The sequence below is a fragment of the Bacillus sp. BP-3 genome (assembly GCF_028401955.1).
Taxonomy (GTDB): Bacteria; Bacillota; Bacilli; order Bacillales; family Bacillaceae_G; genus Bacillus_A.
The window spans coordinates 34,204-149,546 of the sequence record NZ_JAQOTJ010000005.1 but is presented as its reverse complement, the minus strand read 5'-3'; the positions used below and the strand labels follow the sequence as shown (position 1 = coordinate 149,546).

Below are 115,343 nucleotides of genomic sequence, written 5' to 3'. Positions count from 1 at the left end.
CCAGAGAGCTTAAAGGATATGCAGCGCAACTGGATTGGTCGTTCTGAAGGTGCAGAAGTTCACTTCGCTATCAACGGTACAGATGAGAAATTTACTGTATTTACAACACGCCCGGATACGTTATTTGGTGCAACGTACTGTGTACTGGCTCCAGAACACGCACTTGTTGCCGAAATTACAACAGCAGAGCAAAAAGAAGCAGTAGAAGCTTACATTGATTCTGTAAAAGCGAAAAGTGATTTAGAGCGTACAGAACTTGCGAAAGAAAAAACAGGCGTATTCACAGGTGCTTATGCGATTAACCCAGTAAACGGTGAAAAATTACCAATCTGGATCGCTGACTATGTACTTGCAAGCTATGGAACAGGTGCAGTAATGGCAGTTCCAGCACATGATGAGCGTGATTATGAATTTGCGAAAACATTTGATCTTCCTATGAAAGAAGTTGTAGAAGGCGGAGACATTACGAAAGAAGCACATACAGGTGATGGTGCACACATTAACTCTGCATTCCTAGATGGATTAAATAAAGAAGCAGCAATTACGAAAATGATTGAATGGCTTGAAGTAACAAGCGCAGGAAATCAAAAAGTAACATATCGTCTTCGTGACTGGTTATTCAGCCGTCAACGTTACTGGGGTGAGCCAATTCCAGTTATCCATTGGGAAGATGGCACAATGACAGCTGTGAAAGATGAAGAATTACCATTAGTTCTTCCGAAAACAGAGAACATTCGTCCATCTGGTACAGGTGAATCACCACTTGCCAACATTGATGAGTGGGTAAATGTTGTCGATCCTGAGACTGGTAAAAAAGGTCGCCGTGAAACAAACACAATGCCGCAATGGGCAGGTAGCTGCTGGTACTATTTGCGTTACATCGATCCAAACAACAGTGAAGCACTTGTAGATCCTGAAAAAGTAAAACAATGGCTTCCAGTTGATATTTATATCGGTGGTGCAGAGCACGCGGTACTTCATTTACTATATGCACGTTTCTGGCATAAAGTATTATATGATATTGGTGTGGTTCCAACGAAAGAGCCATTCCAACAACTATTTAACCAAGGTATGATTCTAGGAGAAAACAACGAGAAAATGAGTAAATCAAAAGGTAACGTTGTAAATCCTGATGATATCGTAGCAAGCCATGGTGCAGATACACTTCGTCTATACGAAATGTTTATGGGACCATTAGATGCTTCGATTGCTTGGTCTGAAAATGGCCTTGACGGAGCTCGTCGTTTCTTAGATCGTGTATGGCGTCTATTTGTTCAAGACAATGGTGAACTAAACGAGAAAATTACAGATGCACCAAACAAAAATCTTGAAAAAGTATATCACCAAACAGTGAAGAAAGTAACAGAAGACTATGAAGAGTTGCGCTTTAACACTGCAATTTCTCAAATGATGGTATTCATTAACGATGCATATAAAGCAGAAACTCTTCCGAAAGAATATGTAGAAGGTTTCGTGAAAATGTTAGCTCCAGTTGCACCGCACGTTGCGGAAGAACTGTGGAGCAAGTTTGGATATAACGAAACAGTTTCATATGTAAGCTGGCCAACATTTGATGAGTCTAAACTTGTAGAAGATGAAGTGGAAATCGTTGTTCAAATCATGGGTAAAGTACGTGCAAAGTTAACAATGAAAAAAGACGCATCAAAAGAAGAAATGGAACAACTTGCGCTGGAAGCAATTAAAGAACAAATTGAAGGGAAAACAGTTCGAAAAGTAATTGTTGTTCCTGGAAAACTTGTAAATATCGTAGCGAACTAATGACAAAGGGCACCTATTTTTAGGTGCTCTTTTTCTGTTTCAAACAGGGAATAAGAGCGGAATTATAGTACAGACAAACACCTATTTTCTCTTTTGGCAATATGATAACATCGACACGTTAAATTCGGAGGAAGAGGTGAAAGGAATGAATTATAATGAACAACGACAAATGCCAAGTCCATATGGTATGGGGGGATTTCCACAGGCGCAAGTAGGATATTATCCACATGGAGGCTATCCTTATGGTTATCAACATGTGGGATATCATCCATATCATCATCATTATCCATATCATCACCATGGTTATCAACATGTTATTTATCATCCGCATCATCACCATCATCATGGCCATCATTATGGCATGCCGTATCAAGGTCAATAAAATGTAAAATTTATCAACTATGTAAAATCTCCTTCTATGAAAGGAGATTTTTTATTTGGGAATGATAAAAAAGAAGGGGGTGTTACATATGGGAAAAGGTAGAAGTAACAATACTGGTCAAAGACAGCCTAATTTCGATGCAAATGCTTCGAAAGGAAAGCAACCCCAAATGGGAGATTCGAAAAAGAAATAGAGAAAAGGAGCCATTTAACAGGTGGCTCCTTTTCAAATGGAAATCATATATTATTTTTTTGCTTCTTGACGCTGACGTTCAATTTCGGCGCGAAGTTGTGGTTCTGGTGCTTCCCATCCTTCTGGTTTTAAAATTTTGCCGTCACCTTCACGGAAGCGTGGCTTACCGTCTGGGAATAATTTTGCCATGTTTGCATTGTTTACGATTTCAAACCCTTTATCAGGACGTACACCCATTTCTGCAAACGTTCCAAATGCAAAGTAAATTAAGTCAATTAGCGCATCATACTGATCTTCTACTGTATTTGCTTCTAAAAACTCTTCCAGTTCTTCTTGCATGAAGCTTGCACGAATTTTTGCACGCTCTTCTGTTAACTTTGTTGGTGCATCTGCAACAGGGTGACCGAATACTTCATGCATTTTCGCAACAAGTTCGTAACCTTTATCTAAACCTTTTTCGTTTGTCATGTTGTTTCATCCTCTCTCGTTCTTTTCCGATTGTTATTGTAACATGATTTTGGTTAGGGCAGTGCACATTCTACTTTTACAAATGCTATTCTTTTTTTTCCATTAAGGATAGCGCGATATCTATTCCAAACATTCCAATGATAAGTATCGGTACTGTTACAAGGAGATAACGTGTAAGGGAAGCGTTTTTTAAATAAGTATGAGCAAATAAAAAGACAGTACAAAAGAGAATGATATGAAACATAGGTTTTATTATTTTTTTAGGCATGAAATCCCCCCGTTTAAAACTCTTAACTTTGAGTATAGGGAATAAAATGTAATATGAAAAGCTATTTTGCGTTTGCTCCTCTTTCCAATTAAGAGGAGTTTTTATTCAATAACTCCTGAATTTGTAATATCAACTTCATATTGTACTTTTACAGGAACGTCTTTGTACATTTTTCTCCATTCTTTTAATTTAAACGGTCTGTATTTCTGCTTAAATCTGGCACCTAAAGCAAGTGGATCTGCACCTAGAGATTGAAGTTTTTTAACTAACTTTTCTCCATCTGTATTCAAGTTCTTTACAATGTCTTTTCGTATTTTTTCTACATTTTTTTTATTTTCTAAGTTCGTATGTTTCGAAATCTCTTGAATACGCGCTGCCATTTTTACGCGAATAACAAAGGAAGGTTTTCCATCCTTTACATATACATGATAAGAAGGAGAAGAACGAATATTGTTAATTACCGTATAGCCTAACTTTGTTTTAAATTCATGTGAGTCCAATTGACTTTTATCGAGGAGCGTTTTGAAAAGAAACATATCTTTTTCTTCTATTTTTCCCACATATTTATCCTGTTTGAAAACAGCCATACTTGTAACTTTAATGCTTTTCTTTTTTTTCTTTAATATAGGCATATACGTATCTTGTCCGTCACGATAATAACGAAAAGTTTGCATGTATAAATTATCGTTTGGTACGACACCTGTTTTCATATTATGCTCTAACATTTTTTTGATGTAGATTGCTACGTTAGAAGCAGTGTTGTATTTACCTGATAAAAGTTTTTCACCTTCTCCATTGCCGCCTCCTTCAAGGATACCAACATATACTAAGTTCCCGATATTTACATCGCGAATAAGTGTATCAAATACACTAGAGAGTCCTTTTTTAGCTAATTTTTCTGTGAAAAGAGTAACGCGTATTTGTCCGCTTGCAAGAGGTTGTCCAGATTCTAAAGAGGTTGTTGTTTTCACTTGTTTAATTGTATTTCCATAGCCTTTCAGTACTTGTACTTTATTCCCTTTTCTTTGAATTGGACAAACGTAAGTCACTTTTACTCTTCCGCGGTTTGAACCTGTATCTGAAGCGACATCAAAAACAGCACCTTGAATGAGGCTAATATCGTCTACGATATTTTTGGGAACACATGCTGTTGTCAAAAGTAAACATAAGCTAAAAAGGAATATTACTTGCTTCTTAGTGTTTGCCATTTCTTTTTCACCCACATTATAAGAAATAAGATTGGGATGTACACAAAAACAAGCCAAAAGCTTGCTTTTGATACATAAGTAATGAAATTATTAATGTCATGCCGTTCTGTTAGGAGTTGTGAAATAATGACGGTTATGAATAAGAAAGAAATTAATATGTACTTTTGTTTTACATGAAAGATTTCGTGTAATCCTCTTGTTGCAGCCCATAACGGCAAGATAATACTCGTAATGACAATGAGCGCGTAGCCAGAAATTGCAATATATTCTAGACGCTCAATGAAAGGAAGGTGAATGACTTGTGTGATAGATAGCTGTGACCAAATTGTTTTTGACAATTGTTTTTCGCTAAAAAATGAAAAAGCAAGGATTGTACTTAATAAATATAAAAAGTTAGAAAATAGAACGCCATATTGTGCAAATTTATGAGATTTCTCAGGCGTTTTGATAAATGGATACAGCATCAAAATAACTTCAAAACTAATCAATGTATAAGTCGATGCTTGAGCTGCTTTTAAAATATCTCCGAAAGAATGGGAGAACATAGGAAATAGGTTTCCGAAATTTCCATATTTAATGACTATAAATAGCTGCATGATATATCCACATGTAGCGACAACTGAAATAACACAAATGCCGGTCATAACTCGAAAACCAGATGAAATAATGTAATAACTAAGTATGGCTAAAAAGATTGTTAACTTCCATGTGGCTGCCGTTGGGAACATCCAAACTTGAATAATTTCTACGTACGTGCGCATAACGGAGACGCTGACAAGAAAGAAATATGCCATAAAGACGAGATTGAATGCATTGCCGATCCATTTTCCAAATAGATGTTGATGCAATGTAATCAAATTTCCATTTATACTTTCTAATAAACGGTATATCATCCACATTAGAATATGAATGATGATACCCGCAATGATAACGCCCATCCATGCATCGTATCCGGCAGCCTTTGCAATAATACGTGCAAATCCAAGAACACCAACACCGAATTGCGCACTATGGACTAAGAAAAAAACAAAAATGGGAGATACTTTATAGTTGATTTTAACTGTACTCATATGCGCTCCTCGCTTTTCACTCATCGAAATCTGTCATCCGTTTTGGAAACACTTCTTTGACATAACGCTGGGCATGTTGTGGTCTTCCTTGAACTCCGCGCGTATCTATTTCAGATAAGGGCATTCGTACGAGGGAGTCTTTCATCGACTGTTTGCGAAATGGATAAACAAACCCATACGGCTTTCGAAGGGATGATAATCGAAAAAGTCTTGTTAATAAAAAGATAAATCCTAGTGAAATTCCTAATAATCCCCATAACTCGGCAAGTATGAGAAAGGGAAAGCGCAGTAAACGAACCGCATTGCCCATTTGATAAATCGGTGTAATAAATGATGCAAGTGCAGATAAGGCGACGATGATTAATAAAATATTACTAGTCAATCCTGCTTGAACCGATGCCTGCCCAATCACGATACCCCCAACAATACCGAGCGTTTGCCCGACTTTCATTGGTAAACGTGCTCCTGCTTCGCGGAGAAGGTCAATAGCTAACTCCAGAAAAATAGCCTCTATTATAGGCGGAAATGGTACTTGCGCCCGCGATAAAATTAATGTCTCCAGCAAATCACTTGGAATTAATTCGTAATGATAACTAAGCACAGCTACATATAAAGGCGTTGCACAAATGGAAAATGTAACTGCGACAAAACGTAATAAACGAGAAAAAGTTGCATAAAACCATGTCACGCTGTAATCCTCAGGAGAGATGAAGAAATCCAGTAGAGATACAGGTGCTAACAAAACATTAGGTGAGCCATCAACGAATATAGCGATTTTTCCATCAATGAGCCCGTTGCTGACACGATCAGCCCGTTCTGTATTAATAAAAGTTGGGAAAATAGATGTATTGCCCATTAGATGGGGAATATAATAGCTATCATTAATTTGTTCATATTGTAGTGTGTTTAAGGTATCTTCTAAATATGTAACGCTTTCTTCTTCTGCTACATTACTCAAATACATCATAACAACTTTTGTTTTGGAGAATTCTCCAAGTACCAGCTCTTTTGTTTTTAGCTCAAGAACCGGTAAACGTTTCCGAACAAGGTTAATGTTTGTATCGATATCCTCTACAAATCCTTCTTGCGGTCCAATAACTGTTGATTCGTTCAATGGTATAGCCGGTAATCTATATTTCTCAATTGCAATATTTGCAAGTAGACATTCCGTATCATGTTCTTGTAGTTGAACAATGGCATGCCCCTTTAAGACCATCTCTTCAATTTTTTTTATGTCACTTGTAATGATGAGTCCGCTTATTGGAATCATTGCTTTTACTTCTTCTAGTGTTGGCGCAGTATGGTGCAATAAAGCAGGCATTAAATAATTTTGTAACCTCATACCATCCATTGACGTACGAAAATATGAAATCCAATACGGTTTAGTAGGGTCTTCAGAAGTATGATAGTGAACAAAATCGCTTGACTCTTGTAATTTTTGGATCAATTCTTGTAGTGAATGAACAGTTTCGTGCTCTGGCTTGCTAAAATTGAAAATGTTGTTTTCACTTTGCTTTGATTGTTGGTTTGCTTGCTGCTTGTTGTTTTGAGTTTGTTGTTGGTTTGCTTGCTGCTTGTTGTTTTGAGTTTGTTGTTGGTTTGCTTGCTGCTTGTTGTTTTGAGTTTGTTGCTGGTTTGCTTGCTGTTTATTGTTTTGAGTTTGTTGCTGATTTGCTTGCTGCTTGTTGTTTTGAGTTTGTTGCTGGTTTGCTTGCTGCTTATTGTTTTGAGTTTGTTGCTGGTTTGCTTGCTGTTTATTGTTTTGAGTTTGTTGCTGGTTTGCTTGCTGCTTGTTGTTTTCAGTTTGTTGTTGGTTTGCTTGCTGCTTGTTGTTTTGAGTTTGTTGTTGATTTTCTTGCTGTTTGTTGTTTTGAGTTTGTTGCTGGTTTGCTTGCTGCTTGTTGTTTTCAGTTTGTTGTTGGTTTGCTTGCTGCTTGTTGTTTTGAGTTTGTTGTTGATTTTCTTGCTGTTTGTTGTTTTGAGTTTGTTGCTGGTTTGCTTGCTGCTTGTTGTTTTCAGTTTGTTGTTGGTTTGCTTGCTGCTTGTTGTTTTGAGTTTGTTGCTGATTTGCTTGCTGTTTGTTGTTTTGAGCTTGTTGGTTTGTCTGCTGCTTGTTAACTTGAGCTTGCTGTTGGCTTGTCTGCTGTTTGTTAGTTTGAGTTTGTTGCTTCTTTGTTTGCGCTATTTGCTCATTGTTTGTTTGTTTATTTTGTTTCTTTTTTGTATCTGCATTGTTCTTCTCCACTTGTTTATTAGCGTTCTTTTTTTTGCGAAACCAATTGAAAAACATATGTATTCCCTCTTTATCCAAATAAGATAACTTTAGTCTGTGGGAATTTTTATATATTATGCATATATTTGTGTGTGAAAAAGTGAAATGTAAATAGCGAGGGAAGCACTTTTGGATACGTAATGATATGAGTTTTAGAGGAAATAATAATTGAACAAATAAAGGAAATGCGTTTTCTCTTTTTGAATAGTCTTCTGTAGTGCACTTCATTTGTTTTATGTAGAAACGAAGTGTGAATTAAGGAGGCGAAAAGATGTTATATGTACAAAAACAAGTATTTCGGCTAAAGAAATATACATTTGAAAACGGTGCATCAATTCCAATCCAAATTGGTTATGAAACATACGGTACGTTAAACCATGAGAAATCAAATGCTATTTTAGTGTGTCATTATTTTAGTGCGACGAGTCATGCAGCAGGAAAGTATACAGAGCAAGACTTAGTTCCAGGTTGGTGGGATGCATTAATTGGACCAGGAAAAGCAATTGATACAAATAAATACTTTGTTATTTGTACAGATAATCTTTGTAATGTACAAATGAAAAATCCTTATGTTGTGACAACAGGACCAAAAACGATAAATTCGGAAACAGGCGCAGAGTATGGAATGGAATTTCCGGTATTCACGTTTCGTGATATGGCTCGTATTCAGTATAAATTAATAAAGGACATGGGGATTACTAGGCTGCACACGGTCATTGGTCCATCAGCTGGAGGTATGATTGCACAGCAATGGGCCGTTCATTATCCCCATATGATGGAACGAATGATTGGCGTGATTACAAATCCGCAAAATCCAGTTGTAACGTCTATTAATGTCTTGCAACACGCAATCGATGCAATTCAATTAGATCCAGCCTGGAAAGAGGGAAATTACGGAGAGCAGCAGCCTGTAAAAGGGTTGCACTTAGCAGCGAAAATGATGTTTATAAATGCATATGATGCTCATTATTATGAAACGACATTTCCACGGGACAGTATAGAATCTGCGCCGTATCAAGATTTTTGTACATTAACTTCATTTGAAGAAGCAATTAATGCAATAACAGTACAGAATATCGCTTTTGTTGATGCAAATTCATGGATGTACACCGCAAAAGCAACTTTATTACATGATATTGCTCACGGTTTTCCTTCATTAGAGGAAGCGCTTCGGCAAATAGAAGCGAGCGTCCTAATGATTCCTTGTAAGCAAGATTTACTGCAGCCTCCCCGTTATAATTATAAGATGGTTGAATTGTTGAGAAAGAACGGGAAATTTGCAGAAGTATATGAAATTGAAAGTATATACGGACATATGGCAGGTGTGTTTGAGACGCATTTATTTGCCGGGAAAGTGCATCAATTTCTTAATCAACAAACCTCAAGTCTGATGTAACTCATACACATAACTTGTTTTCTAAGTGGTGCATGCTAAAATTGAGGAGAAAGAAGGAGGAGAGTTTATGACTGAAGTGAAAACTATTATGCCAGAAGAAGTACAAGAGCGTTTAGAAAAAGGTGAAACGCTCTTTTTAGTAGATGTGCGTGAAGATGAAGAAGTAGCATACGGGAAAATTCCAGAAGCAGTTCATATTAAAATGGGAGATATTCCGCATAAAGTAGACTTCTTTGATAAAGAAAATGAATATATTTTTATTTGTCGATCTGGCGTGCGCAGCGAAAATGTTTGTCATTATTTAAATGAACAAGGCTATAAGACACTAAACATGGTTGGTGGCATGATGCAGTACGAAGGAGAAGTAAAGTGAAACTTTAATCAGTGAAGAGCTCATTCCTACTGATTATCAGCCCTCACCAATCGGGCTTTTACGGGCAGTTTTCTTCCTTGTGCATCCCCACTTTACTGCCCGTTAATGCGGGATAAAGTAAGTTACTATTTCTTAAAATGTAATAATTCTTTTGAAAACTTGAAACGCGTCCGTTTCAAGTTTTTTTCTTTTGCATACAGTGTAGAAAGCAGGAGATATTGTTAAGGAAGGTGGTTCAAGGGTGAATTCACTTATTCGAAAAATCAAAATCATAAATAATAGAGGAGCAATCAACATGGGGGATTGTTACAATCTTTCTCCATTTTTTGTAAGGAAGGCATTTAGTGGTTCTGGTGGATCGAGCGTTGCGACATTCTTAAATGGGAGGTTAGCGCCGCCGATAACACCGCAAACTACTGAATTTACTCCGCCTCTACCAGTTGGTGCATTAACAGCGGGGGTATAATATATGAATTAAAAAAACGATATAAAAACCTCTTTCCTTTTAGGAGGGACGAGAGCATCTGGCCATGCATAGCAGCGGTCAGGGCCTTTTCCTACCACATGCGAGGTTTAAAACAAAGGGAGCAAGCAAATACAGGTCATGTTGTATTCTGCATAGCAGCGGCTTATATACCGAAAAAGTAAAAATAGATTTATGTGGAGAGGTTGTATAAAATGGGGGTTTGTATTAAGGAATTTGTTATTGTTAATAATTCTGGGAATATTTTCACGGGGGATAATTTGCGAGATACTTCGTTTGTTGCTTCGAAAACATTTACAGGATCAACAGGACCAACATGTATAGATGTTGTCGTCGTTATCGGGAATACAAATGAAGTTTGCTTACGCCCTGGAGATACGTTGACAACTTCAATTACACGAGGTACTGGACTAACAGGTAGTAGCCCAAGCAGTGGTCAAAGTAATAGTTCAAGTAGTAGCGGCGGGAGCGGTTTACAAGCAGCTCCCCAAGCAACTCCTAGTACAGAGAGTGCAGATTTTGGAGTAGGGTTTTCGTAGAAGTACGGGCTTATTACTTCTAAAAAAGCATCCATCAGTGGGGGAGGGAAAACTCTTCACTGATGGATGCTTTCATTCATTTTATCCATTCAACAACCATATCCATTGTTTGACGGGTTTTTTCACGTTGAGGTTCTTCTAATCGATAGCCGAATGCTACTAAACAAGAGACACCAAATGCCTCTCCAGAAATAATGCCTTCTTCTCGTAAAAGAGATTCTACTTTCTCTTGCTGAAAGCCTTCAATAGGACAAGAATCGATACCGATTTGAGCAGCTGCAGTCATCATATTACCTAGAACAATATATGTTTGTTTAGAAGCCCAATCAAACATAGCACGATCACTTTCTAATAAATTAAAATCGGATTCTTGGAACGTTTTATAAAAATTACTTTTCGCATCTACTACTTCTGGAGGGAGATTTTGGATGTTTGTCATAAAGTTAGAAATATAAGAAGAGTTATACATCATATCTTCTTTTTTTCGAGCTAAAATCACAACAAAATGGCTGGCTGTTGGTAATTGTTTTTGTGCTCCCCATGCCACTGGAAGAAGTTTTTGACGAAGATTTTGATTTTGAATTACAACAAATTTCCAAGGTTCAAAGCCAAATGAACTTGGAGAAAGACGGCCTGTTTCGAGAATAAAGTGAAAATCTTCATCAGAGATTTTTTTATTTACATCAAATACTTTGCATGCATGTCTAAATTCATATGCTTTTAAAATTTCTTCTTTTGTATTTTTCATTTCAATAACCACCTTTTGATAATTTACTTTCTCTTAGTAAGTCGATTACAAAATGAATTTTACTATAATATAATTACAAGTGTAAGTACGCACATTTTTGACATATAGTATCAAAATGTATACTAATGGAGAGTGATGAGATGGAGAAGGAGAGTATACGTCGTTGTTCGGTAGAAGTCACATTAGATGTAATCGGCGGAAAATGGAAAGGTGTAATTCTATTTCATTTAATAAATGGAGAAATTCGCTTTAATCAATTTTTACGATTGATGCCTGGTATCACACAGCGAATGTTAACGAGACAATTACGAGAGCTAGAGGCTGATGGTGTGATTCACCGTGAAATATATAAGGAAGTACCTCCGAAGGTTGAATACTCGTTAACCGAGTTCGGAAAGTCGTTAATTCCGATTATCATAATGATGCGTGATTGGGGAAATCAGTATCGAACACAAATAAAGCAAAAATAAAAAAGTGTGCAATCAAGGTGTTGCACACTTTTTTTATTAAAATTTTACCGGTTTTCTTTTTCGATAAATGATATAACTGCGTCGTAAGTATTTCACCGGTACGCTAAAGACATGAACAAGTCTTGTAAATGGCCATGTTGCAAAGAGTCCCATAGCTGCAATGATATGAATTTTAAACCAAATTGGCACCTCCGCCATATACTCTGCTTTAGGCTGGAAAATAAAGAGGCTGCGGAACCATGGGCCAATCGTTGTTCGATAATCAAAACCGTTTGAATCGATATTTAAAAATGTAGAAGAAAGTCCTGCAAGCATTACGATGAGCAACAAGATGAGAGCAACGTAGTCTCCGGTTGTACTTGTTGCGATAATACGTTTTACGGTAAAGCGGCGATACGTTAAAATGAATAATCCGATTACAGAAGCAATACCTGCTGGAAGGCCGAAGCCGATTGCCATTATATGATACGTATGTTCAGAAATGCCAAGAGAACTGTAGACAGATTCGGGGATTAAAATTCCCATAACATGCCCGCCAATTACGAACATAATACCAAAATGAAATAGTAAACTTCCGATTCGGAGCATTTTCTTCTCTAATAGTTCACTAGATTTTGATGTCCAGCCAAATTGATCGTAGTTGTATCTAAAAATATGTCCACCAATGAAAATGACTAAAATGATATAGGGAAAGAGTACCCATAAAAATTGATCCATCATCTTTGCCGTACTCCTTTCTAGTTTATTTCATACTGCCATGCACGAATAGCAGTAAGGATGCATCGGACAAGTGGTTCGTGCATACTGTTTGTGTCTTTTAATTGTTGATGCAATGCCTCGATATTGCTTTCATATTTTTTCATAATCGGTTCACTATCTTCTTCACCGGCATTTGCGAGAAATTCTAACATAAGCGGTAAATAATCAGGCAGTTCTTTATCTGTTACAGCGAAGCCTGCTTTTTGATAGTGTTGTTTTAGTTCTAGCAGTTCAATTCCTCGTTCTCGTTGTTCACCAGTATTCATATAAGTGAGATACATATTTGTTTTTTTGCCAAAATCAAATGTATATACAAATGATTGAATTAATTCATCATTTGTTTTTTGTTTTGCTTGTTCGATAAACGTTGTAAGGGTAGTGCGAATTTTCTCATGTTGGATCGTTTGAATCTCACTCTGTACATGAGGAAGTGCTTCTCTCCATCCTCGTTCAGGATAGGAGAGAAGAAAGGAAGAACAAGAAAACGCTGTTTGTAAACTTTGATTCATAATTGTTACCTCCTTTATTTTAAGAGATTGTCATACAAGAGCCAGGACCGCCGGCAAAGGAAAGACCGCAACTTCCTTGCTCGTTATAAAGGTCTGCCACTTGCTCGCGGTGAGAAGTTGGAATAACAAAACGATCTTTATATTTCGCAATCGCAAGAAGACGATACATATCTTCAACGTCTTCTTTTGTTAAGTTCAGTTCTTTTAATACAGCTTCATTTGGTTCTTTATTTATTTGCAATGCTCTCATATGAGTACGCATGACAGCCATTTTTTTCAATGTAAGACGAATATGAGATTCATCCCCTGCAGTTAATAAATTTGCTAAGTATTGAATTGGAATACGCATATTATCAATAGCAGGGAAAATTTCTTCTGCTTGCCAGTTGCTTCCTTTTCCTTCGACCATGTTCATAATCGGACTTAATGGCGGAATATACCAAACCATTGGCAATGTACGATACTCTGGATGAAGAGGAAGAGCAATTTTCCAATCGATAATCATTTTATAAATTGGTGATTGCTGAGCAGCTTTGATCCATTCTTCTGGAATACCTTGTTTCTTTGCTTCAGCAGCTACTTCTGGATCATTTGGGTCTAGGAATACGTTAAGCTGCGAATGGTATAAGTCTTTTTCATCTGGTACAGATGCAGCTTCTTTTACTTTGTCAGCGTCATATAACATAACTCCGATGTAACGGATGCGTCCGACGCATGTTTCCGAACAAATTGTTGGCATACCAGCTTCAATACGCGGGAAGCACATCGTACATTTTTCAGCTTTATTCGTTTGCCAGTTGAAATACACTTTTTTATACGGGCAAGAAGATACGCAGAATCTCCAAGCACGGCATGCATTTTGGTCGACAAGGACAATGCCATCTTCATCACGCTTATACATAGCACCGGATGGACAAGAAGATACGCATGACGGATTGATGCAGTGTTCGCAAATACGAGGTAAGTACATCATGAATACATTTTCAAAATCCGTTTTAATTTCTTCTTCCATTTTCTTGACGTTTGGATCTTGTAAGCCTGTTATATGCCCGCCAGCTAAATCATCTTCCCAGTTTGGTCCCCATTCAATCTTATCGATAAATTCACCTGTAATAGCTGATTTTGGGCGAGCAACTGGTTGGTGCTTTCGCTGTGGACTGTTTGTTAATGTTTCATAATCGTAGTTCCAAGGCTCAAAGTAATCATCAATTGTTGGTTGATCTGGGTTATGGAAAATGTTCATGAGACGTTTCGCTTTTGAACCGGATTTCAACTGAAGGTCTCCGTTTTTCAGCTCCCAGCCGCCTTTATATTTTTCTTGATCTTCCCATTGTTTTGGATAGCCGATGCCTGGTTTTGTTTCCACGTTATTAAAGTACATATATTCAGCACCTGGACGATTCGTCCAGGTGTTTTTGCATGTTACGCTACAAGTGTGGCAGCCGATGCATTTATCAAGGTTCATTACCATTCCGACTTGTGCTTTAATCTTCAAGCCAATCTACCTCCTTCAGTTTGCGGATGACGACATTTAAGTCGCGTTGGTTTCCAGTTGGGCCATAGTAGTTAAAGCCGTAACTTAATTGACCGTATCCGCCGATCATATGAGTTGGTTTTACGTGAATACGCGTCGGGCTATTATGTGTTCCCCCGCGGTTACTTGTTAAATTCGTACCAGGCACGTTAATGTGGCGATCTTGTGCATGATGCATAAACGCCATTCCACGAGGCATGCGGTGTGTGACGACAGCACGTGCAACAACGACCCCGTTTCGGTTAAAGCATTCAGTCCAGTCATTATCAGCAACACCGGCTTCAGCGGCATCATCTTTATTCATCCATACTGTTGGCCCGCCGCGGAACAACGTTAACATCGGCAGTGCATCAAAGTACATACTATGAATAGACCACTTATTATGCGGTGTTAAATAGTTTAGCGTAATTTCTTTTCCTTCTACTTCAGGGCGAGATTTTCGGAACGGCTTATGTTGTAAAATTGGTTTGAACGTTGCCATTGTTTCGCCAAATTCCTTCATCATGTCGTGATCTAAGTAGAAAGATTGACGCCCTGTTATTGTTCGCCAAGGAATGAGACGCTCCACATTTGTTGTAAACGGTGAATAACGGCGTCCTCCTTTTTCAGAACCACTAAAAGCAGGTGATGTAATAACTGTTTTTGGTTGTGCTGTAATTTGTTCAAATGTGAAGCATTCTTCTTCACGCTCTTCTGCCAAATCACGCAGTTGTAAATCCGTTTGTTTTTCAAGTGCTTCCCATGCTTTTACTGCCATATGACCATTTGTTGTCGAAGAAAGAGTTAACACAGCTTCAGCAGCATTGATTGCTTCTGTTATGTTAGGGCATCCTTTCGCAATAGAATCAGTGCGAATTACACCTAATTTACTCTTTAATTGTTCGTATTCTTTTTCCGCAGACCAAGAGATACCTTTCGTGCCAATTGGCTGTTTTCCAACGTTTGGCCCAAGTGCGGTCATTTTGTCATAAATCGTTTTATAATCACGTTCTACAACATGTATTTGCGGCATTGTTTTGCCTGGGATTGGCTCACATTCCCCTTTGCTCCAATCTTTAATTTGTCCAAGCGGCTGTGCTAATTCTTGCGGTGTATCGTGAAGAAGCGGTGTTGCAACAACTTCTTTCATTGGCTCAAGGTCTAACTTTTGTGCTAAATCAGACACTGCTTTTGAAAGGGAGCAGAAAATATCCCAATCAGAACGAGCTTCCCACGGTGAACCAATTGCCGGGTTAAATGGATGCACGAACGGATGCATATCTGTACTGCTTAAATCATGCTTTTCATACCACGTTGAAGCAGGAAGAACGATATCAGAGTATAGTGCTGTTCCAGCCATACGGAAATCTAAGTTGATAAGTAGATCAAGTTTTCCTTCAGGTGCTTCTTCATGCCACTTGATTTCTTCTGGTCGTAATGAATCACTATCGTCGTTCATTAATCCGTTTGTTGTACCTAATAAATGTTTTAAGAAATACTCGTGTCCTTTACCAGAACTTGAGATTAAATTCGCGCGCCAAACGAATAAATTGCGCGGGAAGTTATTTTTGTTATCAGGGTCTTCGATCGCAAATTTGAGCTCTTTGTTTTTTAGCTTATTTGCAACATATTTCCCGATTTCTTCCTGGGTTGTTGCACCATTAGCGACTGCTTCTTTATATAATTCAATTCCGTTTTTCTCGAATGTTGGATAGGATGGTAACCAGCCAAGGCGAGCTGCCAACACATTGTAATCACCGTGGTGCTGATAGCGTGAGTTGCCGACAACTGGTGATGCTAAATGTCCAACTGGTGTATCTTCATAGCGCCACTGATCTGTAACGAAATAGAAGAAGGATGTACCGTTTTGCAGTTTCGGTGGGCCTTGCCAATCTTTTGCTGTTGCGATAGTTTGCCAACCTTCTGCCGGACGTAATTTTTCTTGGCCGACATAATGAGCCCAGCCGCCGCCGTTTACCCCTTGTGCTCCAACGAGAAGAACGAGGTTTAAGACAGCGCGGTAAATCGTATCCGAGTTAAACCAATGGTTAATGCCAGCGCCGACAATAATCATTGAGCGTCCATTTGTATCAACGGCATTTTGCGCAAATTCACGAGCGATTTGAATAATAAGTTCTCGTTTTACACCTGTCATTTTTTCTTGCCATGCTGGTGTAAACGGAGCATCTTCATCAAAGCTCTTCGGTTCTGGGCCGCCAAGACCGCGGTCCACACCGTAGTTTGCTAATGTTAAATCGTAGACAGTTGTTACGAAAAGGTCACCGTTTGGCGTTGTAATTTTTTTCACTGGAATGGTACGTTCTAATACTTCATTTCCGTCATCAGAAAAGTATGGAATTTGTACGGTTCCAATTGCATCTTCCATACCAAGTAAAGAAAGACGCGGATCAATTTTTTCGCCTGTTTGTTCATCTTCTAAACGTAAGTTCCATTTTTTCTCGTTATCCCAGCGTGAGCCCATTGTGCCGTGCGGCGTAGCGAAATCATGACTGTTATCGTTCCAAAGAACAGGTTTCCATTCGCCAAGTTTTGTTTCCCGGCCGATATCAGCGGCATTTAAGAAACGATCTGCAACAAATTGATCTTCTTGCTGTTTTAACGTGACAAGGAACGGGAAATCTGTGTATTGTTTTGCATAATTTATGAAATAGTCTACTTGTTTGTCCACGTAGAATTCTTGTAAAATAACGTGCCCCATTGCCATTGCAAGTGCCCCGTCTGTTCCTTGTTTTACACTGATCCAGTCATCAGCGAATTTTGTTGATTCGGCAAAATCAGGGCTAACAGAAACAACTTTCGTTCCTTTATAGCGCACTTCTGCTAAGAAGTGGGCATCTGGTGTCCGTGTTAGTGGTACGTTAGAGCCCCATGTCATAATGTAGCCAGCGTTGTACCAATCACTACTTTCTGGCACATCCGTTTGATCACCCCAAATTTGTGGTGAAGCTGGCGGTAAGTCAGCGTACCAATCGTAGAAGCTCAGCATCGGTCCGCCCATAAGCTGCATAAAGCGGCTACCAGCTGCGTGACTTAACATTGACATCGCAGGAATTGGCGAGAAGCCAACATTTCGATCAGGACCATACTTGATTACTGTATATAGTAAGGAAGCAGCAACGAGCTGTAATACTTCATCCCAACTTGCACGAATGAAGCCACCTTTTCCGCGAGCGCTTTTATATGTGCGTGCTTTTTCCGGATTTTCAACAATGCTTTTCCAAGCATCTAACGGTGATTCATGTTTTTGTAATTCTTCTTGCCACATATTCCAAAGAACGCCGCGTACATATGGATATTTCACACGAAGAGGGCTGTAGATGTACCAGGAAAAGCTTGCTCCGCGCGGACATCCGCGTGGCTCAAAGTCTGGCATATCAGGACCAGTAGACGGATAATTTAGCTCTTGGCCTTCCCAAGTGACAATCCCATCTTTTACGTAAATGTTCCAACTGCAAGAACCGGTGCAGTTTACGCCGTGTGTGGAGCGGATTACTTTATCATGTTGCCATCGCTTTCGATAGGCATTTTCCCATTCTCGGTCTTCATATGTTTCTTGCGTATGATTATCGTTATAACGATCTATTGGCGAAAAATATTTTAAACGTTGCATAAGTGGTGATAATTTCTTTTTCATACTGTTCACTCCTTTATCCCGCTTTAACGGGCAGTAAGACCCCCGTTTCAAAATGCAGAGAGAAACGCAGAAAATAGTTTGGGGATAACTGCCCGTAAAAGCCCGATTGGTTCAACTAACCATCAGTGGGAAATGAAGAAAATCCCCACTGATGGAAGTTTCACTTTATTGCGTCTCTCTTGCTTACTTTCACTATAAGAGGGCATGCAAAATAGGGATGTGATATCTATCACAGTTCAACAGATTGTCAAAAAATTACGAGTGTGTAAGGGGAAAATCGAGAAGGTGTGACATTTTGCACATTGCAAAACACGGTGAGGGTGTAGAATAAAGAAAAGAGCAGCATCTAAATGAGATGCTACTCAATACTACAAATAGAAGTAGGACAATCTTCACAAGAGATTGCACATTTTAAAAAGTGTAAATTATGAATGGTGATTTTTCCTTTATGAATAGAAATAATGTCTTGTTTTTTTAAATCATTTAACATGCGATTGACACTTTCACGGGAGGTTGCACAGAAGTTTGCAAGCTCTTGATTCGTTAATGGAAGATCGATAAGAATACCATCTTCTTTTAAAATGCCATAACTATTCGTCATGCGAATGAGAGTGGAGTAGAGTGCGCCCTTTTTGCCATGCAATACTAAATCACGAAACTTCGTTTGCATTCTTCGTAAATGTTCACTAACCCACCTCATAAATTCAAAGGCAAGAGCTGGTTTTTCCAGCAATGCTTTTTCTAATGCATCCCGCTTAATGACGCCAATTTCTGCATGTTCAAGCACTTTTGCATTTAATAAATATTTGGCGTCTTCCGTAAATAATGTAAGCTCCCCAATAATATCATTCTCCGAACAAATGCGCAGTGTCAATTCTTGACCGTCAGCGCTAATTTTACTAATTTGTACTTTTCCCGAGTGAATAATATATAGTTCTTTTGCCTCCATACCTTCTTGGAAAATATAATGGGATTTGTTTATTTGCATTTTATATTCAACAGATGCGAGTAATTCTTTTAAATCATTTGATAATGCAGTACTGTTTGCCACAGCAATCACCCCTTTTTTTCCGAATAGTCTATTTCTTATTTTGAATATAAATATAGTGAAAATGCAAGAGATTTTTTCCTTTGCCTAATTGTGAACAGTTTTTGAACACATTTGTGAAGAATTTTTGAATGAGGAAATTGATGTGAGAAATATCACAACATAGATTGTTGTTCTTTTTTATGATGAAGACAAATGAAAGACAGCCAAAAAAAGATAAAGTGTAAGAGCAAAAACACCCTAGTTTAAAAATATATTATAATAGAATAAAAGTAGACATACAGCAAGAAGGAGGGGTGAAGATGACTGAGAAGATTATAGATGTATGGCAGCGTCCACTTCAAGATTTACGCATTTCTGTCATTGATCGTTGTAATTTTCGGTGTACGTATTGTATGCCGGCCGAAGTGTTTGGACCAGATTATGCATTTTTAAAAGAAGAGTTTCTACTTACGTTTGACGAGATTGAGCGATTAGCTAAGCTTTTTGTTCGTATGGGCGTAAGAAAAATTCGCTTAACTGGCGGCGAACCGTTACTTCGTAAAGATTTACCACAGCTTATTAAACGTCTTGTAAAAATAGAAGGTTTAACAGATATTGGATTAACGACAAATGGCATTCATTTAACAAAGCAAGCAAAGGCATTGAAAGAAGCAGGTTTACAGCGAGTAAACGTCAGCTTAGATGCGTTAGATGATGATGTATTTCGAAGTATTAATGGCCGCAATGTAAGCACAAAACCTGTATTACGAGGAATTGAAGAAGCAAAATCCGCTGGCTTAGACGTAAAAATCAATATGGTCGTGAAAAAGGGCATGAATGATAATCAAATTTTGAAGATGGCCGCTTATTGTAAAGAGCAGTGCATCCCTCTTCGCTTTATCGAATTTATGGATGTTGGAAGTACGAACGGCTGGAATTTTAAACAAGTTATTACGAAGAAAGAGTTAATCGATATGATTGGACGTACGTATCCAATTGAACCGATAGATCCTCATTATTTCGGGGAAGTAGCCAAGCGATATCGATATGTTGGAACTGAGGCCGAAGTTGGTTTTATTACTTCTGTTTCTGAATCGTTTTGTTCTTCTTGTACGCGAGCGCGCATTTCAGCAGAAGGTCAGTTGTATACTTGTTTATTTGCAACGACAGGAACAGATTTACGAGCGCTGATCCGTGGTGGAGTAGATGATGAGGAATTGTTTCAAATCGTGAAAGATGTGTGGAATAAGCGTAATGATCGTTATTCAGATGAACGAACGGAAGAAAGTATAAATAACCGCCCGAAAATTGAAATGTCATATATTGGCGGATAGGGAGAAGGGGTTAAGATGCAAGAGCGGTACTCACGGCAAATACTATTTTCTGAGATAGGGGAAGCCGGTCAGCGCAATTTAAGTGAAAAACACGTATTCATTATCGGTGCTGGTGCACTTGGTACAGCAAATGCTGAAGCGCTTGTTCGAGCAGGAGTTGGCAAGTTGACGATTGCTGATCGAGATTATGTCGAATGGAGCAATTTGCAAAGGCAGCAATTATATACAGAAGAAGATGCGAAGAGCTATGTGCCAAAAGCAGTTGCAGCGGCGCAGCATTTAAGACGAATTAATTCTGAGGTAGATATTGAGCCAGTTGTAACGGATGTAACGGTGCAAGAAATCGAGCGGCTTGTGCAAAACGTGGATGTTATGATCGACGCGACGGATAATTTCGATACACGTCTTCTTATCAATGATATTTCACAAAAGTATAGCGTTCCGTGGATATATGGTGGCTGTGTTGGGAGTTACGGTGTAACGTATACGATTATCCCAGGGAAAACACCGTGCTTTCGCTGTTTAATGGAACATCCAACGAGCGGAGCAACGTGTGATACAGCAGGAATTATTCAACCAGCCGTGCAAATGGTCGTTGCTTATCAAGTTGCTGAAGCTTTAAAAATATTAGTTGGAGACTTCGCAGCGCTAAGGGAAACGATGGTATCATTTGATCTTTGGAACAATCAATATATGGCATTTAAAGTAAACCGGCAGAAAAAAGAAAACTGTCCATCATGCGGCAAACTTCGTACATATCCAAGCTTAACATTTGAAGCGCAAACGAAAACAGAAGTATTATGCGGCCGTAATACGGTTCAAGTACGTCCAGGCATAAATCAGCCTCTTAACTTAGAAGAAATAGAAAAGCGCTTACAAAAGAGCGTGCCAGTACAGAGGACGCCGTACTTATTATCCTTTCATATTGATGAATATCGTTTTGTTTTATTTCAAGATGGTCGGGCCTTTGTTCATGGTACAAATGATATACAAGTGGCAAAACGATTATATGCGCGTTATATAGGGTGAATCCAAAGGGAACACCCCCTTGGATTAAGACTGATTTCTTATATAATCACCGCTTTTGCCACCTGTTTTTTCAGACAGGTATGTTTCACCGATAATCATGCCTTTATCGACAGCCTTACACATGTCATATACGGTAAGAGCGGAAGCGGAAGCGGCAGTTAAGGCTTCCATTTCAACGCCGGTGCTGCCTTCTGTTTTTACGTTTACTTCAATAAGTAAACGATATTGTTCATCTGCAATATGCCAGTCAAAGGAAATATCAACACCTTTTAGAAGTAGTGGATGACACATCGGAATAATATCAGAAGTGCGCTTTGCGGCCATAATACCAGCGATTTGTGCAACGGCTAGGACATCGCCTTTTCCGATTTCATTATGAGTGATTTTATCATAAATTTCTTTTGTCACAATGATGCTTGAACGAGCGATAGCTGTGCGTACAGTAACTTTCTTGTCGCTAATATCCACCATCTTGGCGCGGCCTTGGTCGTTAAAATGAGTAAATGAAGACATGAAATTCCTCCTTGAAGTAATTGCTATTATGATTAGCATTGTACAACAATAAGTGTAATAAAGATGTGATATTTTGCAAATGTGGGGTGAAAATGATGCTAGAAAAACGAATACCAATTGCTGTTAGCGATGCAGTAGCGCGTGTGATGGAGTATGCACAGCGCGGAGAAATTGAGCGCGTACCACTTACGGAAAGTTATGGACGAATTCTTGGGGAAGATGTAACTGCTGATCATGATGTGCCTCATTTTGACCGATCGCCGTACGATGGTTTTGCAGTTCGGGCAGAAGATACGAAGAAAGCAAGTTATGAACATCCGGCCGAGTTTGAAGTTGTTGGAGAAATTGGAGCTGGTTCTGTTTTTACAGAGGAAGTGAAGGCATTTCAGGCGGTGCGGATTATGACTGGTGCAGCAATTCCAACTGGTTGTGATGCGGTTGTCATGCTGGAGCTTACGGAAGGATCCCAAAAAGACGAAAAGACATATATGAAATTGAAGCGTCCGTTTCAGTCAGGCGATAATATTTCACGTAAGGGTGAAGATGTAAGGAAGCATCATGTACTTGTTGAAAAAGGAACGATGGTTAATCCAGGAGTGGCAGCCCTTCTTGCAACGTTTGGTTATAGTGAAGTAGCTGTCATAAAGCGTCCGGTTATTGGAATTGTGACGACAGGAAGTGAATTGTTAGAAGTTCATGAGCCGCTTGAACCAGGGAAAATTCGCAACAGTAACTCATATATGATCGGTGCGCAAATTATGCAAGCAGGCGGCACGGTTCGATATTATGGCCAATTTGCAGATGACTTTGATACTTGTTATGAGATGGTAAAAAAGACAATGGAAGAAGTCGATATTCTCATTACGACAGGCGGTGTGTCAGTTGGTGATTATGACTACTTGCCAGCTATTTATGAAAAGCTTGGAGCGAACGTATTGTTCAATAAAGTAGCGATGCGTCCGGGAAGTGTAACGACAGTAGCAGAAGTAAATGGAAAGTTATTGTTTGGATTATCAGGGAATCCATCTGCTTGTTATGTTGGATTTGAATTGTTTGTACGTCCGGTTGTTCGAACATTTCTACAGATGAAAGAGCCTCATATGTATCGCAGCGATGCCGTTTTAATGAAGGGGTTCCCGAAAGCAAATCCATTTACACGCTTTGTTAGAGGGAAAGTAGAAATTGTAAACGGAAGGCTGCAAGTTGTGCCAGTTGGACTTGATAAATCCAGTGCGGTTTCTTCACTCGCTGATGCGAATGCGTTTATCGTTTTGCCAGGTGGCACGCGTGGTTTTGAAGAAGGTATGACAGTTACTGTCCTTTTATTAGACAGAGAGCAAGGAAGTGAGTGGCCATGGAAAGAGCCGTTCCAGTCTTACAAATCGTAGGGTATCAAAATAGCGGGAAGACAACATTGACAGAGAAGCTGATTAAAGCGTTAACGAATGAAGGTGTGAAAGTAGGAGCGATTAAGCATCATGGGCACGGAGGATATCCAGAATTGCCCCTGCAAAAAGATAGCGAACGTCATCGCCTGGCTGGAGCGATTGTCAGCGCAGTGGAAGGGGATGGAATATTGTCTTTATCCGCTGAGCGCGACTGGTCTTTAGAAAAAATCATTCGTTTGTATACATGTTTTGAATCGGAAGTCATAATCGTTGAAGGATATAAAAAAGAACGATATCCAAAAGTTGTTTTACTTCGGTCAGAGGAAGATGCTTCTTTATTAGAAAGTGTCGAAAATGTGATTGCTGTTATTACATGGAATAAGGCTCTAAAAACAGGGCAAGAACATTATCAAGTCTTTCATATAACAGAAGATGAAAAGTATATAAATTGGTTCGTACAAAGAATGAGGGATACAAAATGACAAATACGTATTTTGAAGTGGTAGATACACCGATTTCTATTGAAGAAGTAGCGCAGAAAGTGATTCACCGTGAATGCGGCGCTGTGACGACATTCATTGGTACAGTGCGAGAATTTACGAAAGGACGCCGTACGCTTTACTTAGAATATGCTGCGTACCGTTCGATGGCTGAAAAAATGCTTGCCAAAATTGGGGAAGAAACGAAGGAAAAGTGGCCAGGAACATATGTGGCAATTTCGCATCGCATCGGCACATTGCAAATTTCTGATATTGCGGTAGTTGTTGCTGTATCAACGCCGCACCGAAAAGCTGCATACGAGGCAAATGAGTACATTATGGAGCGAATTAAACAAATTGTTCCTATTTGGAAGAAAGAGTTTTGGGAAGACGGTGAGAAATGGATTGGCGATCAATTAGAGCAAACATCGTATCCAAACGGAGAGCCAGGAAAGGAGAATGTAGAATGATTACAGTGTTATTATTTTCTCATTTACAAGAAGAAGCTGGAACACACCAATTACAAATTGATGTACAAAACCTTACGGTAGCAGAGCTGAAGGAGCTTGTAACGAAAGACTACAATGTTTCCCTTTCACAGCACATAATGGTAGCAATTAATGAAGAGTATGCAAATGAAGACGATATGATTCAAGATGGTGATGTTGTTGCGTTGATTCCACCGGTAAGCGGCGGGTGATTCTTTCCTGCCTAATCATGATAAAGTGAAACTTCCATCAGTGGGGGCTTTATCCCCCACTGATGGTTAGTTGAACCAATCGGGCTTTTACGGGCAGTTATCCTTTACCTATCTTCTTCGCTTCTCTCAATCTTGAGGTGGAGGATTATTGCCCGTTAATGCGGGAAAGAGCGTGATTAGGCAGGAGGGAAGCAATAGGAAATGTGAAATATTGCACAAATAGGGGGAGAGACTAATGAAAAATCCGAATTTTCAGTTAGGATTACAAACTTCAAATCTTATACTTGGCTTTATGGTATGGGTGATTTTATCTTCTTTAATGCCATTTATTAAAGCAGACATTGCGTTAACAGCAGGACAGATTTCTCTTGTCACGGCAGTACCGGTAATTTTAGGTTCTATTCTTCGCATTCCAATTGGTTACTGGACCAATCGTTACGGAGCAAGAAAACTATTCTTTATTAGTTTTATTATTCTATTATTCCCTGTCTTTTATATTAGTATAGCAACATCGATGCTAGATTTAATTATTGGCGGTTTATTTGCCGGAGTTGGCGGGGCGGTATTCTCTGTAGGGGTAACATCTCTTCTGAAATACTATCCGAAAGAAAAGCATGGTTTTGTAAACGGAATATACGGAATAGGAAATATAGGAACAGCGGTTACATCCTTTCTTGCACCAGTACTTGCAACTTCATTTGGCTGGAGAACAACGGTACAAATGTATTTAATCTTACTCGCTGCATTTGCATTAGCAAACTTCCTGTTAGGAGATCGTAACGAGAAAAAGGTAAATACATCATTAACGGAACAAATTAAAGGTGTATATAAAAATGAAAAACTTTGGTTCTTATGTATTTTCTACTTCTTAACGTTTGGTTCGTTCGTCGCATTTACAGTTTATTTACCGAACTTCCTTGTATCTCACTTTGGCTTAGCGAAAGTAGATGCTGGATTACGTACAGCTGGTTTTATCGCCTTAGCAACAATCATGCGTCCAATTGGGGGCTGGCTCGGCGACAAATTTAATCCATTTAAAATTTTAATCTTTGTCTTTACCGGTTTAACATTAGCAGGAATTATTTTATCATTCATGCCAAAGATGAATGTATATACATTCGGTTGTTTATTAGTTGCTTTTTGCGCTGGTACTGGAAATGGAACAATCTTTAAACTTGTACCAATGTATTTCTCCAAGCAAGCTGGTATTGTAAATGGTCTTGTATCGGCACTTGGCGGACTTGGTGGTTTCTTCCCGCCATTAATCTTAACGTTATTATTCCAACTAACAGGCCATTATGCAATTGGGTTTATGGCATTATCAGAAGTAGCGCTTGCTTGTTTAGTTATTACTGTTTGGATGTATAGTCAAGAGAAGTTAGTTGCGATGTTACAGCATAGATAAAGAGTAGAAGATGGTGTTTCCAAGTTGCGATTTTGGAGACACCTTTTTTAATTTTTTAGGAGAGATTGTTCATAGAAAGCTCTCACCAATCAGGCTCTCCTTTCCTAAAAGCAGTAGGATAAATTTGAGAGGAATTATCTCGATCGTATAAGCATACTAGTTTATAGAGTTTATCTTTATGCATAAGGGGAATGAAGAGAATGGATAGAGTGAACAGGGTGGGAAAAGATGATTTTGTTTCTGGTTTTGTGCCACATCATAACCATGGGTCAGTGGATTATACATCTGTTGTGGGCGGGCATGTACATCAATGCCTAGATGTAACATCTCCCCCCATTAAGACACAAGAGGGCGGGCATATACATTATACAGAAGGATATGTATTGTTCGAAGATGGACATACACACTATTACAAGGCGTATTCAGGACCAGCAATTCCAGTTGGAAACGGAATGCATGTTCATTATTACGATTTTTATACGACGGAAAATAATGGGCATAAACACCATGTTAAGGGAGTGGATCAGCCTGCCCCGGGTGATAAATAAAGTGAAACTTCCGTTCGGAGATGCCTTTTCTCCGAATGGTCAGTTGAACCAATCGGGCGCATGCCAGCAGTTATCCCCCACTTATCTTCTTTGCTTTTCTCTGAATCTTGAGGTGGGGTTTTACTGCCCACGATTAGAGGGATCAAGTTATGTTAAATGGCAGCTTGTTTTTGTTCTTAATAATTAAAACGCCAGCGCCTAATAGTAGCTTCAGGACAGAAGAAATCACGTTGGAGTCGTCTGTTTGGTAAATAAATTAGAATTATTATTATTTATGTTGTGATGAATAGAAAAAATAAGATTATTTTTATAGCCAGACTGAACTTTTATTGCTGGTATTTTTACATATATCTATTCATAGGAATAGAACTAGCATAGTATTTACTGGAGGGATTGAAAATGGATAGATTACATCCTGATACGGGTGTTACATCTGGAGCGTTTGTTGAACGATCATTAAATGAAATTCTTTTTTGGTCTAGAATCATGAAAGAGCATTCTTTATTTCTTCGATTGGGGTTTAGATGTGAGGATACTCAACTAATCCAAGAGGCTAATCAATTTTACCGATTGTTTGAACATATCGAACAAATTGCGCATTCGTATACAAACCAAACAGATCCTGAGCAAATAAAAAGATTTAATTCAGAAGTACAACAAGCTGCAACTAATATTTTCGGATTTAAACGAAAAATTCTAGGATTAATTCTCACATGTAAATTGCCAGGGCAAAATAATTTTCCACTGTTAGTTGATCATACAAGTAGGGAAGCTGATTATTTTAGAAATCGTTTAATTGAATTAAATGAGGGTAAATTGAATGCTCTTCCTGATGCCATTATTAAAGAAAATGTTTTCTTTTTAAGGATTATGGCAGACCATGCTAAATTTATTGGTCATCTTCTTGATCCATCGGAAAGAAAGCTTGTAGATATGGCCCGGAATTTCAGTAATGATTTTGATGAATTGATGTATCAAGCAATTGACTTAGAATCTATGAAACCACAATCTCAAACAGTGCCTCTTTTAGATCAATTTCTGGATCAAAATCGTGTGTCAGTCACATCTCTTCGGGACTTTAAGAAAACGGCACGTGATTTAATCGAGCAATGTAAAATAAAGAGTATCATTCACCCACTATTAGCAGACCATGTTTTCCGTGAAGCTGATAGATTCCTTGAAATAATTGATATGTTTGATGCGCATCTTACAAGCGTTAAATCACAATCTAGAATGTAATTAATCCTTTACTAGCGGATCACGTTGTAAGAGAAGCGAAGCATTTCCTCTTTATGATTCACGCTTTAGAACAGCGATTAAAACTAAAACAAATGGAGCAATTCGGACAGTAATCATATAGCTAGGATTCTCTAGTTTTAATATGGATATTGAATTATACTCTACAAACCTTTATTATGAATATATTGGATGTTATGTATTATTTTGGATTCTTTGTTTTTTGACATATCAATTGCAAGATTTACGCTAGCTTTTATGTCAATTGTATATACATAGTAAAGGTGGATTTACATGTTCTTTCAGAAATATAAAGGTTTAATTCTTGCAGTAGCTGGTGCTGTTATTTACATGGTCACAACACTTTATTTTCAAGATTTAGAATATGTATATAGATTGTGTATCAAAATATCTGCGGGAATCATGATAATTGTTGGAGGGATTATGATCGAGGATTCAAATCGCTTCTATAAAAAGCAGAGAGATAACAACGTATGACATATGATCGTTTAAAACGATACATGTACAGGAGAGTGCCTACTGAGTATAAACTTGGGGGCGCTTTGTTTTGTTCGTAAAATAAAAAGGAGAAAAGTGTATGAAAACAAGGTACATCGTTCAATTCGGGATAGCAATTATCTTCTTCAGCGTTTCCGCTCTTATTAGTTGGTACGAAGGAAGTAATCTAATCGAGGATTCATTTGAATGGAAATATTCCGCTAAGTTTACGAATTATTTTAAAGGGCCAGTTTCAAATTATGACGACATTTTGCAAATCGATTTTTTTGTATATGCAGCTAAATTTTATCCTATACCAGTGTTGATTATGGTTGCGAGTTTTGGGTATATATTGTTTTTAAGTATGTATCTTATTTTGAAGAAAAGAGGCATTTATAAAGTTTAGAAGTAGTTATGTATACTGATAATCTGCTTTTTTCCGAAAATAAATGAGCGTTTCACACATTTCATTCCTACTTTATCATAATGTTTGTGAAGTAAAAAGAAATCAAATTTATCCTCATAAAAGGATTCAATTTGATTTCTTTTTTTATTTCAGTTATTGTCCTTCTCGCTGTGCCTTTCTTCGCAAGAACCAAGCTCCAAGGAGTGCAAGCGCTCCAGCGATTCCAGTTGTTTCAACAGCAGAACCTGTTTGTGGAAGTGATTGGGATTTCGTTGAGTTGTTAACTTGACCTGTTCCATTTGTGTTACTGTTATTAGAATTATTATTGTTATTCCCATTTCCATTGTTATTAGAGTTGTTATTGCCGTTGTTGGAATTTCCGTTATTATTGTTATTCCCATTTCCATTGTTTGTATTATCTGTTTGTGAGAATACTAGTTTTGTTGATTCACTCTCTAACCATTTATCAGTCTTTTTGTATCGAATGAGGGCTTTTTTACCTTCTTCGACTGAAAGCTGTCCATTAATCATGAAATCATGCCATGTTTTTCCTTCATCAAGAGAGTATTCCATATGTTGAGTTACGCCTAAAATCTTCTTGTTGTTCATATTAGCAAGGACAACTGGTGCATCTGGACGATCACTGTGAGTGGAGAATTGATAATCAAAATAATAACCAAAAGCCTCTTGTCCATTATCAGGCTTAAAATCTTGCTGTAACAATTCAAGATGCTTTTTCGCAAATGGTCCATTTTTTAAATCAAATTTATTTTCTACGATATTTAAATAAGAAAGTTTGGATGTGTTTAAGCTAGGCAAATCATTCAGTGCATTGTTATTTAATTGGATATTGTGAAGTATTACGTTTGGATTGAACTGTATAGAAGAAAGTGCATTGTGTTCTGCAAGGAGAGTGTGCAATGCAACTTGATTTTCTAAATTCAAATTTGTTAGATTGTTGTTAGATACATCAAGTGTGTCTAGTTTCGATTCTTTTGGTAAACGTAATTCTTTTATACCATTATGTACAGCTGACAGAGCAGTTAATTTCGTTTGGTTAGATACATCTAATACAGCAATTTGATTGTTTTCTAAATGCAATAATTGTAAATCTTTATTTTCAGGTAATGAAAGGGCATTGATTCCTAAGTTGCTTATAGCTAAGTGCTTCAGTTTCTTATTGTTTGATAGATCAATAGAAAGAGACGATTTAGGTAATGCCTCGTTTACTTTTTTATTTGCATCCAAATTGAGCTCTTCTAAATTTGGTAATAAGTGAAATCCTTGTAAGGAAGTGAATGTTCCCTCATTTGTAATGTCAAGCGTTGTTACTTGCTGTAATTCTTCTTCTGTTACTTTATCATCAATTTTCTTTCCAAGCTCACTAGCAATTGCACTGGCAATGGTTGCGTCAGGGAATAGTTCTGAAATTGTTTGTTTTGCTTGTGCTTGCTGGTTTGTTTCCTCTTTTAATTTTTCTTCTTTTGTAGGTGCCGTTTGCTGAGGTGTTGGTTTATTCTCTTGAGAAGGTGGAGCGGCTGGTTTGCTTTTTTCTTGTACAGGTTTCGTTTGTTCAGTTGACTTTTGTTCTTGTACAGGTTTTGTTTGTTCAGTTTGCTGTTGTTGTTCGGACTTGGATTCTTGCCTTTGCGCAGTTTCAGAAGCATTCGTTTGTTTTGATTCAAGTTCTTTCTGAGTTACATTTTCTTTTTTTTCTTCTGAAGTAACAGTCTTTGTTTCGTTCGTTTGAGCAAACGTACTCATAGGTTGCAGTAATAAGGATGTAGCTGCGACTGCTGGTAAAGCGTATTTTTTCTTCACTAGAAACCACCTCTGAATTTTGAATTTTTTTAAAACTCTACAAGAAATTTATACCAAAAATTACAATATTAATCAATATAATTACATTTTTTGTAGGTTTTTCTGTATATGTAGCGAAATTTTACTCTATACCAACCTTAATTGTAGTTACTAGTTTTAGATATTGCTAAGTGTGGATATCACTTTAAAAAGACAGGGTACTTATGAATACAGAGGGGTTACGCTCCGATGACTAAAGCGGTAAGTTCGCTAATGAAATTGGAATTCCACGGCACGTCTCCCTTTTTTTACAGCATATCCCCTTAATTTTCATTCATAAAATAAAAAATCCTTAATACAATAAACCAATCCGTTCTTTTTCGAAAGGAGGGGTGGGAGATGAGCCGTACAATTAAAATTGATATTACCGATAAGGTAGTGGCGAAATTTAAGACAGATTATTTGGAATTATATTCTAATAAATTTATGATTGGTAAGTTTTATGTCTATACTGAAGAAAAGCAGTATATATTAGAAGATGGTTACTTATATGAAGATGGTAAGTTTTATCGCATCATTGATACGCGCCGAGATAACAGTCCAGCAGTAGAAGGTTGTGACTTAGGATGGTGTTAATGTGATTCGCGTGAAGATCTTTGATGAAAGTCATGAAAAGGATTTAGAAGAGGCAATCAATGTCTTTTTGAAAAAAATGGACGAAGAACAAATTATAGATATTAAGTACCAAGTATCGGTTTCGAACAATGATGAAGAGAGTCAGATTTATTGTTTCTCTGCGATGGTTGTATATCGGTCTTAAATACAAAAAAGACGACTTCGCGTCGTCTTTTTTGTATTTATCTCGCTATTAGTGGGTAGTTTTCTTCCCTGCTCTTCTCTAGCCTTTACTGCCCGTTAATGCGGGATAAAAACCATTTTCGAAAACTTTGTCTGTTGCACTTCTTTCATAATGAATTTCAGAACATGTGATGCAATAGTACATTTCACCTATCTCTTTTATTTTTGTAAGTTTGAATTAAGTTTCTTATGTGAGCAGTGTATGAGGGAATGTTGAGAGAAGTGCTTGTCACATGAAAAAAGTGTTGAGAATTTCTCAACACTTTTTTCTACAGTGCAGTGCCTTTTTGCTGCGGTGCAACTGTTTCTTGTTGTTTGGATTGTAAGCATACCCATGCAATAACTAAACTGATAACGGCTAATATAAATGTGCCGCTAAAGATAATATGAACACTAGAAGCGAGTACTTCTTGTGATCCTGTCGCAGTACTTCCATGCTCCGAAGTTACTAAGTTTACATTTCCGTCTCCTGCGCTGTGGATGACTGTATTGAAAATGGTTCCAAATACTGCTGCACCTAGCGTTTGACTAAATGTATTAATAAATGTATTTAAACCGACTGCTGTTCCGCGTTTATTTGCAGGGACAGAAGCTTGAATTGTGACCATAAAGATTGGTGTCATAAGTCCCATTCCCATGCCGAACATCCCCATTGCAATGTAAATAAGAGCTGGATGTGAGTGAGTAGATAGCATAAATAATAAGAACGTTGCAGCGGATAAAATGCTGCCGCCAAGTACGATAATTTGTTTTGTTTGTAAACGGCCAACTAAGTTACCAGACATCATTGCACCAACTGTCCATAATACAGGAATTGGCATCAGAATCATACCAGCTTCCGTTGCATTTTTTCCTAATACCCCTTGTGTCCAAATCGGAAGGTACATTGTAATACTAATAATCATCGCACCAGCAATTAACGTTAATACGTTTATAATAGATACAGTTCGGTTAGCGAATAACTCTAACGGAATTAATGGTTCTGGTGATTTTTTTTCTACAAGTAAGAAAAGAATAAATGCGAAACCAGCAAATACTAGCAGGCTGATAATTGTGATATCGCCCCAGTTTTGATGCTGACTTCCTGTTAGTAGTGCATAAAGTAAGGTAATCGTACTAAGTGAGAAGACAATTGCACCTGGATAATCGATATGATGTTTTGCTGGTTTGATGGATTCCTTATAAGAAATTGCAATCATCGCGCAAGCGAAGATTCCAAATGGAATGTTTAAGAAAAAGATATAACGCCAAGATAGTGAATCGACTAAAAAACCGCCAACTAGCGGCCCGACAACACCAGATACACCCCAAACAGCGCTCAACCAACCTTGGGCTTTTGCTCGATCTTTTGCTTCGCTATATAAGTCACCGATAATAGTCATTGTAATTGGCATAACAGCACCTGCTCCTACTCCTTGCAGGGCGCGGAACAGAATTAATTGCTCCATTGATGTTGCAACGCCGCATAATGTAGAGCCGATTAAAAAGATGGCAGCCCCAATTAATAATACTTTTTTACGTCCAAATAAATCTGCTAGCTTCCCGTAAATCGGAGTTGTTACTGCGGTTGCTAACATATAAATCGCATATACCCAGCTTACAAGTCCTACTCCTGAAAGTTCACTTGTGATGCGAGGCACCGCTGTGCTAACAATCGTTCCTTCAACAGCGGAAAGAAACGTCATTAACATTAAAGATATCATTACTTTTTTTCTCATCTGTTTTCCCCTTTTGCTTTTTTACAATTACAAATGAAAAGGAGTCTGTAATTAGGCTCCTTTTTTATTACTATATGGTAGCATTTTGACCAGCGGTCATTCCAGCAATTCGGCCTGTAACGAATGCTGAGGTAATATTATACCCGCCTGTATAGCCGTGAATATCAAGAATTTCTCCGCAGAAATATAAGCCGTTCATAAGCTTTGATGACATTTCTTTCGGATTAATTTCTTTCACCGACACACCGCCCCCTGTAACGAATGCCTTTTCAAGAGGCTGCGTTCCATTTGCGGTAAAGGTAAATCCTTTGAAATCTGAAGCAAGAGCGCGGATTTTTTCGTGAGAAATTTGTCCACATTGCTGACTACCGTCAATTTCATTTTTCTCTAACAAAAATAAGAAATAACGCTCAGGCACATAGCCTTTCAGTACATTCTTTATTGCTTTTTTCGGCTCTTCTTTTAGTTGCTTCATCATGCGCTGGAAAAGCTGTTCGCCATGTTCTTCTGGCAACGCATCAATGCTCATTGTTACGTTGTTTGTTTTGAACTTTTTCATCGTTTTCAGGGCAAACTGACTACAGCGCAGAGCAGCTGGCCCAGACACACCGAAGTGGGTAAAGAGCATATCCATTTTATGAGAGATAACCGCTTTTCCTTTTGGATTTAATACGCTTAGTTCTACATCACGAAGTGCTAAGCCTTGTAATGTACGGTCGCGAATAAATGGTTCATTCGAAAGGAGTGGTACTTCTGTTGGGAAGAGCTCGGTAATTGTATGCCCTGCCTTTTCTGCCCAAGCATAGCCATCCCCAGTAGAGCCTGTATGCGGTACAGATTTTCCGCCAACTGCAATCACGACATGATTTGTTTCCAGCACTTCACCATTTTGTAGGACAACCGCTTTGGTTTGTCCATTTTCATACTCTACAGTTTTAACAGGGAGATTTGTCCGAATGGTAACGCTCAGCTCTTTTAAACGTGTTAATAAAGCATCTACAACGGACTGTGCTTTATTTGATACAGGGAACATACGACCATGATCTTCTTCTTTTAATTTGACGCCAAGCTTTTCGAAAAACTGAATAATATCTTCATTATTAAAAATAGAAAAGGCACTGTATAAGAAACGACCATTTCCAGGAATGTGTTTCACAATTTCATCAAGCGGAAGGCGGTTCGTTACATTGCAGCGTCCGCCGCCAGAAATAGCAAGCTTTCTTCCTAATTTGTCACCTTTATCAAGAAGTAAGACGCGTGCGCCTTCTTCAGCAGCACCTATCGCTGCCATTAATCCAGAAGGACCTCCACCAATGACAATTACATCATAATGCATATAAATCGACCTCATTTTCTTGTTTTGCTGCATTCAAGAATATCATGTTTTCATAGAAAAGAAAAATGAAGGGATATACTGTTTAGAGGAGAAAGTGTGGTACAATACAAAAGTTGGAGTTCAGCGTTTGGAATAATGTAGGAGGATTTTTTTATGTCCGATTCAAAATTTTTACGCGGAACGCTTATTGTGACGCTTGGGACATTTTTAGTGAAGTTCCTCGGCATGATTTATGTTTTTCCGTTTCATGCGTTAGTTGGCACAGAAGGCGGGACGCTATATAACTATGGATATGTTCCATATACAATCTTCTTAAGTATCGCAACGGCGGGGGTACCGCTTGCAGTTGCGAAGTTTGTTTCGAAATACAATGCGCTTGGAGATTATAAGACGAGCCAACGAATGTTTAAATCCGGTATGGTTATGATGATCATAAGCGGAATATTTTTCTTTTTCGTCTTGTATATGACAGCACCGTTATTTGCAGAGGTGACGCTTGGAAAACAATATTTACAAAAGGATTTAGAAGATGTAACAATGATCATTCGCCTCGTTAGCTTTGCACTTCTTGTTGTGCCAGCGGCGAGCTTAATTCGCGGTTATTTTCAAGGGTTCCAATCAATGGGGCCAACGACTGTTTCACAAATTATTGAACAAATTATTCGTATAGTATTTTTACTTGCAGGTAGTTTTGTCGTTATAAAAGTAATAAAAGGTTCGGTTGCAACAGCAATTGGTGTTGCGACATTTGCAGCGTTTGTTTCCGCTGTTGGAGCATTGGCTGTCCTTATTTGGTATTGGAGGAAGCGAAAGCATCATTTAGATCAATACATAATTAACCAAACCGTACCTGAATCAACGGTTCGAACATTTGACCTATATAAAGAACTGTTTGCTTATGCGATTCCTTATGTTGTGATTGGGTTAACGATTCCGCTTTATCAGCAAATTGACACGTTAACGTTTAACTCTATTATGCAAGCGATTGGACAAGGGGATATTGCAAAACGTGCCTTTGGTATTTTTACAATGTGGACACATAAGTTAATTATGATTCCAGTATCGCTTGCAACGGCGTATAGCTTAACGCTCGTACCCGCGATTACAAAATCGTTTACAGAAGGACAGTCCCGTTATTTAAAGCAGCAAATTACACAAACATATCAAGTGAATATGTTTTTAACATTACCAGCTGTCATTGGAATTTCCACTTTAGCGTATCCAATTTATACCGCATTTTATGAAGCTGATCCGCTCGGCGGAAAAGTATTAATGTGGTATGCTCCAGTCGCGTTATTATTCGCATTATTTACAGTAACAGCAGCTATTTTACAAGGGATTAACCAGCAAAAGCATGCGGTCATTGCACTTGGTATGGGCGTTATTTTAAAATTCTTATGTAACGTGGTATTCATTCGTTATTTTGGAACAATCGGTGCAGTCGTAGCAACAGGTGTAGGATTCGCTGTATCCATTTGGTATACAAATAAACAAATTCGAAAATATGCCCACTTTTCATTTGTACTTGTGTATAAACGAACGTTTCAAATTGCAGTATTAACAGCTGTGATGGTCGTGGTTGTTAAGGTGTTATTATGGGTTCTTTCCTTTATGCTTCCATATGAGACAAGCCGTTTTGCGGCGTTAGTTACAACCTTCATTTGTGCAATCGGAGGAGCAGCTGTGTACAGCTATTTAGCATTCCGTACAGGCGTAATAGGGCGAGTATTTGGCGATGAATTTTTAGAAAAGATTCAGCGTAAACTTGGTGGTAGGTTGAAAATCAAAACGAAAGGGGCGTAAATAGTGCGCCTCTCTTTTTCTAATTATACAAAGCAGGTGAAACGATGAGATTAGATAAATTATTAGCAAACATGGGCTATGGTAGCCGAAAAGAAGTGAAAAAACTATTAAAAGACGGCATTGTAAAAATAGATGGCGTATCAGTGAAAGATGCAAAATATCATGTGAACATAGAAGAACAAGAGGTTACGATTCACGGTGAAGTAGTAGAGTATAAAGAATTTGTATACTTAATGATGCATAAGCCACAAGGTGTCATTTCTGCAACAGAAGATGACAATCATGAAACAGTTATTGATTTATTAGAAATGGAAGATGCGATCTTTGATCCGTTCCCAGTTGGAAGACTTGATATCGATACAGAAGGTTTTCTCTTATTGACGAATGATGGAAAGTTAGCGCATCAACTTCTTTCTCCGAAAAAGCACGTCCCGAAAAAATACTTTGCGAGAGTAGCTGGGAAAGTGACAGAAGAAGATGTTGCGGCGTTCAAAAAGGGCGTTATTTTAGATGATGGATATGAAACAAAGCCAGGTGAGCTGACAATTCTACAAAGCGATGACGTGTCTGAAATTGAACTTGTTATTACAGAAGGTAAGTTTCATCAAGTAAAGCGCATGTTTGAAGCGGTAGGAAAAAAGGTTGTGTACTTAAAGCGCACAGAGATGGGTCCTTTAGTATTAGATGAGGAATTAGAGCTTGGACAGTACCGTGAATTAACAGACGAAGAAGTAGAGATGTTGAAGTCCTCAAACATTCAAATGGAAATATAAGTTAAAAAACCCTTCCTTTTTTGGATGGACGAGAGGTTCTGGCGCTGTATAGAAGCGGTCAGGGCCTTTTTTTGCCACGTGCGGAGGTTACTTTTTGTTTTAGTTAGCATTGATTTATATCATAGTCAAAAAGACCCCCATTCTTTCTATTAAGAATGGGGGTATGTATATAATAAATCAAGTCATACTTATTACGAGGTCATTCTCACTTTCTTTCCTGTTGTTGTCCACTTGCCGCGGCAAGGGCTATACACGAGCTCATTAAATTGCAACACATTTAGATCGCGCTGTATCGTTCGCGGTGTGATCCCAAACTCATCTACAAGGTCTTGCGTCGTTACGGTGCCTTTCTCATTAATGTAAATATAGATTGATTTAATGCGTGTTAGCATACGAGTAGTTGTAGGTTTTATCAAAAAACCACTCCTCTACAAGTTTTTTGACCTATTCAGGAAAGAAGGTCGTTATTTTCATTGTACTCCAGATGAAAAAAAACATGCTCTAACTTGCTCAAATTTTACAAAATTTTAATATGAGATAGGAAAGAAAGTTTTTGATATTTTGTTTCTCTTTATCAATTATCTCATAAATTTCTACGTAAAACGTCAAATTCCTGCAAAAAAAATAAAAAAATAAGAAAAAACCAATTCTAGTTATCTGAAATATTAAAATCGTTCGTCATTAGACTTAAGCTTGCTAGCATAAAAAGAGATCGTTTGCTATGATGAAAAAGAGAATAGAGAAGAGGGTGAAAGTATGACAAGTATAAATTGGACGCAAGAAGTAGAGAAACGAAAAGACACTCTGATCCATGATGTACAGCAATTTTTACAAATTAAAAGTGTATGGGAAGAAGAAACGGCAAAAGAAGGTGCACCGTTTGGAGAAGGTGTAGCAAAAGCATTATCTTTTATGCTAGATAAGGGAGAGACTGACGGATTTCTTTCTAAAAATTTAGAGGGATATGCAGGACATTTAGAAATGGGACAAGGAGAAGAAATTGTTGGTATTTTATGTCACGTTGATGTCGTACCAGAAGGAGACGGCTGGACAACGCCTGCATATAGCGCTGATATTCGTGACGGTAAAATCTTTGCACGCGGTGCGATTGATGATAAAGGCCCAACAATGGCGGCTTACTATGCAATGAAAATTGTAAAAGAATTAGGATTGCCGCTTTCTAAACGCGTTCGCATGATTTTAGGAACGGATGAAGAAAGTAATTGGAAGTGCGTCGATCATTATTTTAAACACGAAGAAATGCCGACGATGGGCTTTGCTCCTGATGCAGATTTTCCAATTATTAATGCGGAAAAAGGAATTTGCGATTTATATGTTGTCCAAAATAACAAAGAACATGTAGCAGGAGAAAATGTATTAGTATCTTTCTCATCAGGGCGCCGACTAAATATGGTTCCTGATTTTGCAGAAGCTGTCCTAACGAGCGAAAAAGCAGCAGAACTTGCAAGTCAGTATGAACAATATATACAAGAAGCAAAGAAAAACGGGAAAGCAATTGTGGAAGGAAATACGGTTACACTGCAAGTAGAAGGGATTTCGGCACATGGTTCTACGCCGGAGCAAGGAGAGAATGCAGGATTAACACTTGTGAACCTTTTAACAACAATCTCTTTAGATGAACAAGGCGCAGCGTTTGCTAGCTTAGCTGCAGAAACATTTACAAATGATACGCTTGGAGAAAAAGCTGGCATTGCGTATGCAGATGAGATTACAGGTCCATTAACAGTAAACGTTGGTCTTCTTTCTTATACAAAAGAAGAAGGTGGTAAACTTGGATTGAATATTCGTTATCCAGTCACAACAAACTTAGAAGAAACGCTGCAAACATTAACGAATTATGTGAGTGCAAAAGACTTTGCTATCACAAATGTGTCAGACTCTCGTCCGCATCACGTTGATAAAGATCATGTATTAATTCGTACACTTCAGCGTGTGTATGAAGAACAAACAGGAGAAAAAGCCGAGTTATTAGCAATTGGCGGCGGTACATATGCACGTTCATTGGAAGCTGGGGTTGCGTTCGGTCCGCTATTCCCAGGGAAAGAAGAATTAGCGCATCAAAAAGATGAGTATATTGAAATTGAAGATTTATTGAAAGCAACAGCGATTTATGCACATGCGATTTATGAACTAGCGAAGTAGTAGCATGGAAATATAAATTGAAAAACATAGAACCTTTCTTTTTTAAAGTGGGCGAGAGGGACTGGCGGTGCATAGAAGCGGTCAGGGCCTATTTCTGCCATGTGCCGTGCGAAAACAAAGAGAGAAAACGAGTGCAAGTCACTTTTTATTTTCCGTACAGGCGATTTATGTATTGAACAATCGAACTCTCACTAGTGAGTAAACAATGGATGAACCGCTCTTGATAAGGAGAGCGGCTTCTTTCATATGTATGGAGAATTAGCTTCACACGAATAATAGATATATCGTATGTGTTAGAAAGAGGAGAGAGAAAAGATGGCGAGACATTATTTTATTGCGGTGAAATTATCAAATGAAATAAAGAACACACTAGCAGAGTGGAAAGAAATAATAGAAGAAACAACACCGTTTCGTTCTTGGGTACATAAAGAGGATTATCATATTACACTTTCGTTTTTAGGAAGTGCTGAGGAAAGACAACTTGAAAAGCTAAAATTAGACTTGCAGCAACTGGATAAAATGTCCCGTTTTTCACTTACGTTGCAAGGGTGTCATACATTTGGTGTAAAAGAACAGCCGCGTGTGTTTTGGGTAGGAGTGAAAGAAGAACGTGCTTTGTTTGATCTACAAAAACAGGTGTATACGATATGTGAGCAAAATGGTTTTCAATTAGAAACGCGCACGTATCATCCTCATATTACCGTAGCTCGTAAATGGAAGGGAGAAGAAGCATTTGATAAAAATCAGCTTCCTACCCTGCCACCGCGTATATTTGAAGTGGAAACAGTAACGTTATACGAAACACATTTAGAACGGGTGCCGAAATATGAGGCGATTTATGAAATATCTTTACAAAACACACAAGCTTGAAAACGTTTTCTGATTTTTTGAATATACTATAGAAAATGGAGTGTCTCTTGGGAGGGTGTGGATACATATGTTAAGCATACAGCGTACGTTTGAAGCATATTTAGATGAAATGGATAAAATTACAATTTTACTTCCGCATGCGTACGGGACGAGTAGCAAATTCCATTTAAAACAAGGTGCAAATGAATGGGAGCTTTCAATTCATTGTATCACCTCTCTTCCATATGCAACGAAATATGAATGTAAAGTGAGCGAACCCATTACATTGAATAACTGTTATATCATACGTGATGAACAGGGGGCAGAAACCGACTTACAGATGGGTGCTGTCATTCGGACAGAGAAATTTGATGAGCTATACATGTATGAAGGGCGCGATTTAGGTGCTTCTTATTCCAGTAATCAAACTGTATTTAAGGTGTGGGCGCCAACAGCTACAAAAGTAAAAGTTCGTATTTATGAAACCGGGGAAGTATATAAAGATTATGAAATGGAAGGACAAGAAAAAGGTGTTTGGCGTTACGAGTTAGCGGGCGATTGGGACGGTGCGAAGTATACCTTTCTTGTTTGCATTAATTTAATCTGGCGAGAAGCGATTGATCCATATGCAAAATCAGTGTCTGTAAACGGTCTGTACGGAATTGTCGTAAACCTTGCGAAAACATATGTACAAGATGAGGAACCATTACCTCTCATGACTTCTATGACGGACGCTATTATTTATGAAGGGCATATTCGTGACATGACAGTTCATCCTCATAGCGGCGCAACGTATAAAGGGAAATATCTCGGTCTAACAGAAGAAGGAACGACAGGAGAACGAGGGACGTTAACAGGACTTTCTTATATAAAGGAATTAGGTGTTACACATCTTGAACTATTACCGATTCATCATTATGCCGGAGTCGATGAGGAGCAGCCATTTGCAACGTATAACTGGGGATATAATCCATTGTTTTACAATGTTCCGAATGGTAGCTATGCGACAAATTCGTTTGATCCGTACAATCGCATTGTTGAATGTAAACAAATGATTCAAGCACTTCATCGAAATGGATTGCGCGTCATTATCGATGTTGTTTATAACCATGTGTATGAAAGAGAAACGTCTTCTTTTGAAAAGCTTGTTCCTGGATATTATTTTCGGCACGACGAAAATGGAATGCCATCAAATGGGACGGGTGTTGGAAACGATATTGCCTCAGAGCGCAGTATGGTACGGAAGTTTATTGTCGATTCCGTTTTATATTGGTTAACAGAGTATAAGGTGGATGGTTTCCGGTTTGATTTAATGGGAATTTTAGATGTTGCGACAATGAACGAAATTCGGCAGAAAGTAAATGAAGTAAAAGAACAAGTCATATTATTAGGTGAAGGATGGGATTTACAAACACCGCTTGCTTCGGATCAGAAAGCAACATTACAAAATGCAGCGAAACTACCATATATCGCTCAGTTTAATGATCAATTTCGCGATGGGATTAAGGGAAGTACATTTGATGTACAAAAACGAGGGTATGCGCTTGGGGAGACAATAAATAAAGAGCATATCCAATACTTGCTTACAGGAAGTATCCCTTATGTAAAACAGAAAAGTTTATTTATAGAACCTGTGCAAAGCATTAATTATGTAGAATGTCATGATAACATGACGATGTGGGATAAGATTATCGGAAGCAGTAAAGAAGAGGAACATATGCAAAAACGTCGCCATCGCCTTGCAACAACGATGACATTATTAGCACAAGGTATTCCATTTATACATGCCGGTCAAGAATTTTATCGTACAAAGCAAGGAAACGAAAATAGTTATAATGCCCCGGATTGTGTCAACCAAATGGATTGGGATCAAAAAGAGCGAGAAGAAGAAACAGTTTCTTATATAAAAGGAATCATTCGTATTCGCAAATCACACGGTGCCTTTCGTTTTACGTCCTCTGAATTAATTAAGCAGCATATGTCTTTTTTTGATACAGCTTCTTCTGTCATTGCATATTATTTACAAGATGTGCAGCAATTTGGGACGTGGAAAGAAATTGTTGTGTTATTTCATAACGGGACAGAGGAGCAAACCGTTTCCTTGCCTAAAGGTGGTACATGGCACATACTTGCCAATGAGGGAGGGGCAAATGAAAATCCAATTTCTTCATTTGAGGGAGATACAATTGCTATTGCTCCAATTAGCACGTATATATTGACGAAATTGTGACGAATCGACCCTTGACGATGCGAATATAATAAATGTAGAATTGAACAAGGTGGCTATTCAGTTAAGTTGCCAGTCTATTATTATTTTTGTAAAATAAGGTAAAAGAGTGAGCAGCTTGTCTGTTTTTTCACTTTGACTTACTATTTGAAGCAGAATGAATGGAAACCTTGGGCATATGTTTAGATATGTTGTGGTTTTTCTTTTCATAACTATAAAAGATAAGGAATTGTTAACGGGTAATGAACATGGAATGGTTGGAACAATTGTTAGGAAAAGAATGGAAAGTAATGCCGGCTGGAGGGGCGACAGGAGATGCCTACATTGCGCATAACGAACATCATAAAATTTTTTTAAAGCGCAATTCATCGCCCTTTCTTGCGGTATTGTCAGCAGAAGGAATTGTTCCGAAGTTACTTTGGACAAGGCGATTAACAAATGGTGATGTGATTTCGGCACAAAAGTGGCTCCCAGGACAAAAATTAGAACCAGAAGATATGAACTCTGAGCGAGTGGCAGTATTGCTGAAAAAAATTCATTCTTCTAAAGCGTTAGTGCATATGATTCAAAAGCTTGGGAAACAGCCTTTGCATGCACAAGATATATTAGAAGAAGTGCTCCTCACTTTGCAAGAGGATGTAAAGCAAAATGAAGTCATTCAAAAAGGACTTCAGTATTTACAAAAGTCCCTTCAGAATGTAGAATTTGAACATCTTGCTGTTTGTCATTGCGATGTGAATCATAACAATTGGTTAGTAACAGATAATAACGAATTGTTTTTAATTGATTGGGACGGAGCAGTTATTGCAGACCCAGCTCTTGATATTGGGATGCTACTTCATTGGTATGTTCCAAGAGATGAATGGCGTGAGTGGCTTGAGCATTATGGATTAGAACTGACTGATTCTTTGCTAAGCCGCATGAAATGGTATGTTACACTGCAATGTATGATTTTTGTACAATTGTATAGGGAAAAAAATAAGCAAGTAGAAGCAGAATATTGGCTGCAATATTTAATGCAACTACTCGCTTCAGAATAAGTTAAGAAAAACTATCCATTCCTGTAATCCATTGTGACAGTTGTTCTTGATGACCAGAAATATGGCCGTCTAAATCAGGAGAATATTTACCCGATTGACTATAGTAATATACATCGTTTAACATCGATTTAACCTCATTACCCACATTGTCATTTACGAGTAATGATTGAATGAGACGTTCTAATTGTTCACATTCAGAAACCGTTCCACAGCAATCACTTTGATGATTGACTAAGATGTCTTTTAAGATTGCCATTTGATGTTCATGATTAAGTGGCATTTTGACACATCCTTTTCAGTTGTTATCGTAACAATGAAACGAGCGTAACGAACCGCTGATGGAAATTGTATTGCATACACTTTGTAGTTTCCGTCAAAATAGTAAATTTTATACTTGAAAGAAACGGACCGAGTGCTCGTACGTACTTGGTTTTTTATATGATACACACATCTTGAAGTGCAGAGAGGGAGAGAACTATGCGTTTAAGACATAAACCATACGCAATGGACCGAACGAAAGAATATTCACAGTTTGTAATTGGAAATCCGGAAGAGCATAACGGGAAATGGAAAGAGCTATTTGGAAATGACAACCCAATTCACATTGAAGTTGGAACAGGTCGCGGCCGTTTCATGTACGAAATGGCAAAAGCAAATCCAAACGTAAACTATATTGGAATTGAAAAATTCACAAGTGTAATTGTAGATGCACTTGATAAATTAATTGAAGAACCACTACCGAACTTAAAACTAATTAATAAAGATGCAGAAGATTTAACTGTATTCTTTGCGGAGAATGAAATTGATCGCGTATATTTAAACTTCTCTGATCCATGGCCAAAGAATCGCCATGAAAAGCGTCGTTTAACGTATAAAACATTTTTGCGCAACTATGAAACAGTGCTTGTAAAAGGCGGAGAAATTCATTTCAAAACAGATAACCAAGCCTTGTTCGAATACTCTCTTACAAGTATGGCGGAATATGGCATGCTACTGCCTTTTATTAGTTTAGATCTTCACAAAAGTGACTTCGAAGGAAACATTATGACGGAATACGAAGAAAAATTCACAAGTAAGGGAAATCGTATTTATCGTGTTGAAGCAAAATATCGTACAGAACCTGCGCAATAATGCGCAGGTTTTTTTATCTTTGGTAAAGAAATCGATTTTTAATAGTAAGTAGCTAGGAAAACTAAGCAACTTGCCGTTCCTACCAATAAATATTTACATACTATGTATAGAGTAGGACAAGTCCTACTAGATTTAAAAACGAAAGGGGTGAGGTGGAATGCCTATCATTAAACCTTTTTTAGCTGCTAGAAGATATAATGCAACAATCGGTGCTGGAACGGGAACTGGAGCAACGTTTAATATTTTAGCAACTGCTTGTACTGATGACACTGGAGCTGCTGCAACAGCATTTCCTTCGTCATTTGCGTATTACAATTTATACGTGAGTGGACAATTGCAACCTGTGGTTAACTCAAGTGTTACCACAGCAGCGATTACAATTCCAGATGGAAATACTTTGGATCCTGGGGTTGTTGTTAGTGTTGAATTTGTCGTGAACTAGTCATCAATAAAAAGCGGATTCCTTTAAAGGAATCCGCTTTTTATTGATTGATTAAAATAAACTGAAGTGTGATTATAACACCAGCTGGTGGTGCCTCATCAACCAATAGTGTAAGTATCCCCGCTTGTACGGCATAAGAATTTTGCGACTGAATAACGCCATTAATAAATAAATTCATATAGGATACTTGACTTGGTGCTAAAATCTGCGTCGTTCCGTATTGAGGCAAACCTTCGGCATTTGTGTATACAAGACTCGTGCCATCAGAAACAGCAAAATACATTAGATTTGTGGCAGGAATTAGTCCTTGGAAGGTCGGTCCGGGATCCAGAACGGGAAGCGCACAAGGAAAATAATAAGAATTGCAGTTTTTTCTAGAAGAAAATGATTCCAAAAGAGTCCCCCTTTCTTTACGAATAGAATAAACTTATTACCAGTATATGGACAGATGTGATATTTGACTGTACGTTGGGTGTAGTTCTTTAATATGTGTTTTATAAAAATTTTAAGGAAGGAAGTTTATTAGTGGTCAAAAGCTATTGTTGATTCTTATAGTGACCATGTTTTTTGTAAATATTGGCGCAAATGGAGCTACTATTTTATTTCAATTTTTAGTAAGAGATATGGGACTTCATTCTGGTTCTTTAGGCATGCTATATGCAGCGATGTCTCTCGGTTCTTTTTGTGCGGGAATACTATTTTCCTTAAAGTTGATAAAAAGTTTTATTGAGCAACGAACAATAAAGAATAATGCAGGGATGTAAGGAAATAAAAAAAGCCGCCCCAAAGTCCTAGCTTTGTGACGACTTCTTGCAAGGATAAAGAAAGAGCGGGAGCAGCACAAGAATGTCAATGAAAGTTAAAAAGGTTTAGAAAACTAAATTTTCAGAAAACTTATAAACTTAAGGGTTTTTCGCTACTCTTTCTTTATTAATAAGAGTTTAACATGTATAGTAAAAGAAATCAACGGAAAATAGACAATTTTCTTCTAAATTCGACATTTTAAAAAATTGATCTAAAAACACTTCTATCAATTTAATGTATCTATGAAGTTGGGTTATAGTAAATAAAGTGAAAATTTAATCAGTGGGGGTTTCATCCCCACTGATTATTAGTTGAACCAATCAGGCTTTTACGGGCAGTTTATCTCCCACCTAACTTCTTTGCTTTTACCGAATTTTGAGGGGGGAATATTACTGCCCGTTAATGCGGGATAAATATCACATATATGTTTATATAGGAGTGAAAAGAAGTGTTTCAGCTAAACAAAGGAGATAAAATAGGAGTTTTTTCACCATCATTGCCTGGTACATATACATCATCTAATCGGTTCGAACGTTCGAAACAGTTTATGGAAAGTAAAGGATTTATTATCGTTGAAGGAAGTCTTACTGGAAAATGTGGTGGTTATCGATCTGGCAGTATAAAAGATCGTGCTCAAGAGTTGAACCAACTTATTCAGAATCCAGAAATTAAGTGTATCATGTCATCTGTTGGAGGAAGCAATTCGAATTCATTACTTCCTTATTTAGAATACGAAGAAATAAGAAAACATCCGAAGATTTTCGTTGGGTATTCTGATGTCACGGCCATCTTGTTAGGTATTTATGCGAAAACGGGTATGACAACATTTTATGGACCGTCCCTTATTTCATCATTGGGGGAATTTCCTCCATATGTAAATGATACATTTTCATCATTTGAAGATGTGTTAATAAAAAATGCAGCACTCCCATATGAGTATCCTATATATCCTGTTTGGACAGATGAGCAATTAAATTGGCAGACACAAACTCGTTCTAAAGCAAGTTATCCGAATGAATGGGTTTGTGTAAAGGAAGGCGTAGTAACTGGTCGGTTAATAGCGGGAAATTTAATGACGATGTTAAGTATATGGGGAAGCCCTTATATGCCTGTTATTCGAAAGGGAGATATTTTAATGATTGAAGACTGTAAAAAAACAGCAGCAATCGTTGAAAAGCATTTTAGTTTCTTACAAATAAACGGCGTATTCGAAAAAGTTGGCGGCATCATCTTAGGAAAGCATGAGCAATTTGACGATCAAGGAACAGGATTAACACCATCTGATATTTTGCTCGAAGTAATGGGAGACATTGATATTCCAATCTTAGCTGATTTTGACTGTTGTCACACACATCCTATTGTTACAATGCCTATTGGCGGGACAGTAGAATTAAATGCAACGCAGAAGACAGTTCGAATTTTGGAATTTTAAAATGCAAAAAGCTAGCTTATTGCTAGCTTTTATAGTGCTATAAAGAATCAACATAATTTTTAGCTTCCAGTAATGACAATCCTAAAATCTCTCGCGCTCTCTTGATTGCTTTGATTGTATCTCCATCTTTCACTAGCTGGCGAAGTTCTTCGTTAATTTCATGCTCAGGTAGTTCCAAGTGTTTAGCGATTTGATCTAATTTATCTTCTGTTCGTTTTAATCTCGTATGAATGTTGTTTAACTGACCGGAAACATAAAATATGCCTAAAACGATAACTGCTGTTAGAAGTAAATAATCCACATTTATCTCTCCTTCTTCGCTTTTTGAATAACATCTACGATAAACGGCGCTTTTGCATTTGTGTATGCAACTCTATCAAAACGATGTTTATTCGCTAATTCCTTTTTTAATTGCTCATATTGCTGACGCACGTTCGGGTGATTTCTTATATAATCACGAAATAAAAGGTTATGATTCCATTCCTCACTACCATATTGATAAATATGTAAATGATGCGTTCCTGCTCTCCATAATCCTTTTCGAAAGAATCTTCTATTTGGAAATTCCTCATGAAGTACATGTTCATATCCAATTGCCTTCAATGGTTCAATGAACATATCTATTTCGTTAAGATCACGAACACCAACCATTATATCAAGTATAGGTTTTGCGCTTAATCCTTCAACAGATGTACTTCCGATGTGCTCAATAGCAAGCGCTGCATCGCCTACAATATCTTTAATAATTTTTTGTTCTTCTGTAAATTGTAATGTCCACTTTGATGTATATTCTTCAATTACAACTGGTTTGTCCATATGTCTCTCCTTTCTTGTTGACTTTATTTAACAAAGTTTTTAGACTGTCCTCTCGGAATGCTTAATATTTTCCACTTAAATGCTTCATAATGATTGCGACACTATTAGATTCTTCATTAGGTTGCCAATGGAGTTCTTGTTCGGTTAATTGCGCAATTGCTTGTTCAGCACGTTCCTTTATATGTATAAATTGAGAAAGTACAGTAGACAAAAACTTTTCTTCAATTCGATTCATCCCCAAGCCCCCTATTTCCTTAATTTACCTTTATCTTATCACAAATAATACGTGCGATGAGGAAAGGAAAACATTACAAAAATGTAATGTTGCTGTCATGTAAATCGATAACAAATCATATATAAAACTTTTATGATTCAAACAGACATAGTAAATGAACAGATGAGGTGTGATTCACTTGAAGAAATATGTAATAGGGATTACGTTATTTATGCTATTATTTTCCGTATCTTCAATGGTAGTGCTAGCTGTTGCTGAAAAAAATGATGCAATAGATATAAAAAAATGGATAGTAAAAGAATATTACGTTCAAATCACAGAGAATGGAAAAGAAGAGTCTATGGAAGATAATGATGGAAAAAAACAGTCCGTGTATTGGTATACAATGAAAGCCTATGATAAAAAAGGAAATGAAGAAACGGTTAAATTTTTTGCAACGAAAAACTTAAGAATAGGGGCATTTCTGCGTGTGCATGTAAGTGGTGAATACCCTGACAAAACAAATGAAATTGAAAGATATAAAGAAATAACGACTAAGGAAATACCTGTGAAAGCGAAAGAAAAGTTAGGTGTGAAATAAACAAGCAGCTTGTGGAAACTAGATCCATAAGCTGCTTGTTTTATTGAAATATCAATTGTTTAGCAGTGAAAAATGCAATTTTGCATCTTTCCTTATAATGGTATAGAAAACATGTTATATTAAAAAGTAAATATTTGAATAAAATGACTCTTTAGACAACGGGAGAACATACATATGGCGACACAAATAAACCGATATTTATGGAATTTGAAAACACCGTGGTTTATCATACTCATGACGATTGCAACATTTGTCATCATAATTCCATTAGACTTTATTTTACCGGAAATTTCAAAAAATCCAATTACACAAGAAACTATTTTATTACAAATAATATTAGCAGTATTTTGGGCACCTTTATCTGAAACGTTAATCTTTCAAGTGTTTTTGTTTTGGATTTTGCGCTTTATCCCTGTGGTTCGTGAAAAAGACATTCTTATTATTTTGATTGCATCCATTATATTTGGTTTAAATCATCCATTTGGAATTACTTATATAGTAGGAGTAGTGTTAATCGGATTACTTTATAACTATGCGTATTGGCTGTATGAAAAGAAAAATGAAAAAGTTGATGTAGCGATGTCTGCATTTTGGGTTGTATTTTGGATTCATTTACTCCATAACTTAATTTCGTTACTTGCTTCCAATTTTGGATAAACTTTTAATTGTAGAGGGTGAATAGACTAATGAAAAGTCTAAAATCATTAAAGTTTTTTGCATGTTGTTTTGGAATTTTATTTTTGTTGAAATGTACGGATTTGTATAGAGATTTTTTTGTTGATCATAAATTTTCTTGGTTTCATAGTATTTCTGCAATCTTATTCCTTATTGCATTTCTAGATGTTGTATATAGCATTAAAAATAAAAAGTATAAAACTGCATAACAAAATAAAGGCATGCTAGATTGTTGCTATCTAGCATGCCTTTATTTTAGTTCACACGTTTTGCTTTCTAAATCAAATAAAAAGGTATACAAAGGACAGTAATTAACACTGCCAACAACGGCGCATTCTTTGCAAAAGCATCAATTGTATTCATGATTGAATCACCTTTGTGTTTTTTCGTCTGATCATACTCCTGTAATACTGTATATTCTTTTTGTAGTTGCAGGATAAAAAGTGTGCAAAATCAAAGAAACCAAGGGAAATGTATGATTAGAAAGGTTAGATCAAAAAAATGGTCTGACCTCTTTTTTTAATTACAAAACCACTTACAAAACTTACAAAACCTATTATTACTATTGAAAGCGTTTTAATATTGTAAATAACAACATAAGGGGGGGCCTCTATGGGAATTCAAAAGCAAGTGGAAACGATGTCATCTACAGGTGAGGTAGAAACAAAGCCGGATACATTCGTTTCAAAAATCATGAATATAAAAATTGGTGTTATACCGTTACCATTATATCTTGTACTAGCAGCGGTTATTTACGGAGCATCTGTATATAATAAGTTGCCAGCGGATATGATTGGCGGATTTGCAGTTATTATGATTATGGGGATTTTCTTAGGCGATATCGGAATGAGAATTCCAATTTTAAAGAACATTGGTGGACCAGCAATTCTTTCATTATTTATTCCGTCATTACTCGTGTTCTTTAACTGGATCAACCCAGCATCAATGAATGCTGTGAATATGTTAATGAAAAAATCAAACTTTTTATATCTATACATTTCTTGTTTAGTAGTCGGAAGTGTTTTAGGAATGAACCGCAAGGTGTTAGTACAAGGGTTTATTCGTATGTTTATTCCGTTAGTTGTAGGAACACTTGCTTCGATTGCAGTTGGATTATTAGTTGGATCATTATTCGGATTTGAAATGAAAAGAACGTTCTTCTTTATCATTGTACCAATTGTGAGCGGTGGTATTGGAGAAGGAATTTTACCACTTTCCTTAGCCTACAGTGAGATTTTAAATCAATCATCAGCAACATTTGTATCTCAGCTTATTCCAGCAGCGGTTATCGGAAATATGTTTGCGATTGTAGGCGCTGGATACATGAAGCGATTAGGTGAGAAAAAACCAGAACTTAGCGGTAATGGTGTATTAGTAAAAACAGGTAATCAAGATGACTTATTAAAAGAACAAAATACAGAAAAACCAATTGACTTCTCATTAATGGGAGCAGGTTTATTAATCGCATGTACGTTCTTTATTTTCGGTGGATTGGCTTCTAAATTTATTGGTATTCCAGGGGCAATCATTATGATTTTCTCAGCGGCACTTGTGAAGTACTTTAAATTAATGCCAGCAAAAATGGAGCAAGGTGCATATCACTTATACAAATTTATTTCAACAAGCTTAACGTGGCCATTAATGGTTGGTTTAGGAATACTGTACATTCCGTTAAAAGATGTAGCAGCTGTTCTTTCAGTTGGATATGTTGCGGTGTGTGCATCTGTGGTAATCACAATGATCGCGACTGGTTTCTTTATTGGAAAAGTCATGAAAATGTTCCCGGTTGAATCTGCGATTGTAACAGGATGTCATAGCGGATTAGGCGGAACAGGAGACGTTGCAATTTTATCAGCTTCAAACCGTATGGAATTAATGCCGTTTGCACAAATTTCAACGCGTTTAGGCGGAGCGGCAATGGTTGTAACAGCATCAATTTTATTAAAAATGTTTTCGTAATGTAACATCTAACAAGCTAGCTATGTAAAGACGTAGCTAGCTTGTAAAATTAGGAGGAGATTATTTCTATGTTAGAGAGTCAAATTAAAGAACGTTCGTTATTACTTCATAAAGAATTAGTAGGGAAAATTGAAATTACAAGTAAAGTAGAAGTGAATTCAGCTGATGATTTAAGTTTGACATATACACCAGGTGTAGCGGAATCTTGTAAGGCAATTGCGGCAGATGAAGAAACAGCTTATGACTATACAGCGCGTGGTAATATGGTTGCAGTTGTCTCAGATGGAACAGCAGTACTTGGCTTAGGTGATATTGGACCGAAAGCAGCTATGCCTGTTATGGAAGGAAAAAGTATTTTATTTAAAAAGTTTGCGAATGTCGATGCATTCCCGCTTTGTCTTGGAACGACTGACGTAGATGAAATCGTAACCATCGTTAAAAATTTAGAACCAACATTTGCAGGGATTAATTTAGAAGATATTGCAGCGCCGCGCTGTTTTGAAATTGAAAAACGTTTAAAAGAAGAAACAAATATTCCAGTGTTCCACGATGATCAGCATGGAACAGCAATTGTTGTTTTAGCGGCAGTTCTTAACGCGTTAAAAGTAGTAAATAAAACAATGGATGAAGTGAAGATTGTTATAAATGGTGCTGGTTCTGCAGGGATTGCGATTGGAAAATTGTTACTAAAAGCAGGTGCCGAGCATATGACGTTAGTAAGTTTAGAAGGTATCGTTTGCGAGGGAGAGTCATGGATGAACCCTGCACAAGTCGAGATTGCGAAAGAAACGAATCGCAAACATGTACGCGGAACATTAAAAGAAGCGATTCAAGGCGCAGACATTTTTATTGGCGTATCTGCTCCTAACGTATTAACAAAAGAGCATGTGAAGGCAATGAATGAAAATCCGATTGTATTTGCAATGGCGAATCCAGTACCAGAAATATTCCCAGAAGAGGCACTAGAAGCTGGGGCAGCTGTTGTTGGAACAGGACGTTCTGATTATCCAAACCAAGTGAACAATGTATTAGCATTCCCAGGGATATTCCGTGGTGCATTAGATGTACGTGCGACAGATGTTACAGAGGAAATGAAATTAGCTGCAGCATATGGAATTGCTAACATCATTACAGATGAAGAACGAAATGCAAATTATGTAATTCCAAATCCGCTTGATAAAAGAGTTGTACCAAGTGTAGCAGCTGCGGTAGCAAAAGCTGCAATTGAATCAGGTGTGGCACAAATTAAAAAAGTGCCAAACTATGCAATCGAACAGTAGAATTAAGCTTTCATGCAAAAAATATATTGAACTTGGATATACTACGAATCTAAAAGAGGTAGGTAGTATATGTCTAGGTTGAGTACTATCACTTATTTTTGAAAATTCTCCCCATCTTTAAGAGGTGGGGAGAATTTTTATTTCTTTTCTATAAATGCCTATTTGTTTAACACTTAACATATAAGTCGCTGCTATGCAGAATACACCATGACCTGCATTGGCTTTCACCTTTAATTTTAATCCTAGCATGCGGTAGGGAAATACCGTAATCCCCAATTTTATTGAAAGTTCCCCTAGATTTTCTTTGTATCTCAATGAGTAGAATAGTATATATAATCTTACTTAAGAAAAAAGTTGTTTTCATTGTAAAGAATTAGTATTATAGATTTCGCACGGAATATAGAAAACACAGGGGGAAAAGGCGGGATGAAGAAAAGTAAGAAGTTTTGGAGCTTGCAGAAAACTATTGCATTTTTAGTATGTGCTGTAGTTGTCTTTGCTTTACTTGTAACTGATATTTTAATTAGTCATCATGTCGAGCGCACGACAGAAGAAACTCAAATAGAAAAAGCGAAAGCAGTTGCACGTATTACAGCAAATTCACCGCTCGTAATCGATGCTTTATCGGGAAGAAAAGATGAATCTGAAATTCAGCCGAATGTGAATCGGCTTTTAAAAAATACAGATGTTCAATTTATTGTCGTTATGGATATGAATGGGATACGAAAATCTCATCCAGATCCCACGAAAATTGGCCAACATTTCGTTGGAGGCGATGAAGCAACGGCCTTGAAAGGAAAAGAGTACGTATCAACAGCAAAAGGGACATTAGGAAAGTCTGTGCGAGTATTTGTACCAATCTTTTCTGAAACGAAAAAACAAATAGGGGTTGTGGCTGTTGGAATTTCAGCTGATAATGTAGAAGAGATGGTCGAACAGAGTAGACATATTATGTACATAGGTGTCAGTGTTGGGATTTTAGTAGGGGTTATAGGGGCTATTTTATTAGCTAGACATATTAAGAAAATTTTATTTGGCCTCGAACCTAATGAAATTTCCAAAATTTTAGAAGAACGCAATACAATGCTACAATCTGTCAAAGAAGGAATTATCGCAATTGATAAGGATGCGAGAATTACTTTAATTAATAACGAAGCCAGGCGGTTAATTGAGAAAAGCGGGATTAAAGAAGAGTTTATTGGTGAAGACATTAAGAAATATATGCCGAATTCAAGGATAAAAGAAGTATTACAAACGGGAGTAGCGCAGTTTGATGAGGAACATAGTATGCATGGTATCACAATTGTTTCGAATCGAGTTCCATTATACGTAAAGGGAGAAATTGTTGGTGCGATTGCAACATTTCGTGATAAAACGGAAATAAGAAAATTAGCAGAGCAGTTAACTGGTATTCGACTATATGCAGAGGCTTTGCGTGCACAATCTCATGAATTTATGAATAAGATGCATGTTGTATTAGGACTAACACATATGAAGCATTATGAACAATTAGAAACGTATGTTAGCAGCATGGTATCAGAGCATCAATACGAAATTGGTGATGTGATGCGGAAGATAAAAAATCCTGTGTTTGCCGGCTTTTTACTTGGGAAACTTAGCTATGCGAGAGAAAAAGGAATAGAATTAACGATCAGTGAAGATTCTTATTTACCACATCCAGATGATGAGGGGATTATTCATGAACTCATTACAATTGTGGGGAATTTAATTGATAATGCTTTAGATGCAGTAGTGGATTGTAAATATAAGAAGGTAAATGTTACAATTAAATATAATGATAAATTGATAGTAAGAGTTACAGATACAGGGAAGGGAATTAAGAAAGAAGAAATAGATAAACTATTCGTCAAAGGGTATTCTACAAAAGGAGAAAATCGCGGATATGGCTTATATCTTGTGAAAGAAAGTATAGAACGTATAAAAGGAAATATACATATTGATTCAGTATTAGGAGAGCAAGCAACAATCACAATTGAAACACCATATAAAAGTAAGGAAGAGATGGAAGATGATTAAAGTTTTAATTGTAGAAGATGATCCAATGGTAGCGATGCTAAATAAGCATTATTTAGAACAAGTTGGCGGGTTTGAACTTGTTCATACAGCTAACTCTGTAGACGAAGCGTTACAGGTACTAGAGGAATCTCAAATAGATTTTATATTGCTTGATATTTTTATGCCTGGTGATACTGGGTTTGAATTGTTATTAGATATTCGGAATAAAGAAAAAGAGATTGATGTGATGATGATTTCAGCAGTGCATGATATGGTAAGTATTAAAAAAGCGCTGCAGTATGGAGTTGTAGATTATTTAATAAAACCATTTACGTTTGAGCGTTTTAAGGAAGCATTATCTGCTTATCGTGAAAAATTTAAATTTATGAAGGAACAGCCTAATATTAATCAATCTGAACTAGATGAATTGATCTTACAGAAAGAAAAAAAAGAATCTCCTGTAAGTAAAGTGCTTCCGAAAGGATTAACAAAGCAAACCTTGCAGTTAGTCTGGAAACAGATACAATTGCTGCATGGAAAAACATTTACAACAGAAGAAATGGCGCAATTAGTTGGAATTTCTAGGGTTTCTATTCGAAAGTATGTCATGTTTTTAATTGAAATTGGAGCTTTAGAAAATGAAATGGTGTATCAACAAGTTGGAAGACCGGTGAGTAAATTACGTTGTATTGATGAAAGTAAAATATATTTATATATATGAAACTGTCCCAAAAGGTCGTTGCATAACGGCTTTTTGGGGACAGTTTTTTTGTTGAACATGAACGTATTTAGGAATCATAATTATTTTTATGTGAACATTTTAAGATGAATTGTATATTAATGTCGAATTATTTAGAATATTGTTGTTTTTTGTCTTGATGTCGTGTGTTTTTGGTGTTAAACTTGAAATCACAAAGAGGAAGTAGCAAATTATTTTTTAAAAACAATAGACTGAAAAGTCGAACTATTTAAGTTTTACTCTATTTTTGTGTGATTGATATGTCTGTGTAATGGCTACTTTTTCTTTGTTTTATAGTATACAAACATTATTGAGTAGAGATATGGAGGTGATTTAGAGCGGAATTAATCATTTAGTAAAAAAAATAAAAAATTTCATACAAATGGTTGACAAAAAAACTATTTTTAATAATAATTACTTTATAATTATTTTAAATAAGTAATTATTATATAATAGGAGGCTCCATAATGAACCAATACAATCGCTTAACAACAAACCAAGGTGCTCCTGTAGGAGATAATCAAAATTCTCGTGCAGCAGGTCGTCGCGGGCCAGTATTATTAGAGGATTATCATTTAGTAGAAAAATTAGCTCATTTTGATCGTGAACGTATTCCTGAGCGCGTTGTACATGCACGTGGCGCTGGTGCTCATGGTGTTTTCGTAACAAAAAATAGTATGAAAGAATATACAAGAGCAGCATTCTTGCAGAACGAAGGAACAGAAACACCTGTATTTGTTCGTTTCTCAACGGTTATTCATGGGCAAGGATCTCCAGAAACAGCTCGTGATCCAAGAGGTTTTGCGGTGAAGTTTTATACAGAAGAAGGGAACTATGATCTTGTTGGTAACCATTTACCTGTATTTTTCATTCGTGATGCAATCAAATTCCCAGATATGGTTCATTCTTTAAAACCAGCGCCCGATACAAATATTCAAACACCAGATCGTTACTGGGATTTCATGACGCTAACACCAGAATCAACTCATATGTTAACTTGGGTATTTTCTGATTACGGCACACCTGCAAACTACCGCGAAATGGAAGGATTCGGTGTCCATTCATTTAAATGGGTAAACGAAAATGGCGAGGTTGTATACGTAAAATATCATTGGAAGCCAAAGCAAGGCGTACGTAACTTTAATGTAAAAGAAGCAGAACAAATGCAAGGAAAAGATTTTAACCATGCAACTCGTGATTTATTTGATGCAATTGAGCGTGGAAATTACCCGAAATGGGATCTTCACGTACAAGTTATGAAACTAGATGAAATGGATTCCTTAGAGTTTGATCCACTAGATCCAACAAAATTGTGGCCGGAAGACCGTTTTCCATTAATGGAAGTAGGTACAATGACGTTAAATCGTAACCCACAAAATTTCTTTGCAGAAGTTGAGCAAGCGGCATTTTCACCAAGTGCAACTGTGTCTGGTATTGAACCGTCTGAGGATAAATTATTACAAGGACGTTTGTTCTCTTATCCGGATACACAGCGTTATCGCTTAGGGGCAAATTACTTGCAAATCCCTGTAAACTGCCCGTACGCAGCTGTGCATAATCAACAACGTGATGGTTTCATGCAAGTAAACCAACAACCGTCTACAATTAATTATGAACCAAGTCGTCATGCGGAAAATCCAAGTGAAGATCCAGCATACCGAGATTCAACTATGAAACTTGAAGGTTATGTATCTCGTGAAAAGATTGAGAAACCAAACGATTTTGAGCAAGCTGGTGAGCGTTATCGTTCCTTCTCTCAAGAAGAACAAGATAACTTAATTGCGAACCTGGCAAATGATTTAAAAGGTGTAAATGAACAAGTAAAATTACTTGCAATTTGTAACTTCTTCCGTGCAGATCGAGAGTATGGTATGCGTTTAGCAGAAGCATTAAACGTTGATATTTCAGCGTACGTGGGAGCTCCTGCAAAGTAGGGACTACTTTGATACAAGCAACATCTGGCTCTGCATAGAAACAACCAGGACCTTCTCTTATCACATGTAAGGTTTAAAAAAGAAAAGGATATATATAGTTTATTTTGGTAGGATTATACACTTTTTAAAATTACAAAACTAATTACAATAATTAAAAAAATATTATTCTTGTCGAAAATGTTGTAAAATTTTGGACAAGAGCATGAAAGAGCCTTTTAAAGGAGGGAGTAAAAAGTTTCGAAGTGTTAAAATATACAGTTAAAATTGAACGTATTGATGTTATGAATCATAAAAAAATATAAATCCTCAGTAAAATTTAGGCATGGCTGAGCTTGTTACTTTTGATAAATATCATATAGAGAAAAATCGTTTATGCCGTATTTTAAAATTGGATTTATATAGTAAGAACAAATCAATGACGTTGAATTGAAAGCATTATTAACTAGGCATTTATGCTCAGTACGAGATGGTAATACGATACAATTTCAATTTACATGATTTGATAGAAATGATAATAAAACATAATTTAGCTAATTAGTATATTATCATCGTTTGTTAAGCATGTCAATATTTAGATTTTTAGATTTAGTGGTTGGTTTATAGAAACCAATTAGATATATATAGAAATCAAGTTTCTAAGTTTATAACGACGAAAAGAGACGACATACTCGCAACTATCAGATCGTGAACTTGTACGAAAAGCCATCTTACTATTATTCGTTAGGAGGCGGATAAAGAGTATGGTGTGTGACGTTAGGCAGAAATCGAGTTTACTCTCGAAGGAGTGCCTGGACTAACGATCGTTAGTAACAACTGAAACTGTGAGACCACGGCGAGATACCCAAACAAATCTCGCGACTAGATGGCTGTTAATACTCCCCCATGCGTAATTGGCAACGACTGCGTGTGAAGCGGGGTAAAGTCGCATCGAGTAGCCCTAACAGGTGAAGCTGAGGAAAGGTTAAACATACTGCGAAAGTGATGCGGACAGGGAGCTATATATGGTTAGAATTTGAGCACTCAATGACGAACTGCTGAATGTACGTTTCGTAAATCCGTTCCTAGAAATGGGTGTTATTACCTCCAGAACAAATATCATACAGTTTGTGATGGATAAAGCTAATGGGTAGCTTTAACTTCTTATTGAAGTGGTAATCGGGACAAAGGCAGGACCTACGTATAGTTATATACCTAGCAGTTTCGGAACGTCAGAAGTCCCTAACGATGTAGTAATAACTTGGGGAACAGCACGGCTAAGCTGTGAAAGAGTTATGAATAGGGATGGCAGCAGGGGTGTAGTACCAATGAAACTCTGATAATAAGGAGTGGAGGGAAGGCCCTAAGTCTAATGAACAGGTGAGTTATAATCCCCTTACTTACATAAAGATAGAGATAACTCCACTTGCGATACGAACCTGTTGATTAGATGGAACGCCGTGTGCGGTGAAAGTCGCACGCACGGTGTGGGGTGGGGGAAAAGCTGGAGATAGCTTCAAAGGTTTACCTATTACCATTATTTGAAAAAAGTAACTTCTATTTTTTCGATTATCATGATCTTTATGTTTACGATAGGCCAAAGTTTGATGCCTATAATCGCAAATGCGCAAGAGTTAAATACAGCAAATCTTGTTGATAGCTTCACAATCGACAAAACGACACTAGGTACCGGAGAACAGACGGGAATAAAGGTTAATTTTAGTGAAAAACCTGGACTTGAAATAAAAACAGGGGACACATTAACATTATCGTTACCTCAAGAATTAAAAGGATTCACAGGAACGATTCCACTGAACGATGATAAAGGGCAAAATTTTGGTACTTGTCAAGTAACCACAACTGATGTCCAGTGTACATTTAGTGATACAGCTGAGAAACTTTTAAATGTTAAAGGGTATTTTTATTTTAAAGTTGAAGCGACTAATGAGGTAGCACAGAATGAACAGAAAACAATCTATACGAATTTAGGCACACAATTAGAGAAACAAGCGGTAACAATTGTTGGGCCAACTGGTGGTGGTTCTGGCCCTGGAACCTTTCATAGTAAAGTGGGTTCTATTAAACCGGAAACCACAAATCTAGTGAATTGGTGGTTGAGTATAAATGGAGCGAGCCAAAATGTAGATAGTGATATTGTTTTGGTAGACACTTTGCAAGAAGGTCAAACGCTTAATCAAGATAGTATGCGTATTGGAGGATTTGCTGCTCCAATGACCGTTCAAGCGTTTCAGGATCAAGGATATGGAACGGTTACTTTTATTGGTGATAATGCGTTTAAAGTTGTGATTAATAAGGATAAAGCAAGTGGTATTACTTTTGCTTTTTCTTATACATCTACTATAACTGCAAGTGGAAAGAGTCAAGCATATTTTGATAATCAATATACAGTTGATTACAAGATTACGAATGAAAATCCAGTATCAACATCAGGTAGTGCTAGGGTTAACAACATAGATATGGGCGGCGGCGCACAAGGCGACTTACCATCTAAAGGAACGTTAAGAATTGTAAAGCACATTGACGGAGATGAAACAAAATTCATACCGAATGCTTCATTTAACTTATATACAGAGTCAGGTCAGCAAATTGGCGGTACGTATACAACGGATGCACAAGGTAAGGTTGAAGTGCCTAATTTAGCTCCAGGTAATTACTATGTACAGGAAATTTCTGCTCCAGACTATTTGAATTTTGATCCGCAAGCAAAAGTGCCTTTTACAATTGATGCAGACGCTGCAAAAGGTGTAAAGCTGATGGTTCCGAATAAGGTGAAAACAACATCGATTTCAGGAACAAAGACGTGGAAAGATAACAATGCTACTGATCGTCCAAATTCGATTCAAGTAGAATTACTACGAAATGGTCAAGTCGTTACGACGCAAGAAGTAACAGCAGCAAACAACTGGAACTATACATTTACGGATATTCCTGCATATGATAATGACGGAAATGCCTATACGTATACAGTAAGAGAACAAACAGTAGCGGGATATAAATCTGAAGTAAACGGTTATAACATTACGAATATAAAAGATGCGAAAACAAAAGTAGAAGGAACAAAGACGTGGAAAGATAACAATGCGGCAGATCGTCCAGCAACAATCAAAGTAGACTTACTACAAAATGGTCAAGTAGTTGATACAAAAGACGTAACAGCGGCAACAAATTGGAAGTACACGTTTGACAATCTATCAGTCTACGATGCGAACGGATTAGCATACAAGTATGAAGTGAAAGAACAACCAGTAGGCGGATACAAATCAGAAATAAACGGTTATGACATTACGAATACAAAAGTAGGCCAAACAAAAGTAGAAGGAACGAAAACGTGGAATGACAACTATGCGACAGATCGTCCGACAACGATTAAAGTCAATTTACTACAAAATGGTCAAGTGGTTGACACAAAAGACGTAACAGCGGCAACAAATTGGAAGTACACATTTGATAACCTACAAGCGTACGATGCAAACGGAGTAGCGTACACGTATACAGTGCAGGAAGAGCAGGTAGCAGGATATCAATCCGAAGTAAAAGGTTATGACATCACGAATACAAAAGTAGGTCAAACAAAAGTAGAAGGAACGAAAACGTGGAATGACAATAGTGCGACAGATCGTCCAAGCACAATCAAAGTTGATTTACTACAAAACGGTCAAGTAGTTGATACGAAAGAAGTAACAGCAGCAACAAATTGGAAGTACACGTTTGACAACCTACAAGCGTACGATGCGAACGGAGTAGCATATAAGTACGAAGTGAAAGAACAGCCAGTAGCGGGATACCAGTCTGATGTACACGGTTATGACATTACAAATACAAAAGTAGGCCAAACGACAGTAGAAGGAACGAAAACGTGGAAAGATAATAACGCGACAGATCGTCCAGCAACAATCAAGGTGGACTTACTGCAAAACGGTCAAGTGATTGACACGAAAGACGTAACAGCAGCAAGCAATTGGAACTATACGTTTGATAATCTACAGGCTTACGATGCGAATGGAGTAGCATACAAGTATGAAGTGAAAGAACAACCAGTACCAGGATATCAATCAGAAGTAAATGGTTATAACATTACAAATACAAAAGTAGGGAAAGTAACAGTAGAAGGAACAAAGACGTGGAATGACAATAATGCAGTAGATCGTCCGGCAACAATTCAGGTAGACTTATACCAAAATGGTACATTCCTACTTACGCAATATGTGACAGCAACAAATTGGAAGTACACGTTTGACAACCTACAAGCGTACGATGCGAACGGAGTAGCATATAAGTACGAAGTGAAAGAACAACCAGTAGCAGGATATCAATCCGAAGTGAAAGGTTATGACATCACGAATACAAAAGTAGGAAAAGTAACAGTAGAAGGAACGAAAGCTTGGAAAGATAACAATGCGACAAATCGTCCAAGTATGATTAAAGTAGACCTTCTACAAAACGGTCAAGTGATTGACACGAAAGAAGTAAGCGAAGCAACTAGCTGGAAATATGAATTCAAAGATTTAGCAGCGTATGATGCAAATGGAGTAGCATACAAGTATGAAGTGAAAGAACAACCAGTAGACGGATACAAATCCGAGGTAAACGGTTATGACATCACAAATACAAAAGTAGGCCAAACAAAGGTAGAAGGAACGAAGACATGGAAAGATGATAACGCAACAGAACGCCCGAAAATGATTAAAGTAGACCTTCTACAAAACGGAAAAGTGATCGTAACGAAAGAAGTAAGCGAAGCAACAAGCTGGAAATATGCGTTTACAGATTTAGCAGCATATGATGTTGACGGCAAAGCATATAAATATGAAGTAAAAGAACAAACAGTAGACGGATATCAATCCGAAGTAAAAGGTTATGATATTACGAATACAAAGATTCAGGAATGGACAGATAAAGTAGATAATCCTAAAGCAGATTCGGGTACAGGTGTAAACACAGGTACAAACACGAATAGCGAGAATCCAAAAGCACCGTCCAATAAAGATAATAATAAGACGACAGTATTACTTCCTAAAACAGGAGGAACACCAGCATGGATGATTTCAGTAGCTGGAGGTATGATGTTGTTTGCTTTAGGTGGAATGCTATTGTTCCGTCAAAGAGTTAAGTAATTAAATTATTTATTATGCTAAAACCCGAGTAGTAGACAAGTTAAAAGTCGCTACTCGGGTTTTTTATTATTTAGAACGTGTCTTTTTAAAACAAATAATCATTTCTGCATATAGTTATAGTGAGAACGGAGGGATAAAAGTGACGAGAATTGCGTATACAGAAAGTGATGTAGGTTTACTTGCTCGTCTTATGCGTGCAGAAGCAGAAGGAGAAGGACAACAAGGCATGATGGCAGTAGGAACAGTTGGTGTGAATCGTGTTATGTGTGATTGTCTAGACTTTAAACAAATTACAAATATTACGCAAATGGTGTATCAGCAGCCAGGTGGGTTTGAAGCAACGACGAAAGGGTATTTTTATCAAAGAGCAAGAGAGAGTGACAAAGAAATGGCAAGAAAATGTTTGAATTATGCTCGTATATGGCCAGGTGTATATTCTCTTTGGTTCTTCCGGCCAGTTGGCAGTTGTCCTCCTACGTGGTGGGATCAACCTCATGCAGGACAATACAAGAATCATTGTTTTTACGAACCGACTGGAGATGAATGTCCGAAAGTATATAGCGGAAAGTAGTGCAAGAGAAATATATCGGCGATTCGACACGATATAAAGACCGCTCGACAATATTTGACATCCAAAAAGGCACCTCATTAGCAAAATGAGATGCCTTTTTGGTTAAGAGGACAATTAGTTCGTGAATAATGAGCCGAAATGGTTATTAGAATATTTTCCCTTAAGAAATACATACTAAACAATAATATAGAACGCATGTAGAAAGTGAGGGAGTTCATGGTTAAGTTTCTGAAACGCTTAAAAAGTAGAGGCAATCCTAAGTCGTTTTCAAGATACGACAATAGTCATTTTCAGGAAAAAAATAAAGAGGACTCCCTCTTAGACGCTGATTTATCTAAAAACATAGCTGAGCTTCAGGAGATCTTTCGGCAAGCTCCTGATTTAGTGATTCGTCGTTTTTCAATGACAGGAGACGGATTAGAAGCAGCCTTAGTTTATTTGTCTGGATTAACAGATAAACAATTGGTTCAAAATCATATTTTACCTTCTTTGATGGAAAGTGTTTTTGATATGAATAAGGAACTTCCCATTCCGTTAGGGCGTATTGAAATGATTAATACGTGGAGCCGAATTGAAAATGCTATTTTAGGAGGAGATAGTGTTTTATTGATTCATGGTCAGACGATAGCGCATCAATTAGATACGAAAGGGTGGCCACAAAGAAATATTGAAGATACGCATAATGAAGTATCTTTAAAAGGTGCGCATGAATCATTTGTAGAAACCGGAAGTCAAAATATCGCAATGATTCGAAGATATATTCCTCACCGCGAATTCATGGTAAAAGAAATCACGATTGGTATGCGAAGTAAAACGAGAATTTCTATTTTATATTTGAACGATGTAGCCTCTGAGGATGTGCTGAAAGAATTGGAAACACGGATTCAAGGTGTTACTGTCGACGCGATTGCGAATACGGGTGAACTTATCGAATTCATTGAAGATAATCCGTACTCACCGTTTCCACAATTTATGTTAACTGAAAGACCTGATGTGGCTGTATCTCACATTCTTCAGGGAAGATTTGTAGCTGTAGTGGATCATTCTCCTAATGTATTAATTGCTCCGACAAATTTTATATCCTTTTTTCAAGGAGTTGATGATTACGGGACACGTTGGCTAGTCGCTTCGTTTATTCGGATACTTCGTTTTATTGCTTTTATGATTGCTCTATTTTTGCCGGCGAGTTATGTTGCGTTTATTTCCTTTAATTTTGAAGTTATTCCTGTAGAACTTTTTTTATCTATTGCCGAATCAAGAACGCGCGTACCTTTTTCTCCAGTTATGGAAGCACTGCTTATGGAAATGACATTGGAAATGATGAGGGAAGGCGCTCTACGTTTGCCAACTCCAATCGGTCAGACAGTTGGAATTGTAGGCGGGATTATCATTGGACAGGCTGCTGTTCAAGCGGGAATTGTCAGCAACATTATGATTATTGTTGTTGCTGTTACGGCTATCGCTTCTTTTATTATCCCTAATTATGATATGGGAGCAGCAGTCAGGCTGTTACGTTTTCCGATGATGATATCGGCTGCCTTATTTGGAATTGTCGGACTTGTTATCGGGTGGATGACATTAATTGCGCATCTCATCAGTCTTGAATCGCTAGGAACTCCTTATGGTACTCCGTTAGCACCGTTTCGCTTTGCAGATATGAAGGATGCTTTTGTACGCTTTCCTTTATGGACAATGAGAAATCGTCCTAAGGGTACGGGAGCTATACAATCTGTTCGACAAGGAAAAAACCATAATAAAAGGTGAAACTATGAAAAAGTATGCCTATAATGACATCACACTTCTCCAGTATATTTTTTTAATTAACGGAATGCAGGTAGCAACTGGCGTTTTATCTCTTCCGCGAGTAATTGCTGAAAAAGCTGGAACAGATGGATGGATCGCTATCCTTATCGGCTGGATCTTCTCCACAATATCCGGTATTTTTATCGTGAAAACATCTGCAAGATATCCAGAAGATACGCTCTATGACATTCTTATACGACTGTTTGGAAAAATAGTTGGGAAAGCACTAGCTGTCATTTACATGATCTATTTTGCTTGTTATTCTTGCATCATTCTTGTGAACGCTTTGCTTTATCTTAAGGGATGGCTTCTTCCGAAAACGCCTGACTATATCATTATCTTTTTGTTTTCCATTCCTACATTTCTTGTTGTACGCAACGGTCCTCGCATTTTAGGACGATACTGTGAACTTGGTTTTTATATGATGATTTGGGTCCCCTTGTTTTTTTTGATACCGCTAAAAGAAGGCGGGAGTTGGCTGCCGTTCTTTCCACTCTTAAAAGAAGGATGGAAACCAGTATTAATGGCTGTACCGACTACTATTTTTACTTTTTTAGGGTTTGATATCGCGTTCTTTTTATATCCCTTTTTACAAAAAAAACAGTATGCAGTTCATGGAATTGTTATTGCAAATACTTTGACGATGTTATTTTATTTATTTGCTACTCTTGTTTGTTTTTCCTATTTTAGTCCTGACAGCATTACAGAATTTAATCAACCTGTCTTAAATTTACTGAAAGTAATTGAATTTCGTTTTTTAGAACGTTTTGACATGGTTTTATTAGCTGTTTATTTAATTGTTGTTTCCACAGCTTGGATGCCTTGTATATACTGCGCTGTATTTTGTTCTAGCCAATTACTAGGGAAGCAAGACCATAGCTCTCACCTCGTTGTTCTACTGTTGCTCATTATTGGCTTTATATTTTGGACTCATCCTAGTTGGAATCAATCTGAAACATGGCAACAAGCAGTATCGAATGCTGGATTAGGATTGACGTATATATCACCTATTATTTTATGGCTGTATAGCTGGGTATATGAGAAGTATCGCCAGGGGGGGATACATTGAAAAGAAAGGTATTATGTTGCATTTTGTTATTGGTGTTTATGATGACTGGCTGCTTTGATCAAACGAATGTTGAAGATGTTTCCTTAACTCTTATACTTGGTATAGATTTAGATCAAAATGATAATTTATTGGTGTACATGTCAAGTCCTGTTTTTAATAAAGAAGCAAAGATAAAAGAAGAAAATAATGGTGTGAAATCTTTCACGGTTCGAAGTTCTAGGGATAAATTTGATGCCACAGTTATGGCGCTAACCTCGGGAAGTAAGACACAGGTTTTTTTAGTTGGAAAACGGTTAATGAAACAAAAAAATTGGGAAAAGTATCTCGATCCATTTTACCGGGATCCCAAAAACACAGTCACTACAAGAGTGATTGCTGTAGACGGGCCTGTTTCGGACATCATCTATTATAATTCAAAGGATAAGCCACGGCTTCCTTTATATTTAACAAAACTAGTTGATACCGCCTATTTAAGAAATATCACCGTAAAAACAACTCTTCAAAAATTGCATGAACAAACGATAGACAAAGGAATAACAGCAAGTATTACTGAGATGAAAAAAAAGAAGAAACTATGGCTGACAGGTACAGCGTTGTTGGACGAAAAAGGCAGATACAAATTAACGTTAAAATCTGATGAAAATAAATTGTTACGCATTTTACAGCACGAAACGAAAGGTGAGTTTCCATTTACAATTCCAATTAAGGTAAAATCCGATAACCATGATAAAGATTGGATAAGTTTTAGTTCTCAAAGTATGAAAGTAAAGACGAAGGTAAGGTATGATAATTATTTTATATTTGATATAGATATAAAGATGAAAATCGGTATTACAGAACGGCTTTTTTCATTTAATACAAGAAAGGACGCAGCAAAATTACAAAAGGCGATTGAAACGAAGATGGAAGCTGATTTCAAGCAACTCATAAAGAAAATACAAGCTGCTGAAATTGATCCGATTGGCCTTGGAATTTATGCAAGAACCTACACATACCCACAATGGAAAAAAGTTCAAAATAACTGGAATCAGGCATTGGCAAAGGGGGATGTAAACGTTAATGTAAAGGTAGACATTGGTGGAATGGGAACGATTAAGTAACAAGAGTTTGGCTGGGAGACGAAATAAATCACAATTTACTTTTTCTTACATTTAAATAAGGAAACGCTATTTTTACCCTGGGAGAATAGCGTTTTTCTTTATGAATTTTAAATACTTTGGGGTAAATTCTTTCGGAGAACAAATGAATATCGTATCCTTCATAATAATTTTCATATTTTTTCTGGTTAGATTGATAGTGAGGGATTACTATTTTTAAGACAAAAAATAGGCGATATATATTTATTTGTTGGATTCGTAGTAAATGATATAGAAAAATATTGATGCTATAATGTGAGGGTAAAATTATAACTTGAGAGGGAGAGATTGTGAAATGATGCCTGAAGTTGTAGTCAGAAGATTCTTTGAAGAAATACGAACAGGACGTAATCTACATCTAGTAACGGAGTTTATGGCAGAAAAAGTGTTGGCTCATCAAGTTCAAGCTGAAGATGAAGTAACAGTTGAAAGATCTCCTATGGATTATGCGGATCATGTACAAGAGATGTTGGATGCTTATGGAACGTTTACTTTAGAAATTCAAGAGTTGTTAGGGCCTCAGCAGGATCGTGTATATGTTCGATGGAAACAAACAGGTATTCATATTGGTGAAGTTGATGGATTTCAACCAACCGGGCTTCCTATCATTCAGTTAGCGAGCGCGGTGTATCGTGTAGAAGGCGGGAAAATTGTGGAGTACTGGATTCAAATTGACCGCGCTGGTATCACAGCTCAATTAGAAAGAAATCAAAAACAGGTACAATCAAAATAGATATATATTTAGAGAAGTCCGATCTGATCGGGCTTCTCTAAATATGAATTAAAGTGGTAATACCTCTTCTAGATGTGTATTCAGTTCAAATACAAATCTATCAATATCTGGATTTTTGATTACATCATAGCAAGCGAAGCTCTTTAACGGTTTCATACCGATAAAATCTTGTGTACGGTGTAAGTGACTGAGTGCTTCTTCTAAGCTCTTTCCTCCAAAGAATTGTGCTGGATTGTTAAATGCTTGTGCAGGAGCATTCCATGTAGTTGAAAACATATAATGCTTGTCAGTTAATAAGCCGCCTCTTCCATATTGCTCAGATCCTTTGAAAAATAATCCGTAAGCATACACTTCATCCATATATGTTTTTAGTAATCCTGGTACATTGAACCAATAGATAGGCGTTTGAAAGATGACGATATCAGCCCATAAAAACTTACGCTGTTCTTCCTCGATACTGTATCCGTTTTGAACGATCGTTGTTTGGACATTGTGATTTGCACTTAATACATTCACTATGTTGTCCGTCAATGTTTTGTTTAGTTTTCCTTCTGCTGATCTATAGGTTTGATGGCCGTTTATAATCATTATATTTTTCATTGTAGTTTTCCCCTTTATTTTATAATGTGTTTCAATTAATTTTCCGGTACAGCGCCGAGTTGTTGCATAAGTGTTAGATTATCTTCTAAGTGCCAATCTTCAATGATTTTTCCATCTTTCACTCGTAAAATATCGATAGCAAAGAAATGAATAGCTTTGCCAGTTGGTTGTTTCTCTCCAAAATTACCTTTATGTGTTCCGGTGAATGATAGACGAGCTGTTACTTTGTCCCCAGTTATTATTAAATCCTCGATGTTACACTGTAAGTCGGGAACGGCTTTACGGAAATTGTTTGATGCAAATGTTAGGCCTTTTGGCCCTTGAGGACGTCCTTTCGGCAGCGTGTTATCAAAAAAATTGTCTGTAACAGTTTGCGGGATTAGAGCGTCATTTCCAGTATTCCAAAATGCATAAAAGCGCTGCGCAGCCTGAACCATCTCCGTAGCTTTTTGTTTATCCAATGAAGGATCGATTGTCATCGATTTAGGTTGAGGAAAATCCTTCAACAGTTGAATATCTTTCTTGGCTGGTGCAGAAGTTTTGTATTCTGATGTTTGCGTATGACACGCTGCTATCAAAATCATGATTCCGAAGATGCTTATGACACTAGCTATGTTTTTCATACTCATTTTTATAACCTCCTTATTTTGTAAATAGATTCAGTTGTTAATGATATTGTATGTATAGTTAATTTATTTTGGGAAGTAGTGATATTTATTTCATATAGTTACCCTAAAGATATAATTGTGATAACATAAGGGAAATGAATCGAAAAAAATTTTAGGAGTGTGGTTCAATGAGTAACATGGAGCCAATCAAATTAACAAAGGGAACACCAGGGCAGATTTGTCCCATTGCGAAAACACTTGATGTAATCGGGACAAAGTGGACGTTTTTAATTATTCGAGACCTTCTTATTGAAGGAACGATGCGGTTTAGTGACTTGCAAAAATCAATGGACGGAATTAGCCCAAAAACGCTCTCGCTTCGTCTGAAGGAACTGGAAGCGCAAGGAATTGTGGAAAGAACGGTATATCCAGAAGTTCCACCGCGTGTTGAATACACATTAACAGAGAAGGGGAAACGTTTAGAACATATTTTCATTGAATTAAAGCGGTTCGGATTAATGTTATAGAAGAAATCTTTATTCATGTTGTGAAAGGGAATATGTGTGAAAAAATATAATAATATAAAAAGGGATGCTTTTTAATTAGCATCCTTTTTCGCATTGAACCATCATGTTATTTGGCGAAAAGAAGAATGTTTTAATAACAGGAGGAAAAAATGAAAAAGATTTTACTCGTGTTAGGAATTGTAATACTAGGATTGGCAGGATGGGTTCTTTACCAACATTCTTATGATATGAAGCAAGAAGAAGTAACGATTCAAACGAAAGAAACTACTTTACATGGTGCCCTCGCCTTACCTAAAGAAAAAGAAAAGCCGGGATTAATTATTTTTGTTCATGGTGATGGACCTGTAAATGCAACGTATGATGATGGTTATTTACCTTTATGGGAGGAATTAGCGAAAAAGGGATATGCTTCTTTAGCGTGGGATAAGCCTGGTATTGGAAAATCAAGTGGAGATTGGCTAGATCAATCGATGGAAGAGCGCGCAAATGAAGTAATCGAAGTGATTGAATGGGCAAAGAAAAACCTTGATATTGATTCTAAAAAAATAGGTGTATGGGGGGCGAGTCAAGGTGGATGGGTTGTCCCTAAAGTAGCAAATGCTAGTGATGATGTTTCATTTAGTATTTTAGTGTCACCTGCAATTAATTGGATCGAGCAAGGAAAGTACTATACGGAAAAAAGTATGACTAGTGCAGGTGCAACGAAAGAAGAAATCAATCAACGAATGAAAAAGTTCTAGAATTACTTTTGAAAAATAGTAATTATGAAGAATACCAAAACGTAACGAATAATAAAGGCGATATCTCAAAAGAAAGATGGAATTTTATTAAAAAGAATGTAAATAGCGATGCAACAAAGGATCTCTCTGAAACAAAAAAGCCTGTTAAGTTAATTGTTGGTGGTCGTGATGAAAATGTAGATGTAAAAAACACAATGGAAGTTTACCAAAAGGAAATACGGAAAGACTTGTTGTCGGTATCGTATTTACCTGAAGCAAATCACTCTATGTTGAAACCGCAATATGTAAATTCGGAATTTGGCATGTTGGTGAAATCCATTTTTGATCCAAGAGGGTTATTTGACGATGAATATGTGAAATCGGTTAGTGAGTTTGTCGATAAAGTAAATAGATGATGTAAATACAGGAAATTTTTTTAGAGGTACATCCTTTGTAAAAAAGAAACTTTCTAAAAGGTAACTATATGAATTAAATATCACTACTTCAAAAAAGAAAGTTATAGAATTACAATAACCTCAGTAAAACAAAACAAGAAAAACTGGGGGAAATGAACATGTTAAATAACAAGAAAATTGTCATTATCGGTGGTAGTTCTGGAATTGGTTTAGAAACAGCGAGACTAGCAATCATGCAAGGTGCTGAGCTTATCATTGCTAGTCGTTCGGAGGAAAAACTGCAAAGAGCAAAGGATCAGTTGGGAGGAAACGTAACAATTCATGTGCTTGATACGACACAAGAACAACAAGTACAATCCTTTTTTAAACAAGTAGGCACAATTGATCATTTAGTTGTTACAGCAGCAGAAACATCTGGAGGCTCTTTTATCGATACAGATACAGCCGCGGCACGTCAGTTATTTGAAAATAAATTTTGGGGACAATTTTATGCAGCGAAATATGGTGCCCAAAACATTGTTGATAATGGTTCCATCACTTTATTTTCCGGAGTTGTCGCTTATAAATCTATGATTGGATCGGCAACACTTGGTGCAGTCAATGCGGCTGTTTCTAACCTTGGTCAAACGTTAGCGCTAGAACTAGCACCAATTCGCGTAAATGTTGTCTCACCAGGAATTATTGATACACCGTCACGCAGCAAAATGGCAGAAGAAGCGCGTAATAAATTTTATACTGACTTAGGGAACAAACTTCCAACGGGGCGAGTAGGTAAGGCGGAAGATGTTGCACAAGCTGTACTATATGCTATGCAGAACGGATTTGTTACAGGAACAGTTCTGCATGTTGAAGGTGGGCATACTTTAATCTAATAGAATGAAAGACGCTATTCTTTTTGAAAGAATAGCGTTCTTCATGTTTCTATATAAAATTTAGAGGAAAAAAACCTTCACCTTACGCCATTTCTCCTCCCACTTCTTTTTCTGTACACGTTCTACATAAATATTTGCATATTCTTTCATTTCCTCATAATAAGGAGTCGGCCTTAGTTCTAAGTTAATGACGTCTTGCACGCCCCAAGGAGCAGCAAGTACAATTTCATCCTGTTCATTTAATTTCAAACCTAGTGCCGTTGCTGTTTCTGGAAATTTTGATATAGCATCTACTGAAGAAGAAAAGGGTGGCATGTTGCTAATGATGTGCATTCTTGCTTCGTTTTTTACAGACCAAGGTACATTTGGAAACATATTCAGTAGTTGTTGTTCGTATTTCTTTTCTGCGGATTCATCAATATTTTCAGCATCAAAATAAACAACATCAACATCTGGAAGGGGTGTTCTTTCTTCAAATCCGTGCAGAGTGTCCCATATTTTTGAACGGACAAATCCAGCGCATACCCACCAATCGGGTAACTGTAATTGTTTAGCAGTTTGTAATATATCCATCATCCATGTATCTTCTTTTACTAATCGGATAATGTCTTGTTCGTTTGTTAGCTTCATCATATTTCTCCTTTTATATGTTGTAAGAGCTGCTTCTATTGGATAATTTATTATTTTTCTGAATTATATGATAACATAAAAGAAAAGGGGGATACAGAAAATGGAATATTTGAAAATTGGTGATATACAAGTAACCTGGCTGCGAGGAGGAAATACACATTTAGACGGCGGTGCAATGTTTGGCGTTGTACCGAAAGCGCTTTGGTCACGCAAATATAGTCATAATGATAAAAACCAAATTTATCTACGAACAGATCCATTGCTGCTGCAAACGAAAGATGGAAATATGCTTATCGATTCAGGGATAGGCAACAACAAAATGAATGAGAAGATGAAGCGAAATCAAGGAGTAACAGAAGAGTCATCTGTTGAGCAATCGCTTGCTCAGCTCGGATTAAAAGCGGAAGATATTCAGTATGTATTAATGACGCATCTTCATTTTGATCATGCCTCTGGTTTAACGAAATGGGAAGGTGAAAAGCTGGTTCCGACGTTTCCGAATGCAAAAATATATGTATCACAAACAGAATGGGATGAAATGAGAAATCCGAATATCCGCTCATGCAATACATATTGGAAAGAAAATTGGGAGCCAATTGTGCATCAAGTCCAAACATTTACAGAAGAAGTACGCATTACAGATGAAATCCGAATGGTTCATACAGGCGGTCATAGTGATGGACATGCCGTTGTTGTTGCGCAAAGTAAAAATGAAACATTCCTTCATTTAGCAGATTTACTACCAACGCATGCGCACCAAAATGTACTGTGGGTTATGGCGTATGATGATTATCCGATGACGTCTATTGAAAATAAACAAAAGTGGATGAAGTACGGTATAGAGCAGAATGCGTGGTTTACGTTCTATCATGATGCCTATTACTGTGCGGTGAAGTGGGATGAAGAGGGGCATATGGTAGAAAAGTTAGAACGAAAAGAAATAGAAGTGACGAGCGAAGTGTAACGAAGGGTTGTCTTATTTGATGTAATAAATCACGATGCGAGGAGATTCAAAATGAAGGGGTTTTTCATTGAGAAATGTATAGAATTTTGCATTTGCATTGTCGTTATTATGGTTATTAGTTATGTGCCATTTGTTTTTTTAGGGAACAATCCTCTTAGTTTTACTACGTTTTTACAACAGATATTTACCCATGGAGATGCTGGAAATCCTATGGCTATGCGCCAAGTTGCGTTTTGGGATATAATTTGGGAACCGTATATGTATTCAGGTATTATTCTATTAGCATCTACATGTTTAACAGTTTTAATTGCTACGTGTCTATCTTTTGGTTATGTACTGTCATCTTTGAAAGTGAAAAAAGCAATTGAGCGATGTTTAGTGCTGATCGAATCTATTCCTGATTTGCTATTAATTTTTATGCTGCAAATATTTTTTGTTTGGGTATATAAACAAACGGGAATCAATTTCGTAAATATTTACGCGTTCGGCAGTAAACAAGCTTATTTCTTACCGATTGTGACAATGAGTCTTGTGCCTGCTCTTCACTTCTTTCGGATTATGGTTTTGTTTTTATTGGATGAACAGAATAAGCCATATGTAGAATTTGCCCGTGCAAAGGGGTTAAGTAGAAAATATATTGTATTTGTTCATTTGTTTCGAAATGTAATTTATCATTTATTTAATCATTTACAATCTACTTTTCTAGTTATGATTTCAAGTCTACTGCTAGTGGAGGCTGCTTTCAATATTAATGGATACATGTCATTTATTTTAAAGCCATTTGTTTTAAATCCTGTAACGATAGCACAATGGATCCTTTTATTATTTATTCCATTTTACATTGTGTTTACGATTGCTCATTTTCAAGTGAAGCGTACGACAGGAGGACTTGCAAATGAAAAATAGCATGTTCCATTCTAAACGTTTTTGGATTGGCCTTTCTTTTTTCGGCGGACTTGTGTTAGCTAGTTTTTTATTCACATGGTACGGAAAAGATTTGTATTCTCAGACGCAGGTGTTAATCAAAGATGCTGACGGTAATGTTTCACAAAGTGCACCGTTTAATCCTTTGGTGATGCCTCCTTTCGGATCGGATCGAAGTGGGTATAACTTATTCTTTAAACTTATTATTGGCGCAAAGTTTACGATCTTATTTGTGTTTGGAATTTGTTTTATTCAACTATTAGTAGGAACTTTATTGGGGAGTTTATTAGCATATACACCCGATTCATTACAAAAGTTTATTGAAAAAGTATGTAAGGTGTATTTCTATGTTCCGACAGTTGTTTTAGTTAATTTGTTCATGATGCCGCTAATGATCCAAAGTGAGCATACGGGCTTTCAGGAATCTATTGTTATTAAGCAATTTCTCATTCTTTGCATCGTCACATTGCCAAATCTCATTCTTTACATTAGCCAAGAGATTAATCTTTTTATGAAAAAAGAATATATTACAAGCGCCATTGTGCTTGGTGCTCGAAAATTTTATTTGTTTCGAAAGCATATTTGGCTCTTTTTGAAAGAGATTCTTGTGATTTTGTTCCTGCAACAGGCTGTTCAATTATTTACGCTACTCATACATATGGGCTTTTTTAAAGTATTAATTGGTGGAAGAAAAATGGTAAAGGATCCTTCCGGAGGTCCACCTACTGCGTTTTCCCTTACAAATGAGTGGTCGGGGTTAATCGGATTGAACAAAAATGAATTATTAACAGCACCGTGGATTATATTGGCGCCGTTAGTAGCTTTTACAATATCGATTTTTGTTTTAAATCTTATGGTTCAAGGAATAAAGGAACGACTCGATACAAGGTTTATGCCTATTCCAAAGAAAAAACAAGATTCAGCAGTTGAAGAAAAGAAAACAGTGATGCCTGTGGATAAATTTCGATTTGCGAATACGAAGCCATTGTACAAAGGAAAAGATAGTTCGTATGAATAAAAGTATCGGTCTATGCTGACTGATACTTTTTTGTGTTTAAAGAGTCTGAAAATATAGACATTTTATTTCTGATGTTTTATAGTAGTTAATACAATAACTACTATTAGGAGGGCTTATGGAAGAGAAAGCAATTGCCGAATTGCAAAAACATGGATTTTCAAAATACGAGTGTAAGGCTTACATCGGTTTATTGAAATCACCTGCCATCACTGGTTATGAATTAAGTAAGCGTTCCGGTGTTCCTCGTTCTATGATTTATGAGGTATTAGGAAAATTGCTTGATAAAGGAGCGATTCAAACGGTGCCTTCTGATCCAATTGTCTATAAACCTGTTGAGCCGAAGTTGTTGCTTGCTCGTCTGAAAGAAGAGATGGATGCATCATTAGAGGTGCTAGAATCGTCTCTTACCACGTTAGAAAGTGATCAAAAGATAGATGTTGTAACGAGAATTGTTCAGTATGAACATATTGTTCAAGAAATGCTTTCAATGATTCGAGAGGCAAACAAAGAACTTTGGTTATCAATTTGGTCTCCTATTGTGAAGGACATTGAAAAAGCTGTTCGTAAGAAAGAAGGATCAATCCCTATTTTTACAGTTTTATTTGGAGCTGAAGATAAAACGCTAGGAAACACGTATCATCATAACTATATGGCACCGGACATTGTTAGTAAACGGATGGGCGGGTATTTGACGATTCTCGTTCGAGATGAAGAAGAAGCGTTAATTGCTAAGTTTAGCGATAGAGGTTCAGAGTGGGCTGTGAAGTCAACTGATCCTGCACTCGTTCTAATTGCTACCGAATACATCCGCCATGACATTATGGTAGAAGAAATTACAACTGCATTCGGTCCTGAAAAGTTAGATGAGCTATGGAAGAAAAGGGAAGATTTAATTCATGTTATGACAGGAAAAAACAGCTTCATATAGAGCTGTTTTTTCGCACAAAACAATAGTCGTTATAACTATGACTACTTTAGGGGGAGTTACATGTATGCGAAATTAAAATTTGTCGCTTCTATGGCTATCTTTGGTTCTATCGGTCTATTTTCAATTAAAACAGGTCTCCCATCGATTGAATTGGTATTTGTACGATGTCTCTGTGCAAGCGTTTTGTTAGGGGGAATATGGTTTTTTCACACATTCACAATGAAACAGGAAAACTTTACGCCACGCCGCGAGTACGGACTTGCCTTACTATGTGGATTGTTTCTTATTATAAACTGGGTCTTCTTCTTTCGTTCTATTGAAGTTATGCCCATTACTGTCGCGATATCGATTTATCATTTAGCACCTGTGATTGTGCTTCTTTTAGGTTCTGTGATCTTTAAAGAAAAAATAACTGGAACAGGATTGTTCTTTTTCTTTGTTTGCTTCGTCGGTACATTGTTAGTTGGAGGGATTCATCAACATACAACCGTTTCTGAATTTTTATCCACAGGTGTACTATGGGCATTTGCTGCAGCATTTTTCTATGCGCTTACTTCCATCACAGGAAAGGGAATTCAACTACTTAGCCCGTTGTTAACAACCGTGATTCAAACGAGCCTCGGTGTTATCATATTGATTCCATTTGTGGATTGGTCAAAATTTATGCATCTTACTGCTGAAAATTGGTTTTATATCCTTGTGACAGGATTTATTCATACCGGATTTGTGTTTTATTTGTTCTTTAGTAGTTTAAGAGAATTAAAGGCTCAAACAATTGCGATTTTGGTCTTTGTGGATCCGATTGTCGCAATTTTACTAGATGTTACGATTTTGCATTACCGCCCTGATTTGTATCAACTTCTTGGCATTTTTCTCGTATTTGCAGGAATGAGTTATTCTCCGAAAAAAGAGCGACAATTAGCAAAAGCTTAAACTGTATATATGTAAAATATGTTCAGAGTTTGTTTTAATGAATTTTGGTTAAAACAAGCTCTTTTTTCGTTAAAGCGAATCGTAGTTGTCTCTATTTGTCGAAAGATTCACCCGTAAAGTGTTCTGAAAATTGTTATAATAATCCCCAAGTTATCTTGTTTTTAATAGGAAGATAGCAAAAAAAATGAAAGCGTTTTAATAAATAAGGGGGAAGATATCGTGTATATGACCATTGGGGGACTACTAGAATTAACGACTGGAAGTTATCCGAATAAGGAAGCGATTATTGAGCCTGAAAAACAGATTCGTTGGACGTATGCAGAATGGAACGAGCAGGTAAACAAACTTGCCCATGCACTTCAACAAAGCGGGATTCGAAAGGGTGATTGCGTTTCGACATTTCTTTTTAATGGTAGCGCGCTAGCGACGACGTGTTTTGCTTGTGCCAAAATAGGAGCTATATTTAATCCCATCAATTTTCGATTAAAACCACAAGAACTTACCTATATATTAGAAGATGCTTCTCCTAAAATCGTACTTTTTGAACAGCAAATATCCTCTCAAGTACAAAGCATTCATACACAATTTCCTCACATTCAGTTTTGGTACATCAATCAAAATGAACCATCATTTTCTGTTTCTTATGAAGAAAAAGTAGCAAATGCTACGCCGCATTTTGAAAAAGTAGAAGTCAATGAAGATGACATTTGTTCCATTATGTATACGAGTGGAACGACAGGGCAGCCAAAAGGTGTGCTTCATCGCCATAGGGAGATCATTGATCAAAGTTTGATGGGCGTTGCTTATTTACATTACACGGAAAATAGCCGCGGCCTTGTAACAGCGCCGATGTTTCACTGTGCAGAGCTTCATTGTTGTTTTATTCCGAGAGTGCATAGTGGTGCGACAAATATCATTCTTCATCATTTTGATGCAAAGCTTGTCTTGGAGACGATTCAAAATGAAAAGGTGACGGTTATGTTTGCTGCACCGACAATGTGGAATATGCTGCTGCAGGAAGATTTATCACAGTATGATTTATCATCGCTTCAATACGGCTTATACGGAGCGGCTTCGATGGCACCTGCGCTTGTAAAAGCTTGCGATGAGAAGTTGAACGTTTCGTTAGTACAAGCTTATGGCATGACAGAGATGGGACCGGCCGTTACATTTTTACGGGAGCATGAGCAGCTTTCAAAAGTTGGATCGGCAGGAAAGGCTGGATATAATCATGAAATTCGCGTTGTTCGCCCAAACGATGATGGACCATCTGAGCCGGATGATGTGTTACCTCCATATGAAATTGGAGAAATCATTATGAGAGGTCCATGTGTGATGGCGGGTTATCACAACAAGCAAGAAGCGACGGAAAAGGCTTTATATAAAGGTTGGTACCACTCTGGAGATTTAGGCTATGTAGATAGAGATGGGTATTTATACGTGGCCGATCGTGTTGATGATATGGTCGTGAGCGGCGGAGAAAATATTTATCCGCGCGAGGTAGAGGACTTTTTGTACACGCATGAAGGTGTGTTAGATGTTGCGGTATTGGGGGAGAAGGATGACCTGTGGGGGCAACGCGTTGTTGCGTACGTTGTTTCGAAGGATGGGTCGCTCACAGAAGAAATGTTGGATGAATATTGTAAACAAAGCGATAAACTAGCTGATTATAAACGCCCGCGCCGGTATGTATTTACGGAGCAGCTGCCGAGAAATGCGAGCGGGAAAATTCAAAAGTTTATTTTACGTAATCAAGGGACAGAGGTGAAAAAAATACGATGAAGCATGCCTATTTAGAGGAGGAGCATCACATTTTCCGTGATGCCTTCCGAAAATTTTTAGAAAAGGAAGCGTATCCGCACTATAACCGGTGGGAGAAAGACGGTATCATTCCGCGGTCTTTCTGGAGAAAGGTGGGGGAGAACGGTTTTCTTTGTCCGGTGGTAGAAGAGAAGTACGGCGGAGCTGAAGCTGATTTCGGATACTCTGTAGTAATTAATGAAGAACTAGAAAAGGTTGGTTCTAGTTTAGTGGGAATTGGTTTACATAATGATATTGTCGTTCCGTATTTGACGGCATATGGAACAGAAGAGCAAAAGAAACGATGGCTTCCAAAGTGTGTGAGCGGAGAATATATTACTGCCATTGCGATGACAGAGCCGGGAGCAGGCTCTGATTTAGCAGCTATCCGTACAACGGCGCGAAAAGAAGGAGATCATTATGTTGTGAATGGTGAAAAAACATTCATTACAAACGGGATTCATGCAGATTTAGTCGTTGTTGTTTGCAAGACAGATACAACTGTAAAGCCGGCGCATAAAGGGATTAGTTTACTCGTTTTAGAAAGAGGAATGGAAGGATTCAAGAGAGGGAGAAAACTAGAAAAGGTTGGATTGTATAGTCAAGATACAGCGGAACTTATTTTTGAAGATGTGAAAGTTCCTGCTTCTAATTTGTTAGGGGGAGAAGGAAAGGGTTTCTATTATTTAATGAACAAATTACAGCAAGAACGCCTCATTGTCGCAATTGCGGCCATAACAGCGGCTGAAGTAATGCTTCGTTTAACAAAGGACTATGTAAAAGAACGAAAGGCATTCGGGAAAAGTATTAGTGATTTTCAAACTGTCCAATTCAGGCTTGCTGAAATGTATACAGAAATTGAAATTGGCCGCACGTTTGTGAATGAATGTATTGCAGCACATATGCAAAGAGAAAACATTGTAACGAAAGTGTCGATGGCCAAGTGGTGGGTAACAGACCTTGCGAAGAAAGTAGCAGCAGAAAGTATGCAGCTACACGGCGGATATGGCTATATGGAAGAATACGAGATTGCAAGGAGATACAGAGATATTCCCGTAAGCGCCATTTATGCGGGGACAAATGAAATTATGAAAAATATTATTGCAAAAAGTATGGGGTTGTAATGAAAGGAGAGGGAAATGATGATTCAAAATATTGCGGTGATCGGTGCTGGGATTATGGGAAGTGGTATTGTTCAGTCATTAGCGATGGGCGGAAAATGCGTGAAAATGTATGATGTGTCAGAAGAAAGTATACAAAAAGCATACAAGGGGATTACAACAAGCCTAGCACGTTTCGTGAAAGCTGGGCGGATGAGTGAAGAAGAGAAAGAGCAAGTTCTTGCGAATATTGTGTCTACTATAACACTAGAAGAAGCATGTAAAGATGTAGAGCTTATTATTGAAGCTGCTCCAGAAAATTTACAGTTAAAAAAAGAGATTTTTAAACAGCTAGATAGCTATGCTTCCGAGTCGACTATTCTTGCGACAAATACATCTGAATTAAGTGTGACGGCGATTGCAAGTGCGACAAATCGCACAGAAAAGGTGTTAGGAATGCATTGGTTTAATCCAGCACCTGTGATGAAACTGATTGAAATTGTGAGAGGAGTTGATACAACAGAAACGACGATACAAGCGGTGAAAGAGTTAGCAGAAGAGATTGGCAAAGAAACTGTTGTTGTGAAAGATATGCAAGGGTTTGTCACTTCGAGAGCGATTGCGGTGCATTTGTTAGAGTGCATGCGTATGTATGAAGAAGGGATAGGCAGTAAAGAAGAAATTGATAAAGCGATTAAATTAGGCCTGAATTATCCGATGGGGCCATTTGAGTTAGCGGATTATGTTGGGTTAGATACGATGTTATTTGCAAGTCAAGGTTTAAGTGAAGCGTTTGGTGATAGATTCCGCGCTCCGCAAACGCTTGTGAAACTTGTAGAGGCAGGACATCTTGGAAGGAAAACAGGAAAAGGTTTCTATAATTATGAAAAAGGGAAAGTAGGAGAGAGAATATGAACAGAGAAGTTGTAATTGTTGAAGCGGTACGTACACCAGTTGGAAAAAGAAACGGTGCGTTTCGTGAACTCCATCCAGTACAATTTGCTGCAGTTGCGATGGATGGAGTGATGAAGCGTGCCAATATAGAAAAAGGAATGGTAGAAGATATTGTCATGGGGTGTGTGACACAAGTTGCTGAGCAAGGCTTTAATATTGGTAGACTTGCTGCTTTAGAAGCGAATTTTCCGATTACTGTTCCTGCTGTAACGATTAACCGTCTATGCGGTTCGGGACAACAAGCAATCCATTTTGCAGCGCAAGAAATTAAATCTGGTGATATGGATATTACCATTGCCGCTGGTGTTGAGCATATGACGAAAGTGCCAATTTTAAGCGATGGCAATGCAAATACGATTCCGAGTAGTCTTCATGCAAAATATGAATTTGTACATCAAGGTGTTTCAGTAGAAATGATTGCTGAAAAATATGGAATTACAAGAGAGCAGCTAGATAGCTACGCTTATGAAAGTCATCAACGTGCACTACAGGCGATAGAAGTAGGGTACTTTAAACGTGAAATTGTCCCAGTGAATGGGATAGATAAAGAAGGCAATGCAATACTCGTTACAAACGATGAAGGACCAAGAGCAGACACTTCTCTTGAAGCATTAGCAAATTTAAAGACTGTATTTAAAGAGAATGGATTAATTACAGCAGGAAATGCAAGTCAAATTAGTGATGGAGCAGCGGCCATTTTGTTAATGGATAGTGAAAAGGCGAAAGAGTTAGGGCTTCAAGCACGGGCAAGGATTGTGAATCAAGTTGTAGTTGGTTCAGATCCGACAATAATGCTAGACGGTGTCATTCCAGCAACAAAAAAAGTACTGCAAAAAGCAAATTTAACAATTCATGATATGGACGTAGTCGAAATTAACGAGGCATTTGCTTCTGTTGTTCTTGCGTGGCAAAAAGAACTAGAAGCAGATTTACATAAAGTAAATGTGAACGGCGGTGCGATTGCATTAGGACACCCGCTTGGAGCAACAGGTGTGAAATTGATGACATCCCTGCTTCATGAATTAGAAAGAAGAAACGGAAAATACGGCTTACTTACAATTTGTATCGGACATGGGATGTCAACGGCAACTATTATCGAAAGAATATAACAAAAGGTACAGAAACGATGTAAATCGTATACGAATTAGTAGACCAAATCACGATTCGATTTGGTCTTTTGAAATGATTGTGTAACGACTTAAACGTACGAAATCGACAAGAAGACTATGGAAATATTCTTGTAAAGGAGCATTATATTGAAACATATATCATTAAAAACGATCGATAAGAGTAATTGGGAAGATACGATTCAATTATCAGTGAATCAAGAGCAACAACCATTTATCGCTTCCAACTTGTATTCAATTGCAGAGGTGCAGTTTCTAGACAATTTCCATGCAAAAGGAATATATCTTGATAACGAAATCGTAGGTTTTACTATGTTTGGGATAGACTGCGACGATAATAATTATTGGATTTACAGACTGATGGTTGATAAAGGTTTCCAAGGAAGAGGAATAGGAGTACATGCTATAAAATTGGTTATTGAAGAAATAAGGAGAATGAATGATTTAAATATTCCACTTATTATGATAGGGTATCATCCTGAAAATCTTGCAGCAAAATTTGCTTACCAAAAGGCAGGTTTCATGGAAACGGAATTATCATCTTGGGGTGAGCAATTAGCGAAGTTCTGTTTATGAAAAAGTCGGCTTATGTAGAGAGATAGAAATCAAAAAGCTTGGATGTACATGTAATCCAAGCTTTTTGATGCTAGAACGATTTAAAACCAATCTGCATCTCGTATTAAGCAACTTTTACTTCTAAGATTGTACCTGTTTTTGCATCTACTAAAAATTCAAATCGTTCTTGTACATCGTGTAGTAATGTTGTAATACCACCGCGGTATACATCGTAAGTAACATCATATTTTTCAAACGTCTCGGGAACCATATGTACCCAAGAACCTGTAATTTCACCTTTATGACTTAATGCTTGCTTCACCATTTTTAATGCTTTTTCAGAAGAAATGTGGGATTGTTCTTGTACTTTATTTGCAACAACATATCCAGCTGCAAAACCTAAACCAATACCCGCTAGTAAGCTTTTCCAGTTCATACATTCACCTCTATCCTGTTAAAGTTTTCCCCATAAGTATAAATCAAATTACATAAAAAAAGAAGAAACTAGAAAGATTTCGAAAATTTCGTTACAATGAAAAGAGTAATTCTATTACTGGATTGAAGGAAGGATACCGCGATGAATAAAGAGACAATGGAACTATTTCGTACGTTAACAGAACTGCAAGGTGCTTCAGGATTTGAGCATGATGTGCGCCGTTTTATGAAGCAAGAACTAAGCAAATACTCAGATGAAATCGTACAAGATCGTTTAGGAAGTATCTTCGGTTTGAAAAAGGGTGACGAAAATGGCCCGCGCGTTCTTGTAGCTGGTCATATGGATGAAGTAGGCTTTATGGTAACGCAAATTACGAGAAACGGAATGGTTCGTTTTCAAACATTAGGCGGTTGGTGGAGCCAAGTATTGCTAGCACAGCGTGTACAAATTATGACAGACAACGGCCCGATTATCGGTGTAGTAGGTTCTGTTCCTCCGCACTTATTAAGTGATGAACAACGTAACAGACCAATGGATATAAAAAACATGTTAATTGATATCGGTGCAGATAGTCGTGAGGAAGCCCATGAAATTGGTGTGAAACCAGGCCAACAAATTGTACCAATTTGTCCGTTTACACCGATGGCAAATCCAAAGAAAATAATGGCGAAAGCTTGGGATAATCGTTATGGCTGCGGTCTTGCGATTGAGCTATTGAAAGAATTAAAAGATGAAAAACTGCCAAATACACTATATTCTGGTGCAACAGTGCAAGAAGAAGTCGGCCTTCGCGGTGCGCAAACAGCTGCGAATATGATCGAGCCTGATATTTTTTATGCGTTAGATGCAGGCCCAGCAAACGATGCATCAGGAGATAAAACGCAGTTTGGTCAAATTGGAAAAGGTGCTGTCCTTCGCTTGTATGATCGCTCTATGATAACACACCGCGGCATTCGCGAATTTATTTTAGATACAGCAGAAACGCATAACATTCCGTACCAATATTTCGTATCACAAGGTGGTACAGATGCAGGACGCGTACATACAAGTAACTCTGGAGTACCATCTGCGGTGATTGGTGTATGTGCTCGTTACATTCATACGCATGCTTCGATTTTACATATCGATGATTATGCGGCAGCGAAAGAATTGCTGATTCAGTTAGTAAAAACGACAGATAAAACTACATTTGAAACAATTAAAGAAAATGCTTAATAAGGAAAGGCCAAATGTGGCCTTTTCTTTTTGAATTTTGAGGTGAAAATATGAAAGTGGCAGTTGGATCAAAAAATAAAGTGAAAATAAATGCGGTCAAGCAAGTGCTTACAGAAGCAGAAATTGTTTCATTGGCTGTCCCGTCTCATGTGTCTGCGCAACCATTTTCAGATGAAGAAACATTGCAAGGGGCAAGTAACCGAGCAAAACTAGCATTAGCAGAAGGAAAAGCGGATATTGGAATTGGTTTAGAAGGCGGCGTAATGCATACAGACCATGGCTTGTTTATGTGCAACTGGGGTGCTTTAGCAACGAAAGAAGGCAAGCTATTTACAGCAGGCGGAGCACGTATGAAACTGCCAGATGAGTTTATTCAGCCTCTTGAAGAAGGAAAAGAATTAAGCGAGGTGATGGAAGACTATACGAAGCAACGTGACATTCGCAGCAATGAAGGAGCAATTGGTATTTTTACAAACAATTATGTTGATCGGACGGACTTGTTTGTGCATGTTATGAAGCTATTAGTTGGACAATATATGTATGACAGAAGCAAAGCATAAACCTTGCACCGTATCGCATGTATGGTAGTATATAAATACAAATTAAAAACCCTCTTTTTTAGGTGGCCGAGAGCATCTGACCCTGCATAGAAGTGGTTTGATCCATTTTTTTCCACATGAAAGGGTTAAAACAAAGGTAGAAAGCAAGTAGCGGGCATGTTTTAATCTACATGGAAGCAACTTAATTAGTAAATACATACTTCTTTTTAGGGAGGAATTATAGATGAAAGCATTAGAAAGTATAGAGCAATTTCAAGAATTAAAAAACGAAGAGAAAGTGATCTTTTTATTTTCAGCAGATTGGTGTCCAGATTGCCGCTTTATCGATCCATTTATGCCAGAAGTAGAAGAAAAATATAGCGAGTTCTCTTTCTATTATGTAGACCGCGATGAATATATTGATTTATGCATCAAATTAGACGTATTTGGTATTCCAAGCTTTGTCGCTTACAATAAGGGAGAAGAAATTGGCCGTTACGTAAACAAAGATCGTAAAACACAAGAGCAAATTGAAGAGTTCATTGAAGGTTTAAAATAAACTGAAACTGAAAACAACCTCTATCTTCATATGTGGGGGTTGTTTTTTTCGGAAGGGAGGTAAACGATATGAAAATGACGAGTAAGAAGATGAAAGACGAATTGATGAAGCGCCTTGCACGAGCAGAGTGGAGCTTTCAGTACGATAGTGAAAAGGAAACACTTCGCATTGAACAAATAAATACGAAAAAGGGAATTACGATTTCTCTTCCAGGTATTGTAGCGAAGTGGGAGGTACAGAAAGAGAAGGCAATTGAAGAAGTTGTCTATTATGTAGAAGAAGCTCTCGTTGCGATGCATAAAGAAGTAACAAGTACTGCGAAAATTTTGCCTGTAATCCGTTCCACTTCTTTTCCGAAAGAAGCAGAAAAAGGAAATCCGTTTGTCATGACGGAACATACAGCAGAAACACGTATTTACTATGCATTAGATTCAGATAAAACATACCGGCTTATTGATCAGCGCTTGCTAAAGCAAATCGGGATGACAGAAGAACAGGTGCGTGAAATGGCATTGTTCAACGTGCGCTCTTTACGCACTGAATTTAAGCAAGATGAAGTTGCTGGAAATACATTTTATTTCTTAAATACAAATGACGGGTATGACGCGAGCCGTATTTTAAACGATTCATTATTACGAGAGATGTGTAACCAAATTTCTGGTGATATGGTTGTTGCAGTTCCGCACCAAGATGTATTAATTGTTGCTGATATCGTGAACAAAATCGGTTATGATATTATTGCACAAATGACAATGAAGTTTTTTGCAGAAGGTCATGTTCCGATTACATCACTTTCATTCGTATATGAAGATGGTAATTTCGAACCAATCTTTATTTTGGCGAAAAATCGGAACGAACGAAGTGAAAAAGAGAAAGGATGAACAAAGTGAACGTTTTTTATAACCTTGAAGGTATTGGGGATACATTAATTGTTGCCCTACAAGACATTACATTAGAAAACCGCACATTTGAACGTATTGGAGATGTAGCGCGCGTTTTCGATCGTGAAAGTAATGTAACAGCAGGATTCAACATTTTTAATGCTTCTTCTTATATGGAAATATCAGAAACAGGCAATCTTACATTAACGAAAGAGCTTGTTGAAAAGATCAATGAAATTTTAGCGAAGAACGATTTTACAGAAACAGTAGAAGCGGATCTTTCACCTAAATTTGTTGTTGGTTACGTAGCAGAAAAAGAAAAGCATCCAAATGCGGATAAATTAAACGTATGTAAAGTAGAAGTTGGTACAGAAACATTACAAATCGTATGTGGTGCTCCAAACGTTGACGCAGGTCAAAAAGTAGTAGTTGCGAAAATCGGTGCAGTAATGCCGAGCGGTATGTTAATCAAACCAGCAGAACTTCGCGGCATTCCATCTTCCGGTATGATTTGCTCAGCACGTGAATTAGAGCTTCCAGATGCTCCGCAAGAAAAAGGAATTCTTATACTTGAAGACAGCTACGAAGTTGGACAAGAGTTTAAATTCTAAATAAAAAAGAGCTGACCTCATAAGGTGCGTAGGTACCTTACGGAGTCAGTTCTTTTTTTGTTTGTCCACCTACATATCGGCGATTCGACACAGGATAAAGTTCTACTAACCATCAGTGACGCTATTCTCACTGATGGTTAGTAGAGCCAATCGGGCTTTTACGGGCAGTTTTCTCCTTTGTGCTTCCCCAGTCCTTACTGCCCGTTAATGCGGGATAAAACCCTTTGACGAGTTTGGATATGCTGATTACAACTACGATACACAAACATTCTATTTTCTCCCGTAAAAGAATTGTATTTCTAAGTCACATTAGGTAAAATCTAGAAAAATATGAAAAGAGGTATATCGCATGATGCAGCATCCGAAAGTATACGAACTACTTCAACTCATTCAAACATCTCGTATTCATGATATTGAATTGCAATCGTTAGAAATTTATCTATTTCATAAACAAGAATTTGAAGGTGGGCAAGTTGGTTATCGGTATGATAAGAAAGGAAATTCATTAATAGGAGAAAGAGAAGGAAATTGGCAAGAAAGCTGGTTTGTGATTGGATATGATACGGACCTTGGTAATCCTGTTTTTGTAGATATACAGAATTTACATGTGTATATTGCAGAGCGAGGGATGAGCACCTGGAATCCTGCTTGTATTATGAATCATATAGATGAAATTATGGAGTACATAAGAAATTCTTTTCATAGATAGGGAGATAATATGAAGTACATAAAAAATATTTCTGTAATGATGATAGCTGCACTTTGTATGATGGGATGCACGAAGGAAGCGGCAAAAACATCACCTAAGCAAGAGGAAAAAGAGCCTCCTCGTGTAGAAAGTTCTGTACAAAACAATGAACCGAAAGCGGAGCAAGTGAAAGAAGAGCCAGCACCAGCACCTGTCAGGGAAAAAACAAAGTTTATTGTATGTATTGATCCAGGTCACCAACGAAAAGCGAATTTGGAATTAGAGCCAATTGGCCCAGGGGCAACAAAACAAAAATATAAAGTAACAGATGGAACAACAGGAGTTGTAACGAAAAAGCGAGAGTATGAACTAAATTTAGAAGCAGCTGTTCTATTAAAAGAGATGTTAGAAGCAAAAGGCATTGAAGTGGTTATGACAAGAACGACACATGATGTGAATATGAGTAATAAAGAACGAGCGGCAATTGCTAATGAGCATCATGCGAATTTGTTTTTACGAATTCATGCAGATGGTTCGGAAAGTGCAGCAGAAAAGGGTTTTGCGGTGTTAACGCCGTCAAAAGAGAATGCTTTTACAAAAAACATTTATCAAGAGAGTTTAACCGCTTCTGAGTTTATTGTGAATAAAGTGAAGGAAAACAGTAGCGTACAAGTAAATGGGATTAAATTTCGTGATGATTTGTCTGGGTTTAACTGGGCTGAGGTACCAGGGGTTTTATTAGAACTAGGATTTATGTCAAATCCAGAAGAAGACAGAAAACTATCAGATGTGAATTATTTACGTTCTTTACTGCAAAGTGTAGCAGATAGTGTTGAGGGTTATCGGGTTAGTAAAAGGTAATTTTTTCTTGGCTCCATCCTAGATGGAGCCATTTTTATTTAATAATATTTTTTATTTTTCTGTAAATGAAATGAAAGCAATTTCATCTGCACTTTTTGCCGAATGCTGATACAATAAAGGGTGTTACTATTTAGTAGAAAGAGTGGTAAGCATGTTAGATTGGATGAAAAAGCTTTTTAAAAAAGAGGAAGAAAATGAAGCGACAGCATTAAAAACAATAGAAACACCTGCAGAGAAAAAGGTTACTTCTCAGATTCCTCGTGTAAAATACTACTCTGATAAACGAGAAGCTGACCTGCAAGCGTCTAAACCAAATTCGGGTAGTAATTTCCGTTTCCCGTTAATTCCTGATAATGGATTTGACGAAAGTACGCAAGAATCATCTCGTCTAGAAAAGCTCGCTATACAAGAAGGCCCGATTAGAGAACGGCGCCGATCAAGACGAGTAGAAGAAGTGCAAGAAATGACATATATAGAACCAAGTACTGAGAAGGTAAAACCTACTTCTAAAGTTGAAACTAATCGAAGACCGTTCCGCCCATCAGAAATGCTTTCACCCGTTTTTGGATACAATCGTCCACAATCAAGACAAAAAGAAAATGAAGAAAGTAAGCAACAACAACGAGAAGATATTGAAATATCAATGGAAGGAAAATCAGTTGTTGATGCGTGGTTAGAGAAGAATGGCTATATAAGTTCTGATTCATCACAAGATGGATTAACAGAAGTTGAATCTACCATTGTGAAAACGAATGGAGAGCAAAAGGAAGATAGTAAATCGGTTGTGAATCTAGAGAAAAACGAAGCGGCGTTACATAGCCATGAGGAACAGCTAGATACGTTTGAAGATGTTACTGAGCAAATTCATACATCTGAAAGTGAAGTGCAAGAATCTACTGTTATAGAGACAAGATTTGAAATGACAGAAGAAGTAGAGGGATCTGTAGAGATAGAAGAGTCACTTGAAGAATCTGTTACGGAAGAAGTCATAAGTGAAGTAGCAGAAGAATCTGTTACGGAAGAAGTAATAAGTGAAGTAGCAGAAGAATCTGTTACGGAAGAAGTAATAAGTGAAGTAGCAGAAGAATCTGTTACGGAAGAAGTAATAAGTGAAGTAGCAGAAGAATCTGTTACGGAAGAAGTAATAAGTGAAGTGACAGAAGAATCTGTTATGGAAGAAATGACAGAAGAAGTAGAGGAATCTGTAGAGATAGAAGAGTCACTTGAAGAAGAACTTACGGAAGAAGTAATAAGCGAAGTAGCAGAATTTGTTACTACCGAAGAACATCTGAAGACAGAGGAATTTGCCGAGCTGGAAGAATCAACTGTAGAAGGTAAAGAGTTTGAGCTAGTGGTAGAAACATCTTCAATAATGGAAGACTCCGATATGCAAGAAGAAACTTCAATCGTAGAAGAATCTGTTATTCAAGAGGAAACACCTGTAGCAGAGGAATCTGTAGAGATAGAAGAATCATTTGAAGCTGAAGTATCCGAGGAAACAGAAGTAGTGGATGTATCACTAGACATGGAAGAATTGATTACCGCAGAGTTTGATGAAGTACCAAAAGCAGAAAGTTTCACGCAAGAACAAACGGAAAAATTTATTCAAGCTGATGAGCAAACACAGCAAGCTGTACAGAGCTTTGCCAATGTAATAATAGAAGAAACGCAAGCTAAGAAACAGCCGGAAGTGAAAGCGGAGCAAAAAGAAAAGGTGATTGAAGAGCCAAAACGTGAGAAGAAACGTTTCGTTCCGTTTAATGTAGTGATGTTGAAGCAAGATAAACAGATGTTAGAAGAAAAACGTCGTGTAGCAATGGCAACACAACCCGCTCATACAGGGCCTGAGCAAAAACAAAATATTGAGCCGCCAGTGCAAGAGGAAATGACGCACCGAGTTGTTGTAGAAACAGTGCAAGATGTTCGAAATGTTTTACAAGCGCCGCCAACATACGAATTTCCGCCATTAACCCTTTTAAATATTCCAAATCACTCAGCGACAAATGACGCTGAGTGGTTAGAGGGACAAAAAGAGCTGTTAAATACGACATTCCATAACTTCCATATCGGTGCAAAGGTTGTGAATGTGACGCAAGGACCAGCTGTTACTCGTTTTGAAGTGCAGCCAGATCCTGGTGTGAAAGTAAATAAAATTACGAACTTAAGTGATGATATTAAACTGAACTTGGCGGCTCGTGATATTCGAATTGAAGCGCCAATTCCGGGTAAAAATGCGGTTGGAATTGAAGTACCAAATAAAGAAAGTAAAGCCGTATTCCTTCGAGAAATTTTACGAAGTCCAGTGTTTACGAAAAGTGAATCACCGCTTACAGTCGCACTTGGTCTTGATATTTCAGGAACACCGATTGTTACGGATATTCGAAAAATGCCGCACGGTTTAATTGCCGGATCGACAGGATCGGGAAAAAGTGTATGTATTAATGCAATTTTAACAAGTATTTTATATAAGGCGAAGCCGCATGAAGTAAAGCTGATGTTAATTGATCCGAAGATGGTGGAACTTGCACCGTATAATTCTGTACCTCACCTTGTTGCACCGGTTATTACGGATGTAAAAGCAGCAACGGCAGCCTTAAAATGGGCAGTTGATGAAATGGAACGCCGTTATGAATTGTTTGCGCATGCAGGTGCTCGTGATCTATCACGTTATAATACAATTATGAATGAACAAGAAATTCCAGGAGAAACGTTGCCGTATATCGTCATTGTAATTGATGAGTTAGCTGATTTAATGATGGTTGCACCAGGTGATGTAGAGGAAGCGATTTGCCGCATTGCTCAAAAAGCAAGGGCTTGTGGAATTCATTTATTAGTAGCGACGCAGCGTCCATCTGTAGATGTAATTACAGGATTAATTAAATCAAATATTCCAACGCGAATTGCCTTTACAGTATCATCACAAGTAGACTCTCGTACAATCATTGATATTGGCGGAGCTGAGAAATTACTTGGACGCGGTGATATGTTATTTTTAGATAATGGAACGTCAAAACCGGTTCGTGTGCAAGGGGTATACGTTTCGGATGAGGAAATTGAAAAGTCTGTTGCGCATGCGAAACGTCAAATGAAGCCAAATTATTTATTCCAGCAAGAAGACTTATTGGCAAAAACGGAACAACAAGAATCTGAGGATGAGCTATTTTTTGAGGCGTGTCAATTTGTTGTGGAACAAGGAGGAGCGTCCACATCTTCTGTACAGAGAAGATTCCGTATTGGTTATAACCGTGCCGCGCGTCTTATTGAGGAAATGGAAGCGCAAGGGATTATTTCGGAAGCACGCGGAACAAAACCAAGAGATGTCCTTATTACAGAAGATGAATTTGCTGCGATGCAGGATATACATGTATAAGAAAAGGTTTTGCTGTATACTAAGAGAAAACGTTGGATAGTAAAGTAGGGAGTATAGCGACATGAAAGAAATCGAACTAAAATTACAAGGTGAAATAAAGCGACTGACAAATAAGACGTTCAAGTTTGATGAGCGCGTTGGTGAAGGATGGTTTTCAGCGGTTTATTTCTTAAAAACTCGTGATATTATTAAAGAATTTCGAGCGGAAAGCGTTGTGACAATGCAATTTTTCCAGAAAGAACACGCTGTATTATGTGGAACAGATGAAGTGCTTGCTTTATTACAAACATTTGCGGAGTACCCTGAAGAGCTTGAAATTCACACTTTAAAAGATGGGGATAAAGTAAGTCCGTTTGAAACGGTATTAACGATTCGCGGACCTTATGAGTATTTCGGCTATTTAGAAGGTGTCATTGATGGTATTTTAGGGCGACGCACTTCTGTGGCAACAAATGTGTATAACGTTGTACAAGCTGCGCGCAGCGGTCAGAAAGAGAAGCCTGTTATTTTCATGGGCGACCGTGATGATCATTATACACAACAAGCAGGTGATGGTTATGCTGCTTATATCGGCGGTATGAGCGCACAAGCAACACATGCGATGAATGAATGGTGGGGCAGAAGCGGAATGGGAACAATGCCTCACGCTTTAATTCAAATGTTTAATGGTGATGTTGTAGAAGCGGCAAAAGCATATCATAAAAAGTTTCCAAAAGATGAGCTAGTCGTACTAATCGATTACAATAACGATGTCATTACAGATGCACTTCGTGTTGCTCGTGAGTTCGGATCAGAACTAAAAGGCGTACGTGTAGATACATCGCGCACGATGATTGACCAATACTTCATTCGTCATCCAGAAGTACTTGGCACATTTGATCCACGCGGTGTGAATCCATCTCTAATCTTTGCACTTCGTAAAGCATTAGATGACGAAGGATTCCAGCACGTGAATATCGTAGTAAGCGGCGGCTTTGATGAAAAACGTATTCGTGAGTTTGAATCACAAAATGTTCCTGTTGATATTTATGGTGTCGGCAGTAGTTTATTAAAAATGAACATTGGCTTCACAGGTGATAACGTAGAATTAAACGGAAAACCAGAAGCGAAAGCAGGACGTAAATATCGTCCAAATCCGCGTTTAGAACGAGTTCAATTACAAGCAAGGGAAGACGCGGAATAAAGTGAAACTTCCATCGGTGGGGGAGCTTCATCCCTCACCGATGGTTAGCCCGTCCAATCGGGCTTTTACGGGCAGTTATTCCCAAACAATTTTCTTTGTTTCTCTCTGAATATTAAGTGAGGAATAGTTAGTTTTAAATAGTTGAATAAACGGAAAAACTGGTAGGGAATTGACCCTATCAGTTTTTCTGTTATCATAGTATAATGGATTGTTTTTTGCTATAATAGGTTTGTTATGGACTTATAAGGAAGCTTAGACGTGATTATAAGAAATTCGAGATGATTACCAAAATAAGAAGAAAATCATATACTGTCTTATAGATAGACCGTTGGAATAGTTCGAAATGTTGGAGGTTCTTTAAGATGACAGTTTACCATTTTGTAGGAATTAAAGGGACAGGGATGAGTGCTTTAGCGCAAATTTTACATGATATGAAGCATACTGTTCAAGGTTCTGATGTAGACAAACGTTTTTTTACGCAAACAGCGTTGGAAGAGCGTGGGATTTCTATCCTACCTTTTGATAAGAAGAATATTGAAGAAGGACAAGTGATTATTGCAGGAAATGCATTTCCAGATACGCATGAGGAAATTGAATATGCAAAAGAATTAAATTTACCTATTTATCGTTATCATCACTTTTTAGGTGATTTTATGAGCAAGTATACGAGCGTTGCTGTAACTGGTGCTCACGGAAAAACATCAACGACAGGTTTGTTATCTCACGTAATGCAAGGAGCGAGCCCTACATCTTGTTTAATTGGTGATGGAACAGGACTTGGAGTAGAGGATAGTAAGTATTTTGTATTTGAAGCGTGTGAATATCGCCGTCATTTCTTGTCGTATCATCCAGATTATGCAATTATGACAAATATCGATTTTGATCACCCAGATTACTTTGCAGACATTAATGATGTATTTAGTGCGTTCCAAGAGATGGCGCTGCAAGTGAAAAAAGGGATTATTGCGTGTGGTGATGATGAAGAACTTCAAAAGATTCAGGCGAAAGTACCAGTTATTTTCTATGGATTTGGCGAAGATAATGATTTCCAGGCACGTAACATTCAAAAACGAACAGATGGCACTGGATTTGATGTCTTTGTTCGTAATACGTATTATGGAACGTTCGAAATCACAGGTTACGGCAATCATAGCGTGCTAAATGCATTGGCGGTTATTGCCCTTTGTCATTATGAAAACATTGATGTCGAAGTTGTAAAACAGCAGTTAACAACATTTGGCGGCGTAAAGCGTCGTTTCAACGAAAAGGTAGTAGGTGAGCAAGTAATTATTGATGATTACGCACATCACCCAACGGAAATTACTGTGACAATTGAAGCAGCTCGTCAAAAACACCCAGAACGTGAAATCGTAGCAGTATTTCAGCCGCATACATTCTCGAGAACACAAAAATTCTTAGATGAATTTGCAGAAAGTTTACGTAAGGCAGATCAAGTATATTTATGTGATATTTTCGGTTCTGCGCGTGAAAATAGAGGAGAATTAACAATTCAAGACTTACAGCAACGCATTGATGGTGCAGAGCTAGTTACAGTTATGACGACAGAAGTATTAAAGAAACATAAAAACGGCGTACTTATTTTTATGGGCGCTGGTGATATTCAAAAGTTTGAAGCTGCTTATCTAAAGGAAGTTCAAGTAGCGGAGAAAAAGTAAGGAAATGAAAAGACGTGTAGAGATACGCGTCTTTTTTTGTTGTTGACCTAGAGTTAACTCTAGGTAGTAAGATAAAGTTGTGGAAGGTAAGGGGGAGATATGATGTATACAATTGGAAAAGTTGCAGAGTTAACAGGAATGAGCATTCATACACTTCGGTATTATGAGAAATTAGGATTAGTGCCGCCGCCAAAACGAAATAGCGGTATTCGTCAATATACAGATGGAGATGTGCAGTTTTTACAATTTCTATATTCCTTAAAACAAACGGGAATGTCATTAGAAGAAATTGCAGAGTTTGCAAGTGACGGTTGTATTTTAGAAGAAATTAAGCAAAGAAAAGAAGAAGTGCCTTCGAAAATAAAAAAGCGCATTTCCATTTTAAATGATCATTTAAAAAAGATAGAAGTCCAAAAGAAACAATTAGAACGAGTAATTCAACTTACAGAACAAAAACTAGAGATTTATCATGATTTTTTAGGAGAAAAGTACTGTGAGGGCGATGATGAAAAATAAAGTGTATTTAAAGTTGCTTGGATTTGCATTATTTACTGGTGGAACATTTAATGTTTCAAAATATGCAGTACAATATTTTTCAGTTGCTCACATTGCTGCGTGGCGTTTCGGCATAGCGGCGTTTGTTATGTTAAGTATTTTAGTTATCAGGAAAAATTTGAAGTTGGAAGAGTGTAAACAGAATATTGGTTACTACATGTTACTTGGGATAGTTGGTGTATTTGGGTTTAATTTCTGTTTCTTTTTAGGAATGAAAAGTACAGAGGCTATAAATGGCTCACTCATTATGGCTACGAATCCACTTGTTACGACAATATTAGCGAGGCTGATTTTACAAGAAAAAATAGTGAGAAGGCAAGTAATCGGAATGGCATTTGGATTTATTGGTGTAATACTTGTTATTACACAAGGGTCATTCTCTGTTATACAGAATTTATCTTTTTCCATAGGAGATTTGCTTATTTTATTGGGTAATGTTTGCTGGGGATTATATAGTGTATTAAGTAGAAAGCTTATTAAAAGTGGAAGTCCTATGCACACAACAACATATACGATGATTGTTGGAGCAATTGCTTTTCTTTGTGTTTCTCCTTTACAGAAAAATATAGTGCCTATTTTGGATATTCCTCTATTCGCCTGGCTTTCCATCTTATTTATGGCTATTGGAACGAGTGTATTAGGCTATTTATGGTGGAATAACGGGGTGTCTCAAATTGGGGCTGCTAAAACATCTTTATTTTTTAACTTAGTTCCAGTTGTAACAATGATTGTTTCTTTCTTAAATGGTGTAAATATAACTTCGGCACAAATACTCGGAATGATTTTAGTAATTAGTGGTGTTCTTCTTTCATCGGGATTCTTTACATTACGTGTTAAAAAAGTAGTATAAATTTGTAATTTTTATTAACAATTTACAAATTAAAGTGTTAGAATAATAAGAAAATAAAAAGGGGATTTAGAAATGTTTACACTCAGAGTCGATGAAGAAATCGAATTACAATTGTTGGAAAAACATCATAAAAATGAGCTGTACGAATTAGTGGACAGCAATCGAGAACATTTACGAGAATGGCTTCCATGGGTCGATCGTACGAAAACAGCGGAAGCGTATAATGAGATCTTTCCAATGTGGCTGCATCAATTCGCAGATGGAAATGGTTTTGAAGCAGGTATACGCTATAAAGGAAAACTCGTTGGGATGGTTGGTATTCATCCGGTGAATTGGGCAAAGAAAGCGGCAAGTCTTGGCTACTATCTTGCAGAAGAAGCAAGCGGAAAGGGCATAATGACACGAAGCGTAGAATGTGTGCTTCGTTATGCTTTTGAAAATTTAAAGTTAAATAAAGTTGAAATACATTGCGGCGTAAGTAATCAAAAGAGCCGTGCCATTCCAGAACGCCTTGGTTTTCATTTAGATGGAGTGCTTCGTGATGGAGAATGGTTATATGATCATTTTCATGACACTGCGGTATATAGTATGTTAGCGAGAGAATGGAAGAAAAGAAGCGTATAGTAGGACGCTTCTTTTTTTCTAAATTTACTAACAATTAATGGTACAATATGGTTAAGAGGTGATGGGAATGGAATTTCACATAAAAAAGAATCCAATTATGATATTGCTTACTGTCATTATGCTGCTACTTGTCGTAATCTCTCCTATTATATCATTCACGCTGAATGAAAAGGGATGGCTAGCAGGACTTGTGGTAGGAATATTATTTCTAGCTGTCGAGATTATTTCTATTTCTGAAATATTTGTGTTTCAACATAAAATCGTTAATGATGAGCTCGTAACAGGGCATTGGTTAACAAAGAAGAAAATTCCGCTTGAAAGCATTCGAACAATCCGGTTTGTTGGAAAAAGTAAGAGAAATTTAGAAATTACGTACGGCGATAATTTTGAAGTACATATGATTACAATGCCAAAAGAGAAAGAAAAATTTATGGAGCTGCTTTTGCAAGGAAGTCCTCATGTGAGAATAGAAAACTAAGTAAATAAACCCCTTAAACCCCTCTCTTTTAGGTGGGCGAGAACATCTGGGCATGTATGGAAGCGGCCAGGGCCTTTTTCTGCCATGTACGACGATAAAACAAAGAGAGAAAACGAGTGCAAATCATTTTTTATTTTAAATAACAGCAACTTATATGTTGAAAAATCAACATGGAATTATACATAAGGAGTAGCCGATGAAAAATATAAAAGTATTATTTTGCTTTGAAATGTTAACGGTGCTCATGATTTGTGTGAGGGGCTATGTCCGCTGGGAATGTCCTTTATACATGTCGATTGGAGTAGGGATTTTAGCAATCGTACTTCTCTATTATTTTCATTATCGATATGAGAAAAGTAAAGGGAAGAAATCTTTTAAGCAATAAAATATCAGTAACGATATGTATGCGGGGGTTTTTGATGGATATACAACTCCAAACGAAAAAGTTGCCTATGTTTTGGCTTTTCGTTTGGCAAGTGTTCAACGATTTCATGTTCATACGGATACAGTTTGGCTTGGGGATAAATTGATGTATGAAGTATGGGTTACTCCATCTACTTAAAATAGGGGGACAGAGATATGGAATCTGGGACGGCCTTATATAGTATTTTTTCAATATTAGGACTTGTTTTCTATGTCGCAGCAGCAGCCTTTGTAGTATGTGTTATGTTAACTGTATTAAAGAGAATGAGAGAACGAAATGAGTATTGAAAAGATATACGGGATGAGCTTAGAAAGAGGAATAATACTTCGAACTAAGTTCATTTTTCATCATTTGGAGGTTTTCACATGACTAAAATAGGGATCATTCGTCACGGGAGTACACCGTGGAATAAAGAAGGAAGAGCACAGGGGAGTTCAAATATTTCCCTTGACCAAGCTGGAATAGCGGATGCATATAAATTAGCAGAGCGTTTGCATAAGGAGAATTGGGATTTCATATATTCTAGCGATCTATTAAGAGCAAAGCAAACTGCTGAGATTATTGGAGAAAAACTTCCAACTATCCCCCTTTATTTAGAAGCTAGACTTCGTGAAGCAGGCGGAGGACAGATTGAAGGGACAACAGAAGAAGAGAGGATTTTAAAATGGGGAAAGAATTGGAGAGAGCTGGATTTAGAGATTGAAAGTGCTAATAGTGTGATTACAAGAGGCCTTTCAGTCATTGAAGAGATTTCATCTAAACATGATAATAAAAATATATTAATCGTTAGTCATGGTGCATTTATTAAACATCTTCTAAAGGAGTTGGTGCCTCATTTACATATGGCAGAATCTCCGAAAAATACGTCTCTAACAAAAATTATTAAACTAGAGAATGGTTGGGATTCAGAATTGTATAATTGCACTGTGCATTTAGAATAGAGTGTTGTAGTTTATTCCAGAATAATAAAACGAAGGATATACTTCTGCATACAACTTATAGGGCATATGACCAGAAAAAAGACGAAGCAGCTATTGAATCTCGATAGCTGCTTCGTCTTTTTTATATTGTAGATGTCAGTTGCATTTTAGAGCCTATTTTCCACTAAACTATGATTTTACAAAAATATATTCATAAGGGACTTTTTAGTTTACCAAAAAGCACCTTATAAATATATTCTCTCAACGTATTGACAATGATAATCGTTATCTTTAATATTAATTTGATTTTTCATTTCATTAAGGGGGACTTTTATGAAAGTTCGTGGTTTGGTTAGGAAGGTTCATTTATACCTTAGCATGATAGCTGGTATATTTATTGTGCTAATTGGATTGACTGGGAGTTTGCTTGTTTTTGACAACGAATTAAATCGTATGATTTATCCTGATTTATACAAAATAACTAAGGGTGAACCGGTTACATATCAGAAAGCTTTGCAAGTGGTAGCAAGTGCATATCCAAAGGGAGAAATTCAGCGTGTGTATACGCCAGATGATCCACACTCTCAAGGGGTTTATTTGTTTAATTTGAAAGAAGGAAAAGGGACGAAATCTGTATATGTTGATCCAGGGACTGGTAATATAAATGGAGATTTAGGGGAAAAGGCGTTTTTTAATCAAGTCAAAGAAATTCATTATCATTTACTTCTGAAAGATTTTAACGGTAAAGAAATTGTCGGTATTATTGGATTTGTTTTCTTTTTTATTAGTTTATCTGGCTTGTATTTATGGTGGCCTGGAATTAAAAAGTGGACACGTGGTTTTGTTATACGGCGCAGTAAGAATACATATGTAAAACAGTATGATCTACATAAAGTCATTGGAATCAGTGCTATGCCACTTTTATTAGTGGTTTCATTAACAGGGGCACTTTTTGCATACGATAAGACAATTTTTGACTGGGTCGGAGCGAAAACGAGTGTCATGCCACCGAAGGAGAAACTTATTTCTAAGCCTCTTTCAGGAGGAAAACTCCCTCTTGATCACTTGTTAAGTGAAGCTGAAAAGGCGGTTCCTCAAGGGACTATTACGCAAGTAAGGATGCCAGCGAAAGCTAAAAAAGGAAAAGCAGAAGGTGCTGTGGAAATTCGTTTGAGCCGTCCATACGATCCAGGGAATGGGAATGTGAAAATGTGGGTTGACCAGTATAGCGGGAAAGTGCTGTCTAAACAAGACCCAAAGGTGGATGATGGACTGAAGTATCAGACATGGCTTAAACCACTACATACAGGAACGTTTGGTGGTTCATTTACAAAAGTCTTATATGTGATTGGTGGTCTTACACCATCAATCTTAATGCTTACTGGGATATATATGTGGTGGCACAAGAAAAAGAATAAGCGAAAGCTAAAACATTCTTCAGTAACTGCAGCATAACTATAGAAGCCCAAATAAGAAATCCCGTCAGAACAAAAGCTGGCGGGATTTCTTATTTGATTACACAATTTTTTTAGAGGCCTTGTTATTTGAATAGAGGCGTTCCCAAAGTTCGTACATTTTGCTTCTGCCATTATCAATTTCAGGATTAAATTGAATTGCAGCTTGTTTGCGAACAGTGCGGACATGTTGCACTGCTTGTTGTAGTTGTTGATCAATTGTTCCTAATCCTTTTCCGACATGTTTGGCGATAGATAATCCTGCCGTTGTTCCTTGGGCCATGGCAATTTTACCGCTTTCGATGCCGGTAATATTACCAGCGACAAATAGCCCATCAAGAGGCGTTTCCATCGTCTCTGAATGGTGAGGGACGTGGCCGCCAAGTTCAGGAATGTATTGAAATGGACACCCGGCAACAGCAGCAAGCTCTGCTAGCGGATATAAGCCGCCTGCAATGCAGACGAAATCTGCATTGCAAATTGTTTCAGATCCCTGAATAATATTGCCATTTGTATCAATATCGGCCACGCGTACCCCTTCAACTTGATCTTCACCGATAATTTCAAGCGCTGCTTTCCGAAGTTGGAGAGGGGTACCATTTACTTTCATGCCGTTTTTCGGATAAAAGTTTAAACCAATTTTTCTAATCCAGTCATTTTTCATGAAATAGCTCCCGATGCGTAGCAGCGGCGATGGAGCGAGATGTGCTGCATTTAAGAGAGAGTTCATGACCGTTTCGGGGTCACCAGCTTGTTTACTAAGGACACTTTTTTCCGGAAGCACAATGCGATCAACTGTTATACCAGCTAGTTGTAATTCATTTAAAATCGCAAATGATAAAATATTCGCTCCGATAATGACTCCTTTTTGGCCGACTTGGACACGGTGAACATTTGTCATTACTTGCGCTGCGCCGATTGACATGACACCAGGAAGGGTCCAGCCCGGAAGCGGGATAGAGTACTCAGCCGCCCCGGTAGCTACTAATACAAATGGTGCTTCTAGCGTACCGAAACTTGTATGCACATTCCATATGTTATTTTCCTTATTTAAGTTGTAAACAGATACGCCGCAACGAATATCGACTTCCAATTGCTGCGCTTTTTGATAAAGGCGTTTCGATTCTTCAATTCCATTCCACCATTCACCAGAAGGCTCTTGATGAAGTTGTCCGAGTAATCTGCCGCCTGGCTTTATAAATTCATCAATAACGGTCACTTTGAGACCAAATTCCGCCGCAGCAATAGCTCCTGCTAATCCTGCTGGACCTGCTCCAATTACAATAACATCTATCATCGCTTTTCCACCATCCTTCTTACAATATTCGGATGCTGTTTCCCGCTTTCAACGACCATATCTTGCTGGGCGACTGTTAAGCAAGCTCTTACGTTTGGTTGCTGATTGACAGTTACACGACATTCTAAGCAGTGACCGATGTTGCAATAAATTCCTCTAGGTGTTCCGGTATCTTCATGAACACGTAGTTTTCTTATCCCATTTGCTAAAAGAGCAGCGGCAATCGTTTCATTTTCATACGCTTCATATTCGACTCCATCAAATTGAAAAGAAATACGTTCTCTATCATCTAAATTCCCTAAAATGGGATGATTCATAATTCTATTCATTGTTTTTCACCTACTGTCCCAAATGTCACCGGCCGAACTGGGGGCTGGTATTTTAACGGAATTTCACTAGGTGATACATTAGGGATGATGCTTTCAATAATGTTATCTAATGTTAGGCGGCACGTGCGGCCTCCGCAAAAGCCCATTCCTGCTCGTGTTCTTAATTTTAATTCTCTCGCTGTGCATTGATGCTGATTTGCTGTTTGATGAAGTTGTCCATAAGTAACCTCTTCACAACGACAAACTACAATGCTATCTTTGTTCCCCATTTGAATTCCTCCTCCATTGTCGTTCATAAAAATACTATGCAAAAAATGTGCCAATATAGAGGAGGAAGAGCGTTAGTTTAAGTTAAGCCGCTTTAATCGATTATATAAGGTGGCTCTTGTGATACCGAGCTGTTTTGCGCACTCTAATTTATTTCCATCTAAAATATGTAACGCTCTTTCAATTATCTTTTTCTCATGTTGATCCATTTCTTCTTGCAATGGTAAGATGGTGCAATCATTTTCTAGGAGTACATGATTTGCAGTCTTTAGCGTGTCTTCAAGGCTAATATTGTTGGTATGGAAGGGTAAGTACTCTCTTTTTATTACACCATCTGTTGCGAATACGATAAGTCGCTCTATGACGTTGCGCAGTTCGCGAATGTTACCAGGCCAATTATAGCGAAGCAGTTCATGCATGACTTCTGGCGGGAATTCATGAATTGGCCGCTGATAACTCAAAGAAAAATCATGTAAAAAATAATGAGTTAATTCAATAATATCTTCTTGCCGCTCTCTTAAAGGAGGGATATGCAAACTAACTACATTTAGCCGATAATATAAATCTTCACGGAACTGTCCTTGTTTCATCAATTCTTGTAAATCACGATTTGTGGCAGCGATGATACGGAAGTCGATGTTGATTTCTTTTTCTCCGCCGACCCGATAATATTTCCGTTCCTGCAGTACGCGTAGAAGCTTTACTTGCATTTCGAGGGGCATTTCACCTATTTCATCAAGAAACAACGTCCCACCTTTTGCTAGTTCTATTTTTCCCTTTTTTCCTTTACTGTCAGCACCAGAGAAGGCGCCCCGTTCGTATCCGAATAGTTCACTTTCAAATAAAGATGCCGGTATTGCACCGCAGTTAATCGAAATAAAAGGCGCTTTCGGTTCCTCGCTTGCTTCATGAATCGCTTTGGCAAACACCTCTTTTCCTACACCACTTTCGCCTAATATGAGAACAGTAGATTTTACAGAACATACTCTTCTAGCTAAATCTACTGTTCTTTGCAGGGCAGCACTTTTTCCTTTAATGGAATGAAAGGGATCGGATGAATCCTTATATTTTGCTACTTCTTGTTCTAGCCGGTGTACTTCATTGGACATGTTAAATAATTTCTCATTCAGTACAATTTGATTTGTAATATCTGTTTCTGAAACGACTGCACCGATAATCTGATCGTTAAAATAAACTGGGTTAGAGTTAATTAAGACAAATAAATCAGACTGAGGCTGATGGTGCTGTCTTGCAATGCGTTTCCCTTTATGTAGAGATTGCAAGATTTCTAGATTTTTATAATCAAAGAAATCAGTAATTGGTCGGCCAATTATATTTTGCCGCTTAACCGAGAATATTTTTTCTGCTCCTTCTGTCCATGTACGAACACGTTCCTTATCATCAATGACCGTGACAGAAGAATCCGTCGTTTGAATGACAGTTTCATAAAAAGCTTTTAATTGATTGTAAGAGTTATGAAGAAAATGAATGAGTTGAGCAGCTGTTATACAGCCTACTGGATGTTTGTTTGTATCAAGAATAATAGCTGTGGAATGATGAGTAAACGCCTGAAGCAAGGTGAATAATGAATCATCTTCGTATACGATTTTGCATGGAATCTCAGGCGTTTTTGGTGTTGAACGATAATAAAATTCTCCGTTTTTCTGTTCGATCTGCTGTTTATCGAATGATGTATCTATTAGATATTGTTTTATTATTTCTTTTACTGACGGCAATGAAAACATATTGATCCCCTCCCATACTGTAAAAAAATATTAACACTGTAAAGGAAATTATACACTTATTTACAAAAAATTTAAAATGTTTTGGAATAAAGTGAAACTTCCATGAGTGGGGGAGTTTTTTCATCTCCACTCATGGTTAGCCTGTCCAATCGAAGAAAAGTGAAGCTTCTATCAGCGCGGGAAGAAATAATAATTCATTTTGAAAGTTTTACGTTAATTGGCACACGAATTGCATTTTTAGGTAATGAAGCCATTTCATCGAGAGGAGGAATGTCATGTGAACCATTGTGACGTGTTAGTCATTGGCGGGGGAATTATTGGTTGTTCGATTGCTTATTATGCTTCTAAATACGGAAGAGACGTAACGATAATTGAAAAAGGGGAATTTGTTAGTGGCACGTCTTCACGATGTGACGGCAATATTTTGGCGATTGATAAAGACCCAGGTTTTGATAGTCAGATGTCGTTGTTTAGTCAAAATTTAGTGGATGAACTAAGTAGAGAGTTAGAGCATTCATTTGAATATCGTGCTCCGGGAAGCATCCTCGTTTGTGAATCAGATGAGGAGATGGAAGCGGCGCAAAAATGGGTAGACCGTCAAAAAGCCGCGGGTTTACCATTTCGAATGCTTGACCGACAGGATATTCGGCAGGAGTCTCCCTTTTTTGCAGATGATTTATTAGGGGGGCTAGAATGTGCCACTGATTCCACAGTGAACCCTTATCTTTTAGCTTTTTCCCTTTTAGAGGAAGCGAAAAAACTGGGAGCTAAAGCTTTCAAACATACAGAAGTAAAGCAAATGAAAAAAGAAGAAAGTGGTTCATTTATTGTAGAAACGACAAACGGAGTTTTTACTGCAGATCATGTCGTCAATGCGGCAGGAGTCTGGGCGCCTAGAATCGGAAAGATGCTAGATCTGTCGATACCGATTGAACCGAGAAAAGGACATATTATCGTCGCTTCAAGGCAGCAGCATGTAGGGTCCCGAAAAGTAATGGAGTTTGGCTATTTAATTTCTAAGTTTGGTGGAAAACGCATTGTTGACCCGCTAACTGAGAAATACGGGGTTGCTCTTGTCTTTGAACCAACAGAAAGTCAAAACTTTTTAATTGGCAGCAGCAGAGAGTTTGTTGGCTTTCATACGGCAGTAAACAATGAAGTCATTAAATGTATTGCAAACCGGGCAATCCGGTTTTATCCGAAAATGGCAGACATGATGGTAATTCGTTCATATGCAGGGTTGCGTCCGTGGACGGAGGATCATTTGCCGATCGTTTCACGCGTAGATACAATTCCAAATTATTATATTGCGGCGGGCCATGAAGGAGACGGCATTAGCCTCGCAGCAGTAACAGGGAAAATAGTAGAAGAACTCATTAACGAAAAAGAAACGTCTATTCCCGTTGATCCGCTTAGCTTTAACCGATTTACAGAAAGGATGTTGAGCAGATGAGGGCACAAAGAGTCTTTACAACAATTGATACACATACAGGCGGGAATCCGACGAGAACATTAATTAGCGGGCTTCCAAAACTAGTTGGGGAAACAATGTCAGAAAAAATGCTCCATATGAAAAAGGAATATGATTGGATTCGCAAACTGTTAATGAATGAACCGCGCGGCCATGATGTCATGTCTGGTGCTTTATTAACGGATCCTTGCCATCCAGAAGCTGATATTGGAGTAATTTACATAGAGACGGGTGGATATTTACCAATGTGTGGACATGACACGATTGGTGTGTGTACAGCTCTAGTTGAGTCTGGATTGATTCCCATTCAGGAGCCCGTTACTTCCTTAAAGTTGGATACGGCTGCTGGACTCGTTGAAGTAGATATTTCAATAGAAAATGGAAAAGCAAAAGAAGTGTCTTTTTGCAATATCCCGGCGTTTCTTTTAAAAAGCATTTCTGTTGATGTCGAGGGAATTGGGCGCATAGATGCCGATATTGCGTATGGCGGGAATTTTTACGCAATTATTGAAGCGAAATCGGTTGGATTGGAGTTAATTCCAGAAAATGCTTCTCATATAATTGAAACAGCAATCAACATTAGAAACACCATTAATGAAAAAGTTGAAATCGTTCATCCACAATATTCGTTTATTAAAGGGCTAACCCATGTTGAGTTTTATACTGAACCAACTCATGAGGAAGCGGATGTGAAAAACACAGTGATTGTTCCTCCGGGGGGAATCGACCGTTCTCCATGCGGAACGGGTACCTCTGCGAAATTAGCTGTCCTATATGCGAATCAAGAAATTTCAATTGGCGAAGAATTTGTTCATGAAAGCATTGTCGGTTCCTTATTTAGAGGACGCGTATTGGAAACGACGGATGTGGAAGGGGTTGATGCTGTTGTAACCCAAATTACAGGATCCGCTTGGCTAATGGGAATGCACCGATTCTTCTACAATGAGAAAGATCCACTTAAAGAAGGCTTTCTGCTCATTCCGCCAATGGAACATGAAACGGAGGACGTGAAATGAAAATTCAGAAGACGTATTCAACAACAGATGTACACGTAGCTGGAGAAGCGTTTCGTGTTATTAAAGATGTGCCATTCATTCATTATCAAAATTTGGAGCAGTTAAATGAGCAGTTTATGCATGTATTTGCAAATGATATCTATCTTTTATTGAATGAACCGCGCGGATTTGCTGGGATGAATGGCTGTCTTGTTGTTCCAACGATTAGCGAAGAAGCAGATGCTGCAGTATTATTTTTAAATCATGAAGGAACGGTTCCGATTCATTACGGCGGCATTGTTGCTGTTATTACAACTTTACTGGAATGCGGTCATTTGCAGCCGAGAGCGTCAAATGAATATAAAATCGAAACGCTCAGAGGTGTGATTTCCGTTATCGCTATGATGGAGAATGATGAGGTAGTTTCAGTGGCGATAGAAAGTGAACCGTGTCACATAGTGGAGACAAACATTCCATTGTCTCAGTCAAATGTCAATACACAGTTCTCCCTCGTACAAGGCGATCGATTATATGCAGTGTTTGAGAAAGGTGATATTGCCACAGAGATTCGTATTGAGGAACTGGCTGAATTGAAGAGATGGGGACAAACGATGTATCAGGCTCTTGAGTCGAAATTTCCAGTAAGAGGTATCATTTTAATGGATGATTCGCATGTGCAAGAGGGCCGAATTAAAACAATCACGTTTCGTGAAGACCAGTACATTGTTCGCTCTCCAAGCTTTGAATCGACAAAGGCGTGCTATACAAGTTTACTTTCTAAAGGGAAATTGTATATGGAACCGCCACTTGTAAATGAAAGTATTTTCGGGAGTACTTTGACAGTACAAGTAGCGAAACAAACAGAGGATGGATACAAATTCACTTTAAAAAGCCGCGGCTTTATTACAGGAATGCAACTATTTGTATTAGATCCGACAGATCCGTTACCTGCTGGATTTTTACTGAAATAATGGAAGTGTAACCGATTATCTTTGTATGAGATTTATAGAGTAATAAAAAACAACATGAAAATCCTTTTTTAGGGCAGACGAGAGCATCTGGCCATGCATAGAAGATATCATGTTTTATTCTGCACAGCCGCGATATGTTGAACAATCAAAATGAATTTAGATAGTGAAAAATATTAAGGGGGAAATAGAAATGACAACAATTAGAGGAGCTTATCCAGTATTAATTACGCCAATGACTGGGGCGCAGGAGATTGACTGGGACGGTGTGAAAAATAATGTGAACTACTTCGTAGATCAAGGCGTTGCAGGGATTGTAATTAATGGAAGTACCGGAGAGTTTGTAAGTTTATCAAAAGAAGAAAAGTTCCAAATGGTTGAAACTGTATTAAAAGAAGTAAACGGCCGTATTCCGGTTATTGTAGGAACAGCAGCTGAAACAACAAAAGAAACGATTGAATATACGAAACAGGCGGAAGCACATGGTGCAGATTGTGCGCTCATTATTAATTCTTATTACTGTAAACCGAAAGAAGAAGAAATTTATTTCCACTTTAAAGAAGTATCAAATGCAGTGAATGTACCGATTATGCTGTACAACAATCCATTTACATCAGGCGTTGATATGAGTACAGAGTTGATGCTGAAAATCGGCAAAGAATGTGAAAGAGTTACCCACATTAAAGAATCAAGTGGAGATATCCGCAAAGCGAGAGATCTTGTTAGACAAGGTAAAGGGGACATTGAAATTTTCTGTGGTTCAGAAGATTTAGTTATGGAGTCTTATTTGGTCGGGGCAACAGGCTGGATTTCTGTTGCAGGGAATATTGTACCAAAGCTTGTTACCCAAATGTTCAATCACTTCCAAAACGGTGAGTTAAAAGAAGCTTGGGAAATCAATGATCGTATTTTACCGCTTTGTGAATTCCTTGAAGGATCAGGAAAATATGTGCAAATTGTGAAACGTTCGATGGAATTGAATGGACAGGCAGGCGGACCTTCACGCTATCCTCGTTTAGGGTTGACATCTGAGGAAGATCAAAAGCTTAAGGATATTTTAGCAAGTTTAACTGCACAACGTGTATGAAAGGAAAAACTCATCCATAAGGGGGATTCACCCCCTATTTATGGTTAATTGCAGATTTTTTTTGGTTTCTCATACCACAAATCACAAATAGCAAGATATAAAATGTAAAGGGGAGAGGAATATGTTAACTACACAAATCGAATTAAAGCCGAGGGTAAAAGCTTTTTTAGAAGGAAATATTGAACTCTTTATTGATGGGAAATTTGTACCAGCGGTAAGCGGCAAAACGTTTGAAACGTATAATCCAGCAACAGAAGAAGTACTTGCCTTCGTAAGTGAGGCTGGGGAAGAAGATGTTGATTTAGCAGTAAAGGCTGCACGCAGAGCATTTGAAAAAGGAGCATGGCCTGACTTAAGTGCGGCTGAAAGAGCTCATTTCATTTACAAGTTGGCTGATTTAATTGATGAGCATAAAGAAGAACTAGCACAATTGGAAGCGCTCGATAATGGAAAACCATATCAAGTAGCACTAGAGGACGATATTCCAGCAACAGTAGAGCATTATCGTTATTATGCTGGCTGGGCAACGAAAATACTTGGTCAAACAACGCCAATTTCAAAGGACTATTTAAACTATACACGCCATGAACCAATTGGGGTTGTTGGTCAAATTATTCCATGGAACTATCCGTTAGTAATGGCGGCGTGGAAAATGGGGGCAGCACTGGCGACAGGATGTACAATCGTCTTAAAACCTGCTGAGCAAACACCATTATCTCTGTTATATACAGCGCAACTTTTTAAAGAAGCTGGCTTCCCGGACGGCGTTGTCAATTTCGTTCCTGGATTTGGTCAAACAGCAGGAGCAGCAATTGTGAATCATCATGATATCGAAAAAGTGGCTTTTACAGGTTCGACTAATACTGGTAAATATATTATGCGCCAAGCAGCTGAAACAATTAAACATGTGACGTTAGAGCTTGGAGGAAAATCACCAAATATTATTTTAGAAGATGCAAATATAGAAGATGCAATTACTGGTGCCTTTAACGGTATTATGTATAACCATGGACAAAACTGTAGTGCAGGATCTCGCGTGTTCGTTCACCGAAAGCATTATGAAAAAGTGGTGGAAGAATTTGCAAAACTTGCGAACGATGTAAAACTTGGTGCAGGAATGGAAAGAGGTACGGAAATGGGACCACTTGTTTCGAAAAAGCAACAAGAGCGCGTGTTACATTATATCGAAAAGGGAAAAGAAGAAGGCGCAAGAATTGCAGCTGGCGGTGCGAAGGCATTTGAAAAAGGGTACTTCGTCAGGCCAACTATTTTTGCTGATGTTACAGATGATATGATTATCGCCAAAGAAGAAATTTTTGGTCCAGTAGTGGCAGTTCTGCCGTTCGATACGGTAGAAGAAGTAATTGAAAGAGCGAATAACACACCATTTGGACTCGCTGCAGGTGTATGGACAGAAAATGTTAAAACTGCACACCAAGTAGCGAATCGCTTAAAAGCTGGTACAGTATGGATTAATGATTACAACTTAGAAGATGCAGCAGCGCCGTTTGGTGGTTATAAGCAATCAGGTATTGGGCGCGAAATGGGCTCTTATGCGCTTGATAATTATACAGAAGTGAAGAGTATTTGGGTGAACTTGAAATAAAGATTGAAAACAGATATAAAAAACCCTTTTTTTAGGTGGGAGAGAGCATTTGGCCGTACATAGCAGCGGTCAGTGCCTTTTCCTGCCACATGCGAGGTTTAAAACAAAGGGAGAAAGTGAGTTAGGATATTCTATCTAGTAAACTTTTAAGGGAAATCTATATTGCCCTTCTAGAAAATGATAAAGTAATGGCAATAGTCTCCTTTTAAAATACTGAAAATTAAGAAAATAAAACAAGAGGGGAGAGGTTAGAGGATGTCTAATAAAGGTAAGTTTAAAAGAGAAATATCACTATTAGATTTAGCCTTTATCGGTTTTGGCTCTATGTTTGGATCAGGCTGGTTGTTTGCTGCTAGCCATGTTGCTGGAATAGCAGGTCCGGCGGGAACTATTTCATGGATCATTGGTGGATTTGCTATTTTGTTATTAGGACTTGTATATTGTGAACTTGGGGCAGCACTTCCACGAGCTGGAGGAATTGTTCGCTATCCTGCATATTCTCACGGTCCGATACTTGGATATTTACTTGGATTCATTACTCTTATTGCATTTTCAAGTTTAATCGCAATTGAAGTAGAAGCGGCTAGGCAATATGCTGCAGCTTGGTGGCCAAGTCTGACGCAAGAAAACTCTACTTTACCGACTGTAAGCGGCTGGCTTATGCAATTTGGACTACTCGTCATTTTCTTTTTGTTAAATTACTGGAGTGTAAAAACATTTGCGAAAACAAATTTAATCATAACCATCTTTAAATTTTTTGTACCAGCATTAACAATTGTTGTATTGTTAATGTATTTAAATGCCGATAATTTTTCAAGTGCTGATTTTGCGCCGTTTGGATTTTCTGGTGTACAAGCAGCCATTTCTGCCGGTGGTGTTATTTTTGCTTATTTAGGACTGACGCCTATTGTATCAGTTGCAAGTGAAGTGAAAAATCCGCAAAGAACGATACCGATTGCTCTTCTTTTATCTGTCGTCTCTTCAGCGATTGTTTACGTTCTTTTGCAAGTTGCTTTTATTGGAAGCATTCCAACTGAAATGCTTAGCAACGGCTGGGCGGGAATTAGTAAAGAATTTAGTTTACCATTTAAAGATATTTCTCTTTTATTAGGACTAGGCTGGATGGCCTATTTTATCGTTTCCGATGCGATTATATCACCGAGCGGAGCGGGGAATATTTATATGTCAGCTACTCCTCGCGTTATATATGGCTGGGCTCAAGGCGGAACATTATTTAAAGTATTTTCTAAAGTTGATGAAAAATCAGGCATACCAAGACCGGCTCTTTGGCTTACTTTTGCTCTTTCTATTTTCTGGACATTACCGTTTCCTTCATGGGAAGCACTAATTAATGTTGTTTCTGCAGCGCTTGTATTAAGTTATGCCCTTGCACCGATTACAGCGGCGGCACTTAGAAAACGGACTCCTGAGCTAAATCGTCCATTTTTGGTAAAAGGAATGTCAATTATCGGGCCTCTTTCATTTATCATTGCTTCATTAATTGTGTACTGGTCTGGTTGGAAAACGCTTTCTTGGTTACTGTCTTCACAAGTTATCATGTTTGTCATTTATCTATGCTGTAAAAAATGGGTACCAACTTCACAAGTATCTTTAGCCCAGCAAATTAAGTCATCGTTATGGCTCGTTTTTTACTACATTGCCATAATGGTAGTGTCATACTTCGGTATGTTTGGAGAAGGAAAGGGGTATTTAACAAATTCAACAGATTTGCTAGCGGTTAGTATTGTTTCCTTGATTAGCTATTACTGGGCGGTTCATACGGCTTTACCGGTTGTGGACTTGGATGATGAAGATGAAGTAGAAAGCACTGATTATGTAAAGATAGAAAATGCGCCGGTTAGTAAATGATTTTGTATAGGTACAAATCCTAAAATCTTTTTCCTGCCAGGTGCGGGGCTTAAAAAGGAGAAAACAAAAACATTGAGAGGGAAGAAGCGTAAAGAGAACGCTTCTTCCTTTTTTTCTGAATTTACTAATTTCTTTCATGGTATAATATGGATAGCTACGGGTAAGAACGAAATTTGTTAGGAGGCGGATACATTGCGTGAGGCTTTACAACAACGCTGGAGTTTGGATGAGATTTTTCCTGGGGGAAGTGAGTCGAATAGCTTCAAACAGTTTCTTATAAAACTTGAGGGAGATGTTGTTAAAGAAACAGCCACAACAATAGAAATTAAGGAACTAGAATCAATTAGTGGATATGAAGAGTGGATTGAACAAATGAATCGAATTCAAGAGATGTCTATTCGTTTGCTAGAAGCAACCCACTTTGTGGAATGTTTGGAATCAGAAAATGTGGAAGATGAGCAGGCTGTTATATTAAGTGAAAAAGCAAGGAATATCTCATCACAATTTGAGATCGTCATCAGCAATTTTGAACAAACTTTGGTACATATACCGGACGAGATTTGGGAGCAGGTATTGCAGCTGGAACAAATCAAACCAATCGCTTTTCCACTTCAAGAAAAAAGAGAAAAGGCGAGAGGGAAATTACCGGTAGCACAGGAAAAGTTGATCCAAGATCTTTCTATTAATGGCTATCATGCTTGGGTCAATTTACATAACTCTATCATCGGAAAAACGAAGATTGTTCTAGAGGAAGATGGACAAAGAAAGTACCTTAATTTTGGACAAGTATATAATCAATTACATTCATCTATCAATCATTATTCTAGAACGAATCTCGTAAATGCTTTACATAATGCAGGCGAAAAAGTAGCTGAGACATGCGCAGTAGCTCTAAATAATATTGCTGGTTTTCGCCTACAAGTATATAAATATCGGGGAGTAGATTCCATTTTAACAGAACCGCTCCGTTACAATAGAATGTCACAATCAACGCTTGATTCTATGTGGGAGGCTGTCAATCAAAGTAAGCCTGTCATAGCTTCATATTTAAAAAGAAAGGCACGTTTACTAGGGTTAGAAAAAATGGATTGGTTCGATATATATACGCCTATAGGAAAAGTAGCGAAGACTTATACATATGAAGAGGCTGCTGAAATAATCCTTACTGGGTTTCATTCTTTTAGCCCTAAATTAGCGAATTATACAGAAAGAGCATTTCAGGAAGGTTGGATTGATTCTGAAAACAGGAATACAAAAGCAAGTAGAGGATTCTCAGCTAGATTTCCGCTAACGAAGCAAGCTCGTATCTTCATGAATTTTCAAGGAACACATAATAATCTCGCTATACTTGCCCATGAATTAGGACATTCTTTTCATCAAGGCATTATTTCAAATGATGTTCCGCCATTTGCGCAGCAGTATACGATGGCTGTTAGTGAAACAGCTTCTACGTTTGCAGAAACGCTTATTTTAAATAAAGTAATTCAAGATACTTCAAATGAACATGACAAACTGCTTCTTCTAGAGGCAAAGATACAAACAGCGCTTAGTTATTTGATCGGAGTACAGGGGAATTTTATGTTCGAAAGAGATTTTTATGAAATTCGAAAAGAGCGGGTTGTAGGAGTCGATGAATTGAGCCATTTGATGAAAAAAGCACAGCAGTACGCATTCAATGATTCTCTTGCTTCTTATCATGATTTTTCATGGGTTTGGAGTCGTCATATCTATTTCACAGATAAACCTTTTTATAATTTCCCGTACACATTTGGTTTTCTATTTAGCCAAGGAATCTACGCAACTGCACTTCAAGAAGGACATTCATTTGAAGAAAAATATATAGATTTGCTTCGAGATACTGGCAGAATGACTGCTGAACAATTAGCTTTTCACCATCTTGGCTTTGATCTAACAAAACAAGAATTCTGGGAGAAAGCAATGCAAATTGTTTTACAAGATATAAAAGATTTTTTTGCTTTAACGGAGAAGACTCTCAGTGAGGAGGGGATGCAATGTTGAATGTAGCATCAAGAACAGAAGAGTTAAGAACGAAACTACAAAACGTATTAGCTAGCCAATATAAAGAGTTGGGAATTAAAAGTTTAGAAGTAGCAGGAAGCGGCGTCCAAAATGTTGTCTTTCGAGGAGGTTCGAAAACAGGTTCATTTGCTTTTCGTGTACCGTGGGAGCGCGAAGTTGCTAATATCAATGAAAATTTATTTAGTAGCCGCCTTTCATTACAAAAAGAAGCAAAGCTTTCTAAGTTTTGTCATTCTCAAGGAATTCCTGTGCCAGCCGTTCATAGACTGCATCTTTCTGAGGAACTTGATTTTTTAATTTCGGATTATATAGTTACTGACTCTACTCCGATTTCTTCTTACCAAATTGGAGAATTAGCCAATAAGCTTCATCATATGCCGATTGAAGGCTTACATTATGAAAATGAGAATGGGGAGTCGACAGAAAAGCATATAGCAGAGCGCCTTGTCAGAAGGCTACAATCATTTAACGAAATTACTTCTTTACGTATTCCATTTCCAAAAGCAGAAGAAATTGAGGCGACTCTAAAGGCAGGGGAACAGATAAAAAGGCTGCTCCATATGGATATTCGACCTGCCAATATAATTGGTCATGGCGGAGAAATTCAGGCAATCGTTGACTGGGACAATGCTCTCATTGGTCACCCGCTTCTCGAACTGATGAGAATAGCGGAAGTGAATGAAGTGAATTGGAGTGAATTTAAGGCCGGATATAAAAATGAGCATATTTTTGATTCTCTTCCAAAAATTGTTTGTCTATTTTACAGGCTTGATACGGCGCTGATGCTTGCGAACCTTTTTATCTCTCATCTTAAAATAAAAGATAAAGGATTGTATTATAAGGAACGTGTTGAAGTAATTGGTAATGAAATACATAAAATTTTATAAATTTAGTAGAATTAGGAGAAATAAATATGGATATAAATTTGGAAATTGAAAAAGTAAAACTAGAGAATAAAAGCGTTTTAAAGAATTTAACGGAACTATATAAATACGACTTTAGCGAATTTGACCCTGAAGATGTGAATGAGCATGGTTTGTATGAATATATGTATGTAGATCATTATTTTACAGAGGAAGGTCGCTTTCCGTTTTTTATTAAAGTGAATGAAAAGTATGCAGGCTTTGCATTGATTCGCGCGATTGAGGAAAATGGCTGTACATACTACTCTATGTCAGAATTTTTTGTCATGAAAAAATATCGGAAAAGTGGTGTAGGAAAACAAGCGGCTTTTCAATTGTTTTCTAAATTCCCGGGGGAATGGGAAGTTTCAGAGATGGAAGAAAATGTTCCAGCTCAAGCATTTTGGAGGAAAGTCATTTCAGCGTACACGAATAATGAATACCGTGAGATAAGAAAAGACGGTTGGGACGGACCGATTCAAGTGTTTGATTCGAGCGGGAGTATGTAAGTGTTTCTATACATTATGGGGGGAGTATCATGGTACTACAACGAGTAAGCTTACTAACAATTGGTGCGTTTAACTTACCGGTTCTTCGCGCGTTTTACAAAAGCTTAGGATGGGAAGAAACAGAAATCAGTTCAGATACTTACGCTGCGTTTAAAACGGCGGGTGTTATTCTTTCGATTTTTCCTATTGAGGAATTAGCAAAGGATGCTGGCGTTTCAATCACTCAAGACGTAGAAACGTTTCGTGGTGTAACGTTTGCGATTAACGTTGATCATCCTGAACAAGTTGATACAACGATTGAGGAAATTCGAAAAGCAGGCGGAAGAATTTTACGCGAGCCAAGCGATGCGTTCTGGGGAGGGAGAACAGCATATTTTGCTGACCCTGAAAATAATCTTTGGGAGGTTGCTTGGAACCCAGATTCTGTATTTGATGAAAGAGGGGCTATGCTTACTTTTTAATTATTAGAAAGGGAATTTTATATGAATATGAAAACCTATCCCGTAACGCCAGATGATTTGAAGTTAATTGAGGAAGCGACAACGAAAATTAAAACCTTATATAAAGAAAATTGT

At 37.7% G+C, this 115,343-nt stretch carries 115 protein-coding genes and 1 pseudogene (1 of these 116 running past the window's edge); 86 read left to right on the top strand and 30 right to left on the bottom strand.

What is annotated here, in order from left to right; translation table 11 throughout:
- Nucleotides 1-1,779 carry the 3' portion of a leucine--tRNA ligase gene (gene leuS, locus PLX19_RS10660; protein WP_272188560.1) on the top strand. Its footprint begins 630 nt before the window's first position, so 1,779 of the gene's 2,409 nt are visible here — the last part of the coding sequence; its start codon lies off the left edge, out of view; its stop codon occupies nt 1,777-1,779.
- A 145-nt stretch (nt 1,780-1,924) separates the two neighbouring features.
- Nucleotides 1,925-2,161 carry a hypothetical protein gene (locus tag PLX19_RS10655; protein WP_272188559.1) on the top strand — a complete coding sequence of 79 codons (237 nt, stop codon included), beginning with the start codon at nt 1,925-1,927 and terminating at the stop codon, nt 2,159-2,161.
- A 243-nt stretch (nt 2,162-2,404) separates the two neighbouring features.
- Here PLX19_RS10655 and PLX19_RS10650 read toward each other — a convergent pair whose 3' ends face one another.
- The 5 genes from PLX19_RS10650 to PLX19_RS10630 form a co-directional block, all read right to left on the bottom strand.
- The gene (locus PLX19_RS10650; RefSeq protein ID WP_035436070.1) at nt 2,405-2,821 is read right to left on the bottom strand and encodes a haloacid dehalogenase; all 417 of its coding nucleotides are present in this window, start codon (nt 2,819-2,821) and stop codon (nt 2,405-2,407) included.
- 85 nt (nt 2,822-2,906) lie between these two features.
- On the bottom strand, nt 2,907-3,089 hold the full coding sequence (locus PLX19_RS10645; protein WP_272188557.1) for a hypothetical protein: 183 nt from the start codon (nt 3,087-3,089) through the stop codon (nt 2,907-2,909).
- A 101-nt stretch (nt 3,090-3,190) separates the two neighbouring features.
- A complete protein-coding gene (locus tag PLX19_RS10640) occupies nt 3,191-4,297 on the bottom strand; it encodes a Ger(x)C family spore germination protein (RefSeq protein ID WP_272188556.1) in 1,107 nt (368 codons plus the stop codon).
- The gene (locus tag PLX19_RS10635; protein ID WP_272188554.1) at nt 4,273-5,367 is read right to left on the bottom strand and encodes a GerAB/ArcD/ProY family transporter; all 1,095 of its coding nucleotides are present in this window, start codon (nt 5,365-5,367) and stop codon (nt 4,273-4,275) included. The genes PLX19_RS10640 and PLX19_RS10635 overlap by 25 nt, the downstream gene beginning before the upstream one ends.
- Nucleotides 5,368-5,383: 16 nt before the next feature.
- On the bottom strand, nt 5,384-7,657 hold the full coding sequence (locus PLX19_RS10630; RefSeq protein WP_272188553.1) for a spore germination protein: 2,274 nt from the start codon (nt 7,655-7,657) through the stop codon (nt 5,384-5,386).
- A gap of 253 nt (nt 7,658-7,910) precedes the next feature.
- On the opposite strand from PLX19_RS10630, the gene PLX19_RS10625 reads away from it, so the two are divergent.
- The 4 genes from PLX19_RS10625 (at nt 7,911) to PLX19_RS10610 (ending at nt 10,431) form a co-directional block, all read left to right on the top strand.
- Nucleotides 7,911-9,035: an alpha/beta fold hydrolase gene (locus PLX19_RS10625; protein WP_272188552.1), complete on the top strand. Its 1,125-nt coding sequence runs from the start codon at nt 7,911-7,913 to the stop codon at nt 9,033-9,035.
- A gap of 67 nt (nt 9,036-9,102) precedes the next feature.
- Nucleotides 9,103-9,408 (top strand): rhodanese-like domain-containing protein, encoded by a 306-nt coding sequence (locus PLX19_RS10620; RefSeq protein WP_272188551.1) that lies wholly within the window; start codon nt 9,103-9,105, stop codon nt 9,406-9,408.
- A gap of 241 nt (nt 9,409-9,649) precedes the next feature.
- Nucleotides 9,650-9,874, top strand: coding sequence for a spore germination protein (locus tag PLX19_RS10615; RefSeq protein ID WP_272188549.1), 225 nt, complete (start codon nt 9,650-9,652; stop codon nt 9,872-9,874).
- Nucleotides 9,875-10,086: 212 nt separating this feature from the next.
- Nucleotides 10,087-10,431 (top strand): hypothetical protein, encoded by a 345-nt coding sequence (locus PLX19_RS10610; protein WP_272188547.1) that lies wholly within the window; start codon nt 10,087-10,089, stop codon nt 10,429-10,431.
- Between the two features lie 76 nt (nt 10,432-10,507).
- On the opposite strand, the gene PLX19_RS10605 is transcribed toward PLX19_RS10610, so the two are convergent.
- Entirely contained in the window at nt 10,508-11,179 is a 672-nt protein-coding gene (locus PLX19_RS10605; protein WP_272188546.1) for an NAD(P)H-dependent oxidoreductase, read from the bottom strand.
- 140 nt (nt 11,180-11,319) lie between these two features.
- Between PLX19_RS10605 and PLX19_RS10600 the strand changes: the two genes are divergently transcribed.
- Entirely contained in the window at nt 11,320-11,649 is a 330-nt protein-coding gene (locus PLX19_RS10600; protein WP_272188545.1) for a winged helix-turn-helix transcriptional regulator, read from the top strand.
- A gap of 36 nt (nt 11,650-11,685) precedes the next feature.
- Here the strand turns inward: PLX19_RS10600 and narI are convergent, their stop codons facing one another.
- The 5 genes from narI to PLX19_RS10575 all read right to left on the bottom strand — a co-directional run bounded on the left by narI (nt 11,686) and on the right by PLX19_RS10575 (nt 19,136).
- Complete coding sequence (narI, locus tag PLX19_RS10595; protein WP_272188544.1) at nt 11,686-12,369, bottom strand: respiratory nitrate reductase subunit gamma; 684 nt, start codon at nt 12,367-12,369, stop codon at nt 11,686-11,688.
- 17 nt (nt 12,370-12,386) lie between these two features.
- Complete coding sequence (gene narJ, locus PLX19_RS10590; protein WP_272188543.1) at nt 12,387-12,917, bottom strand: nitrate reductase molybdenum cofactor assembly chaperone; 531 nt, start codon at nt 12,915-12,917, stop codon at nt 12,387-12,389.
- Between the two features lie 19 nt (nt 12,918-12,936).
- Nucleotides 12,937-14,412, bottom strand: a complete 1,476-nt coding sequence (narH, locus tag PLX19_RS10585; protein ID WP_272188542.1) for a nitrate reductase subunit beta — start codon at nt 14,410-14,412, stop codon at nt 12,937-12,939.
- A complete protein-coding gene (locus tag PLX19_RS10580) occupies nt 14,402-18,085 on the bottom strand; it encodes a nitrate reductase subunit alpha (protein ID WP_272188541.1) in 3,684 nt (1,227 codons plus the stop codon). The genes narH and PLX19_RS10580 overlap by 11 nt, the downstream gene beginning before the upstream one ends.
- 358 nt (nt 18,086-18,443) lie before the next feature.
- Entirely contained in the window at nt 18,444-19,136 is a 693-nt protein-coding gene (locus PLX19_RS10575) for a Crp/Fnr family transcriptional regulator (protein WP_272188539.1), read from the bottom strand.
- A gap of 299 nt (nt 19,137-19,435) precedes the next feature.
- On the opposite strand from PLX19_RS10575, the gene moaA reads away from it, so the two are divergent.
- Together moaA and PLX19_RS10565 are read left to right on the top strand one after the other, a co-directional pair.
- Nucleotides 19,436-20,449 (top strand): GTP 3',8-cyclase MoaA, encoded by a 1,014-nt coding sequence (gene moaA, locus PLX19_RS10570; protein WP_272188538.1) that lies wholly within the window; start codon nt 19,436-19,438, stop codon nt 20,447-20,449.
- 15 nt (nt 20,450-20,464) lie between these two features.
- The gene (locus PLX19_RS10565) at nt 20,465-21,478 is read left to right on the top strand and encodes a molybdopterin-synthase adenylyltransferase MoeB (RefSeq protein ID WP_272188536.1); all 1,014 of its coding nucleotides are present in this window, start codon (nt 20,465-20,467) and stop codon (nt 21,476-21,478) included.
- 24 nt (nt 21,479-21,502) lie between these two features.
- On the opposite strand, the gene moaC is transcribed toward PLX19_RS10565, so the two are convergent.
- Nucleotides 21,503-21,991, bottom strand: a complete 489-nt coding sequence (gene moaC, locus PLX19_RS10560; RefSeq protein ID WP_272188534.1) for a cyclic pyranopterin monophosphate synthase MoaC — start codon at nt 21,989-21,991, stop codon at nt 21,503-21,505.
- A gap of 95 nt (nt 21,992-22,086) precedes the next feature.
- On the opposite strand from moaC, the gene PLX19_RS10555 reads away from it, so the two are divergent.
- From PLX19_RS10555 to PLX19_RS10515, 10 genes and pseudogenes are all read left to right on the top strand, one after another.
- Nucleotides 22,087-23,379 (top strand): molybdopterin molybdotransferase MoeA, encoded by a 1,293-nt coding sequence (locus tag PLX19_RS10555; protein ID WP_272188533.1) that lies wholly within the window; start codon nt 22,087-22,089, stop codon nt 23,377-23,379.
- Nucleotides 23,340-23,861 (top strand): molybdopterin-guanine dinucleotide biosynthesis protein B, encoded by a 522-nt coding sequence (gene mobB / locus PLX19_RS10550; protein ID WP_272188532.1) that lies wholly within the window; start codon nt 23,340-23,342, stop codon nt 23,859-23,861. Before PLX19_RS10555 ends, mobB begins: the two co-directional genes overlap by 40 nt.
- Nucleotides 23,858-24,328: a molybdenum cofactor biosynthesis protein MoaE gene (locus tag PLX19_RS10545; protein WP_272188531.1), complete on the top strand. Its 471-nt coding sequence runs from the start codon at nt 23,858-23,860 to the stop codon at nt 24,326-24,328. Before mobB ends, PLX19_RS10545 begins: the two co-directional genes overlap by 4 nt.
- On the top strand, nt 24,325-24,558 hold the full coding sequence (gene moaD, locus PLX19_RS10540; protein WP_272188529.1) for a molybdopterin converting factor subunit 1: 234 nt from the start codon (nt 24,325-24,327) through the stop codon (nt 24,556-24,558). The genes PLX19_RS10545 and moaD overlap by 4 nt, the downstream gene beginning before the upstream one ends.
- A gap of 235 nt (nt 24,559-24,793) precedes the next feature.
- A complete protein-coding gene (locus tag PLX19_RS10535) occupies nt 24,794-25,963 on the top strand; it encodes a nitrate/nitrite transporter (RefSeq protein WP_272188528.1) in 1,170 nt (389 codons plus the stop codon).
- Nucleotides 25,964-26,172: 209 nt separating this feature from the next.
- Entirely contained in the window at nt 26,173-26,511 is a 339-nt protein-coding gene (locus PLX19_RS10530; protein ID WP_272188724.1) for a YmaF family protein, read from the top strand.
- Nucleotides 26,512-26,910: 399 nt separating this feature from the next.
- Nucleotides 26,911-27,750, top strand: a complete 840-nt coding sequence (locus PLX19_RS10525; protein WP_272188527.1) for a DUF2935 domain-containing protein — start codon at nt 26,911-26,913, stop codon at nt 27,748-27,750.
- Nucleotides 27,744-27,863: pseudogene (locus PLX19_RS26170) on the top strand (DUF2935 domain-containing protein); the annotation flags it as partial. The gene PLX19_RS10525 and the pseudogene PLX19_RS26170, both read left to right, overlap by 7 nt.
- A gap of 178 nt (nt 27,864-28,041) precedes the next feature.
- Complete coding sequence (locus tag PLX19_RS10520; RefSeq protein WP_272188526.1) at nt 28,042-28,245, top strand: hypothetical protein; 204 nt, start codon at nt 28,042-28,044, stop codon at nt 28,243-28,245.
- A 100-nt stretch (nt 28,246-28,345) separates the two neighbouring features.
- The gene (locus PLX19_RS10515; protein ID WP_272188525.1) at nt 28,346-28,651 is read left to right on the top strand and encodes a YjdJ family protein; all 306 of its coding nucleotides are present in this window, start codon (nt 28,346-28,348) and stop codon (nt 28,649-28,651) included.
- Nucleotides 28,652-28,804: 153 nt separating this feature from the next.
- On the opposite strand, the gene PLX19_RS10510 is transcribed toward PLX19_RS10515, so the two are convergent.
- Nucleotides 28,805-30,472 (bottom strand): LPXTG cell wall anchor domain-containing protein, encoded by a 1,668-nt coding sequence (locus PLX19_RS10510; RefSeq protein ID WP_272188523.1) that lies wholly within the window; start codon nt 30,470-30,472, stop codon nt 28,805-28,807.
- Nucleotides 30,473-30,850: 378 nt separating this feature from the next.
- On the opposite strand from PLX19_RS10510, the gene PLX19_RS10505 reads away from it, so the two are divergent.
- The gene (locus PLX19_RS10505; protein ID WP_098915883.1) at nt 30,851-31,087 is read left to right on the top strand and encodes a DUF2553 family protein; all 237 of its coding nucleotides are present in this window, start codon (nt 30,851-30,853) and stop codon (nt 31,085-31,087) included.
- Between the two features lies 1 nt (nt 31,088).
- Nucleotides 31,089-31,271 carry a sporulation protein Cse60 gene (locus tag PLX19_RS10500; protein ID WP_272188522.1) on the top strand — a complete coding sequence of 61 codons (183 nt, stop codon included), beginning with the start codon at nt 31,089-31,091 and terminating at the stop codon, nt 31,269-31,271.
- A gap of 78 nt (nt 31,272-31,349) precedes the next feature.
- Here the strand turns inward: PLX19_RS10500 and PLX19_RS10495 are convergent, their stop codons facing one another.
- From PLX19_RS10495 to PLX19_RS10485, 3 genes are all read right to left on the bottom strand, one after another.
- Nucleotides 31,350-31,454: a DUF3973 domain-containing protein gene (locus tag PLX19_RS10495; protein ID WP_272188521.1), complete on the bottom strand. Its 105-nt coding sequence runs from the start codon at nt 31,452-31,454 to the stop codon at nt 31,350-31,352.
- A 124-nt stretch (nt 31,455-31,578) separates the two neighbouring features.
- On the bottom strand, nt 31,579-33,027 hold the full coding sequence (locus PLX19_RS10490; protein WP_272188519.1) for an MDR family MFS transporter: 1,449 nt from the start codon (nt 33,025-33,027) through the stop codon (nt 31,579-31,581).
- Nucleotides 33,028-33,097: 70 nt separating this feature from the next.
- On the bottom strand, nt 33,098-34,363 hold the full coding sequence (locus tag PLX19_RS10485; protein ID WP_272188518.1) for an NAD(P)/FAD-dependent oxidoreductase: 1,266 nt from the start codon (nt 34,361-34,363) through the stop codon (nt 33,098-33,100).
- A 153-nt stretch (nt 34,364-34,516) separates the two neighbouring features.
- Between PLX19_RS10485 and PLX19_RS10480 the strand changes: the two genes are divergently transcribed.
- Both PLX19_RS10480 and PLX19_RS10475 read left to right on the top strand, forming a co-directional pair.
- Nucleotides 34,517-36,166 carry a putative polysaccharide biosynthesis protein gene (locus PLX19_RS10480; protein WP_272188517.1) on the top strand — a complete coding sequence of 550 codons (1,650 nt, stop codon included), beginning with the start codon at nt 34,517-34,519 and terminating at the stop codon, nt 36,164-36,166.
- A gap of 44 nt (nt 36,167-36,210) precedes the next feature.
- Nucleotides 36,211-36,939, top strand: a complete 729-nt coding sequence (locus PLX19_RS10475; RefSeq protein WP_272188516.1) for a pseudouridine synthase — start codon at nt 36,211-36,213, stop codon at nt 36,937-36,939.
- Between the two features lie 191 nt (nt 36,940-37,130).
- Here PLX19_RS10475 and PLX19_RS10470 read toward each other — a convergent pair whose 3' ends face one another.
- Complete coding sequence (locus tag PLX19_RS10470) at nt 37,131-37,352, bottom strand: DeoR family transcriptional regulator (RefSeq protein ID WP_090918771.1); 222 nt, start codon at nt 37,350-37,352, stop codon at nt 37,131-37,133.
- Nucleotides 37,353-37,695: 343 nt separating this feature from the next.
- On the opposite strand from PLX19_RS10470, the gene pepV reads away from it, so the two are divergent.
- From pepV to PLX19_RS10450, 4 genes are all read left to right on the top strand, one after another.
- On the top strand, nt 37,696-39,102 hold the full coding sequence (gene pepV / locus PLX19_RS10465; protein WP_272188515.1) for a dipeptidase PepV: 1,407 nt from the start codon (nt 37,696-37,698) through the stop codon (nt 39,100-39,102).
- A 315-nt stretch (nt 39,103-39,417) separates the two neighbouring features.
- A complete protein-coding gene (gene thpR, locus PLX19_RS10460; RefSeq protein WP_272188513.1) occupies nt 39,418-39,972 on the top strand; it encodes an RNA 2',3'-cyclic phosphodiesterase in 555 nt (184 codons plus the stop codon).
- Between the two features lie 67 nt (nt 39,973-40,039).
- The gene (pulA, locus tag PLX19_RS10455) at nt 40,040-42,181 is read left to right on the top strand and encodes a type I pullulanase (RefSeq protein ID WP_272188512.1); all 2,142 of its coding nucleotides are present in this window, start codon (nt 40,040-40,042) and stop codon (nt 42,179-42,181) included.
- Between the two features lie 239 nt (nt 42,182-42,420).
- The gene (locus PLX19_RS10450) at nt 42,421-43,218 is read left to right on the top strand and encodes a phosphotransferase family protein (protein ID WP_272188511.1); all 798 of its coding nucleotides are present in this window, start codon (nt 42,421-42,423) and stop codon (nt 43,216-43,218) included.
- Nucleotide 43,219: 1 nt separating this feature from the next.
- Here the strand turns inward: PLX19_RS10450 and PLX19_RS10445 are convergent, their stop codons facing one another.
- Complete coding sequence (locus PLX19_RS10445; protein WP_272188510.1) at nt 43,220-43,498, bottom strand: YtzH-like family protein; 279 nt, start codon at nt 43,496-43,498, stop codon at nt 43,220-43,222.
- A gap of 197 nt (nt 43,499-43,695) precedes the next feature.
- Between PLX19_RS10445 and trmB the strand changes: the two genes are divergently transcribed.
- The gene (gene trmB / locus PLX19_RS10440) at nt 43,696-44,349 is read left to right on the top strand and encodes a tRNA (guanosine(46)-N7)-methyltransferase TrmB (RefSeq protein ID WP_272188509.1); all 654 of its coding nucleotides are present in this window, start codon (nt 43,696-43,698) and stop codon (nt 44,347-44,349) included.
- A 157-nt stretch (nt 44,350-44,506) separates the two neighbouring features.
- A complete protein-coding gene (locus tag PLX19_RS10435) occupies nt 44,507-44,791 on the top strand; it encodes a DUF4183 domain-containing protein (protein ID WP_272188507.1) in 285 nt (94 codons plus the stop codon).
- A 40-nt stretch (nt 44,792-44,831) separates the two neighbouring features.
- On the opposite strand, the gene PLX19_RS10430 is transcribed toward PLX19_RS10435, so the two are convergent.
- Nucleotides 44,832-45,185 (bottom strand): DUF4183 domain-containing protein, encoded by a 354-nt coding sequence (locus PLX19_RS10430; protein ID WP_334313761.1) that lies wholly within the window; start codon nt 45,183-45,185, stop codon nt 44,832-44,834.
- 166 nt (nt 45,186-45,351) lie between these two features.
- Here PLX19_RS10430 and PLX19_RS10425 point away from each other — a divergent pair, with 166 nt between their 5' ends.
- Nucleotides 45,352-45,555 (top strand): hypothetical protein, encoded by a 204-nt coding sequence (locus tag PLX19_RS10425; protein WP_272188506.1) that lies wholly within the window; start codon nt 45,352-45,354, stop codon nt 45,553-45,555.
- Nucleotides 45,556-46,043: 488 nt separating this feature from the next.
- Complete coding sequence (locus PLX19_RS10420) at nt 46,044-47,027, top strand: S66 family peptidase (RefSeq protein ID WP_272188505.1); 984 nt, start codon at nt 46,044-46,046, stop codon at nt 47,025-47,027.
- Between the two features lie 37 nt (nt 47,028-47,064).
- Here the strand turns inward: PLX19_RS10420 and PLX19_RS10415 are convergent, their stop codons facing one another.
- From PLX19_RS10415 to PLX19_RS10405, 3 genes are all read right to left on the bottom strand, one after another.
- Nucleotides 47,065-47,328 carry a hypothetical protein gene (locus PLX19_RS10415; RefSeq protein ID WP_272188504.1) on the bottom strand — a complete coding sequence of 88 codons (264 nt, stop codon included), beginning with the start codon at nt 47,326-47,328 and terminating at the stop codon, nt 47,065-47,067.
- Nucleotides 47,329-47,330: 2 nt separating this feature from the next.
- Nucleotides 47,331-47,843 (bottom strand): GrpB family protein, encoded by a 513-nt coding sequence (locus tag PLX19_RS10410; RefSeq protein WP_272188503.1) that lies wholly within the window; start codon nt 47,841-47,843, stop codon nt 47,331-47,333.
- Between the two features lie 61 nt (nt 47,844-47,904).
- Nucleotides 47,905-48,078 (bottom strand): DUF1572 family protein, encoded by a 174-nt coding sequence (locus tag PLX19_RS10405; RefSeq protein WP_272188502.1) that lies wholly within the window; start codon nt 48,076-48,078, stop codon nt 47,905-47,907.
- A gap of 178 nt (nt 48,079-48,256) precedes the next feature.
- On the opposite strand from PLX19_RS10405, the gene PLX19_RS10400 reads away from it, so the two are divergent.
- From PLX19_RS10400 to PLX19_RS10340, 13 genes are all read left to right on the top strand, one after another.
- The gene (locus PLX19_RS10400; RefSeq protein WP_272188501.1) at nt 48,257-48,658 is read left to right on the top strand and encodes a YxeA family protein; all 402 of its coding nucleotides are present in this window, start codon (nt 48,257-48,259) and stop codon (nt 48,656-48,658) included.
- Between the two features lie 174 nt (nt 48,659-48,832).
- Nucleotides 48,833-49,315 (top strand): CPBP family glutamic-type intramembrane protease, encoded by a 483-nt coding sequence (locus PLX19_RS10395; protein ID WP_272188500.1) that lies wholly within the window; start codon nt 48,833-48,835, stop codon nt 49,313-49,315.
- A gap of 630 nt (nt 49,316-49,945) precedes the next feature.
- Complete coding sequence (locus PLX19_RS10390) at nt 49,946-51,292, top strand: 2-hydroxycarboxylate transporter family protein (RefSeq protein ID WP_272188499.1); 1,347 nt, start codon at nt 49,946-49,948, stop codon at nt 51,290-51,292.
- Nucleotides 51,293-51,360: 68 nt separating this feature from the next.
- Nucleotides 51,361-52,572, top strand: a complete 1,212-nt coding sequence (locus PLX19_RS10385; RefSeq protein WP_272188498.1) for an NAD(P)-dependent malic enzyme — start codon at nt 51,361-51,363, stop codon at nt 52,570-52,572.
- Nucleotides 52,573-52,998: 426 nt separating this feature from the next.
- The gene (locus PLX19_RS10380) at nt 52,999-54,609 is read left to right on the top strand and encodes a sensor histidine kinase (RefSeq protein ID WP_272188497.1); all 1,611 of its coding nucleotides are present in this window, start codon (nt 52,999-53,001) and stop codon (nt 54,607-54,609) included.
- The gene (locus tag PLX19_RS10375; RefSeq protein ID WP_272188496.1) at nt 54,602-55,309 is read left to right on the top strand and encodes a response regulator; all 708 of its coding nucleotides are present in this window, start codon (nt 54,602-54,604) and stop codon (nt 55,307-55,309) included. The genes PLX19_RS10380 and PLX19_RS10375 overlap by 8 nt, the downstream gene beginning before the upstream one ends.
- Before the next feature lie 485 nt (nt 55,310-55,794).
- Entirely contained in the window at nt 55,795-57,261 is a 1,467-nt protein-coding gene (locus PLX19_RS10370) for a catalase (RefSeq protein ID WP_272188495.1), read from the top strand.
- Nucleotides 57,262-58,820: 1,559 nt separating this feature from the next.
- Nucleotides 58,821-62,372 carry a Cna B-type domain-containing protein gene (locus tag PLX19_RS10365; protein WP_272188494.1) on the top strand — a complete coding sequence of 1,184 codons (3,552 nt, stop codon included), beginning with the start codon at nt 58,821-58,823 and terminating at the stop codon, nt 62,370-62,372.
- A 190-nt stretch (nt 62,373-62,562) separates the two neighbouring features.
- Nucleotides 62,563-62,943, top strand: a complete 381-nt coding sequence (locus PLX19_RS10360) for a cell wall hydrolase (RefSeq protein WP_429757393.1) — start codon at nt 62,563-62,565, stop codon at nt 62,941-62,943.
- Between the two features lie 216 nt (nt 62,944-63,159).
- Nucleotides 63,160-64,707, top strand: coding sequence for a spore germination protein (locus PLX19_RS10355; protein WP_272188492.1), 1,548 nt, complete (start codon nt 63,160-63,162; stop codon nt 64,705-64,707).
- A gap of 4 nt (nt 64,708-64,711) precedes the next feature.
- The gene (locus PLX19_RS10350) at nt 64,712-65,815 is read left to right on the top strand and encodes a GerAB/ArcD/ProY family transporter (RefSeq protein WP_272188491.1); all 1,104 of its coding nucleotides are present in this window, start codon (nt 64,712-64,714) and stop codon (nt 65,813-65,815) included.
- Nucleotides 65,812-66,915, top strand: a complete 1,104-nt coding sequence (locus tag PLX19_RS10345) for a Ger(x)C family spore germination protein (RefSeq protein WP_272188489.1) — start codon at nt 65,812-65,814, stop codon at nt 66,913-66,915. The genes PLX19_RS10350 and PLX19_RS10345 overlap by 4 nt, the downstream gene beginning before the upstream one ends.
- Nucleotides 66,916-67,246: 331 nt before the next feature.
- Nucleotides 67,247-67,684: an ester cyclase gene (locus PLX19_RS10340; protein WP_272188488.1), complete on the top strand. Its 438-nt coding sequence runs from the start codon at nt 67,247-67,249 to the stop codon at nt 67,682-67,684.
- Nucleotides 67,685-67,732: 48 nt separating this feature from the next.
- Here PLX19_RS10340 and PLX19_RS10335 read toward each other — a convergent pair whose 3' ends face one another.
- Together PLX19_RS10335 and PLX19_RS10330 are read right to left on the bottom strand one after the other, a co-directional pair.
- Nucleotides 67,733-68,284: an NAD(P)H-dependent oxidoreductase gene (locus tag PLX19_RS10335; protein ID WP_272188487.1), complete on the bottom strand. Its 552-nt coding sequence runs from the start codon at nt 68,282-68,284 to the stop codon at nt 67,733-67,735.
- 35 nt (nt 68,285-68,319) lie between these two features.
- Nucleotides 68,320-68,868: an ester cyclase gene (locus PLX19_RS10330; protein WP_272188723.1), complete on the bottom strand. Its 549-nt coding sequence runs from the start codon at nt 68,866-68,868 to the stop codon at nt 68,320-68,322.
- Between the two features lie 212 nt (nt 68,869-69,080).
- On the opposite strand from PLX19_RS10330, the gene PLX19_RS10325 reads away from it, so the two are divergent.
- The 4 genes from PLX19_RS10325 (at nt 69,081) to PLX19_RS10310 (ending at nt 71,426) form a co-directional block, all read left to right on the top strand.
- Entirely contained in the window at nt 69,081-69,419 is a 339-nt protein-coding gene (locus PLX19_RS10325) for a winged helix-turn-helix transcriptional regulator (protein ID WP_272188486.1), read from the top strand.
- Between the two features lie 149 nt (nt 69,420-69,568).
- Complete coding sequence (locus PLX19_RS10320; protein ID WP_272188485.1) at nt 69,569-70,159, top strand: alpha/beta hydrolase family protein; 591 nt, start codon at nt 69,569-69,571, stop codon at nt 70,157-70,159.
- 8 nt (nt 70,160-70,167) lie between these two features.
- Entirely contained in the window at nt 70,168-70,554 is a 387-nt protein-coding gene (locus PLX19_RS10315; protein ID WP_272188484.1) for a hypothetical protein, read from the top strand.
- A 158-nt stretch (nt 70,555-70,712) separates the two neighbouring features.
- The gene (locus tag PLX19_RS10310; RefSeq protein ID WP_272188483.1) at nt 70,713-71,426 is read left to right on the top strand and encodes an SDR family oxidoreductase; all 714 of its coding nucleotides are present in this window, start codon (nt 70,713-70,715) and stop codon (nt 71,424-71,426) included.
- Between the two features lie 60 nt (nt 71,427-71,486).
- On the opposite strand, the gene PLX19_RS10305 is transcribed toward PLX19_RS10310, so the two are convergent.
- Nucleotides 71,487-72,056: a nucleotidyltransferase family protein gene (locus PLX19_RS10305; protein WP_272188482.1), complete on the bottom strand. Its 570-nt coding sequence runs from the start codon at nt 72,054-72,056 to the stop codon at nt 71,487-71,489.
- A 100-nt stretch (nt 72,057-72,156) separates the two neighbouring features.
- Between PLX19_RS10305 and PLX19_RS10300 the strand changes: the two genes are divergently transcribed.
- The 10 genes from PLX19_RS10300 to PLX19_RS10255 all read left to right on the top strand — a co-directional run bounded on the left by PLX19_RS10300 (nt 72,157) and on the right by PLX19_RS10255 (nt 82,380).
- Nucleotides 72,157-73,020: a YtnP family quorum-quenching lactonase gene (locus PLX19_RS10300; RefSeq protein WP_272188480.1), complete on the top strand. Its 864-nt coding sequence runs from the start codon at nt 72,157-72,159 to the stop codon at nt 73,018-73,020.
- A 51-nt stretch (nt 73,021-73,071) separates the two neighbouring features.
- Entirely contained in the window at nt 73,072-73,926 is an 855-nt protein-coding gene (locus PLX19_RS10295; RefSeq protein ID WP_272188478.1) for an ABC transporter permease subunit, read from the top strand.
- Nucleotides 73,916-74,962, top strand: a complete 1,047-nt coding sequence (locus PLX19_RS10290) for an ABC transporter permease subunit (RefSeq protein WP_272188476.1) — start codon at nt 73,916-73,918, stop codon at nt 74,960-74,962. Before PLX19_RS10295 ends, PLX19_RS10290 begins: the two co-directional genes overlap by 11 nt.
- Before the next feature lie 115 nt (nt 74,963-75,077).
- On the top strand, nt 75,078-75,890 hold the full coding sequence (locus tag PLX19_RS10285) for a TrmB family transcriptional regulator (protein ID WP_272188474.1): 813 nt from the start codon (nt 75,078-75,080) through the stop codon (nt 75,888-75,890).
- Nucleotides 75,891-75,950: 60 nt separating this feature from the next.
- Nucleotides 75,951-76,823: a DMT family transporter gene (locus tag PLX19_RS10280; protein ID WP_272188473.1), complete on the top strand. Its 873-nt coding sequence runs from the start codon at nt 75,951-75,953 to the stop codon at nt 76,821-76,823.
- Between the two features lie 219 nt (nt 76,824-77,042).
- Nucleotides 77,043-78,605, top strand: a complete 1,563-nt coding sequence (locus PLX19_RS10275) for a fatty acid--CoA ligase (RefSeq protein WP_272188472.1) — start codon at nt 77,043-77,045, stop codon at nt 78,603-78,605.
- Complete coding sequence (locus PLX19_RS10270; RefSeq protein WP_272188470.1) at nt 78,602-79,747, top strand: acyl-CoA dehydrogenase family protein; 1,146 nt, start codon at nt 78,602-78,604, stop codon at nt 79,745-79,747. The genes PLX19_RS10275 and PLX19_RS10270 overlap by 4 nt, the downstream gene beginning before the upstream one ends.
- A gap of 18 nt (nt 79,748-79,765) precedes the next feature.
- Entirely contained in the window at nt 79,766-80,638 is an 873-nt protein-coding gene (locus PLX19_RS10265; protein ID WP_272188469.1) for a 3-hydroxyacyl-CoA dehydrogenase family protein, read from the top strand.
- A complete protein-coding gene (locus PLX19_RS10260; RefSeq protein ID WP_272188468.1) occupies nt 80,635-81,786 on the top strand; it encodes a thiolase family protein in 1,152 nt (383 codons plus the stop codon). The genes PLX19_RS10265 and PLX19_RS10260 overlap by 4 nt, the downstream gene beginning before the upstream one ends.
- Nucleotides 81,787-81,933: 147 nt before the next feature.
- Nucleotides 81,934-82,380 (top strand): GNAT family N-acetyltransferase, encoded by a 447-nt coding sequence (locus PLX19_RS10255; RefSeq protein WP_272188467.1) that lies wholly within the window; start codon nt 81,934-81,936, stop codon nt 82,378-82,380.
- 103 nt (nt 82,381-82,483) lie between these two features.
- Here PLX19_RS10255 and PLX19_RS10250 read toward each other — a convergent pair whose 3' ends face one another.
- Entirely contained in the window at nt 82,484-82,795 is a 312-nt protein-coding gene (locus PLX19_RS10250; RefSeq protein ID WP_272188466.1) for a PepSY domain-containing protein, read from the bottom strand.
- A gap of 141 nt (nt 82,796-82,936) precedes the next feature.
- On the opposite strand from PLX19_RS10250, the gene PLX19_RS10245 reads away from it, so the two are divergent.
- The 18 genes from PLX19_RS10245 (at nt 82,937) to PLX19_RS10160 (ending at nt 99,684) form a co-directional block, all read left to right on the top strand.
- Entirely contained in the window at nt 82,937-84,010 is a 1,074-nt protein-coding gene (locus PLX19_RS10245) for a M42 family metallopeptidase (protein ID WP_272188465.1), read from the top strand.
- 50 nt (nt 84,011-84,060) lie between these two features.
- Nucleotides 84,061-84,570, top strand: coding sequence for a DUF84 family protein (locus PLX19_RS10240; protein WP_272188463.1), 510 nt, complete (start codon nt 84,061-84,063; stop codon nt 84,568-84,570).
- 223 nt (nt 84,571-84,793) lie between these two features.
- Nucleotides 84,794-85,108 carry a thioredoxin family protein gene (locus PLX19_RS10235; protein WP_272188461.1) on the top strand — a complete coding sequence of 105 codons (315 nt, stop codon included), beginning with the start codon at nt 84,794-84,796 and terminating at the stop codon, nt 85,106-85,108.
- A 68-nt stretch (nt 85,109-85,176) separates the two neighbouring features.
- Nucleotides 85,177-85,989, top strand: coding sequence for a DUF1444 domain-containing protein (locus PLX19_RS10230; RefSeq protein WP_272188459.1), 813 nt, complete (start codon nt 85,177-85,179; stop codon nt 85,987-85,989).
- Complete coding sequence (gene ytpR, locus PLX19_RS10225) at nt 85,986-86,600, top strand: YtpR family tRNA-binding protein (protein ID WP_272188457.1); 615 nt, start codon at nt 85,986-85,988, stop codon at nt 86,598-86,600. The genes PLX19_RS10230 and ytpR overlap by 4 nt, the downstream gene beginning before the upstream one ends.
- Nucleotides 86,601-86,949: 349 nt before the next feature.
- A complete protein-coding gene (locus tag PLX19_RS10220) occupies nt 86,950-87,309 on the top strand; it encodes a thiamine transporter (RefSeq protein ID WP_272188455.1) in 360 nt (119 codons plus the stop codon).
- 9 nt (nt 87,310-87,318) lie between these two features.
- Nucleotides 87,319-88,149: an N-acetylmuramoyl-L-alanine amidase family protein gene (locus PLX19_RS10215; RefSeq protein WP_272188453.1), complete on the top strand. Its 831-nt coding sequence runs from the start codon at nt 87,319-87,321 to the stop codon at nt 88,147-88,149.
- Between the two features lie 151 nt (nt 88,150-88,300).
- Nucleotides 88,301-91,519, top strand: coding sequence for a DNA translocase FtsK (locus PLX19_RS10210; protein ID WP_272188451.1), 3,219 nt, complete (start codon nt 88,301-88,303; stop codon nt 91,517-91,519).
- A gap of 61 nt (nt 91,520-91,580) precedes the next feature.
- The gene (locus PLX19_RS10205) at nt 91,581-92,702 is read left to right on the top strand and encodes a nicotinate phosphoribosyltransferase (protein ID WP_272188449.1); all 1,122 of its coding nucleotides are present in this window, start codon (nt 91,581-91,583) and stop codon (nt 92,700-92,702) included.
- 362 nt (nt 92,703-93,064) lie between these two features.
- Nucleotides 93,065-94,378: a UDP-N-acetylmuramate--L-alanine ligase gene (gene murC, locus PLX19_RS10200; RefSeq protein ID WP_272188447.1), complete on the top strand. Its 1,314-nt coding sequence runs from the start codon at nt 93,065-93,067 to the stop codon at nt 94,376-94,378.
- A 102-nt stretch (nt 94,379-94,480) separates the two neighbouring features.
- Nucleotides 94,481-94,894: a MerR family transcriptional regulator gene (locus PLX19_RS10195; protein WP_272188445.1), complete on the top strand. Its 414-nt coding sequence runs from the start codon at nt 94,481-94,483 to the stop codon at nt 94,892-94,894.
- Complete coding sequence (locus PLX19_RS10190; RefSeq protein WP_272188722.1) at nt 94,884-95,783, top strand: DMT family transporter; 900 nt, start codon at nt 94,884-94,886, stop codon at nt 95,781-95,783. The genes PLX19_RS10195 and PLX19_RS10190 overlap by 11 nt, the downstream gene beginning before the upstream one ends.
- Nucleotides 95,784-95,855: 72 nt before the next feature.
- Complete coding sequence (locus tag PLX19_RS10185) at nt 95,856-96,407, top strand: GNAT family N-acetyltransferase (protein ID WP_272188443.1); 552 nt, start codon at nt 95,856-95,858, stop codon at nt 96,405-96,407.
- A 67-nt stretch (nt 96,408-96,474) separates the two neighbouring features.
- Nucleotides 96,475-96,885, top strand: coding sequence for a PH domain-containing protein (locus PLX19_RS10180; protein ID WP_272188441.1), 411 nt, complete (start codon nt 96,475-96,477; stop codon nt 96,883-96,885).
- A gap of 196 nt (nt 96,886-97,081) precedes the next feature.
- On the top strand, nt 97,082-97,270 hold the full coding sequence (locus PLX19_RS10175; protein WP_272188439.1) for a hypothetical protein: 189 nt from the start codon (nt 97,082-97,084) through the stop codon (nt 97,268-97,270).
- 194 nt (nt 97,271-97,464) lie between these two features.
- Nucleotides 97,465-97,596 carry a hypothetical protein gene (locus PLX19_RS10170; RefSeq protein ID WP_272188438.1) on the top strand — a complete coding sequence of 44 codons (132 nt, stop codon included), beginning with the start codon at nt 97,465-97,467 and terminating at the stop codon, nt 97,594-97,596.
- Between the two features lie 78 nt (nt 97,597-97,674).
- The gene (locus tag PLX19_RS10165) at nt 97,675-98,250 is read left to right on the top strand and encodes a histidine phosphatase family protein (protein WP_272188437.1); all 576 of its coding nucleotides are present in this window, start codon (nt 97,675-97,677) and stop codon (nt 98,248-98,250) included.
- Nucleotides 98,251-98,562: 312 nt separating this feature from the next.
- On the top strand, nt 98,563-99,684 hold the full coding sequence (locus PLX19_RS10160; protein ID WP_272188436.1) for a PepSY-associated TM helix domain-containing protein: 1,122 nt from the start codon (nt 98,563-98,565) through the stop codon (nt 99,682-99,684).
- A gap of 60 nt (nt 99,685-99,744) precedes the next feature.
- Here PLX19_RS10160 and PLX19_RS10155 read toward each other — a convergent pair whose 3' ends face one another.
- From PLX19_RS10155 to PLX19_RS10140, 4 genes are all read right to left on the bottom strand, one after another.
- Nucleotides 99,745-100,980, bottom strand: coding sequence for an NAD(P)/FAD-dependent oxidoreductase (locus tag PLX19_RS10155; RefSeq protein ID WP_272188435.1), 1,236 nt, complete (start codon nt 100,978-100,980; stop codon nt 99,745-99,747).
- Nucleotides 100,977-101,309 (bottom strand): (2Fe-2S)-binding protein, encoded by a 333-nt coding sequence (locus PLX19_RS10150; protein ID WP_272188434.1) that lies wholly within the window; start codon nt 101,307-101,309, stop codon nt 100,977-100,979. Before PLX19_RS10150 ends, PLX19_RS10155 begins: the two co-directional genes overlap by 4 nt.
- Nucleotides 101,306-101,578 (bottom strand): (2Fe-2S)-binding protein, encoded by a 273-nt coding sequence (locus tag PLX19_RS10145; RefSeq protein ID WP_272188433.1) that lies wholly within the window; start codon nt 101,576-101,578, stop codon nt 101,306-101,308. Before PLX19_RS10145 ends, PLX19_RS10150 begins: the two co-directional genes overlap by 4 nt.
- Before the next feature lie 72 nt (nt 101,579-101,650).
- Nucleotides 101,651-103,321, bottom strand: a complete 1,671-nt coding sequence (locus PLX19_RS10140; RefSeq protein WP_272188432.1) for a sigma-54 interaction domain-containing protein — start codon at nt 103,319-103,321, stop codon at nt 101,651-101,653.
- 277 nt (nt 103,322-103,598) lie between these two features.
- Here PLX19_RS10140 and PLX19_RS10135 point away from each other — a divergent pair, with 277 nt between their 5' ends.
- The 10 genes from PLX19_RS10135 (at nt 103,599) to PLX19_RS10090 (ending at nt 115,229) form a co-directional block, all read left to right on the top strand.
- Nucleotides 103,599-104,774: an NAD(P)/FAD-dependent oxidoreductase gene (locus PLX19_RS10135; protein ID WP_272188431.1), complete on the top strand. Its 1,176-nt coding sequence runs from the start codon at nt 103,599-103,601 to the stop codon at nt 104,772-104,774.
- Nucleotides 104,771-105,808, top strand: coding sequence for a proline racemase family protein (locus PLX19_RS10130; RefSeq protein WP_272188429.1), 1,038 nt, complete (start codon nt 104,771-104,773; stop codon nt 105,806-105,808). Before PLX19_RS10135 ends, PLX19_RS10130 begins: the two co-directional genes overlap by 4 nt.
- A complete protein-coding gene (locus tag PLX19_RS10125) occupies nt 105,805-106,758 on the top strand; it encodes a proline racemase family protein (protein ID WP_272188427.1) in 954 nt (317 codons plus the stop codon). The genes PLX19_RS10130 and PLX19_RS10125 overlap by 4 nt, the downstream gene beginning before the upstream one ends.
- A gap of 190 nt (nt 106,759-106,948) precedes the next feature.
- Entirely contained in the window at nt 106,949-107,842 is an 894-nt protein-coding gene (gene dapA / locus PLX19_RS10120; protein ID WP_272188426.1) for a 4-hydroxy-tetrahydrodipicolinate synthase, read from the top strand.
- Nucleotides 107,843-107,963: 121 nt separating this feature from the next.
- Nucleotides 107,964-109,448 carry an aldehyde dehydrogenase family protein gene (locus PLX19_RS10115; protein WP_272188425.1) on the top strand — a complete coding sequence of 495 codons (1,485 nt, stop codon included), beginning with the start codon at nt 107,964-107,966 and terminating at the stop codon, nt 109,446-109,448.
- Between the two features lie 255 nt (nt 109,449-109,703).
- Nucleotides 109,704-111,317, top strand: a complete 1,614-nt coding sequence (locus tag PLX19_RS10110; RefSeq protein ID WP_272188423.1) for an APC family permease — start codon at nt 109,704-109,706, stop codon at nt 111,315-111,317.
- 192 nt (nt 111,318-111,509) lie between these two features.
- Nucleotides 111,510-113,336: a M3 family oligoendopeptidase gene (locus tag PLX19_RS10105; RefSeq protein ID WP_272188421.1), complete on the top strand. Its 1,827-nt coding sequence runs from the start codon at nt 111,510-111,512 to the stop codon at nt 113,334-113,336.
- Complete coding sequence (locus PLX19_RS10100) at nt 113,330-114,244, top strand: phosphotransferase family protein (RefSeq protein WP_272188419.1); 915 nt, start codon at nt 113,330-113,332, stop codon at nt 114,242-114,244. Before PLX19_RS10105 ends, PLX19_RS10100 begins: the two co-directional genes overlap by 7 nt.
- A 26-nt stretch (nt 114,245-114,270) precedes the next feature.
- Nucleotides 114,271-114,768: a GNAT family N-acetyltransferase gene (locus tag PLX19_RS10095; RefSeq protein ID WP_272188417.1), complete on the top strand. Its 498-nt coding sequence runs from the start codon at nt 114,271-114,273 to the stop codon at nt 114,766-114,768.
- A gap of 29 nt (nt 114,769-114,797) precedes the next feature.
- Nucleotides 114,798-115,229 carry a VOC family protein gene (locus tag PLX19_RS10090; RefSeq protein ID WP_272188414.1) on the top strand — a complete coding sequence of 144 codons (432 nt, stop codon included), beginning with the start codon at nt 114,798-114,800 and terminating at the stop codon, nt 115,227-115,229.
- The last annotated feature ends 114 nt before the right edge of the window (nt 115,230-115,343 follow it).

Bases quoted from the DNA above. Each gene is read 5' to 3' on its own strand.
- PLX19_RS10655 (WP_272188559.1), top strand. From the start codon at position 1,925: ATGAATTATAATGAACAACGACAAATGCCAAGTCCATATGGTATGGGG.
- PLX19_RS10650 (WP_035436070.1), bottom strand. From the start codon at position 2,821: ATGACAAACGAAAAAGGTTTAGATAAAGGTTACGAACTTGTTGCGAAA.
- PLX19_RS10645 (WP_272188557.1), bottom strand. From the start codon at position 3,089: ATGCCTAAAAAAATAATAAAACCTATGTTTCATATCATTCTCTTTTGT.
- PLX19_RS10640 (WP_272188556.1), bottom strand. From the start codon at position 4,297: ATGGCAAACACTAAGAAGCAAGTAATATTCCTTTTTAGCTTATGTTTA.
- PLX19_RS10635 (WP_272188554.1), bottom strand. From the start codon at position 5,367: ATGAGTACAGTTAAAATCAACTATAAAGTATCTCCCATTTTTGTTTTT.
- PLX19_RS10630 (WP_272188553.1), bottom strand. From the start codon at position 7,657: ATGTTTTTCAATTGGTTTCGCAAAAAAAAGAACGCTAATAAACAAGTG.
- PLX19_RS10625 (WP_272188552.1), top strand. From the start codon at position 7,911: ATGTTATATGTACAAAAACAAGTATTTCGGCTAAAGAAATATACATTT.
- PLX19_RS10620 (WP_272188551.1), top strand. From the start codon at position 9,103: ATGACTGAAGTGAAAACTATTATGCCAGAAGAAGTACAAGAGCGTTTA.
- PLX19_RS10610 (WP_272188547.1), top strand. From the start codon at position 10,087: ATGGGGGTTTGTATTAAGGAATTTGTTATTGTTAATAATTCTGGGAAT.
- PLX19_RS10605 (WP_272188546.1), bottom strand. From the start codon at position 11,179: ATGAAAAATACAAAAGAAGAAATTTTAAAAGCATATGAATTTAGACAT.
- PLX19_RS10600 (WP_272188545.1), top strand. From the start codon at position 11,320: ATGGAGAAGGAGAGTATACGTCGTTGTTCGGTAGAAGTCACATTAGAT.
- narI (WP_272188544.1), bottom strand. From the start codon at position 12,369: ATGATGGATCAATTTTTATGGGTACTCTTTCCCTATATCATTTTAGTC.
- narJ (WP_272188543.1), bottom strand. From the start codon at position 12,917: ATGAATCAAAGTTTACAAACAGCGTTTTCTTGTTCTTCCTTTCTTCTC.
- PLX19_RS10580 (WP_272188541.1), bottom strand. From the start codon at position 18,085: ATGAAAAAGAAATTATCACCACTTATGCAACGTTTAAAATATTTTTCG.
- moaA (WP_272188538.1), top strand. From the start codon at position 19,436: ATGACTGAGAAGATTATAGATGTATGGCAGCGTCCACTTCAAGATTTA.
- PLX19_RS10565 (WP_272188536.1), top strand. From the start codon at position 20,465: ATGCAAGAGCGGTACTCACGGCAAATACTATTTTCTGAGATAGGGGAA.
- moaC (WP_272188534.1), bottom strand. From the start codon at position 21,991: ATGTCTTCATTTACTCATTTTAACGACCAAGGCCGCGCCAAGATGGTG.
- PLX19_RS10555 (WP_272188533.1), top strand. From the start codon at position 22,087: ATGCTAGAAAAACGAATACCAATTGCTGTTAGCGATGCAGTAGCGCGT.
- PLX19_RS10545 (WP_272188531.1), top strand. From the start codon at position 23,858: ATGACAAATACGTATTTTGAAGTGGTAGATACACCGATTTCTATTGAA.
- moaD (WP_272188529.1), top strand. From the start codon at position 24,325: ATGATTACAGTGTTATTATTTTCTCATTTACAAGAAGAAGCTGGAACA.
- PLX19_RS10535 (WP_272188528.1), top strand. From the start codon at position 24,794: ATGAAAAATCCGAATTTTCAGTTAGGATTACAAACTTCAAATCTTATA.
- PLX19_RS10525 (WP_272188527.1), top strand. From the start codon at position 26,911: ATGGATAGATTACATCCTGATACGGGTGTTACATCTGGAGCGTTTGTT.
- PLX19_RS10520 (WP_272188526.1), top strand. From the start codon at position 28,042: ATGTTCTTTCAGAAATATAAAGGTTTAATTCTTGCAGTAGCTGGTGCT.
- PLX19_RS10515 (WP_272188525.1), top strand. From the start codon at position 28,346: ATGAAAACAAGGTACATCGTTCAATTCGGGATAGCAATTATCTTCTTC.
- PLX19_RS10505 (WP_098915883.1), top strand. From the start codon at position 30,851: ATGAGCCGTACAATTAAAATTGATATTACCGATAAGGTAGTGGCGAAA.
- PLX19_RS10495 (WP_272188521.1), bottom strand. From the start codon at position 31,454: ATGTACTATTGCATCACATGTTCTGAAATTCATTATGAAAGAAGTGCA.
- PLX19_RS10490 (WP_272188519.1), bottom strand. From the start codon at position 33,027: ATGAGAAAAAAAGTAATGATATCTTTAATGTTAATGACGTTTCTTTCC.
- PLX19_RS10485 (WP_272188518.1), bottom strand. From the start codon at position 34,363: ATGCATTATGATGTAATTGTCATTGGTGGAGGTCCTTCTGGATTAATG.
- PLX19_RS10480 (WP_272188517.1), top strand. From the start codon at position 34,517: ATGTCCGATTCAAAATTTTTACGCGGAACGCTTATTGTGACGCTTGGG.
- PLX19_RS10475 (WP_272188516.1), top strand. From the start codon at position 36,211: ATGAGATTAGATAAATTATTAGCAAACATGGGCTATGGTAGCCGAAAA.
- pepV (WP_272188515.1), top strand. From the start codon at position 37,696: ATGACAAGTATAAATTGGACGCAAGAAGTAGAGAAACGAAAAGACACT.
- thpR (WP_272188513.1), top strand. From the start codon at position 39,418: ATGGCGAGACATTATTTTATTGCGGTGAAATTATCAAATGAAATAAAG.
- pulA (WP_272188512.1), top strand. From the start codon at position 40,040: ATGTTAAGCATACAGCGTACGTTTGAAGCATATTTAGATGAAATGGAT.
- PLX19_RS10450 (WP_272188511.1), top strand. From the start codon at position 42,421: ATGAACATGGAATGGTTGGAACAATTGTTAGGAAAAGAATGGAAAGTA.
- PLX19_RS10445 (WP_272188510.1), bottom strand. From the start codon at position 43,498: ATGCCACTTAATCATGAACATCAAATGGCAATCTTAAAAGACATCTTA.
- trmB (WP_272188509.1), top strand. From the start codon at position 43,696: ATGCGTTTAAGACATAAACCATACGCAATGGACCGAACGAAAGAATAT.
- PLX19_RS10435 (WP_272188507.1), top strand. From the start codon at position 44,507: ATGCCTATCATTAAACCTTTTTTAGCTGCTAGAAGATATAATGCAACA.
- PLX19_RS10425 (WP_272188506.1), top strand. From the start codon at position 45,352: ATGTTTTTTGTAAATATTGGCGCAAATGGAGCTACTATTTTATTTCAA.
- PLX19_RS10410 (WP_272188503.1), bottom strand. From the start codon at position 47,843: ATGGACAAACCAGTTGTAATTGAAGAATATACATCAAAGTGGACATTA.
- PLX19_RS10405 (WP_272188502.1), bottom strand. From the start codon at position 48,078: ATGAATCGAATTGAAGAAAAGTTTTTGTCTACTGTACTTTCTCAATTT.
- PLX19_RS10395 (WP_272188500.1), top strand. From the start codon at position 48,833: ATGGCGACACAAATAAACCGATATTTATGGAATTTGAAAACACCGTGG.
- PLX19_RS10390 (WP_272188499.1), top strand. From the start codon at position 49,946: ATGGGAATTCAAAAGCAAGTGGAAACGATGTCATCTACAGGTGAGGTA.
- PLX19_RS10385 (WP_272188498.1), top strand. From the start codon at position 51,361: ATGTTAGAGAGTCAAATTAAAGAACGTTCGTTATTACTTCATAAAGAA.
- PLX19_RS10380 (WP_272188497.1), top strand. From the start codon at position 52,999: ATGAAGAAAAGTAAGAAGTTTTGGAGCTTGCAGAAAACTATTGCATTT.
- PLX19_RS10375 (WP_272188496.1), top strand. From the start codon at position 54,602: ATGATTAAAGTTTTAATTGTAGAAGATGATCCAATGGTAGCGATGCTA.
- PLX19_RS10370 (WP_272188495.1), top strand. From the start codon at position 55,795: ATGAACCAATACAATCGCTTAACAACAAACCAAGGTGCTCCTGTAGGA.
- PLX19_RS10365 (WP_272188494.1), top strand. From the start codon at position 58,821: ATGTTTACGATAGGCCAAAGTTTGATGCCTATAATCGCAAATGCGCAA.
- PLX19_RS10360 (WP_429757393.1), top strand. From the start codon at position 62,563: ATGCGTGCAGAAGCAGAAGGAGAAGGACAACAAGGCATGATGGCAGTA.
- PLX19_RS10355 (WP_272188492.1), top strand. From the start codon at position 63,160: ATGGTTAAGTTTCTGAAACGCTTAAAAAGTAGAGGCAATCCTAAGTCG.
- PLX19_RS10350 (WP_272188491.1), top strand. From the start codon at position 64,712: ATGAAAAAGTATGCCTATAATGACATCACACTTCTCCAGTATATTTTT.
- PLX19_RS10340 (WP_272188488.1), top strand. From the start codon at position 67,247: ATGATGCCTGAAGTTGTAGTCAGAAGATTCTTTGAAGAAATACGAACA.
- PLX19_RS10335 (WP_272188487.1), bottom strand. From the start codon at position 68,284: ATGAAAAATATAATGATTATAAACGGCCATCAAACCTATAGATCAGCA.
- PLX19_RS10330 (WP_272188723.1), bottom strand. From the start codon at position 68,868: ATGATTTTGATAGCAGCGTGTCATACGCAAACATCAGAATACAAAACT.
- PLX19_RS10325 (WP_272188486.1), top strand. From the start codon at position 69,081: ATGAGTAACATGGAGCCAATCAAATTAACAAAGGGAACACCAGGGCAG.
- PLX19_RS10320 (WP_272188485.1), top strand. From the start codon at position 69,569: ATGAAAAAGATTTTACTCGTGTTAGGAATTGTAATACTAGGATTGGCA.
- PLX19_RS10310 (WP_272188483.1), top strand. From the start codon at position 70,713: ATGTTAAATAACAAGAAAATTGTCATTATCGGTGGTAGTTCTGGAATT.
- PLX19_RS10305 (WP_272188482.1), bottom strand. From the start codon at position 72,056: ATGAAGCTAACAAACGAACAAGACATTATCCGATTAGTAAAAGAAGAT.
- PLX19_RS10300 (WP_272188480.1), top strand. From the start codon at position 72,157: ATGGAATATTTGAAAATTGGTGATATACAAGTAACCTGGCTGCGAGGA.
- PLX19_RS10295 (WP_272188478.1), top strand. From the start codon at position 73,072: ATGAAGGGGTTTTTCATTGAGAAATGTATAGAATTTTGCATTTGCATT.
- PLX19_RS10290 (WP_272188476.1), top strand. From the start codon at position 73,916: ATGAAAAATAGCATGTTCCATTCTAAACGTTTTTGGATTGGCCTTTCT.
- PLX19_RS10285 (WP_272188474.1), top strand. From the start codon at position 75,078: ATGGAAGAGAAAGCAATTGCCGAATTGCAAAAACATGGATTTTCAAAA.
- PLX19_RS10280 (WP_272188473.1), top strand. From the start codon at position 75,951: ATGTATGCGAAATTAAAATTTGTCGCTTCTATGGCTATCTTTGGTTCT.
- PLX19_RS10270 (WP_272188470.1), top strand. From the start codon at position 78,602: ATGAAGCATGCCTATTTAGAGGAGGAGCATCACATTTTCCGTGATGCC.
- PLX19_RS10265 (WP_272188469.1), top strand. From the start codon at position 79,766: ATGATTCAAAATATTGCGGTGATCGGTGCTGGGATTATGGGAAGTGGT.
- PLX19_RS10260 (WP_272188468.1), top strand. From the start codon at position 80,635: ATGAACAGAGAAGTTGTAATTGTTGAAGCGGTACGTACACCAGTTGGA.
- PLX19_RS10250 (WP_272188466.1), bottom strand. From the start codon at position 82,795: ATGAACTGGAAAAGCTTACTAGCGGGTATTGGTTTAGGTTTTGCAGCT.
- PLX19_RS10245 (WP_272188465.1), top strand. From the start codon at position 82,937: ATGAATAAAGAGACAATGGAACTATTTCGTACGTTAACAGAACTGCAA.
- PLX19_RS10240 (WP_272188463.1), top strand. From the start codon at position 84,061: ATGAAAGTGGCAGTTGGATCAAAAAATAAAGTGAAAATAAATGCGGTC.
- PLX19_RS10235 (WP_272188461.1), top strand. From the start codon at position 84,794: ATGAAAGCATTAGAAAGTATAGAGCAATTTCAAGAATTAAAAAACGAA.
- PLX19_RS10230 (WP_272188459.1), top strand. From the start codon at position 85,177: ATGAAAATGACGAGTAAGAAGATGAAAGACGAATTGATGAAGCGCCTT.
- ytpR (WP_272188457.1), top strand. From the start codon at position 85,986: ATGAACAAAGTGAACGTTTTTTATAACCTTGAAGGTATTGGGGATACA.
- PLX19_RS10220 (WP_272188455.1), top strand. From the start codon at position 86,950: ATGATGCAGCATCCGAAAGTATACGAACTACTTCAACTCATTCAAACA.
- PLX19_RS10215 (WP_272188453.1), top strand. From the start codon at position 87,319: ATGAAGTACATAAAAAATATTTCTGTAATGATGATAGCTGCACTTTGT.
- PLX19_RS10210 (WP_272188451.1), top strand. From the start codon at position 88,301: ATGTTAGATTGGATGAAAAAGCTTTTTAAAAAAGAGGAAGAAAATGAA.
- PLX19_RS10205 (WP_272188449.1), top strand. From the start codon at position 91,581: ATGAAAGAAATCGAACTAAAATTACAAGGTGAAATAAAGCGACTGACA.
- murC (WP_272188447.1), top strand. From the start codon at position 93,065: ATGACAGTTTACCATTTTGTAGGAATTAAAGGGACAGGGATGAGTGCT.
- PLX19_RS10195 (WP_272188445.1), top strand. From the start codon at position 94,481: ATGTATACAATTGGAAAAGTTGCAGAGTTAACAGGAATGAGCATTCAT.
- PLX19_RS10190 (WP_272188722.1), top strand. From the start codon at position 94,884: ATGAAAAATAAAGTGTATTTAAAGTTGCTTGGATTTGCATTATTTACT.
- PLX19_RS10185 (WP_272188443.1), top strand. From the start codon at position 95,856: ATGTTTACACTCAGAGTCGATGAAGAAATCGAATTACAATTGTTGGAA.
- PLX19_RS10180 (WP_272188441.1), top strand. From the start codon at position 96,475: ATGGAATTTCACATAAAAAAGAATCCAATTATGATATTGCTTACTGTC.
- PLX19_RS10175 (WP_272188439.1), top strand. From the start codon at position 97,082: ATGAAAAATATAAAAGTATTATTTTGCTTTGAAATGTTAACGGTGCTC.
- PLX19_RS10170 (WP_272188438.1), top strand. From the start codon at position 97,465: ATGGAATCTGGGACGGCCTTATATAGTATTTTTTCAATATTAGGACTT.
- PLX19_RS10165 (WP_272188437.1), top strand. From the start codon at position 97,675: ATGACTAAAATAGGGATCATTCGTCACGGGAGTACACCGTGGAATAAA.
- PLX19_RS10160 (WP_272188436.1), top strand. From the start codon at position 98,563: ATGAAAGTTCGTGGTTTGGTTAGGAAGGTTCATTTATACCTTAGCATG.
- PLX19_RS10155 (WP_272188435.1), bottom strand. From the start codon at position 100,980: ATGATAGATGTTATTGTAATTGGAGCAGGTCCAGCAGGATTAGCAGGA.
- PLX19_RS10150 (WP_272188434.1), bottom strand. From the start codon at position 101,309: ATGAATAGAATTATGAATCATCCCATTTTAGGGAATTTAGATGATAGA.
- PLX19_RS10145 (WP_272188433.1), bottom strand. From the start codon at position 101,578: ATGGGGAACAAAGATAGCATTGTAGTTTGTCGTTGTGAAGAGGTTACT.
- PLX19_RS10140 (WP_272188432.1), bottom strand. From the start codon at position 103,321: ATGTTTTCATTGCCGTCAGTAAAAGAAATAATAAAACAATATCTAATA.
- PLX19_RS10130 (WP_272188429.1), top strand. From the start codon at position 104,771: ATGAGGGCACAAAGAGTCTTTACAACAATTGATACACATACAGGCGGG.
- PLX19_RS10125 (WP_272188427.1), top strand. From the start codon at position 105,805: ATGAAAATTCAGAAGACGTATTCAACAACAGATGTACACGTAGCTGGA.
- dapA (WP_272188426.1), top strand. From the start codon at position 106,949: ATGACAACAATTAGAGGAGCTTATCCAGTATTAATTACGCCAATGACT.
- PLX19_RS10115 (WP_272188425.1), top strand. From the start codon at position 107,964: ATGTTAACTACACAAATCGAATTAAAGCCGAGGGTAAAAGCTTTTTTA.
- PLX19_RS10110 (WP_272188423.1), top strand. From the start codon at position 109,704: ATGTCTAATAAAGGTAAGTTTAAAAGAGAAATATCACTATTAGATTTA.
- PLX19_RS10100 (WP_272188419.1), top strand. From the start codon at position 113,330: ATGTTGAATGTAGCATCAAGAACAGAAGAGTTAAGAACGAAACTACAA.
- PLX19_RS10095 (WP_272188417.1), top strand. From the start codon at position 114,271: ATGGATATAAATTTGGAAATTGAAAAAGTAAAACTAGAGAATAAAAGC.
- PLX19_RS10090 (WP_272188414.1), top strand. From the start codon at position 114,798: ATGGTACTACAACGAGTAAGCTTACTAACAATTGGTGCGTTTAACTTA.